Genomic DNA, 94,401 nt, shown 5'->3' with positions numbered 1-94,401 from the left:
TGATGTTAGGCTCGATGGTCTCGACCGCACGGCGTGGCATCGCTTCCAGCTCGGCACCGATGCGAGCATGGTGATGATCTGCCCGCTGGCGGGCACGGATCTTTTCCAGATTCAGGGGCCGGTGCCGTCCGATGGAGAGGTGGACCTCTCGCCAGCTGCGCTGACCGCCTTGATCGCAGAGCGGACGGGCCGTGCCGACATCGCCGTCCACGCGGTTTCGTGGGCGTCGGTCTATTCGATGAACGCCCGCCTTGCCGAGCGCTATCGCGTCGGGCGCGTCTTCCTGGCCGGCGACGCCGCGCACATCCATCCGCCAACGGGCGGACAAGGGCTCAACACCAGTGTGCAGGATGCCTACAATCTCGGCTGGAAGCTGGCCGCCATACTCGACGGCGGCCCCGCCGCGTTACTCGACACCTATGAGGAGGAGCGACGACCGGTCGCGGCGGAGATGCTCGGCCTGTCGACGCGTCTGCTCGACGAAGCCAGAAAGGGCGCGATGCAGCGCAACCGTGAGGTGCGCCAACTCGATCTTGGGTACCGCGGATCATCGCTGGCATTGCCGGGTTCGATCGGCACGGCGCGGGTGCAGGCGGGCGATCGCGCGCCGGACGCCCCTTGTCGGGGCCAGGCGGGCCAACCCACCCGGCTGTTCGACCTGTTCCGGGGGCCGCACTGGACGGTGCTGGGCTATGACGTCGAAGGGCGACCGGCACCGCGCACGTATCTCCGCATCGTCACTGTTGGCGAACGCGGAGACATCGTCGATGACGAGGGGCACGTCGCCGACGCCTATGGCTTGGCGGCAGGTCAGTGGGCGCTGGTCCGCCCCGATGGCTATCTGGCCGCGATCGTGGCGAGCCGCGACCTGGAGCGAACACTTGCGATCATACCAGGCGATGGTTTGATGCAAAACGGCGGCTGACCGGGAGGACCGCTTTCGTTCGCCGCTTATAGAGACTCAGTGGACGAGCCGAAGGCGCGAAGCTGCCGTTCCCCATCTGGATTAACGAAGGGAAGATATCATGCTGTCCGATTCCGCCCTTCAACGTCCGGCTTGTTGGCGGAAAACGTAGCCTCGGATGCTTAGATCGTCGAAGCCGGAGCGGCACGGCCGGCAACACGCCAGGTGACGGCGAGCGCGCGGAGCGCTAGACGGCTGCCGATGGCCAACCTTCGCCATATCCTGGGTCGCCGCTGGGCGATGGCGTTCGCGCTGATCGCGATGGCGATGCTGGCGCGCATGGCAGTGCCCAGCGGCTTCATGCCCGTCGTCGAAAACGGCCATGTCGTCATCACCTTGTGTTCCGGCCATGGCCCCATGCAGTTGACCGGTAACGGGCTGATGGCGCCAATGCCCGGCATGACGCCGACAAAGGCGGCTGGGCCCCATCACGAGCACCATGATCGTCAGTCCGATAACAAGGACAGCATCTGTCCGTTCGCGGGCTTGTCGCTGCCGTCGCTGGCGGCGGCCGATCCGCTGCTACTGGCGGTCGCCCTCCTTTTTATCGTCACCACGCTCTTCCGCTTGCCCGAGCGCATTACCGTCGCTGTGCCGCGCGCGCTCTGGCCGCCCATCACCGGACCGCCCGCGATCGTCTGAGCGCGCAATTCACTGCGTCATCTGATCGATAACTCCGGTGGGTGCCAATGGCGCACACCGGCTTTTCCAGGATGCCGACCGGCGTCCGCGAGCCGACCGGTCGACTGGCGAACAGGGTTTTTCATGTCCAGATTTCTGATTGCGGCGGGCATATCGCTCGTCGCGCTGTCCGCGCCGGCCTACGCCGCCGATGGTGACACGACGGCTGTCGCTCCCGCTACACCTCAGGATGTGGGGTCGAGTTCAACGAACGACAGCGGCGACATCGTCGTCACCGGCTATCGCTTCCTCGACGCCGATACGAGCGGGATCACCAACCTGCCGCTTCCGATCGAAAAGGTGCCGCAGTCGATCAGCCTGGTGAACAATGATTTCGTCAAGGCCGCCGATCTCAAGAACATGGGTGAGATCGCGCAATATACGCCGGGCGCGCTGTGGGCGAGCTACAGCCCGAGCTACGGCAATCAGCTGTGGCTGCGCGGCTTTGCCGCCAATTACGCGGTCGATGGCTTGCTGGTCGGCGACCAGATCACCGATCCTGACCCCGCAACGCTGGAGCGCTACGAGCTGGTCAAGGGGCCGGCGTCGGTCGTCTATGGCGCGCAGAGCCCCGGCGGCGTCGTCAACTTGGTGTCGAAAAGCGCCGGACCCCATACACCAAGCTATGTCGAGGCGCTCGGCGGCTCATGGAGCCGTTGGCGGCTGGAGGGGCAGGTAGCTGGCGCGCTTAACGCCTCGGGCACGATCCGTGCCATCGCCGTCGCCGCGCACGAACAGGGCGGCAGCTTCGTCGACTTCGTCCACCTCAACAAGACCGTGCTCTACGGCGGGCTGGATGTGGACGTCACGCCGACGCTCAGCGGCTATCTGCACGTGAACTACCAACGCACCGAGGACACGCCCTATAACGGCATCCCCACCTTCACTGACGGTTCCCCCGTCCCGGTGGCGCGTTCGTTCTTAGTCGGCGGCTCGGACTTCCGCGCGCTGGCGCAGGCCAGGCGGACCGACGCGGGGCTCACATGGAGGCCATCGGATCTGTGGTCGTTCGATCTTAAGACGGTATATCAATATACCACCCATGGCGGCGACAACGTCTATCCCTATGGCTTCATCGCCACCGACGGCAGCTTCCCGATCAATGGCGAGCATTTCAGCGACTGGCGCGTCTACGACTTCACCGTGGCAGGAACCACGATACGCAAGCTCGACGATCTCGGGCTTCCCGGCAGCACGCTATCGGCATCGCTTCGTTATCAGCACTACCGCTATTTCATCTCGGAGCTGAATTTCGATGGCGGCACCGCCAATATCTTCGACGGCGATCAGGCGGTCAGCGATGCGTTCAACGCGCTAACGCCGGTGCCGGGCGGCTACGAGCAGGATCAGCGGATGAATTATCTGACCGGCTCGGCACAGGCGGTCATCAAGGTGGCCGATCCGGTGACGCTGGTCGGCGGCATTGCCTATTCGCGTCCCAAGGTCGACCAGCAGGTCTATGACGGCGCTTTCCAGCAATATAACCCCGGGAACCAGTTGAGCTATCGCGCCGCAGCGATTGTCACGCCGGCGCGCGGGCTCAATTTCTACGGCTCGTACAGCGAATCCTATCAGCCCAACCTGAGGATCGATGTCGGTCACGACGTGCTGCCGCCGGTGAAGGGCAAGCAATATGAGATCGGCGCCAAATATCTGCTCGGCCATCACATCCTGCTGACGGGCGCGCTGTTCCAGATCGATGAGAGCAACGTCGCGGTCTATGACACGATGATCGATGGCGAGGCGCTCTACCGCGCGGCGGGCGTGCGGCATCGCGGTGCCGAGCTGGAGGCGACCGGCGCGATCACCGATCATTGGCAGGTCAAGGCCGGTCTCGCGTTGCTCGATCCCAGAGTAACCAAGGATCCCGAACATCCCAGCAATGTCGGCGAGACACGGCCCTGGCTGCCCCGGTCCACCGCCGATCTCTATACCAGCTACGCACTGCCGAACGGCATCTCGGTCGGCGGCGGGATGCGCTACATGGGGGCGGTCAAGACCTATGACCGGTCGTCGACGCCGACGCCCGATCTCCATGCCTATACGGTGTTCGACACGGATCTCGGCTACACGATCGGCCACTGGCACGCGCAGCTCAACCTCAAGAACCTGTTCGACAAGCATTATTATGTCGGAACCCCGGTGTTCCAGTCGCTGTCGGCCGGTCTGTATCCCGGCGAGCCGAGGAGCTTCGCGATCTCGCTCCGGAGGGAGTTGTGAGAGCGTCGGGCGCCGAAGGTAAGCCGCGTGCCCGCTGGCCTGATTACGCCGCAATATGGCGCTGGCATTTCTATGCCGGGCTGTTCTGCATTCCCTTCATATGCTGGCTGGCAATCACCGGATCGATCTACATCTTCCGGCCGGACATCGAGGCGTGGCTCGACCGTCCGTATGAATCATTGCACCTTGCGGGCCTGGCAGCGGCTCCTTCCGCCGAGGCGCGCGCTGCGATCGCCGCGATTCCTGGGTCGGCCTTCACGCTTTACCAGCCGCCTGCGACGCCGACCGGCGCCGGGCAGGTGGTGGTGACGAAGGGCGCGATTCCTTACCGCGTCTATATCAACCCCGGCACACTCAAGCCGATGAAGGTGCAGCGCAACGATCGCCGGCCGATGGACATCGTAGCGCACCTTCACGGCCAGCTGCTGCTCGGCAATCGCGGTTCGATGATCGTCGAACTCGCCGCCTGCTGGGCGATCGTAATGATTCTGACGGGCCTCTATCTGTGGTGGCCGCGTGGACAACGCGGGCTGGGCGGCGTGCTCTATCCGCGACTTCGCCGACGTGGGCGATTGTTCTGGCGCGACCTGCACGGCGTCACCGGCTTCTGGGTCTCGCTCATCGCGCTATTCCTGCTGCTCAGCGGGCTGCCCTGGTCATCCAATTGGGGCAATTACCTGAGCTGGACGCGCAACCTGTGGTCGGTCACCGCCGGTGCGCCAGACTGGCCGGTGGGGACGACCAACCAGCCGGCGGCGAAGCGCAATCTTGGCGGTAAGACACCAGCGCCGCCGCAAGGTGGCATGCCTGGCATGACCACCGCCGAGATGGCCGCAATGGTACAAGTCGCCGCGCCGGATGGCCTGCCGGATGATCAGCCTCGGGTCGATCTGCACGTCCTCGACACGGTGGTGCCACTCGCTTCGCGGCTGCATGTCCCGCAGCCTGTATGGATCACGCCGCCGCCCGCCGGATTCCGTGACTGGACCATTGCCTCGCAGATTCAGGATCGGCCGCTGCGCGTGACTTACACAATCGATCCCGCCACCGGCGCGGTCACCGGGGAACGAACGTTCGCGCAGGAAAATATCGTGGACAAGGTGGTCAACGTCGTCATTGCAACGCACGAAGGCCATCTGTTTGGCCGCCTCAACCAGGCGGTCTTGGTGCTCACCGCGATCAGCCTGCTGACGGTATCGATTAGTGCGGTGGTGATGTGGTGGCGTCGGCGACCATCGGGTATGCTCGGCGCGCCAGCGCCAGGCGCGCGGCCGCGTTTCTCGCTCTGGCTGACTGCCTCGATCATCCTGCTCGCCGTGCTCCTCCCATTGTTCGGGGTGTCATTGATTATTGTCCTGATTCTCGACCGCGTAGTTCTCCCGCGCCTTCCTGCCTGGCGGCTCTGGCTGGGCCGGCAGCCTCGGAAGGCTTAGGTCGTATTGAGCTGTCATGCCTCAGCGGGCTGGGCGTCGTCCTATCTTCGCGCCGGCCATTCCGGCCAGTGGAGAAACATCATGGGACATTCAGACCTCGACCCTGCGGTGCACGACCGGCGCCCTTGGAATGCAGGGCAGAACGTAGGGCCCAAGCGCCCACTCAAGCCGCGCGACATCTGGGCGATTCGCTTTTATCTCGACGAGCATAAACGGCTGCGTGACCGCGCACTGTTCGACCTGGCTATCGACAGCAAGCTGCGTGGCTGCGATCTGGTCAAGATCAGGATAGGCGACCTGATGAGCGCAGGCTCCTTCCGTGATCGCGCCACCGTTATCCAGCAAAAGACCGCTCGCCCCGTTCAATTCGAGATCATGTCCGAAGCGCGCAAGAGTCTGAAAGCCTGGCTCGATCGGCGCGGCGGTACGATTTGCGACTTCGTATTTCCGAGCAGGATCGACTACCTCGGTCACTTGAGCACACGACAATATGCGCGCCTCGTCGACGAATGGGTGTCGACGATCGGCCTCGACAGACGGGAATATGGCACGCACTCTATGCGACGGACCAAAGCGGCGTTGATCTACAAGGCCACAGGGAATCTTCGGGCAGTGCAAATCCTGCTCGGCCATACCAACATCGAAAATACTGTCAGATACCTCGGCGTGGATGTCGATGATGCGCTAACTTTGTCCGAGAGGACCGCGATTTGAAAACTCCGGCTTCCCGAGATCTTTGGGAAGCCGGTCCATCCGTATGAACGATCGGCAGGTATGAAAGAGAGGCGTTGATCCGGTGAATGTCCGCTATTCAGGCGGTTGGCGAACATGCGGGCCCGTGCGCGGGAGCAGTGCCTCAGGACATCCAGGCTCCACATCTGTCCACTATGCTCCACCCCGTTGAACGCTTATGCAGGTGGATGGTTGACCCTGATCCACACAAACTTCCACAAGCCATACCGAATTTCACCAGCGCATCCCTGCCGTCGTTGCTGAAGGTGATCTGTGAAAGCGATATCAGGGAATGTGAGAAGCCTTCCTTGACCGCTGTTTCAACGGCCTCGCCGTTTGCAATGGCCGCTCCTAGGTCGGCTGGAGCCCATTTGGATCCGTCGATGATCTCGATGCCCTTAGCCTGAAGGGGAATGCCTATAAGGGATTTATTTTTCCGGGCATCACTTCCAGCCGGGAAATCTAATCCTTTCGCGCATTCCTCAAACTCCGCGTCGGCTTTCGACGGAGCTTCGCTCAAATGCTCGTCAACGAGTTGATGCCCCTGTTCCTTGCCCTGCCAGGATGCGAGCACCGCGTTGTAAACTGCCGCTTGGTCTTGAATGGATGCCTCGGCACCGGAAGCGTGATCGAAGATGGCTAGCGCACCGATGGCGACTACAGCGACAAAGATCCCGACCACACCAGTAATCCCGCTTTTCATGTTTTGGCCCCCCGATCCGCATTCGACGATCCAAATTAAGGCGTCCTGCTGGTCGCAGAATCTGCCACGCGCGGCGCCTGGCGTCCACTCACCGTGCGACAGCTTCCGTCGCTACGCGTGCTCCTGAAATGTGAACCAAAGGCAAGTTTCGGGAAGTGGCAAAGCGCCGGAAAGGGCTGCTTTGTCAGCGGTACCGGGCAATCGCCTACTCCTACCTTGCCGTCTGTCGTGTCAGCCGCGATCGGCGGATTGGGCGATCTCCTGCCGCAACTTATCCACTTTCGCGCCGGCCCACTGCCGGGCGTCGTCACCGAACACGAGCCGCGATGGCGCCTCGCCCTGCGAAGCAAGCGCCACGATCCGCGCGGCTAGCAGTCTCGGATCGTTCAGCTGATTGCCGTTGGCATCGGCCACGAACGCGCAATACTGCGCAATCGCCTCGGCATAGTCCGGAATATCGATCCCGCCGAAGCTCGCCGACTTGCCGTCCATGAATTCGGTGCGCAGCATCCCAGGCTCGATCAGAAGCGAGCGGACACCCAACGGTGCCAGTTCCTGCGCAAAGCCTTCCATCCATCCCTCAAGGGCGAACTTCGACGCCGAGTAGACCGCTCCGCCGGCGTTGGAGACGAGCCCGCTGACGGACGATATGGTGACGATCAGACCCGAGCGACGCGCACGCATGTGAGGAACGACCGCACGCGCGACGTTCATCGTGCCGAACAAATTGACCTCGAACTGACGCCGCACTGCAGCGTCGGTGAAGGTCTCGAAGAAACCCAGCTCGGCATAGCCGGCATTGTTGACCAGCACGTCAATCGCGCCGAACCGCTTGACGGTCTCGGCGGCAACCGCGTTCGCGGCTTCGGCGTCGGTGATATCGAGCGCTAAAGCGCACAGGCGATCGTGTTCACCGCCAAAGACATCGCGCACCGCGTCGGCAGACCGCGCCGTTGCCACAACCGTCTCGCCCGCATCGAGTGCCGCGCGCGTGATCTCGCGTCCCAGCCCCCGGCTTGCGCCCGTTACCAGCCAAACCTTACCCATCACCTGCTCCTCGCTTCTGCTGTCGTCGGCTAGGTAGTCGTGCTAATGGATCGAGATAATCGGCTAATCAGTAATAGGGCTCAGTAGCGGGGATCATCAATGCGTCCGGATCAGCTCGGCGACCTCGCCGTCTTCGCGGCGATCGCCGCTGACCGCAGCTTCACGCGCGCCGCGAGGCGGCTCGGAGTCACGCAGTCGGCGTTGAGCCAGACCATGAAGCGGCTGGAGGGACGACTCGGGTTTCGCCTGCTCACGCGAACGACGCGCAGCGTCGCTCCGACAGCTGCCGGCGAACGCCTCCTCGCCACCCTGTCACCGGCACTGGCCGGGCTGGACGTCGAGATCGAGGCGCTGTCCCAGGCACGCGGGGCAGCGATCGGCACCGTCCGGATCACGACCGGCAAGCACGCCGCGGACACGTTGCTGTGGCCGATGCTCCCATCCTTCATGCGGCGCCACCCCGGCATTGAGGTGGAGGTGTGCGTGGAGAATGGAATGACCGATGTCGTGGCGGGCCGCTACGATGCCGGCATCCGGCTCGGCGAACGATTGGAAAAGGACATGATCGCGCTGGCGGTCGGGCCTCCGCTGCGCGTCGCGGTGGTGGCCGCTCCGGGTTATCTGAGCGAGCATCCGGTTCCGATGGAGCCCGCCGACCTCGCAGGCCATCGCTGTATCGCTTACCGCGACGCGCATGGCGACCTGTCTCCCTGGTCGTTCGAGCGTGACGGCCATGCGGTGACGGTCAAGCCAGGCCGCGGGCCGGTGTTCAACGACGGCGACCTGCTGGTGGCCGCTGCGCTTGAGGGTTTCGGAATCCTCTACATTCTGGAGGATCTGGTGGCGGCGCCGATGGCCGATGGCCATCTCATCCGCCTGCTGGAGCCGTGGTGCCAGCCATTCGCCGGTTACCACCTCTATTACCCCGACCGGCAGGGCACCACGGCCTTCGAACTATTCAAGGACACGCTTCGGGCGAACAGGGCCGCGTAAAGGCTCGGCGAAGCTTCGGCGCAATTGGGCAAACCTGACCATTTTTTGAAATAAGACGGGCGGCTCGCGATAGCAGGACATGGTTATCGCTGGTGAGTGTGACCCATGACGCTGTCCGCTACCCGTGGTAGGTATCCAATGTCCCTGTGTGAACGTACGGCAGCTTTCGACAGGGCGATCAGGATAGCTAGACGACCGCAATTTTGGCGCTAATCAACAAATACAAACGCAAGCCATATCGAGCCTACACCTCCGCCGATCCGGAACGCGACATCCGCGTCTGCACAAAGATCATCGAAATGCTCGACGAGATCTGGCGTCTGCTCGAAGTGCAATCCAGGCACAACGATCAGGCAGCCGACCCGCGAGTTGGCCTCGTCGCGATCTACATCTTTCGCGTCGTTGCATGCCCGCTCCAGGCGCGAATTGAAGGTCGACTGGCGGATCTTGGCAGCAGCGAAGTGCTGCTTGACCTCGAAAGCCCACGAAAGTTCGTTATCGACATCGGCGATCCATAGGTCGCACCTGCCTTGTCTAAACGGTCTACCTCGGGAAGGATGGCGCTTCAACGCCACATATTCGGTATGTGCTAGGTAGCCTGCCTTAGCCGCTGCGTTTGCCAGGACGGCGACGCTGGCAGCTTCGTTAGAATGAAAAGGATCAAAATCCTCGGTCCACCGGCAGAACTTGCGCCTTATCCCTGGTACCTGCCGAAGCCATTGCGTCCAATGCTTCACCTCCCTCGTCCGCTTGTCGCCGGTCAACATTCTGGTTCCTCGATAATCGGCCATAATGAGTCCTTTCCCCACGCCTCCGTGCGGATCACCTATTTCGACGCAACAGGTTTTGGTCCAGCTCCAAGCGCTTCGGAATATGAGTTGCTGGCAGGTCTTATGGGTTGTGTAGTGCCGAGGCTGGCTGCTTTGTCAGCGTCGCGTTGCATCCACGGAAACTCGGTCAGACAGCTTGACCATCGGGTGATCGGTCATCCGGTGTTACTTCTGGCAGCCGGGAACTGAAGAGCGTGTCGGGATCAAGGAAAAACCTTTCGGTTCTTTCGTAGCCGAAGCATCTTCTGCCTTGCAGGTGAGGAGAACCGTTGGGTCTATCGGGCCACCACACCCCGAGTGGCACACAGTCCGAATACTGGTATACCTTCACCACTTGCGGCGGCCCGCCAATAGTATGCGGCTTGGATGCACTTCGAAGCATATCACGCACCACCTCGAATGGCTCAAAATCGAGTTTCTCGAGCGAGTACCTGTCGTCCCTCTTTGTTATCAGAGCGGCCAACAGTTCGCGCGCCATCGGCGCTTGATCCCCCGCTATCGCGACCTGCGCGATAGGTCGAAAATTGCCAGCCCGCCGCTTCCTCAGGCCGACACCGCCTGGGTCAGAATCAAAGCCAATCCATGGGGCTGGCAGGGCTAGGTGTCGTTTCTCACGGTTGCTGTATTTTATGGTCCAGAGGAGAAACTCCTTCCTCACCCACGAATACCCGCCGAATAGAAACTCCGCGCTAGGAATCGGCTGCGCATCGGGAAGGCCATGTACGAGCGGCGACGGCCGGATTGCTGCACCCATTGCGTCGATGATCTTGAGCGCATGGGTCTTCGCTGCGGGCAAATCCATTGATCTGCGGCGAAGCGGTGCGTGAGCATCAAAGGCAGCTGCAACCTGATGCATCATTGGATAAGCATGATCAGTTTCCCCTGCGAAGGCGATTGCGCAATCACTCCGCGGCAGGGGAAGCACCTTCGGGCAGGCGTCGAAATCGAATGCAGTGCCCGACAAGCGGCTGTCGGTCGTGAAGACAAGTTCCTCGCAGTCAGTTATCCGCCGCACCCATGCGATCGCGATAGTCATACCTACCCCAATGAATCATCTTTGCTTGATCAACGAACTAACGGCTTTCGCCCCGTTAGAATAGGCAAGACCAATTTCTGCGCTCGAGCTTCAATGTCTCATACACCAAGTAGACCGGCGATGAAGGGCGCACCCGACATCATCCAGAGCGACATCGAGGGCAGCTTGCCGCTCGGCTGCTGATGGTCAGCAACATGTGAACGTATGACAGTTTCCAAGGAGCAGATTTTGCTGCCGAACGACTGCTATGTTGGCGGAACCCACCACTGGCGCTATCAACATGCACCAAGGCAAGCCGCCGCCGGGAAACATGGTGATCGCAACTGCGCTGTTGGCGCCCTTCGGGCGATAGACCGTCATCGTGGGGCGACTGACGTTGTTTGCCCGCGGCCATCATTCCCGGTCGGCAGGCGGGCCGAGGGACCCAAGCTCTGGATGCGAAAGCGCGTCGGGGACAGACCGGGCCATATCGGCTGTTGCACATGGCTTGAAGGCTCCCAAACCGCAGGGTGGACCAGACGCGCTTTTGGAAATCTTCGATCGATCGAGCGAACCGGCGGGCTGCAAAGTATTTTGAGACGCGTCTGCGCAAATTGTTGCGGTCGGCGGGAGAACGCCTGCGAAAACCCATCGCATGAACATGACGGCCTCTCCCCTAGTGAATCCTATGGACGTGGCCTACCTCGTCCCACGATCCTGCCGCCCTGCATGACCCAGATGATCGAGCGCGTGTTCGATATCGATTTGCGTGGATCCTTCGAGAGGAGAACCAAATCAGCTCGCCGGCCTGCTTCGACGATACCCACGTCGTCGCGTTTGAGCGCTTCCGCTGCGTTCGTCCCGGTCATGCGCAGGATCTGGTTTGGCGTCAGCCCGGCCTCGGCCAGCAACTCGAATTCCTGATGCAGGCCTTCGCCGGGGACGATCCACTCGTTGGTCATGTCGGTCCCGCTGACAAGGAGGACGCCGCCCTCGTGCATCTTCCGTATCCAAGCGAACAGCTTCGGCCTTGCCGCCTTCCAGCGCCGGTAGTCATCCGGCGTCCACTCCGCGGTCACGTCGTCGCACCGCTCCCAATCGTGGCGAAGTTCCGGAAATGCGCGCAGATACGGGTTCTGACGGTATCGTGGCTCATCCGGTGGCGAGAACTTGCCGTCATACGCGATGAGCGTCACATCGACCGATATGCGCTTGCGGGCGAGGGCTGCGATCAACTCTCGTTGACCGGCTCCATCGGGATCGAACGCCTCGAGCCAATCGATCCTTGCCCGGAAGCCTCTTCTGTTCTTCAGGGCCTCGACATAGCCCGGTCGGGCTGACTCCGGAAGGCTGTCGGTGGACCAGTCCACACTGTGCGCCAGATGGTCGATGCCAAGGGCAACGCCTTGGGTCCAGGTCGTTCGTTGCAGGTGCCCGATGACTGGGATGCCGTGACGGTGGGCTTCGTCTATGACGGTCGCCACCTGCTCCGGTCTTAACCGCGCATAGACCTTGAAATAGTCAGGCCGAAAGGGAAGCGCGTTGCGCACGATCTGTCGCAACTGCGCCTCGCTCAGCGTTTGGTCGTTGATGAGTTCGGCAGACGCCAAGGCACGCGGACCTCGAACCCGGCCGGCGTTGAGGTCATCGCGCAGCTTGAGGCCTTCTATCGTCGGGGTAGCTGGGCTGCGAACCATCGTGATCCCGAAGTCGAGTTCTCGCGAAAGCGCCTTTTCTGAAAGCGCACGGTCAAAGCTTAGTGGGCCATCGCCAGGCGTGCATCGCGGAAAGAGAAGATGGGCGTGCATATCGATGAATCCGGGCAGCAGGAATTTTCCCCGGCCATCGATCACCGCGCCTTCCGGCACCGCGCCAGACGCTGGCGCAATGCTGACGATGCGCCCGTCGCGAACCACGACACGGGCATCGACGTTACCCGGTCCGCCGCGGCCGTCGAGGACGGTCACATGGTCGATGACGGTCGCCGCGCTAGCCACCGTCGGACTTTTGTTCGTGCATCCGCTCATTGCGACGAGTGCGAGGATCAGCAGGCCGAAGCGCGGCGCCATCATGGCCGCACCTCTTGGCCGTGCTGCAGGTTCGGCACGTGCGGTGTCGGCGTGCCTTGGCTGGCGTCAAATCGCGACCGCCACGCCGGGCCGATCCGTTCGATACTGTCCGCCCAGACGATGCCGCCGAACCCGGGCGGAACACCGATCAGATCCTTTGGATCAGTAATACCGGGAGCGCCGTTTTCACCTTGAACGTTGCCGAAAAGGATGACCTCGGTCCCCGCCTTGCGCATCCTTTCAAGGAATCGGTTGGGCCAACCCCAGAAGACGTGGCGCCATGCGATGGGAACGCCGATCACACCGCCCCTGCATGCCTCCGGCACGACGGTCGACCAGCCCAGCTCCAGATAGCCTACTGTGCAGGCCTTCACCGACGCCATCGAGAATGCCGCGCCTCGCCCGGTCAGTTGCCGCCAACGGTCGACGGGGCGTGCATCGCCATAGACCATGATCTGCCGCGCGATGTCGACATCACGTTCGCTGAGATAGCCAAGAAGCAGATCGGCCTCGCCGGGCCAGCGACTCTTGAAGTTGAGCAGGAACCTGTGCTGCGGGAATCGCCGAAGCACCTCGATCAGACTGGGTATCATGCCTACGCCCTTGCCGCGGAAAGGGAAGGTCTTGCCGCCATCGGACGTGTAGCTCCAGCCGATGTCGAGCGCCTTCAGATCGTTCATCGAATGCTCGCGTGTAACTCCATGGCCGTTGGTGCGGCAGTCGAGCGTCCAGTCATGAAAGACCGCGAAATCGCGATCGGTCGTCGGGTGAATGTCGAGTTCGAGGATATCGGCGCCAAGCGCGAAGCTTGCTGCCATCGAAGGAATGGTGTTCTCGAGATATGGGTTCGTCGAAGGCAGCATGCGCGTCGCCGTGCATGCGTCACGGGATAGACCGGCACGATCGTAGAGTTGGTGCACCCCGCGATGTGCCAAAAGCGAGGGCGCGCCGGTCGGCGCACGGGCCAACCAGGAAGCGTTGAGTAAATAGACCACCAATACGACGGTGAGGAGGATTGCTGACGCATATCGTGACCCGTTGCGGCCGAGAAGATTCGTTCGCATCAGCACCCCCAGCGGTCGGATAAACGATCCGATATAAACGTAGCATAGCTACATATATGGGAGGCGGCAATCAGCTTTCTTCGCTGTGAGGGGCGACAAGTTCCGCCATTGACTCTGCCACCGAAAGAACCTCCTCGCGAGCGCCAGGGCTCAATCTCGAAAGAACGAGGCGGAACAATGCGATACGCCGCTCGGATGCCAGCAGATATTTCTTCCTGCCGGCGGCCGTGAGCTCAAGGTGGTTCGCACGCCGATCGCCTTCATTGGCCGACTTGCGGACCAACTCTGACTGGATCAACGCGCGTACCAAGCGGCTCATGGTGGGGTGTCGAACTGCTTCGTGCTCGGCCAGTTCGACCAAGCTTATTCCGGGCCTTTGAAAAATGACGCCCATCGCGGAATATTGCGCACTGGACAGTCCGGCGTTCCTTGCGGGCGAGCGCGCCAACCGGAGCAGCCTCGTCGCTATTTGATTGAGCCGAGCCGCTGCTTGTTCTGATTGCTCCGACCCAGATTTCATCGGCTTCATACCTGAAAGCATATTCAACGTCCAAAGCATCAAACCCTAGCATAGGGTTGGCAGGTAGGCAGACGGGTTTGAATATGTTCGCCTTGCCTCAGGAGCGCTCTCGGCGCGTCGCGTGCGCCAACGTATATCAGAACGCACCGATATTGATCTTCCCGGTTCCGCAAAATACCGAGAGCTGGTTCGCCTTGTGAAGCATCGGCAGCTTATGACGAACTCCCAAGGCGTCTCGAACGTCAGCTACGTCGGTGTTTCGCGAAACACCTACCGATCATGTACCGTGTAATCCACCCATCGGGATTGATTGATGGGCGCCATGGTGCGGTCGGCGCCTGGGCGAAACGGTGCTACTTCGCGGGCCGCGCGGCAATGGAAACCATGCTGCGTCCGTTCGATCTCGGCTCGACGCAATGGTATATTTTGCATCAGCTCATGCAGGAGGGTCCGACGATGCAGCGTGACCTGGTTCACCTGCTTCAGATCGAGCGCGCGACGTTGAGCGTCATCGCCGGTGCGTTAGTCCGAAAGGGCCTGATCGAACAGGTGACGGATGATAAAGATCAACGCCGCAAGCTGTTGCGCGCGACACCCGCCGGGACTGAATTGTGGCGTCAGTTGCCCGACCTTTCCACAGTCATCAACGAAGCAGCGTTCGCAGGCATCAGCGATGCTGACAAAGAAGCGGCCGTCCGGGTCCTGCGCCTGGCAACCGAGCGGCTCAATGCGTTCAGCGATCAAGGAAACAGCAAATGACCATTCTTGTGACCGGCGCGACGGGCCTCGTCGGAACGCGACTGCTGCCGCGCCTGATGGCCGCGGGCCACGATTGCCGGGCGCTCGTGCGCGCCGGTAAACCTGCGCCGCAGGGTGCCTCGGCGGCCTCGGGCGATCTGCTTGATCCTTCGACGCTGCCGGCAGCGCTCGAGGGCGTGTCGGCCGTCATCCACCTCGCATCGGTGTTCCGCACGCAGGACGAGGCACTGATCTGGCGGAGCAACCTCGATGCGACGCGCAACCTCGTTGCCGCAGTGAAGGAAAATGTGTCCGACGCCCGGTTCATCCTGGCAAGCACCGGGCGCGTTTACGAATCGCAGGAGCCGCGGCAGCGCCCCGCGAAAGAGGATGACCCACTCGATCCAACCCCAGCCTATCCGGCAAGCAAGGTCGCGGCGGAGCAGGTGGTCCGCGACAGCGGGCTGAACTGGGCGATCATCCGCTTCCCCTTCGTTTACGGCGACGGCGACATATCCAAGCCATTCCCCCCCACGCGGCCGCCAGCGCGTGGCATCCCGCCAGCCGGATGAGCACCATCCATCACCGTAACATCGCCACCGCGATGGCACTGGCCCTCAACGGCGCGATGGATCGCCGTGTTGTGAACATTGCCGACGACGTGCCGGTGTCGATGCTTGAACTGTGCGCGCTCGCCGGGGGACCGCTTGAAGGCTCTGCGGAGCCGCTGAACGATCCATGGGCAGGACAGTGCGATACCTCGCTTGCGCGCAGTCTTGGTTTCAAGGCCACCGTCCGGACGATCTATCAGGCGGCTCAGGAGGACCTGCTCTAGCAGGAAGCCTATTCGATCTCCCGGAATTGGGCGAACACGCCGATCGAAGGGGGGCCTTCCCTAAAGTGACCGCTCCCAGCAGCCAAGTAGGAATGCTGCGATTTACCAGAAGGGCGGGTTCGGGTCGAAAGTGTCAGCCTGAAGATTGCTGCGGAATGTCAGCTCCAGTTTTCCGACGCCTGAGAGCGGTCTGGCCGCATCCAGCCCAATTGTCACCGCCCGCACCAGCCTGAACGTAGGGCGGCTTTCGGGGTGGCGTGCGACTATTCGAACGGCGGCTATGTTCGCGGATTCTGTATACCACTCTGTGCGCCCCAACTCGATCTACTCCCTGATGCATGATGCAGCAGGGAAACTTGGAAACACAGGAGGCACCGTCTATCGGGGTGGCACTGCGCATCGATGCGAAAGGTTTCAAGGAATGTCCCGAGCGAAGTCCGCCCATGATCTATCCGGGCTAATGAGGTATGCAGGTCGAGCGCCTTGGGACGAAGCGATGGATGAAATGCTGTCGGCGCATCTCGGCCCGGCATGCGAGGCGACCGGGCTTGATCCCGATGCAATGTTCGATCTCATCGGTGATCACTGGGAAGGGCCACTGTGGGGCTGTGCCTTCGAGGACCTGCTTACGCAGGAAATGGAACCGGATGGTCGCAATCTGGTCGAAGATTACCTAAAACGCCGGGGTTGGAACGAGAAGGCGCCCAACAAGGCCTATATGCGGGCACTCCGGGATAGCGCCATGTCGCTCTACGAGATTAGCGACGTTGTCCCCGGCCAGTCCATGACGCTGCGCGACTTGTTGCGGGATACAGTCCCGGTAACGGTGCGGGAGCACAGCGCAACCCGGACCTTGGTCAACTGGGATAAGATTGCAGCGCGAATTGTGAATGTGAACGGGCGGCTTGGCATTTCCGGGGCGCTTTTGCCGTTCGGCCCGGAGGGCGCTGCACGCCTGCTCGATACTTTTGCCCGGCTTGTTGACGAGCCGCCGCATGCGGCCCGATTCGATCCATCCGACCACGATGCATTGCTGCACGCTTCCGCGCCGATGTTCACCAATATCTGGTTGCTGGACTGCCTGGGCAAGGCCGTGCCCGGCGGTGAACCGGAACTGGTTAACGCTGACGGTGATGATCTGGTCTTTCACCGGATCATTTTCCCTTTGGCAAAGGGCGTGATCGGCAAGAGCGTTGCACGACGGCTGAACGCGGCGGAATGGTTGTCGCCCGCCAACGAGGTTTTCTGGAACTGGCTGGCACCGGAGGCGAAGGCCAAGAACCCGGGCAAGGGCAAACAGGCTTTCGTGACCAGCATGGACGACGGCACGCTCGTTTTCGCCAATGTGGCACTCACAGGCCGCAAACTGATCGTGGAGGTGAACAGCGCGGAACGCGCGAAGCGCGCGATCGAACAGATGAGTGCATGGCTGAGCAATAGCGTAGGTGCCCCGCTGACCGAAATCCGCACGTTGGCGCAGGCCATGGCCGATGATGCCGCGCGCGGCTATCCAGATGAAGAGCTGGAAATTCCGCCACAGGAAATGGAGCGGGTCATCCACGATATGATGACCCGGGAATATGCGCGGACGCTTGATGAAGCCGTGCCCGCACTCGGCGATGACACGCCCCGCGCGCTGTCCCGTACCAAGGCCGGTCGGACCAAGGTCGCCGACTGGCTCAAATATCTCGAAAATGGCGCAGCGAAAGCGGGCGCTGGCGACCCAATGGCAAGCTATGACTTCACCTGGATGTGGAACGAACTCGGGCTCGGTGATCTGCGGCATTGATGGTGAAGCAACGGCAGCTTGTAGCGAGCCCAACCAACGCGACGAATGACGGCTGTATCGGCGCCTGCCGACAAAAGCATGGGCTCGCCAAAATGTCAGCTTCTCTCACTTCCACCACCGAAACCGGACAGGCGGAAAGCTGACCCATTTCGGCCGTGCCGATTGGAGGCAAGAGCCGGGCGAATCATCCTAAAAAAGAACCCAAAAGGTTCGCTGGGCGAGACTTCGGGTCCGTGTTCCGCACCGAATTAGGGGGGGGACCACGAGTGGACCACGAAAACAGGATGCGCCACAATCGCAGCTTTTCTGCCGGTCTCAGAGCCGAATGTGAGTCCGGCCAGGGCACCATTCGCGTTGGGTTTGCGCATCGCTTTTTCAGCTGCCGGACTGCAGCGGCTGGTTTTTACGCGATCAGAAGAGCCAGTCGATCGCGATGCAGGCGGTCAGCCCGACAGCGATGTTCAACGGCAGGCCGATCTTTACAAAGTCGGTGAAGCGATAGTTCGCCGCGCCATAGACGAGCGTGTTGGTCTGATATCCGATCGGGGTGGCAAAGCTTGCGCTGGCGCCGAACATCACCGCGACGATCATCTGACGCGGATCGACGTTCAGCGCGCTGCCAAGCCCGATCACCAGCGGGGTCATGATTACCGCAACGGCGTTGTTGGTGACGGTTTCGGTCAGCAGGCTGGTCAGCGCATAGACGCCGATCAGCAATAGCAGCGGTGATGCGGTTGCCAGCATCGGCTGAACCCACGACACGATCAGCTCGACCGTGCCGGCATTCTGTAACCCCAGCCCGAAGGCGAGCATGCCAAAAATCAGGACCAGCGTGTTGCCGTCGATGGCGCTCCACGCTTCTTCGGGTTCGACGCAGCGGGTGAGCAGCACGATCGCGACCCCGGCCAGCGCAAGCGCTTCGATGGGAAGCGAAAAGATCGCCGCGAGACCGACGACCAGAATGATGGTGGCGACGGCGATTGGCGCTTTCTTTCGTTTGAACGCGCGCGCCGGCGCTTCGGTCACCTGCGCCAGGTTGATGTTGCCGTGAAGCGCGGCGGCGGCGTCCGGCGCTGCCGCGACGAGCAGGCGGTCGCCCGCGCGAACGCGCACCTCGGCAAGGCTTGGCCCGGCGACGTGGCGCGGGCGCGACAGGCCCAGCACGCGCAGCTTCAGCCGGGATAGAAGGGGGATGTCAGCCAGCCGGCGTCCGATAATGGGGTGCGAGGGCGATACCACCGCTTCGACCAGCCGGGCGTCGCGATCGCGATCGGGGCCGCTCATCGTGATGCCGCCGCCCATCCCGGTCAGACCGACGCGAAAATCGTCGGTCTCCGCCAGGGATGCCAGTTCCGCCGGGCTCGCCGCGACGACGAACTGGTCGCCAGCCTCGATCTCAAGCGCGTCGATATCCTGCCGGTGAAGCGTCAGTCCGCGTTGTACGGCAAGAATGCGTATCCCGGCACGCCGACCGAGGGCGCTTTCATCGATCCGCTGGCCGATATAGCCGCTGTCCGAATTGATCAGGAGGTGAGAGAGGTAGCTGTCGCTTTCCCCCTGTTCGGAAACACCGACGGGTTCGCGATCGGGCAGCAAGAGCGGCCCCATAATGGCGAGAAACACCACGCCGGTCAGCGCAACCACAATTCCGACGCCGGTAATTTCGAAAATGCCGAAACCGGGCTGGCCCCGCGCTGTCGCGACGCCCGATACCAACAGGTTCGTGGACGTGCCGATCAGCGTCAATGTGCCGCCTAGAATGGAGATATAGGAAAGCGGGATCAGCAACCGGGTGGGTGAAATACCCAGCAGCCGCGACAATTTCTTGATGATCGGGATCATCACGATGACGACCGGCGTGTTGTTCATGAACGCCGACGCCATCATCGTGCCCCCGCCGATTTCCGCAAGCGCGAGACGCGGCCTGCGCAGGGTTCTGCGAATGACCCAGCCCGACACCTCTTCCAGCGCGCCGGTGCGAAGCAGCGCGCCGGAAATGACGAACATCGCCCCGATCGTGATCGGCGCGGGATTGCTGAAAACCTGAAGCAGTTCGTCAGTGCTGACAAAACCAAGCGCCATCATCGCGATTCCGCCCGCAACGGCGAGCACGACCGGCGGCAAGCGCTCCATGGCGAACAGAACGAACAGGATCACGAGCATGGCGAAGCCCACGACGTCGCCATGATCGGTCAGCAGGTGCGTGGCGGCTTCATGCATTAACGGGTGCCCGGTTTCAGGTTGCAGTAGGATGTCACGCGACGGGACGATGACGTTCCGCCGGTCGGTGCTTCACGCAAGGAGTGGCATTTTCACCTTCGACGTCGGCGGTGCGATCCGCCTTGCCGGGGCAAGGTGGCCGATTCGGCATCACCGGTCGTCAACGCGTGCGATACTGCGATCGCCCGCGCAAGGGAACAGCGAAGCGTCGTTGCCGTGCGATCGGGATTCAGACCGCGGCGCATCGGTCGATCATGCGCCGGCCGCGCGATCGCGACGGCAATGCGGCGCGTATCTATTTTTATTATCTCGCAAAAACCTTCGCGCGAACATCCTTCTATAATGGCACCGTCGGTAAAACGGTGACGGCCCGCGCATCGGGCGAGCGACATCGGATTCCGGCATAATAAGCATCGGGACCTTGCCGCATGACCTTTCAATCCACCGACAAAAGCCTTCAGCCCCCGCAGCGCGAGGATGCCCTGCGCGAACTCGGCGCAATGCTGGAGACCTCGCAGGCGGTGATCGAATTCGCGCCCGACGGCACGATCCTTCGCGCCAACAAGCTTTTTCTGAACTTGATGGACTATGCGCCCGAAGAGGTCATCGGTCAGAACCACAGCATGTTCTGCGAAGACGCGTTCACCGAAAGTTCGGATTACGAGGTATTCTGGCTGGGGCTGCGCGACGGCACCGCGAAGGACGGCGAGTTCAAACGGCTGGCGCGCAACGGGCGCGAGGTGTGGATCCGCGCGAAATATTATCCCGTCCGCGAGGGTGAAACGGTAAAACGCATCGTCAAGATCGCGATGGACGTTACCGCTGCCAAGCAGCAGGCGATGATGCATCAGGGCCTGCTGAGCGCGATCAGCCGCGCCCAGGCGGTGATCGAATTCGATCTGGGCGGCAATGTCCTGTCCGCCAACGATAATTTCCTGAAAATCACCGGCTATAAGCGCGATGACGTCGTCGGCCAGCATCATCGGATGTTCTGTACGGCCGAATATGCGCGCTCGCCCGAATATGAACAGTTCTGGGAACGGCTGGGTCAGGGCGAATATCAAAGCGGCGCGTTCAAACGCCTTGCCAAGGACGGCAGGGAAATCTGGATCCAGGCGACTTATAACCCGATCATGGACCTTCGCGGACGGCCGGTGAAGATCGTCAAATACGCCATGGACGTCACCGCCCAGCGGCTCGCCGCGGCCGAGGCCGAAGGCAAGGTGGAAGCAGTCGGGCGCCAGCATGCGGTTGTCGAATATGACATGGCCGGTAACATCCTGACCGCCAACGATTTGTTCTGCAAGATGTTCGGCTATCGCCGTGACGAGATTGTCGGTCTGCACCATCAGGAAACGAGCCATCCGGGGTGCCACATCCATGCCGATTACCGGCAGTTCTGGTATCGCATGGGCCGCGGCGAGCATGAAGCCGGATATTTCCGGCGGGTGGCCAAGGATGGCCGCGAAATCTGGGCCACCTCCAGCTTCAACCCGATCCTCGACCTGGACGGCCGGCCATGGAAGGTGGTCGAATACGCCATCGATGCGACCGAGGCCAAGCTCGCCACGCTTGAGTTCGAAGGCAAGGTCGAGGCGATCAGCCGCGCCGAGTGCGTATTGGAAACCGCGCTGGACGGCACGATCATCGATGCCAATCGCAACTTCCTGAAAATGGTCGGCTATTCGATCGAGGAGCTTCGCGGCAAGAACCAGCGGATGCTGGTCGAACCCGAGGTGGCGCAGAGCGAAGCCTATCGCCAGCGCGAGGAAGGCCTGTCGCAGGGCGAATTCCTGTCGGGTGAATTCAAGCGCATTGCCAAGGGCGGACGGGAAAAATGGATTCGCGCGACGGTCAATCCCATTCTCGATTTGTGCGGCAAGCCGTACAAGCTCGTCACCTATGCGATGGACGTGACCGAGGACAAGCTGCTGTCGATCGAGACCGAAAACCGGCTGGACGCGATCGAGCGCAGCCAGGCGACGATCGAATTCGATCTTGACGGCAACGTGCTTACCGCGAACGCCAATTTCCTTGCGGTGATGGGGTATACCTTACGCGAAATCGTCGGCCAGCATCACAGCATGTTCTGCATGCCCGATTACCTGAAGTCGAAGGAATATGGCGAATTCTGGCGACTGCTGAACGCGGGGGAGACCCATTCGGGGCGTTTCCACAGGCTCGGCAAATACGGTCGCGACGTCTATATCCAGGCGAGCTACAGCCCGATCTATGACCTGTCGGGTAATCCGGTGCGCGTTATCAAACATGCCTACGACATCAGCAACCAGGTCGAACTCGAGCAGCGGATCGCGACCAAGAGCCAGGAAATGCACGGCATGGTCGATGAGCTGATCCGGGCGATCGCAACCATTTCGAAAGGGGCCGAAGGAGCAAGCGTCGACGCGCTTGAGACCGAGGGCGCCGCAACGCAGGGAAGCGAAGCGATCGGCAATGCGATCGAATCGATCGATCTCATCAACCGGTCGTCGGGACAGATTGCGAAGATCGTCGGTGTAATCGGCGAACTTGCCAGCCAGACCAATCTGCTGGCGTTCAACGCCGCGATCGAGGCGGCGCGCGCTGGCGAACACGGTGTCGGCTTTTCGGTGGTTGCCGAAGAGGTGCGCAAGCTTGCCGAACGAAGCGCGGACGCCGCCAGCGAGATCGCCAAGCTGATCGAGGAATCGGGCGAGCGGGTGGCCCATGGCACCGAACGTTCGCGCAGTGCACAGACGGCGTTCGAAGGCATCGCGAAGAGCGTCGAAAAGACCACGCAGTCGATCGACGAGATTGCCCGTGCGGCGAAGAAGCAGGAGCAGATGACGATGAAAGTGGTCGGTCTGATCGGTGACCTCGCGCATTCGACTCAGGCGCACCACGGATGACTTGCGCATCTCCCCCCGCCGCGGTGGGCGTGGGGCAACAACAGCCCAACCCCGCCGTTCAGCCGCTCGATGTCGGGCTGATGCGATTGTGCGGGCGCGATCTGGCCGTCCCGGCGGAAAATATACGCGAAGTGGTGCCGATGCCCGATCGGCTGCATCACGATTTTTCGGGAACGGGCGCTTGCACCGGTACCATCGTGATCCGCGGGCGCGTCATTCCGGTGCTCGACATCGCCGCGCATCTGGGCTTCGGGCCGCGCGACGATGGGGCGGGGGTTATCCTGATCCTGCGGTATGAGCGGGCGCTGGTCGGCCTCATCATGGACATGGTGTCGGGACTCGCGCGCATTCCCGCAGCACGCATACAGTCGCTGGAGGTTGCGGGCGGCGGTGAAGGACGGATCGTCACCAGCGGCTTTCCGCACGGCGATATGCTGGTGGGACTTGTCGAACCCGGCGCGGTCTTTGGACTGCCCGGCGTGGTTCACGCCCGCGAGAGCAGTGCCGATGCGCAGGCGGGATCGCTGACCAATCGCCGCGCTGTCGTCATGGTGTCGGTGGCGGAAACCAGCATGGCGATCGAGGCGGCAATCGTCGTCGCCACCTTGCCCGGAATCCAGCTGAAGCCCGGCCCCGTCCGGTCAAGCAAGTGGATCGGCGTGGTCCATTATCTCAATCACGAAATTCCGGTGATCGACGATATTGCGCTGCTCGGGCTTTCCGGTCGTGCGGCGGAAGGCACGGGCGGCGCGATCGTGATATTGCGGCTGGACGACACGCGCATGCTTGGCGTGAAGATCGACAAGGTGCGCAGCATCCTGCCGCTGGGCGCGGAATCGGTCCGACCGCTCGCATCGTCGCTGGCCCAGCGCTTGTCGCTCTTTACAGGCGCGGTGGTCGATGCGGACGGATCGCAAAGTCTGCTGCTCGACAGTGATGCATTGCGCAAGAGCGATGAATTGCGGATGCTTGGCGCGCTTCGCCGCGACCGGCCGGGCGGGGGGAACGAAAAACCCGCCGCCGCCGGTGCGCCGTCAGTAAAGGGCGAGCGTCAGCCTTTCGTAATATTCCGCGCCGGAAAACGGCAGGGCGCGGCGCGGCTCGCGACGGTCAAACAGATCATTTCCTATCCCGGCAATGTCACCGGCGCGCGCGCGGACGGATCGGCGCTTCGCGGCATCGCGACCTATAACGGCGCGCCGTTGCCGCTGTTCGATCTCGCCGACACGGGCGAATTTGACGACCGGCCCGACCGCATGGTGCTGGTCGTGGAAAAGGAAGGCGCGTTCAGCGGCCTGGTCGTCCAAAAACTGGAAACGATCGTTCGCGCCGTCGGTCAGCGCCGACCCGGTCCCAACCGTCGGGGGCACTTCATTCAGGCCAGCGTCGATGGCACGATGAAGGCGGTCAACCTGATCGACCTGAACGAGGAAGCGGACCGGTTGGCGGCGCAGTGCGCACCCCCGGGCATGGCATCGGCGGTCCCGCGCGATCCGTCGGCCAATGCCGCGCCCGCGCAGCGCTGACCACCGCGAAGCGCAGCGCTGCTTTTTCCTATATCGTCAGGCAACCCTGGCGCGCGGCAGGCATGCGGGACCGGTGGGTTCGAAGCTTTTATAGGTCAGGATAAATTCCTGATGGCCCAGCGCTTCGGACACGCTCTGCTGCCCGCCGGCAACGGCAAGCGTGCGTTCGTAGATTTCGGTTCCGACCTCATCAATGCTCGCTTCGCCGTCAAGGATGCGGCCGGCGTTGACGTCCATATCCGCGGCCAGACGACGCGCGGTTTCCGGGTTCGCGCAGATTTTGATGACCGGGGAGATTGCGGACCCGACCACCGAACCGCGTCCGGTGGTGAACAGCACGATGTGCGAGCCGCAGGCGATCAGCTCGACGATTTCGGCATTGTCCGAAATGTTGGGAAAGCCGAAGCGCGGTTCGCCGTCGGGTACGACGTCTAGAAGATACAGCCCGTTGGAGGGCGGAACCTCCGCCGGGCGGATGATGCCGGAAATCGGCGAACTGCCCGATTTGGAATAGGCGCCCATCGATTTTTCTTCCTGCGTCGTCAGCCCGCCCTCCGCATTGCCGGGGGCGAAGCTGCCAAAGCCCATGACCGTGTAATAGCGTTCGGCCTTTTCCACCGTGGCCATCAGTTCGCGCCCAAGTTCGGGGGTCACCGCGCGATCGGCCATGATCGCTTCGCATCCGACAAGTTCGCCGGTCTCTTCGAAAATGCAGGTCGCGCCTTCTTCGACCAGCCGGTCAAACGCCCTGCCGACGGCGGGGTTGGCGGTGATGCCGCTGGTCCCGTCCGATCCGCCGCAGATGGTGCCGATGACGAGTTCGTCGATTGCCATCGTCGTGCGCTCGGCGCGGTCGGCCTCAGTCCGCACGCGGTCAACCGCCGCCAGCCCGGCTTCGATGGTCGCCGCAGTGCCGCCGACTTCCTGAATCACCAGTGTTTCGACCGGGCGACCGCTCTTTTCGGCGGCGCGCGCAAGACCTTCGCGATTGAAGCTTTCGCATCCAAGCGAAACGATCACCAGCCCGCCCAGATTGGGGTGAGTGGCGATCGCCTTCATCATCTTGTCGGCATAGCTGTTGGGATAGCAGCCGGGAAAGCCGATCAACTGGACATCGGCCCGGTCGGCCTTGTCGACGATGCGTCGTGCGACATGATGCGCGCATTCGACCAGATAGCACACCGCAATCACGTTGCGGATGCCCTTGCGGCCGTCGCTGCGTTGCCAGGCTGGGATCATGAACCGTTCCTTTGGTCGATCGCATCCCGCGTATGGCTGGGGATGTAATCGCTCTTCATATTGTGCATGTGAATATGGTCGCCGGCGTTTACCGCCGCCGTCATCGACCCGATCGGCGCGCCGTATTTCAATACCTTGTCGCCCGCGTCCAACGCACGCCGCGCAACCTTGTGACCGATGCCGATGGGCGTCGCCGCGGGGATCGGCGCGCCTTCCACGGTGACGATATCACCGGCTGCGATCGGCGCGGTGACGATCAGGATATTGTCATCGGGGTGGAGCAGGACAAGGCTCACGCAGTCAGCCCCCGTCCATTAAGGCGAAGTACCGGGACGAACCCGTTTTTCGCGTTGGCCGGAAAATCGATGTGCAGCGCATCGCCATCCTGGCGATGGTTCACCTCGCCTCCGCCCAGCAGCGTGACGCGTTCGATCCCCCGGTTGCCCAACGCCTTCGCGCCGAGCGAGGCGACCGACGCCGTGCCGCGCGGCCAGCCGAGGAAAATGGCATACAGCGTGTCGCCCCTGGTGGTGAACCGGATGTCCCGCGCGGTGAAGGGCTTTGCCTTGTCCTCATTCTGCATGCCGGTTTCCAGCACCGTCGGCCCTTCGCCATAGCTGTGCCAGGGGCGGGAGGCGAAGATGGCTTCTCCATTGACCGCCATCCAGTCGGACATGCGGTCGAGGATGCGCTCTTCGTCGGAATCGATGCTGCCGTCGCCGGGCTGGGGAATCGACAATAGCAGGTTGCCGTTCTTCGAAACGATGTCGGAAAGTCGCTGGATTACCTGTTCAGCGGTCTTGTAGCTATGGTCGTTCAACCGTGCGACATTGTAGAACCAGTCGCCGATACAGGTGCCGGTCTGCCATGGTTCATCCCAGATCCGGTCGGCAAAACCGCGCTCCACCGCCTGAACCACGCCAAAGCGCTCCCATGGCTTCAATTGCTTGGCGGTGAGCACCACGTCGATCTTGCCGTGCCAGTCGATCGACCGGTTGTAATAATCGGCAACCGCCTCCAGACCCGCGGAGCCGAACGGCAGGCCGTAATCGTCGAAATAGACAAGGTCGGGTTTGTATTTCTGCACCAGATCAATCTGCCGCATCAGCCATTTGGAGACATAGGCCGGATCGTTCGCCGGGCCGTGCTCCATCCATTCGCCGTCATGATCGGCGTGCCATTTGTCCATCGCCTTGATGCTGTCGATGCCGTCGGGGGCGACCATGTGGCGACCGGTGTAAAGATCATGCGGGTCCAGCCCGTCCCACCATTTTCCCGCGCCATCCGCCTTTGTCAGGCGATAGGCGTCGTAGCGAGCGCCCTTCATCGGCCCTTCGGGATCATAGGCATAGGCGGGTTGATACCAGTGCCAGCTATGCGCCGCGTGATTGGATACGCCGAAGCGAAGCCCCGCCTTGCGCGCCGCCTTTTCCCATGTTCCGACGACATCCTTTTTCGGGCCGACACGAAGCGAATTCCACGGCTGATAAGCGCTGTCATAACAGTCGAGATTGTCGTGATGGCATGCGAGCGCGACGAAATATTTTGCCCCCGCCTTTTTATACCGCGCGATCAGGGCGTCGGGGTCCCAGCGATCGGCCGTCCATTTGTTCTGAATGTCCATGAAGCCGGTTTGCGAAGGATGGCCATAGGTCTTCAGATGATGATCGTACATCGGATGGCCCTGCATATACATGAAGCGGCCGTACCAATCGCCCTGTTCGGGGACCGATTGCGGCCCCCAATGCGCCCACAGGCCCAGCTTCGCATCGCGGAACCAGTCGGGATAGCGGTAATTATCGACCAGCGAGGGCCAGTTTGGCTGCACCGGCCCGGTCTGCATGCCAAGCGGTCCCTTCGCCATAGCACGGCGCACCATTCCCGCAGCCGCCATTCCCGCCAGCACCGATCGTCTGCCCAGCTTCATCACCATACGCCTGCTCCCCGTTTTTCTGTGTCCACCCGATCGGGCGCGCCTCTTTATTGACCCAGCGTCTTGCGGATGGCGGCGAGGGTCAGCGGTTCCATCACCGCATATCCCTTTGCCGCGGGATGCACGCCGTCGCTCGACAACCCATCCTTCATCGCGCCTTCGGGGGTGGTCATCGCGGCGTGATAATCGACATAGGTGAAGCCGTTTTGGGCCGCATAACCGCGCAGCCAGTCGTTCATCGCCTTGATGACTGGGACGGGATTCTTGTCCTTGGCCCAGGGGAACTGCCCGGCGGGCGGGATCGACCCCAGAATGACCTTTATCCCGTGCGCCTTTGCCAGTTCGGCCATGGTGCGGATATTGCCCTGAACCGTTGCCAGCGTGCTGGCGCCGGTGTTTCCCGCAATGTCATTGGTGCCTGCCATGATATGAACCGCCTGCGGGTGGAGGTCGATCACGTCCTCGCGGAACCGCACCAGCATTTGCGGCGTGGTCTGCCCGCTGATGCCGCGATCGACGCGGCCATCGACGAAGAATTCCTTGTCGAGGTTGATCCAGTTGTCGGTGATCGAATCGCCCATGAAGACGACGCGCACCGGCTTGCCCGATGCCTTCAAGTCGGAATTGGCGGCGCGATAGCGGCAAAGCTGGCCAAAATCGCGGGTCAGCATGTGCAGGTTCCACATATGCCAGCCCGTGCCATCGGTAGGCATGGCATGCTGCGGGCAGGGATTGTCGACAATCCCCGACGGGTCGTCGGCATGGGGATCGCCGTCCACCATGGTTTGCGCCGTCGCCACGGTGGGCAGCGCTGCGCAGGCAAGCAGTGCGGCGCAAAACGATGCGCGCACGTTGCGGAAGTGCGGGGGGGAAAGGTCGGTCATTTCAATCCTCTCTGGCGAACCTGTCGCGCATGCAATCCTTGGGCACCGGCTGGCGCGGCTTGGGCGCGATGTTAGCGTTGCCGAAGCAATAAGGAAATGCCAGTTTCGGATATAAACACGCATTGCACCAGTAAAGTGCATCGAAAGGGGCGTATGAGAGAATTTCGACCCATATTTGCGCTCGGTCTGGCGCTAATGCCGCTTTTGACCGCGAATGCCGTAACGGCGCGCGGGCAAAGCGCGATACCCTATATATGGCATAATGTTCGCGTGGGCGGCGGCGGTTTTGCGCCCGGCATTGTTTTCAGTCGGGCCGAGCGCGGCCTTGCCTATCTGCGGACCGATATGGGTGGTGCCTATCGGTGGGATCACCGTGCAGGGCGCTGGATTCCGCTAGAAGACGGCATGGCTGAAGGCAGCTATATGGGCGTCGAAAGCGTTGCGCCCGATCCGGTCGATCCCGACCGGGTGTATCTGGCGACGGGCATGTCGTGGCGCTCTCCCGCAGCGATGATGCGTTCGGACGATCGCGGCGCGCATTGGAAGATCGTGCCGGTGCCGTTCAAAATGGGCGGTAATGAAGACGGTCGCGGGCTTGGCGAGCGACTGGCGATCGATCCTGCGCATCGCGCGACGCTTTTCTTCGGCTCGCGCCATCAGGGGCTGTGGCGCAGCGATGATCGCGCGGCGCACTGGCGAAAGGTCGATGGCTTTCCGTTGCCGGGGCTGGGTATTCCGAAAGAAGGCCGCGCGACGCACGGCGGGCTGAGTTTCGTCGTGTTCGATCCTGCAACGCCGGGTCGTATGCTGGTCGGCAGTGCCGATCCGGGCAAGCATCATCTGTTCCTGTCGCAGGACGGGGGAGCAAGCTGGCATGTCGTTCCCGGCGGTCCCGCCACCGACCTTCTTCCGGTAAAGGCGGTCATCGGCGGCGATCATGTCGCGACCATCACCTATTCCGACGCGATCGGCCCGAATGGCGTCACGCGCGGCGCGGTGTGGCGCTACGATCTTCGCCGAGGAACATGGCGCGACGTAACTCCCGACCAGCGCGCCGATGCTCCCGTCGGCGGGTATATGGGCGTTGCAGTATCGTCGCAGGATCCGAACGTGATCGCAGTGAGCACGATCGACCGCTATCACCCGGTCGATACGGTATGGCGGTCGAGCGATGGCGGCGGCCATTGGGATGAACTGTTCCGCCGCTCGGTGCGCGACGTGTCGGCAACGCCGTTCCTGGACCTTGACGGTGACCATGCCGATTTCGGACACTGGATCGCGGGACTTGCCATCGATCCGTTCGATGCCGGACATGCCGCCTATACAACCGGTGCGACGCTCTACGCCACGCGGCAGTTCGACAAGGCCGGGCGGATGCAATGGCTTCCCTGGACCAAGGGAATCGAACAGACCGCGATCATCACCATGATCAGCCCAGCGGACGGGCCGCCGCTGGTTTCCGGCTTTGGCGACATTGCGGGTTTCCGGCACGACGATCTGACGGTTTCTCCGCCGACGGTGCACACCAATCCGTATCTCACCAACACCAACACGCTCGATTATGGGGGAATTGCGCCGAACATCATGGTGCGCAGCGGGAGCACGCATACCCGGCTGGTGCCCGGCGCTTCGCTTGCATGGTCTGACGATTACGGGCGTAGCTGGCAGCCGCTGACACCCGACATTGTTCGGCCGTCCGAGCCGATCGACGGACCGCCGCCGATTCGCACCGGCGATGCGCCCGTCGTGGTTTCGGCGGATGGCGGCACCTTCCTTGCCGGGACAAACCTGCCGATGCTGACCCGCGACCGGGGGCGAAGCTGGCAGCGGGCAAATGGTATGCCGGTCGGCAGCCGCCCCACCGCCGACAAGGCGGACCCGAAACGCTTTTACGCGATCGACTTCGCCGCCAATCGGCTGATGCGCAGCGATGACGGCGGGGCGACGTTTCATCGCGTTGCCGGAACCGGGCTTCCCGCCGACCTGTCGGCTGCGAAAACGACGTGGCGGGAAGCGCAGAACCCGATGCGTGCGGTGCCGGGCAGGGCGGGGGTACTGTGGCTGCGCATCGGGGAACGTTTATACCGTTCAACCGATTTCGGCGAACATTGGCGCGTATCGAGCGGCGCGCTGTCGGTCGCTTATTACGGGCTGGGCAAGGGCGCGCCCGGCAGCAACTGGCCTGCGGTCTACGCCATCGGCAAAAAGGATGGGTTGAACGCGCTGTGGCGATCGATCGACGGGGGGGCGCACTGGATGCGGATCAACGACGATGCGCACCAATGGGGGATGCGCTTCCGGTTGATCATCGGCGATCCGAAACGTTTCGGGCGCGTCTATGTCGGCACCGACGGGCGCGGCATCGTGTATGGCGATCCGGCCGGTTAAGCTGGTGAATCGCGTCGGCTATTCGATCTGCGTCCCTTCCAGCGCGTGTGAAACGGTTCTTGCGGTATCGCACACCATCTCGCTGGCGCGTGCGCGATCCAGCTTGGCTCCCGCGCCGCTGACATAGGGTACGGTAAGCGCGGCGCGCGCTTCGCCGGCGGCAAGGATCGGCGCGGATATATCCAGGATGCCGTTGATCATGCCACTTTCGCGGGCGACATAGCCCTGCGCCGCGATGTCGTTCAGCTGGCTGAGCAGCGCGGCGCGGTCGATCGCACCGTCGAGCAGGTCGATTTCGTCGATCATCTGCGCCTGCCGTTCGGCAGGTTCGAAGGCGAGCAGGACAAGGCCCGATGCCGAAAGGTGGAGCGGGCGACGATATCCCACGCGCACCGCGAAGCCCAGCAGGCCGGGTGCCTCCACCCGCGCAACCACCACCATTTCCGCACCCGACGCCACGGCAAGGTGGCAGGACTGGCCCGCCTCTTCGGCAAGTTCGGTCATCAGCGGAAAGGCGAGCGACAGCAGGTCGCGGATCGGCGGCTGGCGCATCGAAAGCGCGAACAGGCGGTTGGTGAGCGAATAGCCGCCTGCTTCGTCGCGGCTGATATAGCGCATGTCCTCCAGCACCTGAAGCATGCGGAAGATTTCGTTGCGAGATCGTTCCAACGCCGTCGAAATGTCCGACATGCTCATCGGCATTCGCGAGTTGGCGAGCGTTTCGAGGATCGCCAGCCCTTTTTGCAACGCCGGAGCGCGGTATTTCGAATCTGTCGTCACGTTCAGCCAATCACCTTCTTTCACTTCGCCATCGCTTTATCCAACGATCGTTGCAAAGGGATTCGACAGCCTGTCCCATACGTGAAGCAGTCATTTATACTTGAAATTCTACCTTTGTTGAAAGAGGGTCGCACGGGTATGCGTACCGGAAAGCGTTCCGGCTCGCTGCCCGTACGTCAAGAGAGCGCGGGACATAGCCTGCGCCGAGGGAGGATTGATTGATCGCACGTCTGACCGCCGTGGCCGCCGGGGCCGCGATGACGCTTACCGCCGTTCCGGCGCTCGCACAGGCGCAGCAAGGCGCGGTTCCGCAAATCCAGACCCGAAACGGCCGCCACGCGCTGATCGTCGATGGCGAACCCTTCACCATTCTTGGCGGGCAGGTGAACAATTCGAGCAACTACGCCGCGGCGCTGCCAAAGGTTTGGCCGGTGCTCGACCGGATCCACGCAAATACCGTCGAAATTCCGGTCGCCTGGCAGCAGATCGAACCCGAAGAGGGCAAATTCGATTTCTCCTTTGTCCAGACGCTGCTTGAACAGGCGCGCGCGCACGACAAGCGGGTTGTCCTGCTGTGGTTCGCAACCTGGAAGAATACCGCGCCCGGCTATGCCCCGGATTGGGTAAAGCTCGACAATCGGCGCTTTCCGAGGATGAAGACGCGGGATGGCAAGGACCATTATGTCCTGTCGCCGATGCACCGTTCCACGCTGGAGGCGGACAAGCGCGCTTTCGTTGCCCTGATGACCTATTTGAAGGCGCATGATCCGCAGAATACGGTGATCCTGGTCCAGCCGGAAAATGAAGTCGGTAGCTATCGCAGCCCGCGCGATTACGGCCCCGAAGCGCAGAAGCTGTTCGATGGCCCGGTGCCCGATACGCTTGTCAGCGCGCTGGGCAAGAAACCCGGCAGCTGGAGCGCGGTGTTCGCAGATCAGGCGGATCGCGCGTTCAATACCTGGTATACCGCACGGTACATCAACGAGATCGCGGCGGCGGGTAAGGCGGTGAAGCCGATCCCGATGTATGTGAACGCTTCGCTTGCTGATCCCTTCAAGACGCCGGAGCCGACGGCGGTCTCGAGCGGTGGGCCGCAACAGGACGTGCTCGACATCTGGAAGGCGGCGGCGCCAGCGATCGATTTCGAAGCGCCCGACATCTATGATCGCAAGAGCAAGGATGTCGATGCGTATCTGGAAAGCTATGCCCGCCCCGACAATCCGCTGATGGTGCCGGAAATCGGCAATGCCGCGGAATATGCGCGGTACTTCTACAAGGCGATGGGGCTGGGCGCGATCGGCTTTTCGCCATTCGGCATGGATGACACCGGATATTTCAATTATCCGCTGGGCGCGCAAAGCCTTGACGATGATACGCTCGATGCGTTCGCGTCCAAATATGCGGCGTTCGAGGCGATGGGGCGCAACTGGTCCCGCATCGCCTTCACGCACCCGACATGGGGCGCATCGAAGCCTGACGACGGGTCCGGGCAATCGACGGTCATGGGCAAATGGAAAATTTCCACCAGCTATGGCGAGTGGCAGTTTGGGGAAAAGGACTGGGATTTCCTTGACCAGACGCCGCCGCCCTGGGCCGACAAGCCCGTCGGCGGCGTCGTCGTCGCGCAGCTTTCGCCGAACGAGTTTCTGATGACCGGCGATCATGTCCGGATGCATTTCGAAGCGGCCGAGGGCGGGCCTGAGCATGGCATGGTCGTGCGTGTCGAACAGGGGCATTTCGATGACGGAAAATGGGTGATGGACCGTGTGTGGAACGGGGATCAGACAGACTACGGCATCAACCTGATCGAGCAGCCGGTGCTGCTGAAAGTCATCATGGGCAGCTATCGCTGAAAACAAAATTGCCCGGCGAGCGCGCGGGCTGGACGACGAGGACGGATGATATGAGCAAGGCAATGATCGTTTCCGCGCTGATGGCGGCAAGCGCGATGGCCCCGGCGGCAATGGCGCAGCAGGCGGGCAGGTATTCGCGCACCGATGACGGGGTCGTCGTTTCGCCCGCGAACGGCAGTGCGGCAACGGTGAAGGTTACCGTTCACGGCGATGGCATTTTCCACGTCATCGCCGCACCGAAGACGAAAGCAGGCGCGCCGCGCGATACCAGCCTGATGGTGCCCGCTCCGCCAAAGCCGGGCAAATTTTCGATCGCCGATCAGAACGGCCACGTCCTTCTGAAAACCGATCGCGATACCGCCGATATCGATCTTGCCACCGGCAAGGTTCGCTTCCTTGATGCCAGTGGGAAGCTGCTCCTCGATCAGGCGGGCCAGCCCGTGTTCACATCCGAGACGATCGAGGGCAAGCCTTTCGTGTCGGTGTCCCAGCAATTCAATCGCGGCACCGATGAGGGGCTGTATGGCCTGGGCCAGCACCAGAACAGCCAGATGAACTATAATGGCGAGGACGTTGAACTCGCCCAGCACAATATGGACATTGCGGTGCCGTTTCTGGTGTCGACGCGCAATTACGGCATATTGTGGGACAACAACTCGATCACCCGGTTCGGCAATCCGAAGGAATATTCCTTTGTGGGGCAGGGCATGAAGGTGACGAGCGGGGGCAAGCCCGGCTTTACCGCGCAATATTATCTGGATGACAAGCTTGCCGTGACTCGCCGCGAAGCGACAATCGATTACCAATATATCTCTGACCAGGACAAATGGCCCGAAGCCGCCAAGGCGAAGACGGTCGCCGCCGATAGCGGGCAGAACACCGCAGGCAATGCGACCGAAAGCCAGAAGGTCGTCTGGACGGGTGAGCTGACCCCGGACAAGAGCGGAATGCACAAGTTCCGCCTGTATGGGTCCAGTTATTTCAAGGTCTTTATCGACGGCAAGGAAGTGCTCAATCGCTGGCGGCAGAACTGGAATCCCTGGTATGCCAACTTCGAAGTTCCGATGACCAAGGGCAAGCCGGCCAGTGTCCGCATCGAATGGAAACCGAACGCCGGATATATGGCGTTCTTCCACAACGACCCGCTTGCCGATGCCGACCGCCATTCGGTCTGGTTTTCCAGCAATGTCGGCCATGCCGTCAATTACTGGTTCGTGCCGGGCAAGGACATGGACGACGTGGTCGCGGGGTATCGCAAGCTGACGGGCAAGGCCGTGATGATGCCCAAATGGGCCTATGGCTTCTGGCAGTCGCGCCAGCGCTACAAGACGCAGGACGAACTGATTGACGTGGTCGAACAGTATCGCAAACGCGACATCCCGCTCGACAATATCGTGCAGGACTGGTTCTATTGGCCCGAGGACGCATGGGGCAGCCACGATTTCGACAAGAGCCGCTTCCCCGATCCCAAGGGGATGATCGACAAGGTGCACGATCTGAACGCGCACTTCATGATTTCGGTCTGGCCCAAATTCTATCCGACGACCGACAATTACAAGGAACTGGATGCCAAAGGATATACCTATCACGGCAACCTGAAGATGGGGAACAAGGACTGGGTCGGTAAAGGCTATCTGAACACCGACTATGATCCCTATGCCCCCGAAGCGCGCGAAATCTATTGGCGGCAGATGAAGGACAAGCTGGCCGTGCTGGGCGTCGATGCCTGGTGGATGGACGCGACCGAACCCGACATTCACTCCAACCTGTCGATCGAAAACCGCATCAAGACGATGGGGCCGAACGCCAAGGGACCGGCGGCCGAATATTTCAACAGCTTTCCGCTGGTTCATGCCGAGGGCGTGCATGACGGCTGGCGCCAGTTCAAACCCGATGTCCGCCCGTTCATCCTTACCCGGTCGGGGTTCGGCGGGCTGCAGCGCGCAGGCGCGGCGCTCTGGTCCGGCGACGTTGCAAGCCGCTGGTACGATCTGCGCGCGCAGATTTCGGCAGGGGTGAACCTGTCCATGTCGGGAATTCCCAACTGGACGCACGATATCGGCGGGTTTGCGTTGGAAGACCGCTATTCGACCGACAATCCAAAGCCGGAGGACCTGAACGAATGGCGCGAACTGAACCTGCGCTGGTTCCAGTTCGGCGCATTCAGCCCGCTGTTCCGCAGCCATGGCGAATATCCGTATCGCGAGATTTACGAGATTTCGCCCGACGGTTCGCCGATGCGCAAGTCGATGGTCTGGTACGATCAGCTTCGCTATCGCCTGATGCCTTATATCTACACCCAGGCGGCGAACACGTGGTTCAACGACGGCAGCATCATGCGCGGCCTTGTCATGGACTTTCCGAACGACAGGCAGGCGCGCGACAGCGCGGACGAATATCTGTTCGGCGACAGCTTCCTGGTCGCGCCGGTCACCACCTACAAGGCGCGCTCGCGCGAGGTGTATCTGCCCAGCGCTTCGACCGGCTGGTACAATTTCTACACCGGTGAACGCGTTGCGGGCGGAAAGAGCGTAAATGTCGATGCGCCCTATGAACGCATGCCGCTGTTCGTGCGCGAAGGCGCGATTGTTCCGATGGGGCCGGTCCAGCAATATGTCGATCAGAAGCCCGATGCGCCGGTAACGCTCAACATCTATACGGGAGCGGACGGATCGTTCGGCCTGTATGAGGATGACGGGACGAGCGAGGGCTATCGCACCGGTAAATATAGCCGCATCCCGATCCGCTATGACGATGCGACGGGCAGCGTTTTCATCGGTGCGCGGCAGGGCAAGGGCTATGACGGCATGCCCGCCAGCCGCACGTTCCGCATCCGCTGGATCAAGCCGGGGCAGCCGCTCGACCTGGACGGCGCTGCCGATGTCACGGTGGCCTATACGGGCAGCGAAGTAACCGTGAAACGCCCCGGCTGACGCGCCGACATACTGTGCCCGGCGTCATGTGGCGTCGGGTGCAAAGCGACAAAAAGCGGATGTTCGACATGGGGTCGGCATCCGCTTTTTTGTAGATGGCGGCAGGCAAAAAAAGAGCCGGGGCACTAGGCTCCGGCTCACAGGGGGAACTGTAGGAGTGGTTGTTAGTAGGTGATGCGGGCGGTGATGCTGACCCGGCGATCGTTCAGCACCGACGACTGCGGACGGCTTTCGATGCCGTAATAGGTGCGGTTTTCGGTATCGGTCAGGTTCGTCCCGTCCACCGTGAGCGCGAAATGCGGGTTGACCGTATAGGTGAACGAGGCATCGAGCTGACCACGCGGCGCGTTGAAGATGGGCAAGTTACCCGATCCGTTGCCCTGCGTCGTCACGACATATTTGCTGCGCCAGTTATACGCGACGCGCGCCGAAACCGCGCCTTTGTCGTAAATGCCGACAAGGTTGTAGCTGTATTTCGACAGCAGTTCGAGCGGCACCAGAAGCTGGTTGCCTTCATTGTCGGTGGCTTGCGGGCTGGGCGCCTTGCTGTCGACATAGGTGAAGTTCGCCTGCGCACCGAAGCCCGACAGCCACCCGGGAAGGAAGTCGAAAAAGGTATTGCCGCCGATTTCGAAGCCTTTGATCTTGCCATTATCGCCGTTGACCGGGCGCGTCACATCATAGGTGTAGCTGCTGTCGCCGAAGGTATAGGTTTCCTGCGTAACGACATTGGCGATGAACCCGTCGACCTTCTTATAGAACGCCGCGCCATAGATCATACCGGTATCGGCGAAGTAATATTCTAGGCTCGCGTCAAGCTGTTTGGCGGTCAGCGGACGGAGATCTGGGTTCCCCGAAGAGGCAGTGCGTTGCGAATTCGTGGGATTATATTCGACGATGTTGATGTTCGGGTTGAGCTGCGTGAAGCTGGGGCGTGAAAGCGCCTCGGACGCCGCCAGCCGCAACTGCAATTCGGGCGTCAGGTGGAAGGTCAGGTTCAGGCTGGGCAGCGCCTTGGTATAGTTCGAATCGACGCTGATCGGCTGATATTCGACATCGCCGTTGCCATAGATCGGATTGCCGTCGTCATCGGTGCCGACCTGCACCTGCGGCGTGCGGACCTGATAGCCGGCGGTGCTTACTTCGGTCCGGACAACGCGGACACCGATATTGCCCTCGAACGGAACCGCGAAATCGTCACTGCCGAAGCGGACCAGTCCGTAAGCGGTATAGGTTTTTTCGCCCTGCGTATTCCGGTCGCTGGGAACATAGCTCACGCCGTCGAGCAGGGCTTCTTGCTGCGATTCCGAAACATAGGGGGCCAGCGCTTCACGCGTGGCATCATAGTCCAGCACTATGTTCCGGTTAAAGAAAACAGCGCCGGTCGGGACGCCGTCGAAACCGCGATACAGGTCGCCGCGGAACGGACGAACCTCCAGCAGCGAATCGGGCAGCGCGGTTGCGATGCCGTAATAGGCATAGGTGCTGCTGTCGGTCACCGCAGAGCGGTCAGTGTACCGCAAACCGCCTTCAAGCGCGCGAAGGAAACCGCCGTGAAGCTGATACTTCGCATCGAAGCGGCCAGCATATTCGGTGCCGACGGAATGTTCGATATGGTCGAGATACCCGCCGCCGGTGCGGTAATTGTCGAAATTGGTGGTCGACCCGTCGCCGTTGCTGGCGTCGCCATCGCCGTAAATGAGCATCGTCGGAACACCGTCGCCCACCGAAGTATAAAGCCGCTCGGCGGTGGAAGACAGGATGACGATCGAACGCTCGCTGTCGGTCGTGCCGCGAATATACTGGAAATCGCCGCTCACTTCGAGATCGGAGGAGGGGTTCCAGACGCCGTGCAGCGAATAGTCATTGGTAACCGAATTGCGCGTTTCCAGGCTGGTATTCGCGTTCACCGGCACGTTGACGAACGTGCCGCTGCGGAAATTGCCGTCATCGTCGAAACTGAAAGGCTGCGTATAGTCCGGGGTGATGGTCGCATCGCCGGTATAGGCGAAATAGCTGTAATCGCCGTAGCGGAACTTGTAGTCCGAACGAATATATTCGCCGGTGAATTGCAGAGTATCGGTCGGGCGCCATTGCACGGCCACATCGGCGCCAAGCCGGCGGCGATCGCCAAGATACTGACCGATGCCCACGCCGTGCGCGAGATAGGTGTCCTGCCCCGTGCGGCCCAGTCCGGCGGCGATCGCAGCGTCGGTTTCGTCGCTTTCGTCGAGCAGGTAGAAGGGCTGGCTGGAAATCTGATCCTGACGGAATGCCGTCTTCTGATACGCCAGATCGACGAGCACGCCGATTTCGCCGATTCCGGTATCCCAGCGATCGGACACGAGGATGTTGGCCTGCGGCTTGCTCTTGCCGTACAGGTCATAATAATTGATGCCGCCGCTCGCCGACAGCTTGAAGCCGTCAAAGTCGAAGGGCTTGCGCGTTCGCAGGTTGACGAGGCCGCCAATGCCGCCTTCGATCAGTTCGGCCGACGGGTTTTTGTAAACATCGATTCCCGCCAGCAGTTCGGACGGCACATCTTCCAGGCTGAGCGTGCGCCCGCCATTCGCGGTGAACACGTCGCGTCCGTTGATTTCGGTGCGAACCTGGCTGAGCCCGCGAATGGCGATCGAGCTTCCCTCGCCATAGCTGCGTTGGATCTGGACGCCGGTAATCCGCTGCAGCGCTTCTGCGACGTTGCGATCGGGCAGCTTGCCGATGTCTTCGGCGACGACCGAATCGACGATCTGTCCCGCGTTGCGCTTGATGTTCTGCGCCGACTGAAGGCTGGCGCGCACGCCGGTGACCACGATATCGGATGCGGGCTGACCCGCGACGCCGTCGGTCTGCGCCGTCGCGTCCTGATCGCCGCTGGGAGCGGTGGTTCCGCTGCCGGTCGCCTGCGACTGCTGCTGATCATTCTGGCTCTGATCGTCGGTGGTGTCGCTTTGCTGCGCGAAGGCGGTCGAGCTCCAGCCCATGGCCAGCAGCGCCACCAGCGAGGCCGTGGCAGTCAGTTTCGAATGCGCTCGACGTGAGCGCGCATTGCCCTGGATCACTATCCGTCTCCCTTGAACTTACGTGCGAATTCCGTCGGGGCGGTGCCGCATCGTATTGTTGTGATCGGCGCAACTCGCCCCGATGCGCAGCCCTCCTAAAACATTTCGACACCAATTCATATATGAAATTTGCACCCACTAGTGACCGATGGTAGCGCAACCTTGCATTTGGGGTTGCCACCGTTGGAAATTGGCGGTTCGCCGGGAAATGCGGTGGAGAGAGGAGCGAACATGACGGGTAGAAAAATCGGCGGAGCGCTGTGTGCGGTAGCGCTCGCATTTACGCCGCAGGCGCTGGCGGCGACACAAGGTGATTCTACCCCAAAGGCGGCCGAGCCCGTGTTTCAGAATTCGCCGGAGCGCCGGGAAGTGAAGGAAAAGGATTGGGGGCCCTGGCTTGGTCCGTTCCGCGAGAAGCTGGTGCCCAGCCTGATGCAGGATTTCGGCGAGCGGTATCTGTACATCCCTGCCAACCGCAAGCTGGCCCCGCCAAAGCCGGATGAGGATCGAGTCGTGTTCATGGGCGATTCGATCACCGATCGCTGGGACCTTCACCGCAATTTCGGCGACAAACCCTATATCAACCGCGGGATCGGCAGCCAGGTGACCGCGCAGATGGTGCTGCGTTTTCAGCAGGACGTGGTTCAGCTTCACCCGCGGGTGGTGGTCATTCTGGCCGGGGTGAACGACGTGCAGGGATTTCTGCAGAAGGAAACGCCCGAAACGATCGAGCAGAATTATGAGGCAATGGCCGACATCGCCGATCGGCACGGCATCGCCGTGGTGTTCGGATCACTGTTGCCGGTCAACAATTACAGCGAACAGGCGCACGACGTTCTGAAGGAGCGCGACCCCGCCGAATTGCGGCAGCTGAACAGCTGGCTGAAGGGGTTCTGCCATGGCAGGGGCTATGCCTATGCCGATTATTATTCGGCGCTGGTCGACCAGAACGGCCTGATGAAACGCGAGCTTACGGTGGACGGCGTCCACCCGTTGCGCGCCGGATACGCCATCATGGCGCCGATCGCGCAGGCCGCGATCGATCAGGCGTTGGTCCATTCGCATGAAAGGAAATCCGACCGATGAAATTATGCCGTTACGGCGCGCCGGGCGCCGAAAAGCCCGGAATGATCGATGCCGATGGCGCAATCCGCGACTTGTCGGGCGTGCTGGCCGATCTGACTGCCGATGGCTTGTCGCCTGAAAACCTGAAAAAGCTGGCCGATATCGATCCGTCGGACCTGCCGCGGGTCGAAGGGGAGCAGCGCTATGGCCTGCCGTTCACCGGTACGCGTCAGTTCATCGCCATCGGGCTGAACTATGCCGATCATGCCGCCGAATCGAACCTGCCGATCCCGCAAGAGCCGGTGATGTTCACCAAGGCGGTGTCGTGTCTTGCCGGGCCGAATGATCCGGTCATCATCCCGCGCGGATCGGTGAAGACCGACTGGGAAGTCGAACTGGGCGTCGTGATCGGCAGCCGCGCAAGCTATGTCGAGGAAGCCGACGCGCTGAACCATGTAGCGGGCTATTGCGTCATCAACGATGTATCGGAACGCGATTTTCAGCTGTCGCGCGGCGGCACCTGGGACAAGGGAAAGGGGTGCGCCACCTTCGGCCCCGTCGGCCCCTGGCTGGTCACCGGCGATGAGGTGGGCGATCCGCAGAATCTCGACATGTGGCTGGAGGTGAACGGCGAACGGATGCAGACCGGCAATTCGCGCACGATGATCTTTTCGGTTGCGAAGATCGTCAGCTATCTCAGCGAATTCATGGTGCTGGAACCGGGCGACATCATCACCACCGGCACCCCGCCGGGGGTAGGGATGGGGCAAAAGCCCGAACGCTATTTGAAGGCTGGCGATACGGTGCGTCTGGGCATCGAAAAGCTGGGCGAGCAGGGACAGGAATTCGTCGCCTGGAGCCGATAACGCCAGACGGCCGGGATACACTTCCGTGACGGCCGCGAAATAATTCGCTTGGGGGGCATGTTCTATATCGAAAGGTCCATCGTTAGACACCGTCGGCGATGGTCCCTTTCTTTTCTGATCAGTGCAGCGGCGAGGCGGCGGGCGGTGTTTCCACCCTGCCAGCGGCGCGATGCGCGCGCGTTGCATAAAAGGCGACCACCGCTAAGCATAACGCGGGAACCAGCATGACCGGCTGAAGCGCGCCGATCGCCTGTGAAATAAACCCCATCATCGGCGGGAATACGGCGCCGCCGATGATCGCCATGACGATCAACGGCGCGCCCAGCATGGCGCGTTCGCCCAGATCCTTTACCCCCAGCGAGAAAATCGTGGGGAACATGATCGACATGAACAGGCTGGTCAGCGTCAGCGCACCCACCGCGATCCATCCGCCGGTAAGCGCGGCGAGGGCGGCGAGGAACACTCCGGCCAGCGCGAAGAACGTCAACAGGCGCGTGGCGGCAATCCGTTGCATCAGCGCCGCGCCGATGAAGCGCCCGGCCATGAACAGGGCAAGGCTGAACGACAGCAGGAATGCGGCGGTGCGTTCCGGGGTGGTCGGCGTCACTTCCTTCACAAAGTCGATGAAGAAGCTCCACACGCCGACCTGCGCACCGATATTGAAAAACTGCGCTGTAACCGCTCCGGCCAGCGCCGGTTCGCGCAATATGGCGAACCGCGAAGGGCGCTTGCCGTGGGCGTCGCTTGCGCGTCCGGGTGGTTCGATGTGCGGCAGGCGGACCATGGCGACCGCGATAGCGATCAGCACGACCAGTACGGCCAGCACCAGATAGGGGCCTTGCACCATCTGCGCTTCCGTCGCGCGATAGGCAGCCTGCTGTGCGGGCGGCATCGCGGCGATATCGGCCTTGGAATGTTCTATGCCCGAAAAGATGAAAACGCCGCCGATGATCGGCGCCAGAAATCCGCCGAACCCGTTGAACGCCTGTGCGAAGTTGAGCCGCTGTTCGGCGCGCGAGGGGTGGCCGAATGCGACGATATAGGGATTGGCCGCGGTTTCCAGAAACGCCGCGCCTGCCGCGATGACGAACAATGCGGCCAGAAAGGCGGCATATACCCGTATCTCGGCCGCCGGATAGAATAGCAGCGCGCCCACCGCGTACAGCCCCAGTCCGGCGAGGATGCCTGCGCGATATCCGAACCGGCGCATCACCATCCCGGCGGGAAGCGCCATGGTGAAATAGCCGATATAGAAAACGAACTGGATGAACCCCGCTTCGGCGCGGTTGAGGTCGAGCGCTTTCTGAAACTGTCGAATCAGGATGTCGTTGAAATTATTGGCGAGCGCCCAGAGAAAAAACAGGCTGGTGACGAGGATGAATCCGGCAAGATAGCCGGGCGCGATAAATGCGCCTCGCCGGTTTTCCCCGGCATCCTGTTCGGGAATAGCCACGATGATCCTCTCCTTGTCTGCCCGCCCCGTTTTCGAATGCGGATATTCTATTGCGAGCCTGTTTCGTCATGGTCGATCAGGCGAAATATGCGCGCCATTTCGGTCCAGCCGCCCCCGGGAGCAGCGGCGGGTATTGCCCTTTGAAACTGCCGCATCCGCGCTTCCCATGCCGCGACATGGGGGTTGGCAGCGTCGGCGGCCGTCTTGGCCGCGGGATCGAAGCGTTCGTTTACGTCCATCACCATCACCATCCGATCACCTGCGCGGAAAATTTCCATATTTTCGATTCCCGCCTCGCGGATCGAGCGAATGATTTCGGGCGGGGTGTTGCCCACCCGATGCCATCGTTCATATTCAGCGATCAGATCGGCGTCATCGACCAGATCGAGCGCAAGGCAGACGCGCCGGGTCATGTGTTCGCCCAGCCGCCGTCGATGACATTGGCCGTGCCGGTGGTGTAACCCGATTCGTCGCTGGCAAGATATAGCGCCAGTTGCGCGATTTCGTTCGCGGTGCCCAGTCGGCCCATCGGCTGCCGTGCGACGAAATCGGCACGCGCCTTGTCGGCATCGCCGGTCGCAGCCATGCGCTCTTCGAGTGAGGGGGACTGCACGGTGCCGGGGCAGATCGCATTGCAGCGTATGCCCTGTTTGACATGGTCGGCGGCCACCGCCTTGGTAAGTCCGATAACAGCCGCCTTCGACGCGCCATAGACGAACCGACCGGGCACCGCGATAACCGAGCTTGCCACCGACGACATATTCACGATCGACCCGCCGCCCTTTTCGATCATTGCAGGTAGAAAAGCGCGGATCATGCGGTACGCGGCCTTCACATTCAGGTCGAAGGAAAAGTCATAAGCAGCTTCATCGCAATCAAGAATGGTGCCGGAATGAACGAAGCCGGCGCAGTTGAAAAGGATGTCTACGGTTCCGATTCGCTCCGCAAGCGCGCTGATCCCATCGCCATCGAGCAGGTCGAGGACATGCGTTTCGCAACCCTGAAGCGCCCCGAGCGCGTCGCTATTGATGTCGATCGCATGAACCTTCGCGCCTTCGCGGGCGAATAATTCGGCGCTCGCGCGGCCGATGCCTTGTCCTGCGGCGGTGATGATTGCGATTTTGCCGTCAAGGCGTCCTGCCATCGGGATGAGTCCTTTTATTGGGGTAGGGGAAGCGGCGCGTCGGCGCGGATCAGCGAGCGGTCGCGAAGCATGCGCCAGCATTCGGCCGGAATGGAGGTGTCGAGCAGGTCGAGCGCGGCACGAAGCTGTTCGGGGGTGCGCGTGCCGGGGATGACGCTGGCCACCTGCGGATGGGCAAGCGGGAATTGCAGCGCCGCAGCGGCGAGCGGAACGCCGTGCAGGGCGCACACCTCTTCAATGGCGGCGACGCGGGCGATAACGTCGCGCGGTGCGGGTTCATAATTGTAATGCAGGTCGCCGCCACCACGCACGCCGGTGGCGAGAATGCCCGAATTGAATGGCCCGCCCAGCACGATCCGCACGTCACGCCGCGCGCAGAGCGGCAGGAACTGGTCGAGCGCATCCTGTTCGAGCAAGGTATAGCGACCGGCGAGCAGGATCAGGTCAAGCTCGGCATGGCCAAGCACCTCTTCGCACACCGCCGTTTCGTTGACGCCCAGGCCGATCGCGGCGACCGCGCCACCGTCACGCAGTTCACGCATCGCGCGATAGCCGCCGTCCAGAAATTCGCGCAGCCGGGCCGGGTGCTCGTCGCCATGCGTCATGCGGCCCAGATCGTGCGCGTAAAGAATGTCGATCGAATCGCGTTTCAGTCGCTTCCGGCTCGCTTCGTAGGAGCGAAGGACGCCGTCATAGCTGTAATCGAAAACACTCTCGACCGGTTCGGGAGACACGAAACCCTGACGCAGCGCTGACAGGTCGGCATCGGGAGCGGGGGCGAGGCGGCGGCCCACCTTTGTCGAGACGATCGCGCTTTCCTGACGGTCGAGCCGGGCAAGCGCTGCGCCGACACGCTTTTCGGAAAGGCCGAACCCGTAATGCGGCGCGGTGTCGAAATATCGCAGGCCGGACTGCCATGCCGCGTCGAGCGTCGCCTGTGCCGCGTCATCGGACATGATTTCGTACAGATTGCCGATCGGCGCGGACCCGAAGCCGATCCGCCCGAGCGATCCGACACCGCCGTCTTGCGACGCGCGACTTATCGGCGATTCATCGGTCATTGATGCGGCAATGCCTGCGACCCCGCAGGAAACACCGCCCCTCCGGCGCGATACGAAAAGTTCATGATCTCTCCTGCTGTCGGCGAGCATCTTGGCCGGCTCGGTCTCATTCAGCCTTTTTTGCATATGAGACAGGCATTCACCAGTGGAAACCTGCCCCCAGCACTATGGAACCTAACATGCGGCGACCGGTTGGCGGTACGCAGCAGGGGGCAAGCATGGACGAGGCGAAAAGCCAATCACGCACGAACAATGCGATCGATCCGGTCGTATTTTTCGTTTCTTTCGGCATCATTGTCATTTTCTGCGTGGCAGGTGCAGCCTTTCCCGAACAGGTCGATAATCGAGCTACCGCCGCGCTCGATTGGGTGATGCGCGATTTCGGCTGGGTGTTCATCCTGTCCGCCACCGGCTTTCTGGGCTTCATCATTCTGCTCGCGCTTGGGCCGTGGGGAAAGATCCGGCTGGGCAAGGATGACGAGCGGCCGGAATTTTCCACGCTTTCGTGGATCGCGATGATGTTTTCGGCCGGTATGGGCATCGGGCTGATGTTCTATGGCGTCTACGAACCCGTCACCCATTTCGCGTCGCCGCCGCCGGGCTGGGGCCTGACGGCGCAAACGCCGGATGCCGGGCGGATGGCGATGGCCTATACGCTTTTTCACTGGGGGCTGCACCCATGGGGGATATACGGCCTGTTCGCGCTGGCGCTTGCCTATTCCACCTTTCGCAAGGGGCGCGGCAACCTGATCAGCGGGCCGTTTCAATCGTTGCTTGGAAAGCACCGGATCGAGCAGCGTGGCTGGGGAAAGCCGATCGACATCTGGGCGATCGTGGCAACCAAATTCGGTGGTGCGACATCGCTGGGCCTCGGCGCGCTTCAGATTGCGGGAGGGCTGGGCATGTATCTGGGGCTGCGCGACAAGGCCGCTGCCGCAGCTTCGATGGGCGAATCGACCACCGGTATCGAACTTGCGCTGGGGGTGATCGCCATCCTGTCGGTCTTCGCGATCATCTCGGCGCTCAGCGGCGTTTCCAAGGGCATCAAATGGCTTTCAAACGCCAATATGGTGATGGCGGTCGTCCTGCTGTTTTTCGTGCTGGTGCTGGGTTCGACGGTGTTCCTGTTCGACCTGATCCCGTCCTCGATCGGCGCGTATCTAAGCAATTTTGTCGCGATGAGTTTTCATTCGAGCGCCTTTGGCGGCGACGAATGGATGGGTAAATGGACGATCTTCTTCTGGGCATGGTGGATTTCGTGGACTCCGTTCGTTTCCACCTTCATCGCGCGGATTTCGCGCGGGCGCACGATCCGGCAGTTCGTGTTCGGCGTGCTTGTGATCCCGACGCTGGTTTCGGCGATCTGGTTCGTCATCTTCGGAGGCGCGGCGATCGACATGCAGATGCACGGCGTCGCCGATATCGCGAGCGCCGGAGCGCCGGAAAACGCCTTTTTCGCCGCGCTGAAGCCCTTTCCGTTTCCGGTGGTGACCGGAATCATGGTGATGGCGCTGACCGGGATTTTCTGGGTGAGCGGCGCGGATGCAAGCGCGCTTGTGCTCGCGACGCTGTCGTCGCGCGGTGCGGTGGAGCCAAAAAAATGGCTGGTTGCCTTATGGGCGATTGCAAGCGCGGCGGTGGCGGCGATTCTGCTGGTGATGGGCGGGCTTGAGGCGCTTCAGACCTTTACCGTCCTGGTCGCCTGTCCCTTCGTGTTGATCATGATCGCGCTGTGCTGGGCGTTGTTCCGGGATTTGCGCGAAGATGCGAGGGCGCATCACCTGAGCGACGCAGATGATCGGGACATATGATGCGAGGCGTGCGTACGGCGCGCGCGCATAGAAACCCCCGCCGCGGGTAAGCCGGGGCGGGGGCTTAGCGATTCGCAAGCGTCTTCAGCCCTTCTTGCGGAAGTGCAGGATGCCCCAGGTGAGCTTACCGGCATCGGCGCCGTTCACCCAATGGCCGAGGCCGGTGAGCATGCGTTCTACCCACGCATCGCTTGCGTCCAGATCGCACCGGCGGGCCTTCAACTCTTCGGCGACACGCGCATAATGGTTGCGAAGCTGCGCCGAATGATCCTCGATTTCGACCTCTTCAAAGCCAAGCCGGCCCAGTTCGCGGCGATAGAAGCCGAACGAAGCCAGATTGGGCAGATGGATGCGATCATAAATCGGCTGAAGGTCGCTTTCGTCCCTCAGGTCATCGGCCTGCATCGGATCGGTGAAGATGAAATCCGCACCGGGCCGCAACACGCGCGCCAGTTCCTCCAACACGGCGACCCGGTCGGGTGCGTGGAGGATCGCGTCCTGGCTCCACGCGGCATCGAAACTTTCATCGCCGAACGGCAGATCGTCAAACGACCCGTCGACGACCTCCACCTTGTCGCTGAGCCCGGCTGCTTTGGTCAGTTCGCGATTGCGGGCGTTTTCCACGACGGCGACGTTCAGGCAGGTTACCTTCGCGCCATGCTGTCCCGCCATGACGCGCGCGGCACCGCCATAGCCAGACCCGATGTCGAGCAGTGATTTACCCTGCACATTGCCCAGCCGCCCGGCCATTCGTTCGACGGTCGCGCGGCTCGCCTCGCGAATGTCGCTGGTGTTCTGGTACAGCCCGACATGGATGTCTTCGCCGCCCCAGATCGTGTGGTAGAAATTGTCGGCTTCTTCGCTGTCATAATAGTCGCGAGCGGTCGCGACGCCCTGATCAGTCTTCGTCGCCATAGCTTTTCTCCGCAACATGAATGAAAAAATCGGGGTTCTTTTCCTCACCCTCTTCCTGAAAATCGCCGTAGCTGTGGATTTGCTGAAAACCGGCGTCGCGCAACAGGCCGCGGGTATAATCCTTGCGCAGCGGAAACATGTTCAGATTATGCTTCGACCCGTCAGGAAAGGTATATTCGAAGCGCGCCAGCCCTTCATCGACATGCACCGGCTCGGCTGAAACCTTGTCCCCACAATAATAAAATTTGTGTTTTGTCGAAAATCCGTCGTCGAGGATCGTGTCGTAATTGCGCTGGTCGAGAATCAGGATGCCGTCATGTTTCAGCACGGCATAGAATTCGGCGAGCGCACGGCGGCGGTCGGCTTCATCGAACAAATGGGTGAAGCTGTTGCCGAGGCAGATGACGGCGTCGAACTTGCCGTGGACATCCCGGTTCAGCCAGCGCCAGTCGGCATGCACGGTCTTCAGCACGACATCGTTATCGACGCCGTTCTTGAATGCCTTGGCCAGCATTTCCGCCGATCCGTCCGCCGAAAACACATCAAACCCGGCCTTCAAAAGCTGGACCGAATGGAAACCGGTGCCGGTCGCTACGTCGAGCACGCTGGTTTTCCCGCGCGCTTTCAGCACATCGATAAAAAAGCGTCCCTCGCTTTTGGCGCGCTGTTCCCAGTCAATCAGTTCATCCCATTTGTCGACGAAACCGCGGACATATTCGGACGTGTATTTGCTCGACTGGCGAACCGCTGTAGGGTCCTCGCCATAATCCTGACGTTCGTCGGGCGCGAAGACGCGCTGTTTGGTCTTTGCGTTCATGGGCTCCCTCTTGTGCCGGGCCGGACGAAAGCGATCACGTATTGATCGAGCTGTGGGCTGCCGGATCAGGCAGCGCGGCCCCTGGAAAGAATAGCCAGAGCATTACAACAGACCTCACCGCCGATGGCAACGAAAGCCGGGACTGCGGCAGAAAATAAATTATTACAGATAGATGACAACTGCGAGGCAGTGTTTTACGGAAATTTTCGCCCGCATCGCGCTGATCCGTTGCGTACCGGCCGCGCTGCGCATAGACAGGCGCGCGGGCCGGTTTAGCTCAGTTGGTAGAGCAGCGGTTTTGTAAACCGAAGGTCGCGGGTTCGAATCCTGCAACCGGCACCATCATCCATCAGCGCCGCGCGAATTTTTCCAGCGTAGAATCTGCGAGTGGCAATACGAATTGCGCGCCGTACCGCTGTGCCTGATTCCAGCGCACGCGCGCTACCATTTCATGATCGCGGCATGTGACGACGATGCTGATGTTGCGCGGCAGATCGGCATCGCAATGAAAAGCGAATCCAGTGCGCGACAGGTTGAGAATGTGGCAGCGATATTGCTGTCCGAGAACGCGCAGGGTTGCCGGTTCGAACAGTTTGTGCCTGGGCGCTCGTTCCCGGGTGCCCGCATCGGATTTGTCGCTGACGATGTCCAATATTATCCCGCCAATGATCCCCGCTGCAGTGCGATATAACATCTGATCGGGCATCACGTTCCACAATTGCCGGTTAACAACGACTTATACACCGTCGTCCGCGCGATTCAGCCGATTCCGAAGGTCCATCCTTCGGTGTGCGCGATACGCGACGTGAGCGCGGGGGGCGTCCACAGGTCGGATCGTGTCACATGGGCGCGAAGCCATGCAGCGGCGAGGATCGCATCGGTGGAATGATCGTCATAGCGCGGCAATGGGGCATGCGGGCGCGATCCAAGGGCCCGCAACGCGACATCGAGCGCGGCTGCATCGCGAAGCTTGCTCAACCCCTTGCGCAGTCCGGCCGCACGCGCGGCGATCGCGGTATAGATTTCGACGACCAGCGCGCCCCTTTCGGGCAGCGGATCGAACGGCCAGACAGGGACGGTCGTCCCCAGATGGTGGAGCAGTCGCATCCCCGCAAAGCTCGCCTTCGCCACCTGCGCCGCGCCGATGGCGTCATATACTGTCGAAGGTTTGCCGCCGCCCGACGCGTTGAAATGCGCCTCGCAGCGGCGAAAATGCATGAACCGCGCCTTCGCGCCGTCGGCAGCGCCGAGATAGAAGTGGCTGCCGCGCCGCCGTTCGAGAAATGACGCGGCGCCAAGATCGGCATCGGTACAGTCGGCATCTACATAGGCCCAGAATTCGCGCGCACCCGACGGCGTATCCTCGCCCGGAAGATAAGCTCCGCGCTCAACCAGGGGCGGGGCGAAGCTGAAATCGAATCCGATCAGCATCGGCATATCGGCGCGCTGCCGGACCCAGGCGAGGATTTCGCTGCGCGACCATGTGCTGCCGGGCGGTTCGACAAGCGCGGGGGCGTCATCGCCGGCTTTGCATGTCGCCAGCGCGATGCCCTTATGCCGGCTGCCCTTTGCGCCGGACCAGTCGATCGCGGCAAAGCGGGTGAAATGCTTCGGCGCTCCCGTCACTCCGTGTCCGCGCGCGCGCGAAGCTCGTCCCAATAGGCGAGGCGTTCGGCCACCCGTTTTTCAAACCCCCGGCCGGTTGGCGTGTAAAAGGTTTCGCGATTCATCCCTTCGGGCCAGTAGTTCGCGCCCGAAAACCCCTCTGCCGTGTGGTGGTCATAGGCATAGTCCTTGCCATAGCCGATATCCTTCATCAGCCGCGTCGGCGCGTTCAGGATATTGGGGGGCGGCATCAGCGAGCCTGTCGATTTCGCCGAACGCCACGCCGCCTTTTGCGCCGAATAGGCGGCGTTCGATTTGGGTGCGGTCGCGCAATACAGACACGCCTGAACGATCGCCAGTTCGCCTTCGGGCGAGCCGAGAAAGTCATAGGCTTCCTTGGCCGCAAGACTTTGCACCAGTGCATTGGGATCGGCCATGCCGATATCCTCGCTGGCGAAGCGCACGATGCGCCGCAGCACATAAAGCGGCTCTTCGCCCGCCACCAGCATCCGGGCGAGATAGTAGAGCGCGGCCTGCGGATCGGAACCGCGCAGGCTCTTATGCAGTGCGGAGATGAGGTTGTAATGACCCTCGCGGTCCTTGTCGTACACCGCCATGCGCCGCTGGAGCAGCGCGGAAAGACCGGCGGAGTCGAGCGGCGAATTGAGATCGACCGAGAACAGTGTTTCAGCCTGGTTGAGCAGAAAGCGGCCGTCGCCATCCGCACTCGCGACCAGCGCGGCGCGCGCTTCGTCGGTAAGCGGGAGGGGGCGCTGTTTCAGTTCCTCGCCACGGGCAAGCAGCGTATTGAGCGCGGTGGCGTCAAGCCGGTGCAGGATCAGCACCTGCGCACGCGACAACAAAGCCGCGTTGAGTTCGAATGACGGGTTTTCGGTCGTCGCCCCGACCAGCGTTACGGTCCCGTCCTCTACATAAGGCAGGAATCCGTCCTGCTGCGCCCGGTTGAACCGGTGGATTTCGTCCACGAACATCAGCGTTCGCTTGCCTAGTTTCGCGTGCTCGCGCGCCTCGCCAAAGACCTTTTTCAAGTCCGCAACGCCGGAAAACACCGCCGAGATCGAGGCAAAGCGCAGGCCAACCGCCGCGGCGAGCAGTCGGGCGATAGTCGTTTTACCAGTGCCCGGCGGACCCCATAAAATAATCGAGGACAGCTTCCCGGCCGCAACCATGCGGCCGATCGCGCCGTCGGCGCCGGTCAGATGCTCCTGACCCACCACCTGATCCAGCGTGCGCGGACGCAGCCGGTCGGCCAGCGGCGCGTCTTCGCGCACGGATTCTTCGGGTTCGGGCGGAACTGCGTCGGCAAAAAGGTCGGCCATCGTCACCAAAGATAGGGCCTGCAAAAAAATTTGCAGCCAGGGATTGATCCGTAACAACTACGATATATCTTAGAGCGGTCTAATATTGGAAGGATACATATGTTTGGACATCATCATAAGGAATGCGGCGGACGACGTGCGCATTTCGGCATGGATTTCAGCGGTCGCGGCTGGGGTCCGCGCGGCGGGGGAATGCCCCGCGGCGGGGAATGGCGCGACGAGGGCGGTCGCGGAGGTGGCCGGGGGCGCGGGCGACGCATGTTCGACGGCGGCGAACTGCGCCTCGTCCTGCTGAAGTTGATCGCCGATCAGCCGCGCCATGGCTATGATCTGATCCGCGAGATCGAGGAGCGTACCGGCGGTGCCTATGCGCCCAGTCCCGGGGTCGTCTATCCCACCGTCACCATGCTTGGGGATATGGACCTGATCGCCGAACAGGAGAGCGAGGGCGCTAAAAAGATCTATGCCATTACCGAGACAGGAACCGCGCACCTGGAAGAAAATGCGGAAGTGGTCGCCGCGCTGATGGCGCGGCTGGAGGCAGTCGCGTCGATGCGTGCGCGCACAAATGCCGGGCCGGTAAAGCGAGCCATGGTGAATCTTCGCACGGTGTTGCAGCAGCGGCTGACGGATGACGAAACGCAGGAGGATACCCTGCACGACGTTGCTGAAATCATCGACGAAGCTGCTCGAAAAATCGAACGGCTGTGACCAGATTGCAGCTTTTGCGGCGGCGGCTCGGTATCGGGTCGCCGCCCATGGGAGAATGTGACATGAACAGCGCAACCGCCAATGTGCCGACCGAAAATGGCAGCCGCTATCTTCAGCAATTGTGCAAGCACTGGTCGCACAGCCTGGATGTCGATTTTACGCCCGAACACGGCACGATCATTTTTCCCCGGGACGCACGCGGCGCCGACTGGGACGATGATGCGAAAGCCGTGCTGAAGGCGGAGCCGGAAAATCTTGCGATCCGGTTGGAGGCAAGCAGCGCCGAGCATCTGGCCGCTTTGAAAGGGGTGCTGGAACGCCATCTCGATCGCTTCGCCCATCGCGAAGCGCCGCTGACCTTCGACTGGCAGGCTGGCTGAAAACGGCTGCACAATCTGTTTCCTCCGGGCGGTCCCCACCTTGCCCGGAAGGGCGCGGCCCGCCCGCAATGTCAGCGGGCGAGCTTCAGATAGGTCTGCAGCACCGTTTCGTTGATCCGGTTCCATTCGAACCCCTGCGCCACTGCGTGCCCGGCACCGCCGGCCGCGTGGCGCAAGGCGGTATTTTCCACCAGTTCGCCGATACGCCGCGCATAGCCTGCAATATCGCGCGGCCCGACCAGAAAACCGGTAACGCCGTCGCGCACCAGGTCCATGGCTCCGGTGGCGCGTGCGGCCACGACCGGAACGCCCGACGCCATCGCCTCCAGCGTGACGTTGCCGAACGTTTCGGTGACCGAAGGATTGAAGAAGATATCCATCGACGCGACGGCACGGCCCAGATCGTCTCCCGTCTGGAATCCGGCGAAAACCGCATCGGGAACCCGCTCGGCGAACCAGTCGCGCGCGGGGCCTTCGCCGATCACCAGCACCTTGTGCGGCACGCCGCGCGCCTCCAGCGCGGCGATGACGTCGGCGAATACGTCCAGCCCCTTTTCCAGCACCAGCCGGCCCAGAAAGCCGATCGCGACATCGTCGTCGCCGATCCCCAGCGAACGCCGCCAGTCGAGCGAGCGGCGGCCGGGCCGGAAACGGTCATGATCCACGCCGCGCGACCAGATCGATATTGGCGTTTCCACGCCCCATCCCGCCACGATATCGGCAATCGACCCGCCGGGGACCAGCACCTGGTCGGCGCGATCATAGAAGCGCCGCGACAGCCGGATGGCGAGCGGTTCGAGCGCCGTTAAATGATAATAGCGCGGATAGGTTTCGAACCGGGTGTGCAGCGACGCGACCGATGCGATGTCGCGGCCGCGCGCCCAGCTGAGCGCGCGATGGCCCATGATGTCGGGCGCGGCGACATGAACGATATTCGGCGCAAAGGCATCCAGGTCCGCGCGAATCTTGCGCGGCAGGCCAAGCGCCATCTTGTATTCGCTGCGCCCGCCGGGAAGCGACAGGGCAGGCACGCTGATGAGTTCGCCGGTCGGTTCGAACGCGGGTTCGGCCACGGTCGGCGAATAGACGCGCAACGCCACCCCGCGGGCAAGCAGGTGCCCGGCAAGCTGGTTCAGCGCCTGGTTCGCGCCGTCGCGGGTATAGTTATAGTTCCCGCTGAACAGCGCCACACGTACATCACTCGGGTGCATGTTTCGGGCCTTTAATCATTGTTTGGCGCGAAAGCCATCGGAACGAAGCCGTCGTCGTTCCGGTTATGGAACGGCGTCAAGGCAAGGAGCGAAGCGATGTCGAACAAATATCAAAAGGGGCAGAAGGTAAAATGGGAATGGGGTAATGGAGAGGGGAAGGGCAAGATCACCGACCGGTTCGAACGCCGGGTCCAGCGCACCTTCAAGGGCAGCAAGGTGGTGAAAAACGGCACCGGGGATAATCCCGCTTACATCATTGAACAGGATGATGGCGACAAGGTGCTGAAGCGTGGAAGCGAACTGAAAGACGGCTGACCAGCATCGTTTTTTTGATTATGAATAAAGTCGCGGACATCGGATATTCCCTTTTCGTTCCGCCTGCGCTACCCATGTCCGCATGGCGAAACCCCAGAAACGATATGTTTGCCACAATTGCGGTTCGGTGGCGTCGAAATGGCAGGGCCAATGCGCCGATTGCGGCGACTGGAACACGCTGGTCGAGGATGCGGGCGCGGTCGTCACGCCGTTTCAGGCAAAGCACAACCTGCAATCGGGTGGGCGCGCGATCGACCTTTCGGGCCTTGACGCCGATGTCGCGCTTCCCGAACGGATGGCGACCGGCATCGCGGAACTCGACCGGGCATTGGGCGGCGGTTTCGTCGAAGGGTCGGCGACCCTGATCGGGGGCGATCCGGGGATCGGCAAATCCACGTTGCTGTTGCAGGCGGCGGCCCGGCTGGCGCTGGCGGGCAAAAGCGTGGCCTATGTATCGGGCGAGGAAGCATCGGATCAGGTACGGCTGCGCGCGCGACGGCTGGGATTGGGCAAGGCGCCGGTTCAGCTTGCCGCCGCGACCAGCGTTCGCGACATATTGACGACGATCGGCACGGCGAACCCGCCCGCGCTGCTCGTCATCGATTCGATCCAGACAATGCATTCCGATCTGATCGAGGGCGCGCCCGGCACGGTAAGCCAGGTGCGCGCATCGGCGCAGGAACTGATCCGCTTTGCCAAGGAACGCGGCACCGCGCTGGTGCTGGTCGGCCATGTGACCAAGGACGGCACGATCGCCGGTCCACGCGTGCTTGAACATATGGTCGATACCGTACTGGCATTCGAAGGCGAGCGCAGCCACCAGTATCGCATCCTGCGCGCGGTGAAGAACCGCTTTGGCGGCACCGATGAGATCGGCGTGTTCGCGATGGCGGGCGAGGGGTTGAGCGAAGTTGCCAACCCCTCCAGCCTGTTCCTCACCTCGCGCGACGAGGATGTCAGCGGCACGGTCGTCTTTCCCGCGCTGGAAGGCACCCGCCCGGTGCTGGTGGAGATACAGGCGCTGGTGGTGCGCCTGGCCAGTGGTGCTACCCCCCGGCGCGCGGTCGTCGGCTGGGATTCGGGCAGGCTTGCCATGATATTGGCGGTGCTCGAAGCGCGGTGCGGGCTCAGCTTTTCGACCAGCGAGGTCTATCTGAATATCGCCGGGGGCTATCGCGTGTCCGACCCGGCGGCCGATCTGGCGGTCGCCGCCGCGCTGGTTTCGGCGCTTTCCGAACGCCCGGTCCCCACCGATGCGGTGGCGTTCGGCGAAATCGCGCTGTCGGGCGAGGTTCGCCCCGTGGCCCATGGCCCGCTGCGCATGAAGGAAGCGGGCAAGCTGGGCTTTCAGCGCGCGCTCGCCCCGTCATTGCAACAGGCGGAAAAAACGCCGCTTCAGGTGGCGGGGTTCGCCAGCCTTTCAGCATTTGTCGATCACATGCTTGGCCGATAGGTGTATTGTTCGAATAATACGCATAGGGTAAGCGAGCATGTCGTGATCCGATCGTGCGGCAAGCGGCGGTCACCGGCTTTTCGTTGACCGTTTCGGCGCGCATGCGTAGCGGCGCGTTCGGATAGTGGAACTGCCGGTCGCGGGATGCGGCCGAATGGGGTGAGCGTGAATATGGGCCTGACCGCACTCGACATCATCGTATTGATCATCGTGGGCGGCGCGGCGGTCCTTGGCTTCATGCGCGGCTTCGTGACTGAAGTGCTTTCGCTGATCGCATGGATATTCATCATCTTCGCGGTGAAGTTTTTCCACACGCCGCTTGCCGCGATGCTTTCCGATTATGTGGGAACCGATGCAGGCGCGGCGGTGCTGTCGTTCGCGATCATCGCGGGGCTGACCTATTTCGGCGGGCGCCTGGTCGCCAATGCGATCGGGTCGCGCACGCGCACGTCGATTCTTGGCCCGGTCGATCGCGCCCTCGGCTTCGGCTTCGGCGCGCTGAAGGGGCTGATCCTCGTCAGCCTCGCCTTCCTGCTGATGCTGCTGGTGATCGACACGATCCATGGCGGCCCCGACCGGCGGCCCGACTGGATGGTAACGTCGCGAAGCTATCCGATGCTGAACGCGACCAGTGCGGGGATCGCCGATTTCATCGAACGGCGGCGGCGCGGCGAACCGGTTTTTCCGCACAAGGACAATCGCGTCTCAATGGCGGTTCCCACCGGGGGAAAGCATTGAGAAGCGGCCTCGTTTCGGATGGTGAGCGCGATTGCGGCGCGACCTGCGCTGCTGATCCGGCCTGCCGCCTGACGCGTCCGATCGAAGGAATGGCGCGCGCGGCTTCGTGCCCCCTCGCGCTTTGGCGCGATCGCCCCTAAATGGGCGGGGTGAACGCTCCACTGTACAACAAGGAAATTCTGCGCCTCGCCGCGTCGATCCCCTATCATGAACGGCTGGAAGCGCCGATGGCCAGCGTCGAGAAACGTTCGCCGATCTGCGGGAGCCGGGTGACGGTCGACGTCAATGTCGATGGCGAGGGTCGGGTTAGCGAGCTTGGCATGCTCGTGCGCGCCTGTGCACTCGGACAGGCGTCCTCGTCGCTACTCGCCGCGAACATTATCGGCCGGACCCCGGAAGAACTTGCCTCAGCGCGCGATTCGCTGACTGACTGGCTGGCGGGTGGGGAAGGGCCGCCCGACTGGCCGGGGCTGGATATTTTCACACCTGCCTTGCCGCACAGCGCCCGCCATGCCTCGATCCGTCTCGCCTTTGAGGCGGCGGCGGAAGCGGCGCAGCAGGCGCGCGGCTGATGGAGGCGCAGGGCGGCATTGCCTCGCTGGTCAGCGAAGGCGCGCTGCTGCTCGGGTTCGCGCTTGCCTTCGTTCTGATATTCCGCCGGTTCGGCCTTGGCGCGACGCTGGGATATCTGGTCGCAGGGGCGCTCGTCGGTCCGCAGGGTCTTGGCATTGTCGGCGGCGCCGAATCGAAAATGGGGATCGCCGAACTTGGCATCACCTTGTTGCTGTTCCTGGTCGGGCTGGAACTGAACCCGTCGCGCCTTTGGCGGATGAAGCATGATATTTTCGGCTTCGGATTGGCGCAGGTAGCCTTGTGCGGGATCGCGCTGCTTGGCGTGGTATGGTTGCCGACCGGGTTTTCGCTTGCCGCCGCGACCGTCCTTGCGCTGCCGCTCGCGCTGTCCTCGACCGCGCAGGTGCTGCCGATGCTCCAGTCGGCGGGCAGGCTGCGCACGCCGTTCGGAGAGCGGGCCTTTTCGATCCTTTTGTTTCAGGATCTGTCGATCGTTCCGCTGATCACCATCACCACCGCATTGTCGCGCAACCCCGCCGATGCCGGTGGTCCGCCGGGATGGGTGCTGACATTATACACGGTGCTCGCGATCGTCGGACTGGTGCTTGCCGGGCGGTTCCTGCTGCGACCGCTCTTCACGCTGATCGGGCGCTGGGGCGAACGCGAAATGTTCGTGTTCGCAGGGCTGTTCACCGTCATCGCGGCGGCGGCGATCATGGATGCGCTTGGGCTTTCCACGGCGCTGGGCGCGTTCATCGCGGGCGTGATGCTTGCCGACAGCCCGTATCGGCACGAACTGGAAGCCGATGTCGAACCGTTCCGGTCGATCCTGCTCGGCCTGTTCTTCGTTTCGGTCGGCATGATGCTGAACCTCCACGCCATCGCCGAACGGCCGGTTTTCGTCGTCGGAATGGCGCTGGCGCTGATCGTGACCAAGGCAGCGGTCATCATGGGAATCGGGCTGGCCGCGCGGATGCGCTGGCGAAGCGCCTTCGCGCTCGGCCTGCTCCTGAGTCAGGGGGGCGAATTCGGCTTCGTCCTCTTCGCACAGGCGCAGCATTCCTATCTGATCGCGTCGTCGGCGGCGAGCGTGTTCGGCGCGGTGGTGACGCTGTCGATGGCGACCACGCCGTTCCTGATGATGATTACCCGCCGGTTCCGTGCAGAGCCTGCTCCCAGCGCCGACGGGCTGGACGAACCGCAGCATGACGGCGCCAGCGCGATCGTGGTCGGCTATGGCCGTTTCGGGCAGACCGCGGCGCAGATGCTGATCGCGCAGGATATCAGCGTCACGCTGGTCGATATCGATCCGGCCATGATCGAGCGTGCGGGGACGTTCGGGGCGAAAGTCTATTATGGCGACGGCACGCGGATCGACCTGCTTCGTCAGGCGGGGGCGGCCGACGCGCAACTCATATTATTCTGTCAGGATGGCGATACGCTGGACAGCGATACGCTGACCAGTATTTGCCAGGCTTTCCCGGATGCGGGGCTTTTCGTTCGCGCCTATGACCGCCGGAGCGTGCTTCGGATGAAGGGCGCGCCGGTCGAGGGCGTGTTTCGCGAAGTGTTCGAATCGGCGATCGCAATGGCTCGCGCGGCGATGGAATGCGTCGGCGTCGATGAAGGCGAACGCGATGAGAGCGAAGCCGAATATCGCAACCGGGATGCGCAGCGAATGGATGCCCAGGCCGAGGCAGGGGATTTGCACGCGGGGCGCGAGGATTTTCTTCCCGCGCTGGAAGCGTTTCGCAGCGGTCGCAGGAACAAAGACGGGGAATGCGGATGAACTGGCTGGTCCTTTTTGCGGCGTTGTCGGGCGCGCTTGCCGTGGGCGCGGGAGCGTTCGGGGCGCATGGCGCTAGCGGCGACGCTGCGGAATGGTTGAAAACCGGCGGTCATTACCAGCTTGTCCATGCGGTTGCCGCGCTGGCGGTGCTCCGGCTGGAGGCGAAGGGGCCCGCGCTCCTGTTTCTGGCAGGCGGCCTGATCTTTGCCGGGTCGCTGTACCTGATGGCGCTTGGCCTGCCGCGCTGGCTGGGCGCGATCACGCCGATCGGCGGGGCGGCATTGATCGCGGGGTGGTTGTGGCTCGCCTGGAGCGCGGTGCGCGGGTAAGCGCGCCCGATCAGCGCATGGTCGCGCCCGCGGGATCGAGCATCATATAGCCGTAGCGATAACCCTCCAGTCGCTTGCCCATGCATTTGACGGTCGGTGTCGGCTTGTCGGGCGCGGGCGCAGTGTCGGTGAAGCGAAAACCGACATTGGGCCAGCCGCTTCCCTGTGGATATAATCGGGCATCGGTGGCGCCGCACGACTGCGCGATCTGGGCAAGGATTTCGGGGGTCAGGTCCTGTTTGTCGTTCGATCGGTCGGCGCAGGCCCCGGCCAGCAGCGCGAGCGTAACCGCGGACGCCCCTCCCAATCCCCTGATCGCCATGACCATTCTCCCCTGCCAGACCTGCGGGATGAATATCATGCTCGTGGGCAGCTATCCAGAAAGGCTTCGACATCGGCAAGATCGACATCGCGGTCGAAATAGGTTTGCCCGATCCCGCGCGCGAGCAGGAAGGGCAGCGTGCCCGCCGCCATTTTCTTGTCATGCCGCATATGATCGACCAGCGTGCGCCCGCTTGCGCTGACGCCCGCAGCCGCCAGTCCGTCGGGAAGGCCCGCCGCGCGCAGATGGGCGGCGACGCGCTTCGCTTCGGCTTCGTCGCAAAGTCCCGCCCGCGCGGAATAGGCGAAGGCGAGCGCCATGCCCGCCGCCACCGCTTCGCCATGGAGCAGCCTCTCAGAAAAGCCGGTGTCCGCTTCCAGGGCATGGCCGAAGGTATGGCCCAGGTTGAGCAGCGCGCGCTTACCGGTGGTTTCGCGTTCATCCTCGGCAACGATGCGCGCTTTCGCCGCGACCGACGCGGCGATGGCGTGTTCGCGCGCGCCCGCGTTCCCCGCCATCAGCACGTCGCAATTCGCTTCGCACCAGTCGAAGAATTCGGGGTCGTCGATCAGGCCGTATTTGACGACCTCCGCATAGCCGGCGCGTATTTCGCGGGGGGGCAGCGTATCCAGTGTCGCCGGGTCGATCAGCACCATGGCGGGCTGGTGAAACGCACCGACCAGATTCTTGCCCGCAGGCGTGTTGATCGCCGTTTTGCCGCCGACCGAACTGTCGACCTGGGCAAGCAGGCTGGTCGGCACCTGAATGAAGTTGCATCCGCGTTTCAGGATCGCCGCGGCAAAGCCGACCAGATCGCCGATCACGCCGCCGCCCAGCGCGATGATATAGTCGCTGCGTTCGACGCCCAGATCGAGCAGTCGATCGGTCAGCGCAATCAACTGGTCCCAGCTTTTGGTAGCTTCCCCCGCGGGCAGTTCGATCGCCTCGCTGGCGATGCCTGCGGCGGCCAGCGATCCGCGAAGCGTGGACAAATGCACCGCGACATTGCGATCGGCGACGATCACGACCGGTCGCTTTCCGACCAGCGGGCCGACCAGATCACCCGCGCGGCCCAGCAATCCCTGTTCGATATGGATGTCGTAGCTGCGCTCGCCCAGCGCGACGGCAAGTGATTTCACGTTTTCAGCACCTTCAATATCGCGTCCACCGTAACTTCGTGCGGGGCATCCCTGCTTTCTATTCGCACCGGGGCAAGCGCATAGACGGGGTTGCGCGTCGCGGCGAGGTCGGTCAGCACCTCCACCGGATCGCGATTGCGCAAAAGCGGTCGGGTGTCGCGCCGCTGGACCCGGTCGGCCAGCACGGCCGGGTCCGCGTCCAGCCAGATGGCATAGGTCTGGCTCAGGATCATCGCGCGGGTTTCGTCCTGCATGAATGCCCCGCCGCCGGTAGCGATCACCTTTGTCGTCCCGTCGATCAGCCGGTGAATCACCCGCCGTTCGCCATCGCGGAAATGCGCTTCGCCGAAGCGATCGAAAATTTCCGGTATGCTTAGCCCCGCCGCCGCCTCTATTTCGGTGTCGGCATCGACGAACGGCAGATTCAGCCGATGCGCCAGCCGCCGCCCGACAGTGGATTTGCCCACGCCCATCAGTCCGACCAGAACGATCGTCCTGCCATCCCATGGGGGAGTGTTGGAGTGGGTTTGTAACATTGCCATGAGGGCTATACAGCGCACCCGCGCTTCGGGCAAAAGGCCGCGCGCATCATTGTCATAAAGCTTTTCTTGGGCGACCAACGCATGTCTCGATCCCTTCTCCTTCTCATCGTCATTCTGGTCATACTGGTCGGCGGGCTGATCCTGCTTTCGTCCAGGGATACCGAAAAACCCGTGACGACCGTCGAAAAGGTGATCCCGCTTGACAATCTCACGAACTAGTACGGCGCTTTGTGCGCTCGCGGCGGTCCTCGCGGTGGCGGGGATGCCGGCGATCGGACAGGACAAGCCCGAATCACTTCTGCCGCCGGGGTTTGGCGATGCGCCGACGCCCAGCCCGACGCCGCGCCCGCGACCGGCCCAGCCAGCAGCGCCGACGCCTGCGCCCGCGCCGACAGCGGCGCCGCAACCCGCGCCCGGCCGTGCGCCGGGCGACCTGCTGCCGCCGGGCGAGGGCGTGCAGCCGGAGCCGACGCCCAGCGCGACGCCGACTCCGATCAGCGCCGATGAACTGCTGAAATACGAACTGCCCGCCTATGCCCGGCGGCCGCTTTCGCGTGCGGGCTTTTTGTCCGCCCGAAACGGCGGACTGCCCGCGACCGCCTATGGCGGCAATGACGGCCGCTATATCGAAGCGCTGATGCGGCGAATCGATACGCCGCTTGCATCGCGCTGGCTGTCGATCGGCTTGCGGCGCACGCTGGCATCGCAGACGGCGGTCCCGTCCAATGTGAACGGCGCGGATTTCGCCGCCGAGCGGGCCTGGCTATTGGTGCGAATGGGCGAAGCATTCGCAGCGCGCGCGGTGGTGCAATCGGTCGATACCGATAATTACACGCCCAAATTGTATCAGGTGGCGATGCAGGCGCATCTTGCCATGGCCGATCCTGCGGGGTTGTGTCCGCTGGTCGGCACGGCGCAGACCGTTTCGGACGAACCAAGCTGGAAACTCGCGGCCGCGATGTGCGCGGGTCTTGCCGGCAAGCCCGACGAAGCGGGCAAAATGATCGATTCGCTGCGCAGGCGCGGCGGCAACAATATCGACATTCTGCTGGCCGAAAAGGTGCTGGGGGAGGGCGCGCAGGGGCGCCGTGCGGTCACCATCGAATGGGATGGCGTCGATCGCCTGACCGCCTGGCGCTATGGGCTGGCCACCGCCACCGGAGCGGACGTGCCGGACCGGTTGTTGCGCGACGCACAGCCACAAGTGCGCTTCTGGCGCGTGCAGGCGCCGATGGTATCACCCGCAGATCGCCTTCCTTATATCGATGAAGCAGCCGCGCGTGGTGTTTTGTCAAGCGCGTCGCTGGTCGATCTGTACGGCCAGATTGATGAAGAGGGCGAAGCGTCCACCGCCGACCGCGCCGTGGCGCACGACCTGCGCGAAGCCTATTCGGCGGCGACCGTCGACGACAGGCTGACCGCCTTGCAACGGTTATGGGACGGCCCCGAAGGCCCGCTGGGCCGCTATGCCCGGCTGGTGCTGACCGCGCGGGCATCGGCGGGGATTCCCGCCTCCGGCCCAAATGCGGCGAAGGCCGACCGGCTGATCGCTTCCATGCTTTCGGCGGGGCTAGATGAAGCGGCGATGCGCTGGATGCCCAATGTCGCGCGCGGCAGCAATGCATGGGCGATGCTGGCGCTTGCCGATCCGTCGCCCAGCCGGATGTTCAACGATTCGGATGTCGATGCCTATCGGGTACGCGGGGCGGAGGGCGATTCGCGCAAGGCGCAGATGCTGGTTGCCGGGCTTGCCGGGCTGGGGCGCTTGTCGGACGGCGATGCGCGTTCCTCCGCACAGGCGGTCGGGCTGGCGCTGCAACCGCAAAATCGCTGGGCAGAGGCGATCGATGCCGCCGGACAGCGCGGCGATCCGGGCATGGTGATGGTGCTGGCCGGCATCGGCATGCAGACACCGTATTGGCAGGGCGTTCCCCCCGAAGCACTGTTTCACATCGTCGCGGCGATGCGCGCCTCCGGGCTTGACGGCTATGCCCGCATGATCGCCGCAGAGGCGATCGCCCGGCTTTGACCGCCAGCGGCGATGGTGCGCTGATCGAGCGCTTTCTGGAAATGATGGCAGCCGAGGCGGGCGCGTCGCGCAACACTATCGCCGCCTATGCCACCGATTTGCGGCTGGCGTCCGACGCGCTGTCGGGTGGCCTTGCCGATGCCGACGAAGCGGCGGTCCAGCGATTGGCGGAAGGGTGGGGCACGCTTGCCCGCTCGACGGTTTCGCGCAAGGCATCGACATTGCGTCGCTTCTTCGCCTTTCTGGCGGAGGAGGGGCATCGCGCCGACGATCCGGGCCGCTTCCTGCCGCGGCCCGGAGCCGCGCGACGATTGCCGAAGGTGCTGTCGACGGGCGATGTCGAAAAGCTGTTCGCCGCGATTGCCGAGCGGCAGGCGCGCATTCCGCCCGATCCACGCGACCTGCGCCTCGCTGCGCTGGTCGAGCTGCTCTACGGATCGGGTCTGCGCGCGAGCGAGCTGGTATCGCTGCCACGCAACGCGATCGCGTCCGATCGGCCTTTCCTGATCCTGTCGGGCAAGGGCGGGCGCGAACGGCTGGTCCCGATTTCGGATCGCGCGCGCGCGGCGGTGGCGATCTGGCGCGACCATGTGCCGCCCACCAGTGCCTTTCTGTTTCCATCGGGGCGCAAGCATCTCACGCGGATTCGGCTGTATCAGTTGATGAAGGCGCTGGCGGCTGAAGCAGGCATTCCCCCCGATCGGGTCAGCCCGCATGTGCTGCGCCACGCCTTTGCCACGCATTTGTTGGAGGGCGGGGCGGATTTGCGCGCGCTGCAGTCGATGCTCGGCCATGCCGATATCGCGACGACCGAAATCTACACCCATGTCGACAGCCGCAGGCTGGTCGATCTGGTCAATCAGCGCCATCCGCTCGTTGACGTTCCGTCACGTCCGTCCTAACCGCCTTGGGATATATGCCTAGCTTCCTGGACTTTGAAAAACCGATCGCCGAGCTTCAGGGCCGGATCGACGAATTGCGCGCCACCGCGACCGAGGGAAATGTCGATATCGACATCGACAGCGAAGTCGCGCGGATTCAGGCGAAATCGGACAAGCTTCTGCGTGAGACCTATGCCCGGCTGACGCCGTGGCAGAAAACACAGGTGGCGCGCCATCCCGAACGGCCGCATTTCAAACATTATGTCGCGGGGCTGATCGACGATTTCGTCGAACTGGCGGGCGACCGCGCCTTTGCCGACGACAGCGCGATTCTGGGCGGTCTTGGCCGGTTTCGCGGGCGCAAGGTCATGGTTATCGGCCATGAAAAGGGCGACGATACCGCCAGCCGCCTCCAGCACAATTTCGGTATGGGCAAGCCGGAGGGCTATCGCAAGGCGATCCGCCTGATGCAGCTTGCCGACCGGTTTGGCATTCCGGTGGTGACGCTGGTCGATACGTCGGGCGCGTTTCCGGGCGTGCAGGCCGAAGAGCGCGGCCAGGCGGAGGCGATCGCGCGCTCTACAGAGGCGTCGCTCAATCTGGGCGTGCCGATGGTTGCGACGATCCTGGGCGAGGGTGGATCGGGCGGCGCGATTGCGCTGGCCAGCGGCAACCGCGTGCTGATGATGGAACACGCGGTCTATTCGGTGATCTCGCCCGAAGGGTGCGCATCGATCCTGTGGCGCACCGCGGACAAGGCGGCCGATGCGGCAGAGGCGATGAAAGTGACGGCGCAGCACCTGAAGGAACTGGGCGTCATCGATGGCATTATCGGCGAACCGCTGGGCGGTGCGCATCGCGATTCGGGCGCCGCGATCAAGGCGCTGGGCGATGCACTGGAAAAATCGCTGAAGCAGCTCGACGGCAAGGATGCCGAAACGCTTCGCCGCGAACGCCGCGCCAAGTTTCTGGCGATGGGGCGCGGCTGAGCGGCTTACGCGCGGTCCGATCATCGCATTGGATTACGAAACGAAAAAGGCGACGGCACTTTCGCGCCGCCGCCCTTTTTTGACAGACTAAATTATTCAGCCTCCGCTGGCGGTGCCGCCAAGCGAGGTGGTGACGTTGTCGAACGTGTCGGTCAGCTGACCGCCCAGACCGCGCATCGCGGCGATCGCGGCGACGGCGATCAGCGCGGCGATCAGGCCGTACTCGATCGCGGTCGCGCCCTTGGAATTGCGAATAAACTTGCGAATGGCCAACATACCGGTCTCCATCGGTTCCGTGTGTTCAATTACCCGGCTATCCGAGCAATCCACCCGGTTAGCCCGGCCGGTGTATCGAATGAGTCTTGAAAAAGGCTTAAACGTCCGCCACCCGCCGTCAGCCCATCGCGTCCACCACCTTGTCATGCACCGTACCCCAAAGGCCGCCAGTGCCGCCGCCAAGGCTGCTGATCGCGCCGATGATCACTATGACGATCAGCGCGACGATCAGGCCATATTCGACCGCGGTGGCGCCCGCCCGGTTGCGCACCAGGGCTTGCGTCGCGTGTAGAATGGCCTCGATCATGCGGAATCCTCCATATCCTTTGCGCCCAATAACAACGGATCCTTAAAAAAATGCTGACCGATCAACGCGCCGCCTCCTCCGCCATGCCGTTTCTGGTCGTTGCCGCGGCGATGGTCGATGCCGATGGCCGGGTGCTGGTGCAGCGACGACCGCCGGGAAAGCCGATGGCGGGGCTGTGGGAATTTCCCGGCGGCAAGCCTGAAGCCGGGGAGATGCCGGAGGCGGCGTTGGTCCGCGAACTGCGCGAGGAATTGGGGATAGAGACCGAGGCATCGTGCCTCGCCCCCGCGACCTTTGCCAGCGAGCCGCTGGGCGAGAAACATCTGCTGCTGTTGCTCTATGTCCTGCGCAAATGGCGCGGCGTGCCGCGCGCGCTTCATGCCAGCGAGCTGCAATGGCTGCCCGCGCCCGCGCTGTTTTCGCTCGACATGCCACCGGCCGACCGGCCGCTGATCGGGATGCTCGACGCGCTGATCTGAACGCCCGCGCTTCAGTCTTTCGGCTTCAACGCTTCGGCGAGCGAGGCGGAGGCGCTGCCGCGCCGCGCGGGTTTGGGCTGCGACGGGTCGGGTGCCCAGCCAGTGACGGTGATAACCTCGAACCGTTCGGTGGTGCGTCCGTCGGCATCGCCAAGCGCGGCGAAGGCCTGCGCCGCTGCTGCCAGCGTGGCGCGCGACAGCGGACTGCGCTGCGTCATCACATTGGTCGCCGCCATGCCGCGCAGATCGCGGAACAGCGAAAAAATGTCGCGATAGCGTACCGACAGGCTTTCGGTATCGGCGACCGGAAGTGCGAACCCCGCGCGGGCGAGCAGGTCGCCCGCCGACTGGACGTCGATTTGCGGATGGATCCGTGCGGCAGGGCGATCGCTTTCTGCCTGGATCAGAACGCGGCGAAGCGTCGCCAGCGTGCCCGCCCCCGTAAATGCGCCAAGGAACAAGCCATCGGGGCGCAGCGCGCGGCGGATCAGCGTCAACGCGCCGGGAAGGTCGTTCACCGTGTCCAGCGTGCCGATCGCCACCACCAGATCGAAAGCGGCGTCGGCAAAAGGAAGGCGATCCTCGTCCGCCTGAACGCCGTGCGCGCCATTCGCGAAGCGATAGCCGGGATCGCAACGGGTGATTCGCACGCTCGGCGGCGGCGAAAAGCTCGCATCCCAGCAGCCAAGGTCAAGAATATCGGAAAAATCGCGCTTTACCGCGCTCAGCCGCTCCTCAATGCCTTCGCGCATGAAATCGTGGAGAAAGCGGAATTCGGAAAAGCCCTGCGCGGCGCGATTCCGGCGCTGGCGGCGGGCAAGGGGTGAAAATATCCGGGGGGCACTCACGCGAAGCGCTTGTGCCGCTTCGTCGCTACGGCGACAAGGGGGCGTGAACCTTGCGGTGCAAACCCTTCGCGAAGCGGTCGCCTTCGCCCTGCCGCCACGCTGCCCGAGCTGCGGCGCGATTACGGAGGCGGATCACCGGCTTTGCGCCGCCTGCTGGTCCGCGCTGGACTTTCCGGGCGAGCCGGCGTGCGCGCGGTGCAACCTGCCGTTCGAATATGATCGCGGGCCGGGCACCGAATGCGCCGCATGCATGGCAGAACCGCCGCTGCATGACGGTATTCATGCCGCGGTCGCCTATGGCGAGGTATCGCGCGCGATCATGCTGAAGCTGAAATATGGCCGGCGCACCGCGCATGCCGAAACCGCCGCCCGGCTGATCGCGCGAACCCTCCCGCGAACCGCCGACCTGATCGTTCCGGTGCCGCTTCATACGTCGCGAATATGGTCGCGAGGCTTCAATCAGGCGGCGCTGATCGCGCAGGGGCTGGCGCGACAATGCGATATTCCGTTCGTCTGCGACGCATTGGTGCGAACGCGGCGCACCCCGGTTCTGCGCGGCATGGGGCCGAAGGCGCGTCACACGGTGCTGGCGGGCGCATTCGCCGTTCATCCGCGCTGGACCGAACGCATTGCCGGAAAGGCGATCCTGCTGGTCGACGATGTCTATACGAGCGGCGCGACGAGCGATGCCTGCATCCGCGTGCTGAAGCGGGCGGGCGCGAAAAACGTCGCCATCGCTGCGTTCGCACGCGTGTTGCCGGAAGAAAGCGGCGATTGACAATCGGGCGGGGGAGCCACACCTGTCACCCATGGCAAAGGTCGAAATCTATACCAAGGCGTTCTGCCCCTTCTGCACTCGCGCGAAAGCGCTGCTGGACGAAAAGGGGGCCGAATATGTCGAATATGACATCACCATGGATCAGGCGAAGCGTGCCGAGATGATCGACCGCGCGAACGGCGGCATGACGGTGCCGCAGATATTCATCGACGATCGGCATATCGGCGGGTCGGACGATCTTGCCGCGCTGGACCGCAAAGGGGGCGTCGACCCGCTGCTCAACGGATGAAGGTCGCGCTGGCGCAGATGACGTCGGGGATCGACCCGGCGGCGAACGCCGATACCATCGTCCGGGCGATTGGCGAGGCCGCAGCTGACGGCGCTGCAATGCTGTTTACCCCCGAAATGACGGGATTGCTCGACAGCGATCGTGACCGCGCTGGGGCGCATATCGCCGGGGAAGGAGAGGATATCGTCCTGTCCGCCGCGTGCCGTGAAGCGCGGCGCCACGGCATCTGGGTCGCGCTGGGTTCGCTGGCGCTGAAGCGTGACGATGGCCGACGCGCCAATCGCAGCTTCGTGATCGACAGCGACGGCAATATTCGCGCGCGCTACGACAAGCTGCATTTGTTCGACGTCGATCTTGCCACTGGGGAACGTTGGCGCGAATCGGCGGTCTATGCCCCTGGCGAACGCGCGGTGGTGGTCGATACACCGCTCGGCTGTCTTGGCCTGTCGATATGTTACGATCTTCGGTTTCCCGACCTGTATCGCGCGTTGAGCGATGCCGGGGCAACGGTGCTTGCCGTGCCGTCGGCGTTCACTCGCCCTACCGGCAAGGCGCATTGGGAAACCCTGCTTCGCGCCCGCGCGATCGAATCGAGCGCGTTCGTGATCGCTGCGGCGCAGACCGGCGAGCATGAAGACGGTCGCGCCACCTGGGGCCATTCGATGGTGGTCGATCCCTGGGGCGAGGTGTTGCTCGACATGGGCGAGCCCGCCGGGATGGGCTTTGCCGAAATCGATCCCGCGCGCATTGCGGAGGTGCGCGGGCAATTACCGTCGTTCGCCAATCGCCGCGCGATTCCGCAGGTGGAGCGCGCGCCATGATCGTATTCGACCTCAAATGCGGCGCGGGCCATGTGTTCGAAAGCTGGTTCGCATCGAGCAGCGCCTATGCCGAGCAAAAGGCCGATGGCCTGATCCGCTGTCCGATCTGCGGCGATGCGAGCGTGGAAAAGGCGCTGATGGCGCCGAACATCGCGACAAAGGGCAATCGCCGGGAACTGACTGCCGCGCAGCCACCGGCGGAAAAAGGCGAAGCCATGCCCGAAGCGGTCAAGCAGGCCATGGCAGCGCTGGCACAGGCGCAGCAAAAGGCGCTGGAGGGATCGCAATGGGTCGGCAGCGCTTTCACCGAACGTGCCCGCGCGATGCACCATGGCGAGGAAGACAGGGCGGCCATCCATGGTGAGGCGACGATCGAGCAGGCGCGCGAATTGCTGGACGATGGGATCGCTGTCGCGCCGCTGCCCTTCCCGGTGGTCCCGCCTTCGGCGCGCAATTGACCGGCGCAGGCGCGCGCACTACCAACCCCGGCTGTGTCCCGGTAGCTCAGGAGGATAGAGCGCCGGATTCCTAATCCGTAGGTCGGGGGTTCGAATCCCTCCCGGGACACCACTGCTCGCCAGATGGTGCGGACGGATGACAAAGGAACCGAAAGATGGTGGACGTATCTAACCAGATGATGAGCGCCGACAGCGGGGATAACGGGCAGGAATCTATCAGCCCCTCGGCGGTCGACGCAGCATTGTCTGCTGCTGGACTCAACGATGCCGAAGCGATTGCACTATTTTCTAGTGCAACGACGGTGATCGACGGTTTACGCCTGATCAACTTGGTACAGCCGCTGACATGGGAAAGCGCGTTCGAACGCCCACTGCATGAACTCGAGACATGGTTTCGGGTCGCATGCGGATCGCGTGTTCCAATCACTGATACGATCGAGGCGGCGCCTTATACGATTGCGACGCAGGCTGATGCCGACGCGCTGGTGGGTAAACGGGTCATTGGTTGGATCGATATCACCGCGTCCGGGATTGAACTTCGCGACTGTGCGGTACTCGGCGCTGCGATCGACCCGGAAGCCTATGTTTACGACGTTGATGCGAATGGATGGCCGTCAGGGCAGACCGCGCAGGACAAGCGTGCGGCGCTGAATGCGATGCATCGTCAGCTCGTCATGGTCGAGGCGGCAGCGAGCAACGCGCATATTCATCATATTCAAATCGATGGAGCAGGCGAACGTGCCTATAGCGGCATCGGTGGCGCATCTTATGCGACTGGCCTTGTGGTCGACCATTGCGACATAGCCGCTTGCGGTGACGATGCCATCAAGGCGCCGATCGGCGCAGTAATCGAACGCAACTATATCCATGACATGCTGGCGTGGGACGCTGCAGCATATGGCCCGTATTATGGCGCACCGAACGACGTCCGCTATCCGCACATGGATGGGATTCAGTTTGTTCGCGGCTACGGCGTGGTCCAAGAAAACTGGCTGGGCATGCCAGCTTCAGCGAATTGCACGAGTGCGGTGATAGTGAGGCCCGATACAGGACAGGCCTCCGATACCGGCGCTTTCCAGCGTAACTATGTCGCGGGATCGAACAACTATCCCATACAGTTCATCACGCAGAATGGGACGCTCACAAATCCCGGCGCGGTTAATACCGGAATCGTGATCGGCGGAAACCGGATCTCGCGCGATTATTCGGGGTATGCCGATCATGGCCCTTATTCGCTGGCCACTCAATATGCCGATACGATCACTCTTGATGGCGATACGTGGGCGGATGACGGTTCGGCTGTCCCGGTTCCTCAACTGCCGCAGCGGTGACGCATATGAAACGTTAGCGGATCGCGGATTGTCGACGGATGTCGATTAAGGCGTGGGTACGGCGATCCAAGCTTCTAAGGCCCGGCCGCGACTAAACTTTCGGGTTAGACCTAGTAGCTTAGGTTGCATATTGGGGTGCATATAAACGAGCTGGTTGGAAAGCTCTTGCAGCGAAAAATATTGATCTAATCCGCTCCCAACACACACACCGTCGCGCCGTTAATTGAGGTTTTCGCCGCTATTCCGCGCGGTTTAGGCGGATGGGGTGGCCGGCGACGATGAATTCGGTGGAGTCGCAGATTTGGGCAAGCCGCTGGTTTAGCATGCCAGCCGCATCCCGGAACCGGCGGGCGAGCGCATTGTCGGGTACGACGCTGAGGCCGACCTCGTTGCTTACCAGAATGAGCCGTGCACAAAGACGGGGCACTGCGGCGACCAGCGCATCGCTTTCGGCGGCGACATCGTGTCCGGCGAGCAGCAGGTTCGACAGCCACAGCGTCAGGCAATCGACCAGCAGCACCCGGCCTGGCGCATCTTCCGAACGGATCGCATCGACGAGCGCGAGCGGCGCTTCGACTGTGTGCCAGCTTGAGTCGCGATCGGCACGGTGTCGGGCGATGCGGTCGCGCATTTCGTCGTCAAAGGCTTGCGCAGTCGCCACGAACACCCTTTCGCCGCCATCGGCCTGTGCGATGCGCTGGGCATGACGGCTCTTGCCGGAGCGCGCGCCGCCAAGGATCAGAAACGTGCTCGGCTGTGTCGTCATCATGCTTCCGGCTTGCCTGTGTGCCGCTGAATGGCGATGGCGGACGCTATGATGCAAGCGGAATCGGCATATTTTTCGTATCATGGCGGCCGGATGGACGCGGCGCGGCGGCTGTATCCGCACGCGCCGCTGCCGTGGCTGGACCTGTCGACTGGTATCAATCCGCTTCCCTGGAAGCCGGATGCGGGACTAACCATAGATCACGCGTCGTTGCCCGACCGCCAGGCGCTCGCCGAACTGGAGGCGGCGGCAGCGGCGCATTTCGGCGTTGCGGCGGAGCGCGTTGCGGCACTTCCGGGAAGCGAAATGGGGTTGAGGATGTTGCCTGTGCTTGGCTTGCCGCAGCCGCTATGCGCGGTCACGCCGGGCTATGGCACGCAGGGGGAGGTTGCGGCGCGGCGGGTGCCGTACGGCGCAGTGAAGGAAGCGGCGCGAAGCGGCGGGACGCTGCTGCTCGCCAATCCGAACAACCCCGACGGGCGGGTATGCGACGTAGCGCGAATGCTGTCGTTCTCCCGCGCCAAGGCAAGCGCCGGGGGGTGGCTGATTGTCGATGAAGCATTTGCCGATGCGCAGCCGGGCATCAGCATATTGTCGCATCTGACCGACGCCGCGCCGGTTATCGTCTTACGCTCATTCGGCAAGTTTTTCGGCCTTGCCGGGCTGCGGCTGGGGTTCGTGGTGGCACCGCCCGCCATCCTTGCGCGGGTGCGTGCGATGACCGGCGACTGGCCCGTTTCTGCCGAAGCAATCGCATGGGGCACCGCCGCCTATCGCGATGCGCGCTGGATCGCAGCCACCCGGCAGCGGCTTGTGAGCGATGCGGATGCGCTGGATATGCTGCTCGCGCGCCATGGCATGACGGTGCGCGGCGAATGCCCGCTGTTCCGGCTGGCGGAACATCCCGCCGCGAGCGACGGGCTGTTCGACAAGCTGGCGCGGCGCGGCATTCTGGTGCGTCCGTTCACCTGCCACCCGCACTGGTTGCGCTTCGGTCTGCCACCCGACGCAGCAGGTTTTGCGCGATTGGAAGCGGCGCTTGCCGATGATTAGGCCGGTCGCGGTTATTGCGCTGGTGCTCGATGCGACGATCGGCTGGCCTGCGCCGCTGTATCGGCTGGTGGGACATCCGGTAGGCGGCTTTGCGCGCTTCATCAGCTGGTGCGAACGGCACGGCAACCGGCCGCAGCGAAGCTTCGCCCGGCGCAGGGCGGCAGGCATCGTTACGGTGGTCGCGCTCCTCAGCATCGCCATCGCGGCGGGGTTGGCGATCGAGACGCTGGTCTATGCGCTGTTCGGCCGTTGGGGCTGGGTTGCGGCTTCGCTCTTCGCCTGGCCCGGCCTTGCCCAGCGCAGCCTGTACGACCATGTTCGCCCGGTCTGGCGAGCGCTGGCGAGCGACGATATCGACGGCGCGCGAATTGCCGTGTCGCGGATCGTCGGCCGCGATGTCGCGGCGCTTGATCGCGCTGGCATCGCGCGCGCCGCGATCGAAAGCCTGGCCGAAAGTTTCTGCGATGGCGTGGTCGCGCCGCTGGCATGGCTCCTTTTCGCAGGGCTGCCGGGGCTTTGGGCATATAAGGCGATCAACACTGCCGACAGCCTGATCGGCCATTATGAGGAACCGTGGCGCGCCTTTGGCTGGGCTGCGGCGCGGTGCGACGACCTTTTCAACCTGGTCCCCGCCCGGGTTGCCGGGGTGGTGTTGTGCATCGCTGCGCCCGGAGGGTGGCGCGTGATGCTGCGCGATCACGCCCGCCATGCATCGCCCAATGCCGGATGGCCGGAAGCGGCGATGGCGGGCGCGCTGGGCGTCGCGCTCACCGGGCCGATCGCCTATGACGGCGTAGCGAATGACAAGCCGTGGATCGGTGGAGAGGGCCGCAGCGCAGGGGCGGGCGATCTGAAGCGAGCGCTTGCCGTCTATGTTCGCGCCTGTGCGCTGTTATGGGCGATTGCGGGGGGAATCATATGGGCGCTTTGATGTTTCAGGGCACCGGTTCCGATGTCGGCAAATCGGTGCTGGTCGCCGGGATATGCCGTGCGCTCGCCAATCGCGGCCTGAGCGTGCGTCCGTTCAAACCGCAGAATATGAGCAACAACGCCGCCGTTACCGCCGATGGCGGAGAAATCGGCCGTGCGCAGGCGACTCAGGCAATCGCGTGTCGCGTGCCCCCCGACGTGGATATGAACCCCGTGCTGTTGAAGCCGCAGGGAGATCGCACGTCGCAACTGGTGGTGCATGGCCGGGTTCGCGGCACGCTTGGCTCGGCGAATTGGCGCGAGGGGCGGCGGGAACTGATGACGGCGGTGCTGCAAAGCTATCGCGCGCTTGCCGAACAGGCCGATATCGTGGTGGTCGAAGGGGCGGGATCTCCGGCGGAAATCAACCTGCGTGCGGGCGACATCGCCAATATGGGGTTCGCGCGCGCTGCGCAGGTCCCGGTCGTTCTGATCGGCGATATCGACCGCGGCGGCGTGATCGCATCGCTGGTCGGCACCCATGCGGTAATCGCGCCGGACGATGCGGCGATGATCCGCGGTTTCGTAATCAACAAGTTTCGCGGCGATCCCGCGTTGTTCGCGGACGGAATGGCCGCAATCGTTCAGCGTACCGGCTGGGCGGCGCTGGGCATGCTTCCCTGGCTGCCGCCCGCCCGGCGATTGCCCAGCGAGGATGCGGTGATATTGGAGCGCACTCATAGCGCTGCATCGGACCGGATCGTAATTGCCTGCCCGGTGACGCCGCGCATCGCCAATTTCGATGATCTTGATCCGCTGCGGCTGGAACCGGCGATCGATGTGGTGATGGTGCCGCCGGGCGAGGCGATCCCCGATGCGGCAATGATCATTCTTGCCGGATCGAAGACAATCATCGCCGATATGCGCTTCATCCGTGCGCAAGGGTGGGATGTCGATATCCTGGCGCATGTGCGCAAGCGCCGCCCGGTGCTTGGCCTGTGCGGCGGATATCAGATGCTGGGCCGGCAAATCGCCGATCCTGACGGGGTGGAGGGGCCAGCGGGCGAGGTCGCCGGGCTGGGGCTGCTCGATGTGGAAACGGTGCTGACCGGCGACAAGACGCTGCGCCAGGTGCGCGGCGTTGCGCTGGGGGCGGCGTTCAGCGGCTATGAAATCCATCTTGGTCGGACCACCGGCTGCGATGCCGACCGGCCGCTGGGGCAGCTGTCCGGCGGTGGCGCCGATGGCGCGATGCGCGCGGACGGCCTGGTCGCGGGAAGCTATATTCACGGCTTGCTGGGCGAAGCGGCGCAGCGCGCGGCATGGCTGTCGCGGATCGGCGCGGATGCGACGGGGCCGGACCATGCCGCCGATATCGATTGTGCTCTGGATGAAATCGCCGCGGCGATCGAAAAGCATCTCGATCTCGACGCGATGCTGGCGATCGCGCGCGGCGCGGCATAGGCGCGCGCGCTTCGCGGCTGTTTCAATCCATGCCGCTTTTGGCTTAGGGATGCGCAATCGTGCGACGAGGAGACGAGAATCGATGACCAACGAACGCCTCAGCCCGGATGACGGCGACCTGTACGATGACGAGGACAATCTATCGGTCCCCGACGATGTGGCAGAGGCGGTGCGTACGCTGATCCGGTGGACCGGCGACGATCCGACGCGCGAAGGACTGGTCGATACGCCCAAACGCGTTGCGCGTGCGTGGCGCGAATATTGTCAGGGCTATGCCGAGGATCCCGCCCACCATCTTTCGCGCGTGTTCGAGGAAGTAGGCGGATATGACGAGATCGTCCTGCTGAAGGATATTCCGTTTCAGTCGCATTGCGAACACCATATGGCGCCGATCACGGGCAAGGCGCATATCGCCTATCTTCCGGAGAACCGGGTGGTAGGCATTTCGAAACTGGCGCGGGTGCTGCACGCGTTCGCCCGGCGGCTTCAGGTGCAGGAGCGGCTGACGGCGGAGGTCGCCGATTGCATATGGGAGCATTTGCAGCCGCGCGGCGTGGCGGTGGTGATCGACGCCACCCATGGCTGCATGACCGCACGCGGCGTGCGCACGCCCGGCGTCACCATGACGACCAGCCGGATGATGGGCGTGTTTCGCGACGATCCGCGCAGCCGTGCCGAAGTATTGAAACTGATGGGCTATTAAAGCCGCTCTAAGCGAGGCGGGCGGGCGCGATACGGCTGCTGCCGTCCCGCGCCCTGACCGATCGATCAGACGCGCGTTGCGTTGGCGGCGGACAATACCGCGCGCACGCTGGCGGTTGCCACATCCTCATCGATACCCACGCCCCAATGGGTGCGCCCGTCGGGCCCGGTAGCCTCTACATAAGCGGCGGCGCGGGCATTCGAGCCCTGACCGATGGCGTGCTCAGCATAGCTTTGCACTTCCAGTTCGACGCCTTCGGCATCGTGAAGCGCGCCGAGTACCGAGGAGATCAGCCCGTTGCCGCGACCGCTGATGCTGTTTTGCGTTCCGTCGACCTCAATCGTGCCGGTGAAGATGCGATCGCCATTAGGTGCGCGGCGTTCGTCCCATGCGACCAGTTCGATCGGCTGTCCGTCCTCCAACCGATAGGTCGCACGAAACGCGTCCCAGATATCGGCGGCGTTAAGTTCGCGACTGCTCTGATCAGCGAGCGCCTGAACATGCCGGCTGAAATGCGCCTGAAGCCGTTTGGGCAGTTTCAGCCCCTGATCCTGTTGCAGCACCCAGGCGACGCCGCCCTTGCCGCTTTGAGAATTGACGCGGATGACCGCTTCGTAATCGCGTCCCAGATCCTTCGGATCGATCGGCAGATAGGGAACGTCCCAGATTTCGTCGTTGCGCGCTTCCTGAGCGGCAAAGCCCTTCTTGATCGCGTCCTGATGGCTTCCCGAAAAGGCGGTGAACACCAGACCGCCGGCATAGGGATGGCGCGGATGAACGGGCAGGTTGTTGCAATAGGTGACGGTGCCGATCACCCGATCGATGTCGGAGAAATCTAGCCCCGGATCAACGCCTTGCGTGTACATGTTCAGCGCAAGTGTTACCAGATCGACATTCCCGGTGCGTTCGCCATTGCCGAACAGGCAGCCCTCGACCCGGTCGGCGCCGGCAAGAAGTCCCAGTTCGGACGCAGCGACCCCGGTGCCGCGATCATTATGGGTATGAAGCGAGACCACGACGCTGTCGCGATTGCGGATATGCCGACAGAAATATTCGATCTGGTCGGCATAGATATTGGGCGTCGCCGCCTCCACCGTGGCGGGAAGATTCAGGATCAACGGCGCTTCGGGGGTAGGGCGCAGTATGTCCATCACCGCCTCGCAAACCTCGATCGAAAAATCGAGTTCGGCGGTGGAGAAGGTTTCGGGCGAATATTCGAACTGCCAGTCGGTATCGGGCTGCGCCGCCGCGCCGTCGCGCAAAAGTTTCGCGCCGGCCACGGCCACTTCGCGAACCTCTTCGCGGCTCATGTCGAACACGATCCGGCGCCATGCGGGGGAAACGGCGTTGTAGAGATGCACGATCGCGGTGCGCGCGCCGCGCAGCGATTCGAAGCTCTTTTCAATCAGGTCGCGGCGCGACTGGGTGAGTACCTGCACCGTCACGTCGTCGGGGATGCGGTCCGACCGGACGAGTCCCGAGATGAAGTCGAATTCGGTCGCTCCGGCCGACGGGAAACCGACTTCGATCTCCTTAAGGCCCACTTCGACCAGCAGATCGAAAAAGCGGTTCTTCTTTTCCGCGTTCATCGGATCGATCAGCGCCTGGTTGCCATCGCGCATATCGGTGGAAAGCCAGCGCGGCGGCTGGGTGATGGTTCGGCCCGGCCATTGTCGGTCGGCCAAATCGACCTGCGGAAACGGGCGGTACTTAACGGCGGGATCGCGCAGCATGATGATCTCTCACTTGAAGAAGCGGCCGCGTGCGATGCGGCGCTGAAACGGACGATATATTCGGCAAGTCACCCCTTAGGTACGGCGCGCAAAGGCGCTCGCCCTAAGGGCGAATAAGTCGCAGGCCGAATAGCGTCCCGGTAATCATCATGCGCCGTTCATTGCCGATTTGATGCTTTTTGTCCAGCCAGTGCGTACGTCGTGGCGTGAATAGCTTGTTAAACCCCTGGCAAGTAAAGCGGATAATGCGCCGTCAGGAAGGTTTTCGCATGTTGCAGTTCATTTATATCAGCACCGCCACAGCCCCGGTGACGCGATCGATGGTCGAACGGATTCTGGCCCGGTCGCGCCAGAATAACGAACGGGATGCGTTGACCGGCCTGCTTTACAGCGATGGCAAGCGGTTCATGCAGGTGCTGGAGGGGGAGGCGAGCGTCGTCGAACGCACCGTTGCGCGGATCGGAAAGGATTCACGCCATCGCGGCATCGTCCGGCTTTCGGAGCGCATGATCGAAACGCGCGAATTCGGCGACTGGGCGATGGCGCATCATTCGCACGGCGAGGATGCGAAAGCATTTGTCGAGGAAGTCGGCAGGCGCGTCGCCAATGCATCGCCTGCCGTGCGGGGCACATTCGAAGGGCTTGCGGCCCATCGCTCCGCCGCCTGACGCGTGCGCCAGGCGGTTCGCGGGGGATTTACTGCTTTTCGAACGCTGCGTGAATGGTCAGCATGGTTTCGTCCGAAACCAGCGGTACATATTTGTCGATTCCGAATTGCGAGCGCTGAATCATCGCGCGGCCGGTAAAGCCGAGGCTTGCCTTCTTGCTCATCGGATTCATCGCCGCACCGTAGAATTTTGCGGCGATCGTGATCGGCTTCGTCACGCCGTGCAGGGTCAGATCACCGGTGATCCGGGCGGTCGCGGCACCGGTCTTTTCGACCTTGGTCGCGTGGAATTTCGCCGTCGGATATTGTTCGGCGTCGAACCAGTCGGCGCTTTTCAGTTCACCGGTCAGCTTGTCGCTGGTGGTCTGGATGCTGGCGAGCGGGATGGTCACGTCCAGCTTCGTCGCGGAAAGATTCGCCGGATCGATCGTCATGCTGCCGCTCGCGCCCGACAGCGTTCCTGAAAAGGGCGAAATACCCATATGGCTGATGGTGAAATCGACCTGGGTATGGCCCGGTTCGACCGTATAGGCACCCGCCGCGATATCGGCCGCCGATCCCTTGCCCGAAAGCTCTGTCGGCATGGTCTGGGCAAGCGCGGGTGCGGCGGTGAGTGCCAGCGTCAGGGCAAGAAGGGTGCGGCGCATTCGCGTGTCTCCCGAAAATATGAAACCGGGCGGCACCGTATCCGGCGCCGCCCGGCTTTCAAACGCCAAAAGGCGAAACGATGTGTTGACGCATGCGCGCGATCAGTTCTTGTCCTTGTCGACCAGCTTGTTCGCGCCGATCCACGGCATCATCGCGCGCAGTTCGCTGCCGACCTTTTCGATGTCGTGTGCGGCGGCCGCCTTGCGGCTTGCCTTCAGTTCGGGCTGGCCGGCGCGGTTGTCGAGCACGAAATTCTTCACGAACCGGCCGCCCTGAATATCGGCGAGCACGCGCTTCATCTCCGCCTTGGTTTCGTCGGTGACGATGCGCGGGCCGGTGGTGATGTCGCCATATTCCGCCGTGTTCGAGATCGAATAGCGCATATTGGCGATGCCGCCTTCATACATCAGGTCGACGATGAGCTTCACTTCGTGCAGGCATTCGAAATAGGCCATTTCGGGGGCATACCCCGCCTCGACCAGCGTTTCGAACCCGGCGGTGATGAGGTGGGTGAGGCCGCCGCACAGCACCGCCTGTTCGCCGAACAGGTCGGTTTCGCATTCTTCGCGGAAATTGGTTTCGATAATGCCCGAACGGCCGCCACCGATGGCGCTGGCATAGGCAAGGCTGATGTCGTGCGCATTGCCGGTCGCGTCCTGATCGATCGCGATCAGGCAGGGGACACCGCCGCCGCGGACATATTCGCTGCGTACCGTGTGGCCCGGCCCCTTGGGCGCGATCATGATGACGTCGATATTGTCGGGCGTTTCGATGAGGCCGAAATGGATGTTCAGGCCATGCGCGAAAGCGATCGCGGTTCCGGGGCGGATATTATCGCGGATATCGGCGTCCCAGATCGCGGCCTGATGTTCGTCGGGCGCGAGCATCATGATGATATCCGCCCAGGCAGCGGCTTCCGCGCCGGTCATTACCTGAAACCCGGCCTCTTCGGCCTTTTTGCGTGTCGACGAACCCTTGCGAAGCCCGATCGCAACGTCCTTCACACCCGAATCGCGCAGATTCTGGGCATGGGCATGGCCCTGGCTGCCATAGCCGATGATGGCGATCTTCTTGCCGGTGATCAGGTTCAGATCGGCGTCACGATCATAATAGACACGCATTTTGGTTCAGTCCCTTTCGTTTATACTCCGGCGAAGGCCGGGGCAGGGCGGCTGGAAATGCCCTGTTGGCTATGGATTCCGGTCTGCGCCGGGATACGGATGGAATTACGCGTTGTGGTCAGGCCGCCTCTTTCCCGCGGGCGATGGCGACGATGCCGGTTCGCGCGACTTCGATCAGGCCGACCTCGCGCATCAGTTCGACGAACTTGTCGATCTTTTCGCTGCCGCCGGTCACTTCGAACACGAAACTTTCGATCGTCGCATCGACGACGCGCGCGCGATAGACATCGGCAAGGCGCAGCGCCTCGATCCGGTGCTCCCCCTTTCCGGCGACCTTCACCAGCGCGAGTTCGCGTTCGACATGTTCGCCCAGCACGGTAAGATCGGTGACCTTGTGCACCGGGACCAGTCGCTCCAGCTGGGCGATGATCTGTTCCATGACGTGCGGGCTGGCAGTGGTGACGATGGTGATCCGGCTGACCAGATCGTCGGCGGAAATATCGGTCACCGTCAGCGATTCGATATTATAGCCGCGAGCGGTAAACATCCCCGCGATGCGCGCCAGAATGCCCGGTTCGTTGTCGACGATGACGGCAAGCGTATGCCGCTCGCGCTGTTCTTCCTTGATATGCATGTTCAGCTAATCCGTTCGTGTCGAGCGGCGTCGGGACACGTGGGCGGGGTGGTGCGCTTCTCGACTGCGCTCGAAGCGAACGGCATGGTGGAACGCGAAAGCATCACACCAGCGCCTTGGCTTCGTCGTCCATCGTGCCCGACACCTCGTTCGCCTGAAGCAGCATTTCTGTGTGCGCCGCGCCTGACGGGATCATCGGGAAGCAGTTGGCGAGTTTCGCCACGCGGCAATCGACCATCACCGGCCCGTCATGCGCAAGCATCGCGGCGATGCCGTCGTCCAGCTCGCCCGGCGCTTCGATGCGAATACCCTTCCAGCCATAGGCTTCGGCGAGTTTGACGAAGTCGGGCAGCGAGTTGCTGTAGCTTTCCGAATAGCGGCTGGAATAGGTCAGTTCCTGCCACTGGCGGACCATGCCCATATATTCGTTGTTGAGTATAAAGACCTTCACGGGCAGGCGATATTGCGCGGCGGTTGCCATCTCCTGAATATTCATCTGGATCGATGCTTCGCCCGCAATGTCGATGACCAGCGCGCCCGGATTGCCCAGTTGCGCGCCAATCGCGGCGGGCAGGCCGTACCCCATGGTGCCCAGCCCGCCCGACGTCAGCCATTTGTTCGGCGCTTCGAATCCGAAATGCTGCGCGGCCCACATCTGGTGCTGGCCGACCTCGGTCGAAACGATCGGCGCCTTGCCCTTCGTCGCTTCCCAAAGCGCGCGGATCGCCCGCTGCGGCATGATGGCGTCGGCGGTTTCGGGAAAGTCGAGGCAGCGAGTCTGACGCCATCCCTCGATCCGCCGCCACCATTCGCCCAGATCGGGCCTGGCAAGCTGGCGGCTTTTCCAGATGCGCACCATGTCTTCCAGCGCATGGCCGACATCGGCGATCACGGCCAGATCGACGCGGACATTCTTGTTCACGCTCGACCGGTCGATATCGATATGGATTTTCTTCGATTCCGGCGAAAAGGCATCAAGCCGCCCCGTCACCCGGTCATCGAACCGGGCACCAAGACACAGGATCAGGTCCGCCTTGTTCATCGCCATATTGGCTTCATAAGTGCCGTGCATGCCCAGCATGCCGAGCCATTGGTCGGACGAGGCGGGAAAGGCGCCAAGGCCCATCAGCGTCGACGTGACAGGGGCGCCGGTAATCCGCGCCAGATCGCGCAATATCTGCGACGCAGCCGGACCGGCGTTGATGACGCCGCCGCCGGTATAAAGGATCGGCCGTTCGGCCTCGGCCAGCATGTCGATGACCGTTTCGATCTGCGCCTTATCCGCTTTCAGTGCGGGGCGATAGGTCTTGTGCCGGATCGGGCCGGGGCGGGCGTATTTCGCGCTGGCAACCTGAACATCCTTAGGAATATCGACGACCACCGGGCCGGGGCGGCCCGACGTCGCTATGTGAAACGCCTCATGCACGACATTGCCGAGCTGATCGGGGTTCTTCACCAGGTAATTATGTTTGGTGCAGTGGCGCGTGATGCCGACGGTATCGGCCTCCTGAAACGCGTCGGTGCCGATCAGCGTCGTTGGAACCTGACCGGTGATGACGACCATGGGAATCGAATCCATCAGCGCGTCGGTGATGCCGGTCACGGCATTGGTCGCGCCCGGACCCGACGTTACCAGCACGACGCCGGGTTTTCCCGTCGCGCGGGCGTAACCTTCCGCCGCGTGCGTCGCGGCCTGTTCATGGCGCACCAGAATATGGCGGATGCGTGGATGCTGGAACAGCGCGTCATAGATGGGAAGCACCGCGCCGCCCGGATAGCCGAACACGACGTCCACGCCGAGATCGCACAGCGCCTCGACAAGGATATCGGCTCCACTCTTCTGGGTCATGCAATGCCTCCTGATCTTCGCACATGCAATATCATGGCTGGAGCGATGCGGCTAATGACATAAAAACTATGCGTCAACCCAAATCATAAAAATAATGTTTCAAATATTAGATGCAATTGGATTTTTTCTGTCTCGCTGACGCGTTGCCATGCCGGCGGCGGCTGATTGCGAAACCAGGTATATTGCCTCTTGGCATATTGGCGGGTGGCCGCCTGTGCGTCGCTGACCGCTTGGTCGCGGCTGATTTCGCCGGCTTGCCAGCCAAGTATCTGCGGCACGCCGATGGCTCGGCGCACAGGCGAGGTGTCGGGAATGTCCGCCCGGGCGGCCAGCGCAAGTGCTTCAGGCACCGCACCGTGATCGAGCATCGACACGAATCGCCGGTCGCAACGATCGGTCAGCCATGCCCGGTCGGGTAGCAGGACAAGCGGCATCAGCCGGATCGCATTCCCGATCCCGCCCGTCTTGGCGCGTTGCCAGTCCGCGAGCGGACGGCCTGTCGAACGCACCACTTCCAGCGCTCGCGCGATCCGCGTGGTGTCGGTCGGGCGCAGCCGCTGCGCGCTCGCAGGGTCGAGCGATTGCAGGTCGCGATAATTTTGCGCGACCGGACGGGCGCGGACTTCCGCTCGAACCTCCGCATCGATTTCGGGAACGGGTGCGATTCCCTCGATCAGCGTACGCATATACATGCCGGTTCCACCAACCAGTATCGGCAGGCGGTTGTTGGCGTGCGCGCTTGCGATCTCCGTCCTTGCTTCGCGCGCCCAGCGTGCGGCCGAATAGTTTTCGGCGCCGTCGACATGGCCGAACAGGCGGTGCGGGACTTGGGCTTCCTCTTCTGCGGACGGACGGGCGGACAGGATGCGAAGGTCGCGATAGACCTGCGCGCTGTCGGCGTTGATGACGGTTCCGCGATGCGCCTTTGCCAGCGCGATGGCGAGCGCGGACTTGCCGCTGGCGGTCGGCCCTGCGATGAGCGCCACGCGGGGCAGGGTGTCCGTCATTCGCTTGCCCCCGCCGCCGTGTCGATCAGCGGCGTAGATACGCGTATTTCAGTTTCAAAGCGCAAGAGGGTGTCGATGTTCATTGCAACGCTGATAGCAAAGGGAACGCTCGACGCGCCTGCTATTTCGAATGCGCAGGCGCGGCTGGCCAATACCGGCTGCCTGCCCGAAGGCTGGGGCTGGATCGACGAGGGGTACGCGGCCGACATCGCGTTCGGCGCGAAGCCCGATGCTGCGCGGCTGGCGCTGGAAGGCGCGTTTGAGGCGGTGGACGTTGTGGTTCAGCCGATCGCGGGGCGGGAAAAGAAACTGCTCGTCGCCGATATGGATTCGACGATGATCACCGTCGAATGCATCGACGAACTGGCCGACTATGCCGGGATCAAGGCGCAGATCGCCCAGGTCACGGAACGGGCGATGCGCGGTGAACTCGATTTTGCGCAGGCGCTGGACGAGCGGGTGGCGCTTCTGAAGGGGCTATCCGCCGATGCGATCGGGCAATGCCTGAATGAGCGGGTGACTCTCACCGACGGCGCGCGCGCGCTGGTGCGCACCATGGCCGCGCGCGGCGCGACGACGATCCTGGTTTCGGGCGGCTTTACCCATTTCGCCGAACCGGTGGGCGAAACGATCGGGTTCGACCGGGTGATCGCCAATCGCCTGTTGATTGAAGACGGCGCGCTGACTGGCCGGGTGGCGAAGCCGATCGTCGATTCTTCGACCAAAGAGGCGACACTGGTCGAGGCGCGGCGCGAATTGAGCCTGCCCGACGAGGCGACGCTGTGCGTCGGCGATGGCGCGAACGATCTCGACATGATCCGGCTGGCGGGACTGGGCGTCGCCTATCATGCAAAGCCGGTGGTGGCGGCTGCGGCGGGGGCGCGGATCGACCATAATGACCTGACCGCGCTGCTCTACGCGCAGGGCATCGCCCGCGCCGACTGGCAAGCATAACGGTTTAGTTTCGCACCGGGATGCAGGGGGTGACCTTTGCGCATGCCGCCTGCGCCTCTGCGCGAGAGGCATAGGGACCGACAATGACCTTGGTCAGGCGGCCTGCCTTTGCATAATGGACGTCGCGGGCAGGGAAACGGCTCTTCACCTGTTGCCACAGGCGCGGCGCGTTGCCGGGTTCGCCGAATGCGCCGAGCTGCACCGCCCAGCCGCCGGAAACGGGGGTAGATACGGGGGCGGGGCGGGCCGCCGGCTTCGCTTCGGGTTGCGGACCCGGTTCCGGCTTTGAACGCGGCGGCGGCGCAGCTTGCGCGCGCGGTGGGGTAGCGTCTGGTTGCCGGGGTGTGAGGCTGCCATAGCCATAGGCGTTGGAGGGCGGAAGATCGGTTTGCGCAACCGTTCCAGGCGGCGGGGCGGCGGGTGTCGTATCTTCGCCGCGACCGGCTATAGCGGAGGCTTCGCGCTCCGAAGCGATCGCCTGCTTTTCATAGTCGCGCGCCAGTTTCAGCCCCTTTTGCCGGTCGTCCAGCGAGACATAGCGCCCCATTTCGGTAAGCGTCTTCGATGCCTGGGGAAGCCCGGCGGCGGCCGCGCGCGACATCAGCGCATAGGCGCGTACCCAGTCCTTTTCGACATATTCGCCGTTGAAGTAGATCGTGCCGAGAACATATTGCGCGCGCGGTTCGCCGCGATCGGCGGATTGTTTGAGCCACGGCATCGCCGCCGTCGGATCACCATTTTCGAACAATGCCAGCCCGTAATTGTCCTGCGCCTCGCGATGGCCCTGAACCGCTGCCTTGTGATACCAGGACTGGGCGATGGTCAGGTCACGCGGAACGCCCCGGCCCAGCTTGTACGCCTGACCCAGGTTGAACTGCGCATCGGCGTCGCCGCGTTCGGCCGGGCCACGCCATTGCGCCACCGCGGCGGCGAAATCGCCGCGCGTCCATGCATCGACGCCATCCTTCACATCGGCGACGGCCGGCATCGCCGCGATCAGTGTGACGCATAGCGTTCCGACTGTTTTCCAATGGCCGTGCTTCATGCCTGTTTCCCGTCCGTCCCGAACCGCTTGTGGATAATGCGGGCTTAACCCTAGCGGCCAAAACTTTCATCTTGCCTAACTTGCGCAAAGCCCCCGCTGATTGGCGCGTTAACTAGTTCTTATTCGTCCGCGTGGCATGGCTTGCCCTGAAAATCGTCGCAAAATCTCAGGGGCAAGAATGCGCGTACTCGCGATGGCATCGCAAAAGGGCGGATCGGGAAAGACGACACTTTCCGGACATCTTGCCGTGCAAGCGGAGCGGGCCGGCCACGGCCCCGTCGTTTTGATCGACATCGATCCGCAAGGATCGCTTGCCGACTGGTGGAATGAGCGGCAGGTCGACGCCCCGGCATTTGCGCAGACGACGGTAGCGCGGCTCGCCAGCGATCTTGAGGTGCTGCGCCAGCAGGGTTTCCGCCTCGCCGTTATCGATACGCCGCCTGCCATCACCATGGCGATCCAGAGCGTTATCGCGGTGGCCGAACTGATCGTCGTCCCCACCCGGCCCAGTCCACACGACCTTCGCGCCGTCGGCGCCACGGTCGACCTGTGCGAGCGCGCGGGCAAGCCGCTGGTATTCGTGGTGAACGGCGCGACGCCAAAGGCGAAGATCACGTCCGAAGCAGCCGTCGCGCTGTCGCAGCACGGCACCGTTGCGCCGGTGACGCTGCACCATCGCACCGACTTCGCCGCGTCGATGATCGACGGGCGCACCGTGATGGAGATCGACCCCAGGGGCCGGTCGAGCGCCGAGGTCGAGACGCTGTGGACCTATATCGCCGATCGCATGGAAAAGAATTTCCGCCGCACCGTGTTCAGCACGCCCGCCGCGCCGAGCAGCTTCGGCATGGCGCGACCCGCCGCGGGCTTCGGTCGCAGAGTGGTGAGTTGAGTAATGACCCTTCCCAATCCAAAGCCGTTCGCATCGCTATCCTCCGGCCTGCTCGCCCGCAAGGGGCAAGCACGCCCCGCCATGCGGCCGCAGGGTTTTGTCGACATGAGTCCCGAATCGCTTGAGGATCTGGGGTGGAACGACATGGGCGACGTTGCGTCGTCGGCCGCTTCGGAACCGGTGCCAACAGGGCTTACGCCCGCGCCGATGCCACCCACAGAACCGGTCCAATCGCCTGCCGTCCTGCGCGATCGTGAGCGGCTGGCCGAGCGGTTTGAGCACGATAGCGAATCGATCGATCGCGCGCCGGACCAAACTCCACCCGTCGTCGAACCCGCAGCCGCGCCGTCGAGCGTCGAACATTCGATATCGCTCAACACCGCCAAACGCATTCGGCGCGAAACCGGGACGAAGCGGCGCAAGGCGGCCTTCACGCTTCGCCTCGATACCGACCGTCACCTGCGCCTGCGTCTCGCCTCGGCCATTCGCGGCGATTCCGCCCAGACGCTCGTGACCCGCGCGCTCGACCGATTTCTCGACGATCTGCCCGAAGTCGATGCGCTGGTTCGCCAGCTCGACGACGGGCGCGGTAATTGATTCGAAGAGGGAAAGTCATGAACACCCGAACCATGTTGAGCTTCGGTCTGTCCGCGCTGGTATTCGGCGGAACGATGGTCGGCTGCTCCGCGACCCACACAATGCTCGCCACCGCTGGCACGAGCGAGGGTAAGACTGCGGCGAAAGCGGCCGAATATGCACAAAAGGCGGACCGCATGATGACCAGGGGCAAATATGAAAAGGCGGTCGGTTATGCCGAACAGGCGGTTGCCTATGCCCCCCGCGATGCGGTCAACCGCGCGCTGCTGGGTCAGGCCTATCTGAAGGCGGGGCGCTTTGTTTCGGCGACGCAGGCGCTCAACGATACGCTGGTGCTCGATCCCGGCAATGGCCATGCGGCGCTCAGCCTTGCGCTGGCGCAGACCGCGACCGGCGACTGGGATGGCGCGCGCCACACGCTGGAAACAAACCGGGACGTGATCGCGCCGGGCGATCGCGGACTGGCACTTGCGCTGGCGGGCGATCCCAATGGCGCGATTTCAATTCTCAGCCAGGCCGCACGCGGTGCGACGGCAAGTCCCACCGCGCGGCAGAATCTCGCGCTTGCGCTCGCACTCGCCGGGCGTTGGAGAGAGGCGAAAGCGGTCGCTTCGATCGACGTCGCGCCGGGGGAACTCAATGACCGGATGATGGAATGGGCGGCATTCGCCAAACCCAAAAGCGCCTCCGATCAGGTGGCGGCGCTGCTCGGCGTGGTTCCGGTGGCCGATTCGGGGCAGCCTGTGCGACTGGCGCTGAAGGATAGTGATACGCAGCTTGCGGCGGTGACACCGGTCGATCCCGCGCAAGCGTCGAACCCTGCGCCCGCACCGGCACCGGCACCGGACGCCGATAGCGACGCGATGCTGGCCAAAGCGATGGAAACTCCCGCGGTTGCGCCAATGGCCCACCTTCCCGCCGAGAAGGGGCCTGCCATTTCCTTCGCGCCGCGCCGGGAAATCGTTCAGCAGCTTCCCGCCTCCTATCACGCCACAGCCCCGGCCGTGGCGCAGGCGGCATCGGTCGGGGCCAAACCGGAATCGGTGGCTTCCGCCCGAACGGCGCAGGCGCGTGAGCTTGCCGAGGGGAATTATTATGTTCAGCTTGGCGCCTATCGCAACGCCGCCGTCGCACATGACGCCTGGGGGCGGATCAAGGCGCGGCACCAGTCGGTCGCGGCGCTTACCCCGTCGGGCATGAACGCCACCGTGCACGGGCGCGATTTCTATCGCCTGTCGGTCGGGGGCTTCACGCGCGTCGATGCGGTGCGGCTGTGCGGCAAGGTGAAGTCGGCAGGCGGCCAGTGCTTCGTGCGCGCCGATGCCGGAGACCGGCTGGCCGCGTGGCTCGGCAACAAGGATATGCAGCTCGCCTCTCGCTGACCCACGAAAACCAGCGAAGGCTTCTCCCGAGGGGGCGTCAGCGGATGCGGGCGCCCCCTTTCCATAGCTGCACCACCTTGCCCTGCACCGGCAGGCCGTCAAAGGGGGTGTTTCCTGCCGATGCCGCCATCCGGTCCGCATCGATTCGCCACGGCGCATCCGCATCCACGACGATCAGGTCGGCCGGACTGCCCGGCGACAGCGTGCCGGTGTCCAGCCCCAATATCCGGCCCGGATTGGCCGACAGCAGCGCGAAAAGCCGGTCGAGCGTTACAAGTTCGTCGCGGACAAGGCCAAGGCCGAGTGCGAGCAGCGTTTCGGCCCCCGCCGATCCCGGCGCGGCATCGGCAAAGGGCAGGCGCTTTGCCTCCGGCCCGCGCGGATCATGGCCCGAACACAGGATATCGATGGTCCCATCGGCCAGCGCCGCGCGCGCCGCCTGCCGGTCGGTCTCGCTCCTCAGCGGCGGGGAGAGGCGGGCAAAGGTGCGAAAATCGCTGATATCGATATCGGACAGGTACAGATGCGCAGGCGTGATGCCGCAGGTGACGGCGATGCCGCGAGCCTTTGCCGCGCGAACCAGATCGAAGGATTTGGCCGTGGTAAGCTGACGGAAATGGATCGCCGCGCCGCTTTCCTCCGCCAGTGCGATGTCGCGGGCGACGGCAAGCGATTCGGCGATCGCTGGTGCTGCGGCCAGTCCCAGCCGGGTGGCCGTCTCCCCCTCGGTCGCGACCGCGCCGCCTGCAAGCCCGTCATCCTCGGCATGGACGATGACCGTCAGGCCGCAATCGCGCGCATAGCCGAGCACGCGGCGCATCACCCCCGAATCGGCGATCCAGCGCCGCCCGGTGGCGACCGCGCGCGCACCCGCTTCAGCCGCGATCGCCATTTCGGCAAGGTCTATACCCGCCAGTCCCTTGGTCGCCGCCGCGATCGGATGAACCCATAATTCGGGCTTGCCCATCGCGGCCGCGCGCTGAACGATGCCCGGATCATCGAGCACCGGCGATTGGTCGGGCATCAGGCCGACCCGGGCGATGCCGCCGCGGGCGCAGGCGGCCTCGTCAATCGCGAACACCCCCAGATCGACGATCGCGGGCGCGAGCAGCTTTCCGCCAAGGTCGATCGTGTCGCCGCCACCGCTGTCGGCGATCCGGTCGCCTGCGACATGCAGGTCGCCCTCGCGCATCCCGCCAGACGGGCAGACGAGGCGGGCATTGGTGAAGGTGACGGTCATGCCCAGCCCTCCACGCCGCGCGATTTGCGGGTCAGCACGTCGAGGCATGCCATGCGCACCGCGACGCCCATTTCGACCTGTTCGTTGATCGCCGATCGTTCGGGATCGTCGGCAACGCCGGATGCGATTTCGACGCCCCGGTTCATCGGGCCGGGATGCATCACCAGCGCATCGGGTTTCGCGCGTTCCAGCCGTTCGTGGGTGAGGCCGTAGCGAAGGTGATATTCGCGCGTCGAAGGGATGAAGGCACCCGACATGCGTTCGTTCTGAAGCCGCAGCATCATCACCACGTCCGCGCCCTCCAGCGCTTCGTCGAAATTGTGAAAGGCAGTGACGCCCATCGCCTCGATCGCGCCGGGCATCAGCGTCGACGGCGCGACCACGCGTACCTCCGCCGACAGCGCGGTCAGCGCCAGGATGTTCGATCGCGCGACCCGGCTGTGCATCAGGTCGCCGCAGATCACCACGCGCTGGCCGTGCACCGTTCCACGCCGCCGCCGGATCGTCAGCGCATCGAGCAGCGCCTGGGTGGGATGTTCGTGCCAGCCGTCGCCAGCGTTTAGCACGGGACAATCGACCTTGCTCGCGATCAGTTGCACCGCCCCCGAACTGGAATGGCGGATGACGATGACGTCGGCGCGCATCGCGTTCAGCGTAACCGCCGTGTCGATCAGCGTTTCGCCCTTTTTCACGCTCGATTGCGCGACCGCCATGTTCACCACATCGGCGCCCAGCCGCTTGCCCGCGATTTCGAACGAAAGCAGCGTGCGCGTGGAATTTTCGAAAAAGGCGTTGATTTGCGTGATACCGTCCAGCCGGTGGTCGCTCGGGCGGCGCGCGCGGTTCGATTCGGCCCATTTTTCGGCTTCATCGAGCAGGAATGTGATTTCATGCGGCTGCAGGCCGGCAATGCCGGTGAGGTGCCGGTGCGGAAAGGCTTCGCTGCCGTTCAGAACGGCAGCGGGGCTGTGATCGGATGCTGACATTAAAGCGGCTCGCTACCCCTGAGCGGGCGGGGTGGCAAGGGGCGGGGCGCGCTAAAACCGCGCTGCGACCAGACTGTCGATCGCGCCCTGCAGGATATAGGCGGCGGCGGCGTTATCCACCTTTTCGCTTCGTTTCGCGCGTGAGGTGTCTTGCGCGATCATCGCGCGTTCCACCGCTGCGGTCGACCAGCGTTCGTCCCATAGCAGGATGGCAAGGCCCAGATCGTCGAGATTGCGGGCAAAGGCGCGAACCGACTGGGTGCGCGGCGAATCGCTGCCGTCCATGTTGAGCGGCAGGCCGATGACGAGCCCCTTCACCATTTGTTTGGCGACCATATCGGCCAGCGCGGCCTTGTCCTTGGTGAATTTGGTGCGGCGGATAAGCGTTGCGGGCGTAGCGAAGCTCCATCCCGCATCGCAAAGCGCGGTGCCGATCGTCTTTGTCCCGACGTCGAGGCCGAGCAGGCGGCCGCCCTCCGGCAAAGTGGCGCGATATTCGGCGGTGGCGGCGGTGATCATGTCGCCCGATTACGCATCGACGGCGCCCCATGTCGATAGGGCAGTGAAAAGGGGCGGGCCTTGCCGGAAGACCCGCCCCTTATGAGATCATGTGCGCATTCAGCCCTTATTCGGGGCCGCCCGGCTGGGCCTGCATGGCGGTGCCGACGCGTGTCTGAAGATCCTTGTCGGTCTGCAATGCCTTACCGATCGCGTTGAAGCGTTCGGGCTTCATATTATGCTTTTTCAGGATGGCGAGCATCTGCTGCTGCTTCGCGGCGGCATCGGTGCTCGAATCGTCGGGTAGGGCCTGCATTTCGCCTGCTGCGGCGGCGAACGATTCGACCTCCGCGTCGCTGACATCGGTGGCTGCCTGTGGTTCCGCCATCATGGTGTTGGACTGGGCTGCGGCGATGGGAGCGCCAGCAATAAGGCCGGTGGCGACGAGTGCGGATGCGATAATCGTCTTCATAAACTTTCTCCCGTTACAAAGGGGAGGCTGCATTTGTGCTGGATCGGCAATACCTTCAATCGCGGGAGTGACGATCCGTGCCTGCGATGCGGCGGCAGGAAGGTTTCGGCGCGATTAAGTACAGGAATTCGCCGAAGGTCGTCAGTCGCGGTCGGCCAGAAAAGCGGTCAGACGGCGGTTCGCGTCCTGCCGGATATTCGCCCAGAACAGCGAATAGTCGAAGACGTGGTAGTTGTTTCCCGGCAGTACATAGGGGCCGACATCGGGCGGGCTGCCGATCAGTAATAGGCCGCGGCCGCTGCATCGCGCCGGGACGCGCCCCGCCTTCATCGTCGCCGATTTCAGGTCGGAAGAGGGATAGAGCGTACCCAGATTGGCATCGGCAGGTGCATCGTCATTCGCCTTTCCGCTGATCGGATTGGTGCACACCAGCGGCGTGTCCTTGCGCGGCTGACCGGTAAAGCCCTGCGTTGCGTCGAATTTGTCGAATATCATCGCAGGGTCTGCGGGTTCGGCGAAACTTTCCCACGAAAGGATGCACCCCGTCTGATCGGGGACGGTGCATTCGGGCAGCCCCATTTCGGGCAGATCGACGGTGCGCGAAACTGGCCAGCCAACGACATAGGCGGCGACGATCCGCTTCGCGAGCGCGGTGCCCGCCACGCGGTCCTTCAGCAGCCGGGTCAAATGCAGCGCGCCCTGGCTGTGCCCGGCAAGGATGATCGGCCGATCCGGCCCGACTTCGCGGATGAATTCGTCGAACGCTGCCTCCACATCGCCATAGGCGAGGTCGAGCGCCTGTTCAGCGCTTTCTTCGCTGGTCAGGAACGCGCCGAACGTCGCCTGACGATAGCGCGGTGCCCAGATCGCGCCCGCTTCGTTGAATGCACTCGCCTGACCGCGCAGGAACAGAGCCGCGCGGGCGTTCGCCTCTTCATCGTCGAGCGGCGCGTTCCACGCGCTGCGTTTGAGAAACGAGGTCGGGTGAATGAAGAACACCGCGGCCTTCGGATTCGCTGCCGGTGCATATCCTTCCGGCGTCCACATTGCCGGATTGTTGGGCTTGTCGGGCCGGGCGATCCACATCGCGGGATCACGATAGGCGTTCTGCGCGACATGCGGCTTCGCCTCGAACCGGGCGGAGGGCACAAGCACCTGACGCAGGAGCGAATCGCCGAAAAAGCGATAGGCAAAGGCGGCGGCTACCGAGAGCATGATGAGTATCGCGACGACATAAAGGAACTTCCGGGCCAACGGGCCATCTCCATTGTGCGGTGCAACATAAGGTGCCGGGGGCCGATGCGCCACCCCGTGCGCCACGATTGCGAAGCTTGCAACCGGCGCGAGTGTCGCCCGAACCCGTGCGCGATTGCAAATAGCGTTGCGCGGCGCGCGCGGGCGGTGCTAGCGGGCATGGCATGTCCGTAGACAAAGCAACCGTACAGAAGATCGCGAGCCTTGCGCGCATCGCGGTGAGCGAGGAGGAGGCGGAGCGCCTTGTCCCTGAACTCAACAACATCATCGGCTGGGTAGAGCAGCTTGGCGAAGTCGACACGAGCAATGTCGAACCGACCACCGCTGTCATCCCCAATACGCTTCGCCTGCGCGAAGACGTGGTGACCGACGGCAATGTGCGCGACGATGTGCTCGCCAATGCGCCGCAGGCCGAACATGGCTTTTTCGCCGTGCCCAAGGTGATCGAATAATGAGCGAACTTACCGATTTCGGCGTGAAGCGCCTGCGCGACGGCGTCCGTTCTGGCGAATTTTCCGCGCGTGAGGTTGCCGATGCCTTCATCGTCAACGTGTCGAAGGCGAAAGAACTGAACGCCTTCCTCGTCGAAACGCCCGATCATGCGCTTGCGGCGGCAAAGGCAGCTGACGATGCGCGTGGCAGGGGCGACACGCTGGCTCCGCTCGCCGGGGTTCCGATCGGCATGAAGGACCTGTTCTGCACCAATGGCGTGCAGTCGGCGGCGGCGAGCCATATCCTTGAAGGGTTCGAACCGCGTTATGAGTCCAGTGTCTCGCAGCGGTTGTGGGATGCGGGTGCCGGCATGCTGGGCAAGCTGAACATGGACCAGTTCGCAATGGGATCGTCGAACGAAACCAGCGCGTTCGGCAATGTGGTTTCGCCATGGAGGCGCACGGATGGCGGCAATGCACCGCTCACCCCCGGCGGATCGTCGGGTGGGTCATCGGCGGCGATCGCGGCGCGGCTATGCCCTGCCGCGACCGGCACCGATACCGGTGGTTCGATCCGTCAGCCCGCATCGTTCACTGGCATTACCGGGATCAAGCCGACCTATGGCCGCTGTTCGCGTTGGGGCGTGATCGCATTCGCTTCCTCGCTCGATCAGGCGGGCGCGATGGCGCGCGACGTCACCGATTGCGCGATCCTGCTGGAAGCGATGGCGGGGTTCGATCCGAAAGACGCGACCTCGCTCGATGCGCCGGTGCCGAACTGGGAAGCAGGGCTGAACCCCAGCCTTGCGGGCAAGCGGGTCGGTATTCCGAAGGAATATCGCATGGACGGCATGTCGCCGGAGATCGAGGCGCTGTGGCAACAGGGTATCGACTGGGCGAAGGATGCGGGCGCGGAAATCGTTGAGGTTTCGCTGCCGCATACCAAATATGCGCTGCCCGCCTATTACATCATCGCACCTGCCGAGGCGTCGTCGAACCTCGCGCGCTATGACGGCGTGCGTTACGGCCAGCGCGACCTGCCTGACGGGGCGGGGTTACAGGACATGTATGCCGCGACGCGTGCCGCCGGGTTCGGTGACGAGGTGAAGCGCCGCATCATGATCGGCACCTATGTGCTGAGCGCCGGTTTCTACGACGCCTATTACACGCAGGCGCAAAAGGTCCGCACGCTGATCGCGCAGGACTTTGAAAATGCATGGGGTTTGTGCGACCTGCTGCTCACCCCCACCGCGCCCAGCGCTGCATTCGGGCTGGGCGAGACGACCGATCCGCTGTCCATGTATCTGAACGACGTCTTCACCGTGCCGAGCAGCCTTGCAGGCCTTCCTGCGATGAGCGTGCCGGGCGGCCTCGACAAGCAGGGGCTTCCGCTGGGGCTTCAGATCATCGGCAAGGCGATGGACGAGCAAAACGTGCTGAACGCCGGACTCGCGCTGGAACAACGCGCCGGGTTCACCGCGCGGCCGGACGCGTGGTGGTGAGCATAGCCTCACCGTTCGCCCTGAGCTTGTCGAAGGGCGGTACTTTCTTCTTGAAGAAGGGCGGGGCTTCGACAGGCTCAGCCCGAACGGAAACAGAGCGATGAGCAATTACCGCATTCAGGGCGCAACGGGCGAATGGGAGGTCGTGATCGGCCTTGAGGTCCATGCGCAGGTCACGTCGAAGGCGAAG

At 62.9% G+C, this 94,401-nt stretch carries 91 protein-coding genes and 2 tRNA genes (1 of these 93 running past the window's edge); 50 read left to right on the top strand and 43 right to left on the bottom strand.

What is annotated here, in order from left to right:
• The 5 genes from KY084_RS02100 to KY084_RS02080 form a co-directional block, all read left to right on the top strand.
• Positions 1 to 925, top strand: a 925-nt coding sequence (locus tag KY084_RS02100; protein ID WP_219236742.1) for an FAD-dependent monooxygenase, incomplete at its 5' end; no start/stop codon positions are given.
• 240 nt (positions 926 to 1,165) lie between these two features.
• Positions 1,166 to 1,606 (top strand): hypothetical protein, encoded by a 441-nt coding sequence (locus KY084_RS02095; RefSeq protein ID WP_219236741.1) that lies wholly within the window; start codon positions 1,166 to 1,168, stop codon positions 1,604 to 1,606.
• A 123-nt stretch (positions 1,607 to 1,729) separates the two neighbouring features.
• The gene (locus KY084_RS02090) at positions 1,730 to 3,865 is read left to right on the top strand and encodes a TonB-dependent siderophore receptor (protein ID WP_219236740.1); all 2,136 of its coding nucleotides are present in this window, start codon (positions 1,730 to 1,732) and stop codon (positions 3,863 to 3,865) included.
• On the top strand, positions 3,862 to 5,298 hold the full coding sequence (locus KY084_RS02085; protein WP_219236739.1) for a PepSY-associated TM helix domain-containing protein: 1,437 nt from the start codon (positions 3,862 to 3,864) through the stop codon (positions 5,296 to 5,298). Before KY084_RS02090 ends, KY084_RS02085 begins: the two co-directional genes overlap by 4 nt.
• An 81-nt stretch (positions 5,299 to 5,379) precedes the next feature.
• The gene (locus KY084_RS02080) at positions 5,380 to 6,012 is read left to right on the top strand and encodes a tyrosine-type recombinase/integrase (RefSeq protein WP_219236738.1); all 633 of its coding nucleotides are present in this window, start codon (positions 5,380 to 5,382) and stop codon (positions 6,010 to 6,012) included.
• Between the two features lie 142 nt (positions 6,013 to 6,154).
• Here the strand turns inward: KY084_RS02080 and KY084_RS02075 are convergent, their stop codons facing one another.
• Positions 6,155 to 6,733: a hypothetical protein gene (locus tag KY084_RS02075; protein WP_219236737.1), complete on the bottom strand. Its 579-nt coding sequence runs from the start codon at positions 6,731 to 6,733 to the stop codon at positions 6,155 to 6,157.
• 231 nt (positions 6,734 to 6,964) lie between these two features.
• The gene (locus tag KY084_RS02070; protein ID WP_219236736.1) at positions 6,965 to 7,780 is read right to left on the bottom strand and encodes an SDR family NAD(P)-dependent oxidoreductase; all 816 of its coding nucleotides are present in this window, start codon (positions 7,778 to 7,780) and stop codon (positions 6,965 to 6,967) included.
• A 99-nt stretch (positions 7,781 to 7,879) separates the two neighbouring features.
• Here KY084_RS02070 and KY084_RS02065 point away from each other — a divergent pair, with 99 nt between their 5' ends.
• Complete coding sequence (locus KY084_RS02065) at positions 7,880 to 8,773, top strand: LysR family transcriptional regulator (RefSeq protein ID WP_219236735.1); 894 nt, start codon at positions 7,880 to 7,882, stop codon at positions 8,771 to 8,773.
• A 209-nt stretch (positions 8,774 to 8,982) separates the two neighbouring features.
• Here KY084_RS02065 and KY084_RS02060 read toward each other — a convergent pair whose 3' ends face one another.
• The 5 genes from KY084_RS02060 to KY084_RS02040 form a co-directional block, all read right to left on the bottom strand.
• Entirely contained in the window at positions 8,983 to 9,564 is a 582-nt protein-coding gene (locus tag KY084_RS02060; RefSeq protein ID WP_219236734.1) for a hypothetical protein, read from the bottom strand.
• A gap of 166 nt (positions 9,565 to 9,730) precedes the next feature.
• On the bottom strand, positions 9,731 to 10,639 hold the full coding sequence (locus KY084_RS02055; RefSeq protein WP_219236733.1) for a hypothetical protein: 909 nt from the start codon (positions 10,637 to 10,639) through the stop codon (positions 9,731 to 9,733).
• 665 nt (positions 10,640 to 11,304) lie between these two features.
• Positions 11,305 to 12,690: an amidohydrolase family protein gene (locus KY084_RS02050; protein ID WP_219236732.1), complete on the bottom strand. Its 1,386-nt coding sequence runs from the start codon at positions 12,688 to 12,690 to the stop codon at positions 11,305 to 11,307.
• A complete protein-coding gene (locus KY084_RS02045; protein ID WP_219236798.1) occupies positions 12,687 to 13,751 on the bottom strand; it encodes a glycerophosphodiester phosphodiesterase family protein in 1,065 nt (354 codons plus the stop codon). The genes KY084_RS02050 and KY084_RS02045 overlap by 4 nt, the downstream gene beginning before the upstream one ends.
• A 70-nt stretch (positions 13,752 to 13,821) precedes the next feature.
• Positions 13,822 to 14,292: a MarR family winged helix-turn-helix transcriptional regulator gene (locus tag KY084_RS02040; protein WP_246586805.1), complete on the bottom strand. Its 471-nt coding sequence runs from the start codon at positions 14,290 to 14,292 to the stop codon at positions 13,822 to 13,824.
• A 258-nt stretch (positions 14,293 to 14,550) separates the two neighbouring features.
• Here KY084_RS02040 and KY084_RS02035 point away from each other — a divergent pair, with 258 nt between their 5' ends.
• From KY084_RS02035 to KY084_RS02025, 4 genes are all read left to right on the top strand, one after another.
• Positions 14,551 to 15,030 carry a MarR family winged helix-turn-helix transcriptional regulator gene (locus tag KY084_RS02035; protein WP_219236730.1) on the top strand — a complete coding sequence of 160 codons (480 nt, stop codon included), beginning with the start codon at positions 14,551 to 14,553 and terminating at the stop codon, positions 15,028 to 15,030.
• Entirely contained in the window at positions 15,027 to 15,581 is a 555-nt protein-coding gene (locus KY084_RS02030; protein WP_246586774.1) for an NAD-dependent epimerase/dehydratase family protein, read from the top strand. The genes KY084_RS02035 and KY084_RS02030 overlap by 4 nt, the downstream gene beginning before the upstream one ends.
• Positions 15,578 to 15,844: an NAD-dependent epimerase/dehydratase family protein gene (locus tag KY084_RS16240; protein WP_246586773.1), complete on the top strand. Its 267-nt coding sequence runs from the start codon at positions 15,578 to 15,580 to the stop codon at positions 15,842 to 15,844. Before KY084_RS02030 ends, KY084_RS16240 begins: the two co-directional genes overlap by 4 nt.
• A 496-nt stretch (positions 15,845 to 16,340) precedes the next feature.
• On the top strand, positions 16,341 to 17,633 hold the full coding sequence (locus KY084_RS02025) for a DUF7986 domain-containing protein (protein WP_246586772.1): 1,293 nt from the start codon (positions 16,341 to 16,343) through the stop codon (positions 17,631 to 17,633).
• A gap of 411 nt (positions 17,634 to 18,044) precedes the next feature.
• On the opposite strand, the gene KY084_RS02020 is transcribed toward KY084_RS02025, so the two are convergent.
• Complete coding sequence (locus KY084_RS02020) at positions 18,045 to 19,853, bottom strand: SLC13 family permease (RefSeq protein ID WP_219236728.1); 1,809 nt, start codon at positions 19,851 to 19,853, stop codon at positions 18,045 to 18,047.
• Positions 19,854 to 20,281: 428 nt separating this feature from the next.
• Here KY084_RS02020 and KY084_RS02015 point away from each other — a divergent pair, with 428 nt between their 5' ends.
• Entirely contained in the window at positions 20,282 to 22,741 is a 2,460-nt protein-coding gene (locus KY084_RS02015) for a methyl-accepting chemotaxis protein (RefSeq protein WP_246586771.1), read from the top strand.
• Positions 22,738 to 24,267: a chemotaxis protein CheW gene (locus KY084_RS02010; protein WP_219236727.1), complete on the top strand. Its 1,530-nt coding sequence runs from the start codon at positions 22,738 to 22,740 to the stop codon at positions 24,265 to 24,267. Before KY084_RS02015 ends, KY084_RS02010 begins: the two co-directional genes overlap by 4 nt.
• Positions 24,268 to 24,303: 36 nt before the next feature.
• On the opposite strand, the gene KY084_RS02005 is transcribed toward KY084_RS02010, so the two are convergent.
• From KY084_RS02005 to KY084_RS01990, 4 genes are read right to left on the bottom strand one after another with little or no spacing between them, the layout of a single operon-like run.
• On the bottom strand, positions 24,304 to 25,506 hold the full coding sequence (locus KY084_RS02005; protein ID WP_219236726.1) for a UxaA family hydrolase: 1,203 nt from the start codon (positions 25,504 to 25,506) through the stop codon (positions 24,304 to 24,306).
• Positions 25,503 to 25,802, bottom strand: a complete 300-nt coding sequence (locus tag KY084_RS02000) for a UxaA family hydrolase (protein WP_219236725.1) — start codon at positions 25,800 to 25,802, stop codon at positions 25,503 to 25,505. The genes KY084_RS02005 and KY084_RS02000 overlap by 4 nt, the downstream gene beginning before the upstream one ends.
• Positions 25,799 to 27,433, bottom strand: a complete 1,635-nt coding sequence (locus tag KY084_RS01995; RefSeq protein WP_219236796.1) for an alpha-L-fucosidase — start codon at positions 27,431 to 27,433, stop codon at positions 25,799 to 25,801. The genes KY084_RS02000 and KY084_RS01995 overlap by 4 nt, the downstream gene beginning before the upstream one ends.
• Positions 27,434 to 27,486: 53 nt before the next feature.
• Positions 27,487 to 28,323 carry an SGNH/GDSL hydrolase family protein gene (locus KY084_RS01990; protein ID WP_219236724.1) on the bottom strand — a complete coding sequence of 279 codons (837 nt, stop codon included), beginning with the start codon at positions 28,321 to 28,323 and terminating at the stop codon, positions 27,487 to 27,489.
• A gap of 195 nt (positions 28,324 to 28,518) precedes the next feature.
• Between KY084_RS01990 and KY084_RS01985 the strand changes: the two genes are divergently transcribed.
• The gene (locus tag KY084_RS01985; RefSeq protein WP_219236723.1) at positions 28,519 to 30,711 is read left to right on the top strand and encodes a WD40/YVTN/BNR-like repeat-containing protein; all 2,193 of its coding nucleotides are present in this window, start codon (positions 28,519 to 28,521) and stop codon (positions 30,709 to 30,711) included.
• Positions 30,712 to 30,729: 18 nt separating this feature from the next.
• On the opposite strand, the gene KY084_RS01980 is transcribed toward KY084_RS01985, so the two are convergent.
• Positions 30,730 to 31,515 (bottom strand): IclR family transcriptional regulator, encoded by a 786-nt coding sequence (locus KY084_RS01980; protein WP_343227930.1) that lies wholly within the window; start codon positions 31,513 to 31,515, stop codon positions 30,730 to 30,732.
• Between the two features lie 233 nt (positions 31,516 to 31,748).
• Between KY084_RS01980 and KY084_RS01975 the strand changes: the two genes are divergently transcribed.
• Together KY084_RS01975 and KY084_RS01970 are read left to right on the top strand one after the other, a co-directional pair.
• Positions 31,749 to 33,344 (top strand): DUF5597 domain-containing protein, encoded by a 1,596-nt coding sequence (locus KY084_RS01975; protein WP_219236794.1) that lies wholly within the window; start codon positions 31,749 to 31,751, stop codon positions 33,342 to 33,344.
• 50 nt (positions 33,345 to 33,394) lie between these two features.
• Positions 33,395 to 36,277 carry a TIM-barrel domain-containing protein gene (locus KY084_RS01970; RefSeq protein ID WP_219236722.1) on the top strand — a complete coding sequence of 961 codons (2,883 nt, stop codon included), beginning with the start codon at positions 33,395 to 33,397 and terminating at the stop codon, positions 36,275 to 36,277.
• Positions 36,278 to 36,441: 164 nt separating this feature from the next.
• On the opposite strand, the gene KY084_RS01965 is transcribed toward KY084_RS01970, so the two are convergent.
• Positions 36,442 to 39,339 carry a TonB-dependent receptor gene (locus KY084_RS01965; protein ID WP_343227929.1) on the bottom strand — a complete coding sequence of 966 codons (2,898 nt, stop codon included), beginning with the start codon at positions 39,337 to 39,339 and terminating at the stop codon, positions 36,442 to 36,444.
• A gap of 231 nt (positions 39,340 to 39,570) precedes the next feature.
• Between KY084_RS01965 and KY084_RS01960 the strand changes: the two genes are divergently transcribed.
• Together KY084_RS01960 and KY084_RS01955 are read left to right on the top strand one after the other, a co-directional pair.
• Positions 39,571 to 40,425 (top strand): GDSL-type esterase/lipase family protein, encoded by an 855-nt coding sequence (locus KY084_RS01960; protein ID WP_219236721.1) that lies wholly within the window; start codon positions 39,571 to 39,573, stop codon positions 40,423 to 40,425.
• Positions 40,422 to 41,270, top strand: a complete 849-nt coding sequence (locus KY084_RS01955; protein ID WP_219236720.1) for a fumarylacetoacetate hydrolase family protein — start codon at positions 40,422 to 40,424, stop codon at positions 41,268 to 41,270. The genes KY084_RS01960 and KY084_RS01955 overlap by 4 nt, the downstream gene beginning before the upstream one ends.
• Before the next feature lie 118 nt (positions 41,271 to 41,388).
• Here KY084_RS01955 and fucP read toward each other — a convergent pair whose 3' ends face one another.
• The 4 genes from fucP to KY084_RS01935 are packed head-to-tail and all read right to left on the bottom strand — an operon-like array spanning position 41,389 to position 44,928.
• Entirely contained in the window at positions 41,389 to 42,723 is a 1,335-nt protein-coding gene (gene fucP, locus KY084_RS01950) for an L-fucose:H+ symporter permease (protein ID WP_219236719.1), read from the bottom strand.
• Between the two features lie 47 nt (positions 42,724 to 42,770).
• Entirely contained in the window at positions 42,771 to 43,136 is a 366-nt protein-coding gene (locus KY084_RS01945) for an L-rhamnose mutarotase (protein ID WP_219236718.1), read from the bottom strand.
• Entirely contained in the window at positions 43,133 to 43,867 is a 735-nt protein-coding gene (locus tag KY084_RS01940; RefSeq protein ID WP_219236717.1) for an SDR family oxidoreductase, read from the bottom strand. The genes KY084_RS01945 and KY084_RS01940 overlap by 4 nt, the downstream gene beginning before the upstream one ends.
• A 14-nt stretch (positions 43,868 to 43,881) precedes the next feature.
• Complete coding sequence (locus tag KY084_RS01935; RefSeq protein ID WP_219236716.1) at positions 43,882 to 44,928, bottom strand: aldo/keto reductase; 1,047 nt, start codon at positions 44,926 to 44,928, stop codon at positions 43,882 to 43,884.
• A 179-nt stretch (positions 44,929 to 45,107) separates the two neighbouring features.
• On the opposite strand from KY084_RS01935, the gene KY084_RS01930 reads away from it, so the two are divergent.
• Entirely contained in the window at positions 45,108 to 46,739 is a 1,632-nt protein-coding gene (locus KY084_RS01930; RefSeq protein ID WP_219236715.1) for a BCCT family transporter, read from the top strand.
• Positions 46,740 to 46,823: 84 nt separating this feature from the next.
• Here the strand turns inward: KY084_RS01930 and KY084_RS01925 are convergent, their stop codons facing one another.
• Both KY084_RS01925 and KY084_RS01920 read right to left on the bottom strand, forming a co-directional pair.
• A complete protein-coding gene (locus KY084_RS01925) occupies positions 46,824 to 47,654 on the bottom strand; it encodes a methyltransferase domain-containing protein (protein WP_219236714.1) in 831 nt (276 codons plus the stop codon).
• Entirely contained in the window at positions 47,638 to 48,471 is an 834-nt protein-coding gene (locus tag KY084_RS01920; RefSeq protein ID WP_219236713.1) for a glycine/sarcosine N-methyltransferase, read from the bottom strand. Before KY084_RS01920 ends, KY084_RS01925 begins: the two co-directional genes overlap by 17 nt.
• A 266-nt stretch (positions 48,472 to 48,737) precedes the next feature.
• Between KY084_RS01920 and KY084_RS01915 the strand changes: the two genes are divergently transcribed.
• Positions 48,738 to 48,813: transfer RNA gene (locus KY084_RS01915), tRNA-Thr, on the top strand.
• 7 nt (positions 48,814 to 48,820) lie between these two features.
• Here KY084_RS01915 and KY084_RS01910 read toward each other — a convergent pair.
• The 3 genes from KY084_RS01910 to KY084_RS01900 are packed head-to-tail and all read right to left on the bottom strand — an operon-like array spanning position 48,821 to position 51,416.
• Positions 48,821 to 49,177: a PilZ domain-containing protein gene (locus KY084_RS01910; RefSeq protein ID WP_219236712.1), complete on the bottom strand. Its 357-nt coding sequence runs from the start codon at positions 49,175 to 49,177 to the stop codon at positions 48,821 to 48,823.
• 53 nt (positions 49,178 to 49,230) lie between these two features.
• The gene (locus KY084_RS01905) at positions 49,231 to 50,097 is read right to left on the bottom strand and encodes a hypothetical protein (RefSeq protein ID WP_219236711.1); all 867 of its coding nucleotides are present in this window, start codon (positions 50,095 to 50,097) and stop codon (positions 49,231 to 49,233) included.
• Positions 50,094 to 51,416 carry a replication-associated recombination protein A gene (locus KY084_RS01900; RefSeq protein ID WP_219236710.1) on the bottom strand — a complete coding sequence of 441 codons (1,323 nt, stop codon included), beginning with the start codon at positions 51,414 to 51,416 and terminating at the stop codon, positions 50,094 to 50,096. Before KY084_RS01900 ends, KY084_RS01905 begins: the two co-directional genes overlap by 4 nt.
• A 99-nt stretch (positions 51,417 to 51,515) precedes the next feature.
• Between KY084_RS01900 and KY084_RS01895 the strand changes: the two genes are divergently transcribed.
• The gene (locus KY084_RS01895) at positions 51,516 to 52,127 is read left to right on the top strand and encodes a PadR family transcriptional regulator (RefSeq protein ID WP_425516710.1); all 612 of its coding nucleotides are present in this window, start codon (positions 51,516 to 51,518) and stop codon (positions 52,125 to 52,127) included.
• A 62-nt stretch (positions 52,128 to 52,189) separates the two neighbouring features.
• Positions 52,190 to 52,507, top strand: a complete 318-nt coding sequence (locus KY084_RS01890) for a DUF2218 domain-containing protein (protein ID WP_219236709.1) — start codon at positions 52,190 to 52,192, stop codon at positions 52,505 to 52,507.
• 71 nt (positions 52,508 to 52,578) lie between these two features.
• On the opposite strand, the gene KY084_RS01885 is transcribed toward KY084_RS01890, so the two are convergent.
• The gene (locus KY084_RS01885) at positions 52,579 to 53,718 is read right to left on the bottom strand and encodes a glycosyltransferase family 4 protein (RefSeq protein WP_219236708.1); all 1,140 of its coding nucleotides are present in this window, start codon (positions 53,716 to 53,718) and stop codon (positions 52,579 to 52,581) included.
• Between the two features lie 96 nt (positions 53,719 to 53,814).
• Here KY084_RS01885 and KY084_RS01880 point away from each other — a divergent pair, with 96 nt between their 5' ends.
• From KY084_RS01880 to KY084_RS01855, 6 genes are all read left to right on the top strand, one after another.
• The gene (locus tag KY084_RS01880; protein WP_219236707.1) at positions 53,815 to 54,033 is read left to right on the top strand and encodes a hypervirulence associated TUDOR domain-containing protein; all 219 of its coding nucleotides are present in this window, start codon (positions 53,815 to 53,817) and stop codon (positions 54,031 to 54,033) included.
• Between the two features lie 82 nt (positions 54,034 to 54,115).
• The gene (gene radA, locus KY084_RS01875) at positions 54,116 to 55,486 is read left to right on the top strand and encodes a DNA repair protein RadA (protein WP_219236706.1); all 1,371 of its coding nucleotides are present in this window, start codon (positions 54,116 to 54,118) and stop codon (positions 55,484 to 55,486) included.
• A 171-nt stretch (positions 55,487 to 55,657) separates the two neighbouring features.
• Complete coding sequence (locus KY084_RS01870) at positions 55,658 to 56,224, top strand: CvpA family protein (protein ID WP_219236791.1); 567 nt, start codon at positions 55,658 to 55,660, stop codon at positions 56,222 to 56,224.
• 149 nt (positions 56,225 to 56,373) lie between these two features.
• Positions 56,374 to 56,796, top strand: coding sequence for an iron-sulfur cluster assembly scaffold protein (locus tag KY084_RS01865; RefSeq protein WP_219236705.1), 423 nt, complete (start codon positions 56,374 to 56,376; stop codon positions 56,794 to 56,796).
• On the top strand, positions 56,796 to 58,586 hold the full coding sequence (locus KY084_RS01860; RefSeq protein ID WP_219236704.1) for a cation:proton antiporter domain-containing protein: 1,791 nt from the start codon (positions 56,796 to 56,798) through the stop codon (positions 58,584 to 58,586). The genes KY084_RS01865 and KY084_RS01860 overlap by 1 nt, the downstream gene beginning before the upstream one ends.
• Positions 58,583 to 58,915, top strand: coding sequence for a DUF423 domain-containing protein (locus KY084_RS01855; RefSeq protein WP_219236703.1), 333 nt, complete (start codon positions 58,583 to 58,585; stop codon positions 58,913 to 58,915). The genes KY084_RS01860 and KY084_RS01855 overlap by 4 nt, the downstream gene beginning before the upstream one ends.
• Before the next feature lie 10 nt (positions 58,916 to 58,925).
• On the opposite strand, the gene KY084_RS01850 is transcribed toward KY084_RS01855, so the two are convergent.
• Genes KY084_RS01850 through KY084_RS01840 form a run of 3 tightly spaced genes read right to left on the bottom strand, consistent with a single transcriptional unit; the run spans position 58,926 to position 60,912 of the window.
• A complete protein-coding gene (locus KY084_RS01850) occupies positions 58,926 to 59,237 on the bottom strand; it encodes a hypothetical protein (protein ID WP_219236702.1) in 312 nt (103 codons plus the stop codon).
• 35 nt (positions 59,238 to 59,272) lie between these two features.
• A complete protein-coding gene (gene aroB / locus KY084_RS01845; RefSeq protein ID WP_219236701.1) occupies positions 59,273 to 60,376 on the bottom strand; it encodes a 3-dehydroquinate synthase in 1,104 nt (367 codons plus the stop codon).
• Positions 60,373 to 60,912: a shikimate kinase gene (locus KY084_RS01840; protein WP_219236790.1), complete on the bottom strand. Its 540-nt coding sequence runs from the start codon at positions 60,910 to 60,912 to the stop codon at positions 60,373 to 60,375. Before KY084_RS01840 ends, aroB begins: the two co-directional genes overlap by 4 nt.
• 87 nt (positions 60,913 to 60,999) lie before the next feature.
• Here KY084_RS01840 and KY084_RS01835 point away from each other — a divergent pair, with 87 nt between their 5' ends.
• Genes KY084_RS01835 through KY084_RS01820 form a run of 4 tightly spaced genes read left to right on the top strand, consistent with a single transcriptional unit; the run spans position 61,000 to position 64,817 of the window.
• Positions 61,000 to 61,137, top strand: coding sequence for a hypothetical protein (locus KY084_RS01835; RefSeq protein ID WP_219236700.1), 138 nt, complete (start codon positions 61,000 to 61,002; stop codon positions 61,135 to 61,137).
• Between the two features lie 43 nt (positions 61,138 to 61,180).
• A complete protein-coding gene (locus tag KY084_RS01830; RefSeq protein ID WP_246586769.1) occupies positions 61,181 to 62,947 on the top strand; it encodes a hypothetical protein in 1,767 nt (588 codons plus the stop codon).
• Positions 62,944 to 63,849 (top strand): tyrosine-type recombinase/integrase, encoded by a 906-nt coding sequence (locus KY084_RS01825; protein WP_281421868.1) that lies wholly within the window; start codon positions 62,944 to 62,946, stop codon positions 63,847 to 63,849. Before KY084_RS01830 ends, KY084_RS01825 begins: the two co-directional genes overlap by 4 nt.
• Before the next feature lie 14 nt (positions 63,850 to 63,863).
• A complete protein-coding gene (locus tag KY084_RS01820; RefSeq protein ID WP_219236698.1) occupies positions 63,864 to 64,817 on the top strand; it encodes an acetyl-CoA carboxylase carboxyltransferase subunit alpha in 954 nt (317 codons plus the stop codon).
• Between the two features lie 96 nt (positions 64,818 to 64,913).
• Here the strand turns inward: KY084_RS01820 and KY084_RS01815 are convergent, their stop codons facing one another.
• A complete protein-coding gene (locus KY084_RS01815) occupies positions 64,914 to 65,093 on the bottom strand; it encodes a Flp family type IVb pilin (protein ID WP_219236697.1) in 180 nt (59 codons plus the stop codon).
• Positions 65,094 to 65,211: 118 nt separating this feature from the next.
• Positions 65,212 to 65,400: a Flp family type IVb pilin gene (locus KY084_RS01810; RefSeq protein ID WP_219236696.1), complete on the bottom strand. Its 189-nt coding sequence runs from the start codon at positions 65,398 to 65,400 to the stop codon at positions 65,212 to 65,214.
• 50 nt (positions 65,401 to 65,450) lie between these two features.
• On the opposite strand from KY084_RS01810, the gene KY084_RS01805 reads away from it, so the two are divergent.
• Positions 65,451 to 65,879, top strand: a complete 429-nt coding sequence (locus KY084_RS01805) for a (deoxy)nucleoside triphosphate pyrophosphohydrolase (protein ID WP_246586768.1) — start codon at positions 65,451 to 65,453, stop codon at positions 65,877 to 65,879.
• 11 nt (positions 65,880 to 65,890) lie between these two features.
• Here KY084_RS01805 and KY084_RS01800 read toward each other — a convergent pair whose 3' ends face one another.
• A complete protein-coding gene (locus tag KY084_RS01800) occupies positions 65,891 to 66,727 on the bottom strand; it encodes a class I SAM-dependent methyltransferase (RefSeq protein ID WP_343227928.1) in 837 nt (278 codons plus the stop codon).
• A gap of 55 nt (positions 66,728 to 66,782) precedes the next feature.
• On the opposite strand from KY084_RS01800, the gene KY084_RS01795 reads away from it, so the two are divergent.
• The 6 genes from KY084_RS01795 to KY084_RS01770 all read left to right on the top strand — a co-directional run bounded on the left by KY084_RS01795 (position 66,783) and on the right by KY084_RS01770 (position 70,404).
• On the top strand, positions 66,783 to 67,505 hold the full coding sequence (locus KY084_RS01795; RefSeq protein ID WP_343227927.1) for a double zinc ribbon domain-containing protein: 723 nt from the start codon (positions 66,783 to 66,785) through the stop codon (positions 67,503 to 67,505).
• A gap of 31 nt (positions 67,506 to 67,536) precedes the next feature.
• Positions 67,537 to 67,794, top strand: coding sequence for a glutaredoxin 3 (gene grxC / locus KY084_RS01790; RefSeq protein ID WP_219236694.1), 258 nt, complete (start codon positions 67,537 to 67,539; stop codon positions 67,792 to 67,794).
• Complete coding sequence (locus KY084_RS01785) at positions 67,791 to 68,615, top strand: carbon-nitrogen hydrolase family protein (protein ID WP_219236693.1); 825 nt, start codon at positions 67,791 to 67,793, stop codon at positions 68,613 to 68,615. The genes grxC and KY084_RS01785 overlap by 4 nt, the downstream gene beginning before the upstream one ends.
• Positions 68,612 to 69,073: a DUF1178 family protein gene (locus KY084_RS01780; protein ID WP_219236692.1), complete on the top strand. Its 462-nt coding sequence runs from the start codon at positions 68,612 to 68,614 to the stop codon at positions 69,071 to 69,073. The genes KY084_RS01785 and KY084_RS01780 overlap by 4 nt, the downstream gene beginning before the upstream one ends.
• 35 nt (positions 69,074 to 69,108) lie before the next feature.
• Positions 69,109 to 69,185 (top strand) — tRNA-Arg (locus tag KY084_RS01775).
• 43 nt (positions 69,186 to 69,228) lie between these two features.
• Complete coding sequence (locus KY084_RS01770) at positions 69,229 to 70,404, top strand: hypothetical protein (protein ID WP_219236691.1); 1,176 nt, start codon at positions 69,229 to 69,231, stop codon at positions 70,402 to 70,404.
• 238 nt (positions 70,405 to 70,642) lie between these two features.
• Here the strand turns inward: KY084_RS01770 and cobU are convergent, their stop codons facing one another.
• Positions 70,643 to 71,170: a bifunctional adenosylcobinamide kinase/adenosylcobinamide-phosphate guanylyltransferase gene (gene cobU / locus KY084_RS01765; protein ID WP_219236786.1), complete on the bottom strand. Its 528-nt coding sequence runs from the start codon at positions 71,168 to 71,170 to the stop codon at positions 70,643 to 70,645.
• A gap of 48 nt (positions 71,171 to 71,218) precedes the next feature.
• On the opposite strand from cobU, the gene KY084_RS01760 reads away from it, so the two are divergent.
• The 4 genes from KY084_RS01760 (at position 71,219) to folE (ending at position 75,299) form a co-directional block, all read left to right on the top strand.
• A complete protein-coding gene (locus tag KY084_RS01760) occupies positions 71,219 to 72,223 on the top strand; it encodes an aminotransferase class I/II-fold pyridoxal phosphate-dependent enzyme (RefSeq protein ID WP_246586767.1) in 1,005 nt (334 codons plus the stop codon).
• Positions 72,216 to 73,154, top strand: coding sequence for an adenosylcobinamide-phosphate synthase CbiB (cbiB, locus tag KY084_RS01755; protein ID WP_219236785.1), 939 nt, complete (start codon positions 72,216 to 72,218; stop codon positions 73,152 to 73,154). Before KY084_RS01760 ends, cbiB begins: the two co-directional genes overlap by 8 nt.
• Positions 73,142 to 74,596 (top strand): cobyric acid synthase, encoded by a 1,455-nt coding sequence (locus KY084_RS01750; RefSeq protein ID WP_219236689.1) that lies wholly within the window; start codon positions 73,142 to 73,144, stop codon positions 74,594 to 74,596. Before cbiB ends, KY084_RS01750 begins: the two co-directional genes overlap by 13 nt.
• An 82-nt stretch (positions 74,597 to 74,678) precedes the next feature.
• Positions 74,679 to 75,299, top strand: a complete 621-nt coding sequence (gene folE / locus KY084_RS01745; protein ID WP_219236688.1) for a GTP cyclohydrolase I FolE — start codon at positions 74,679 to 74,681, stop codon at positions 75,297 to 75,299.
• A gap of 65 nt (positions 75,300 to 75,364) precedes the next feature.
• Here folE and leuA read toward each other — a convergent pair whose 3' ends face one another.
• On the bottom strand, positions 75,365 to 77,032 hold the full coding sequence (leuA, locus tag KY084_RS01740) for a 2-isopropylmalate synthase (protein WP_219236687.1): 1,668 nt from the start codon (positions 77,030 to 77,032) through the stop codon (positions 75,365 to 75,367).
• A 269-nt stretch (positions 77,033 to 77,301) separates the two neighbouring features.
• On the opposite strand from leuA, the gene KY084_RS01735 reads away from it, so the two are divergent.
• Positions 77,302 to 77,700 (top strand): BLUF domain-containing protein, encoded by a 399-nt coding sequence (locus tag KY084_RS01735; RefSeq protein ID WP_219236686.1) that lies wholly within the window; start codon positions 77,302 to 77,304, stop codon positions 77,698 to 77,700.
• A 28-nt stretch (positions 77,701 to 77,728) separates the two neighbouring features.
• On the opposite strand, the gene KY084_RS01730 is transcribed toward KY084_RS01735, so the two are convergent.
• The 5 genes from KY084_RS01730 to miaA form a co-directional block, all read right to left on the bottom strand.
• The gene (locus tag KY084_RS01730; protein ID WP_219236685.1) at positions 77,729 to 78,346 is read right to left on the bottom strand and encodes a YceI family protein; all 618 of its coding nucleotides are present in this window, start codon (positions 78,344 to 78,346) and stop codon (positions 77,729 to 77,731) included.
• Positions 78,347 to 78,448: 102 nt separating this feature from the next.
• Positions 78,449 to 79,468 carry a ketol-acid reductoisomerase gene (gene ilvC, locus KY084_RS01725; RefSeq protein WP_219236684.1) on the bottom strand — a complete coding sequence of 340 codons (1,020 nt, stop codon included), beginning with the start codon at positions 79,466 to 79,468 and terminating at the stop codon, positions 78,449 to 78,451.
• Between the two features lie 118 nt (positions 79,469 to 79,586).
• Positions 79,587 to 80,102, bottom strand: a complete 516-nt coding sequence (ilvN, locus tag KY084_RS01720; RefSeq protein ID WP_219236683.1) for an acetolactate synthase small subunit — start codon at positions 80,100 to 80,102, stop codon at positions 79,587 to 79,589.
• Between the two features lie 103 nt (positions 80,103 to 80,205).
• Entirely contained in the window at positions 80,206 to 81,951 is a 1,746-nt protein-coding gene (locus KY084_RS01715) for an acetolactate synthase 3 large subunit (protein ID WP_219236682.1), read from the bottom strand.
• Between the two features lie 83 nt (positions 81,952 to 82,034).
• Positions 82,035 to 82,958 (bottom strand): tRNA (adenosine(37)-N6)-dimethylallyltransferase MiaA, encoded by a 924-nt coding sequence (gene miaA, locus KY084_RS01710; protein WP_219236681.1) that lies wholly within the window; start codon positions 82,956 to 82,958, stop codon positions 82,035 to 82,037.
• Between the two features lie 75 nt (positions 82,959 to 83,033).
• Between miaA and serB the strand changes: the two genes are divergently transcribed.
• Positions 83,034 to 83,912: a phosphoserine phosphatase SerB gene (gene serB / locus KY084_RS01705; protein ID WP_219236784.1), complete on the top strand. Its 879-nt coding sequence runs from the start codon at positions 83,034 to 83,036 to the stop codon at positions 83,910 to 83,912.
• Between the two features lie 4 nt (positions 83,913 to 83,916).
• On the opposite strand, the gene KY084_RS01700 is transcribed toward serB, so the two are convergent.
• Positions 83,917 to 84,957 (bottom strand): SPOR domain-containing protein, encoded by a 1,041-nt coding sequence (locus KY084_RS01700; protein ID WP_219236680.1) that lies wholly within the window; start codon positions 84,955 to 84,957, stop codon positions 83,917 to 83,919.
• A gap of 178 nt (positions 84,958 to 85,135) precedes the next feature.
• Between KY084_RS01700 and KY084_RS01695 the strand changes: the two genes are divergently transcribed.
• The 3 genes from KY084_RS01695 to KY084_RS01685 are packed head-to-tail and all read left to right on the top strand — an operon-like array spanning position 85,136 to position 87,828.
• Positions 85,136 to 85,849 (top strand): ParA family protein, encoded by a 714-nt coding sequence (locus KY084_RS01695; RefSeq protein ID WP_219236679.1) that lies wholly within the window; start codon positions 85,136 to 85,138, stop codon positions 85,847 to 85,849.
• A 3-nt stretch (positions 85,850 to 85,852) separates the two neighbouring features.
• On the top strand, positions 85,853 to 86,446 hold the full coding sequence (locus KY084_RS01690; protein WP_219236678.1) for a hypothetical protein: 594 nt from the start codon (positions 85,853 to 85,855) through the stop codon (positions 86,444 to 86,446).
• 17 nt (positions 86,447 to 86,463) lie between these two features.
• The gene (locus KY084_RS01685) at positions 86,464 to 87,828 is read left to right on the top strand and encodes an SPOR domain-containing protein (RefSeq protein WP_219236677.1); all 1,365 of its coding nucleotides are present in this window, start codon (positions 86,464 to 86,466) and stop codon (positions 87,826 to 87,828) included.
• Positions 87,829 to 87,865: 37 nt separating this feature from the next.
• Here the strand turns inward: KY084_RS01685 and KY084_RS01680 are convergent, their stop codons facing one another.
• From KY084_RS01680 to KY084_RS01660, 5 genes are all read right to left on the bottom strand, one after another.
• Positions 87,866 to 89,068, bottom strand: coding sequence for a dihydroorotase (locus tag KY084_RS01680; RefSeq protein WP_219236676.1), 1,203 nt, complete (start codon positions 89,066 to 89,068; stop codon positions 87,866 to 87,868).
• On the bottom strand, positions 89,065 to 90,054 hold the full coding sequence (locus KY084_RS01675) for an aspartate carbamoyltransferase catalytic subunit (protein ID WP_219236675.1): 990 nt from the start codon (positions 90,052 to 90,054) through the stop codon (positions 89,065 to 89,067). Before KY084_RS01675 ends, KY084_RS01680 begins: the two co-directional genes overlap by 4 nt.
• A 51-nt stretch (positions 90,055 to 90,105) precedes the next feature.
• The gene (gene ruvX / locus KY084_RS01670) at positions 90,106 to 90,573 is read right to left on the bottom strand and encodes a Holliday junction resolvase RuvX (RefSeq protein ID WP_219236674.1); all 468 of its coding nucleotides are present in this window, start codon (positions 90,571 to 90,573) and stop codon (positions 90,106 to 90,108) included.
• Between the two features lie 106 nt (positions 90,574 to 90,679).
• Positions 90,680 to 91,024: a DUF4168 domain-containing protein gene (locus tag KY084_RS01665; RefSeq protein ID WP_219236673.1), complete on the bottom strand. Its 345-nt coding sequence runs from the start codon at positions 91,022 to 91,024 to the stop codon at positions 90,680 to 90,682.
• Between the two features lie 141 nt (positions 91,025 to 91,165).
• The gene (locus KY084_RS01660) at positions 91,166 to 92,278 is read right to left on the bottom strand and encodes a DUF3089 domain-containing protein (RefSeq protein WP_219236672.1); all 1,113 of its coding nucleotides are present in this window, start codon (positions 92,276 to 92,278) and stop codon (positions 91,166 to 91,168) included.
• Between the two features lie 164 nt (positions 92,279 to 92,442).
• Here KY084_RS01660 and gatC point away from each other — a divergent pair, with 164 nt between their 5' ends.
• From gatC to gatB, 3 genes are all read left to right on the top strand, one after another.
• On the top strand, positions 92,443 to 92,730 hold the full coding sequence (gene gatC / locus KY084_RS01655) for an Asp-tRNA(Asn)/Glu-tRNA(Gln) amidotransferase subunit GatC (RefSeq protein WP_219236671.1): 288 nt from the start codon (positions 92,443 to 92,445) through the stop codon (positions 92,728 to 92,730).
• Entirely contained in the window at positions 92,730 to 94,211 is a 1,482-nt protein-coding gene (gene gatA / locus KY084_RS01650; protein WP_219236670.1) for an Asp-tRNA(Asn)/Glu-tRNA(Gln) amidotransferase subunit GatA, read from the top strand. Before gatC ends, gatA begins: the two co-directional genes overlap by 1 nt.
• A gap of 100 nt (positions 94,212 to 94,311) precedes the next feature.
• A protein-coding gene (gene gatB, locus KY084_RS01645; protein ID WP_219236669.1) for an Asp-tRNA(Asn)/Glu-tRNA(Gln) amidotransferase subunit GatB crosses the window boundary here: on the top strand, positions 94,312 to 94,401 show its start. The gene runs 1,407 nt beyond the window's last position; the window shows 90 of its 1,497 coding nt (coding positions 1-90); the start codon lies at positions 94,312 to 94,314; its stop codon lies off the right edge, out of view.

The sequence above is a fragment of the Stakelama flava genome, assembly GCF_019351405.1.
Lineage (GTDB): Bacteria > Pseudomonadota > Alphaproteobacteria > Sphingomonadales > Sphingomonadaceae > Sphingomonas > Sphingomonas flava_A.
The sequence above is the reverse complement of the archived record's forward strand: the minus strand, read 5'-3'. Positions and strand labels throughout refer to the sequence as shown.

Bases quoted from the DNA above. Each gene is read 5' to 3' on its own strand.
- KY084_RS02095 (WP_219236741.1), top strand. From the start codon at position 1,166: ATGGCCAACCTTCGCCATATCCTGGGTCGCCGCTGGGCGATGGCGTTC.
- KY084_RS02090 (WP_219236740.1), top strand. From the start codon at position 1,730: ATGTCCAGATTTCTGATTGCGGCGGGCATATCGCTCGTCGCGCTGTCC.
- KY084_RS02080 (WP_219236738.1), top strand. From the start codon at position 5,380: ATGGGACATTCAGACCTCGACCCTGCGGTGCACGACCGGCGCCCTTGG.
- KY084_RS02075 (WP_219236737.1), bottom strand. From the start codon at position 6,733: ATGAAAAGCGGGATTACTGGTGTGGTCGGGATCTTTGTCGCTGTAGTC.
- KY084_RS02070 (WP_219236736.1), bottom strand. From the start codon at position 7,780: ATGGGTAAGGTTTGGCTGGTAACGGGCGCAAGCCGGGGGCTGGGACGC.
- KY084_RS02065 (WP_219236735.1), top strand. From the start codon at position 7,880: ATGCGTCCGGATCAGCTCGGCGACCTCGCCGTCTTCGCGGCGATCGCC.
- KY084_RS02060 (WP_219236734.1), bottom strand. From the start codon at position 9,564: ATGGCCGATTATCGAGGAACCAGAATGTTGACCGGCGACAAGCGGACG.
- KY084_RS02055 (WP_219236733.1), bottom strand. From the start codon at position 10,639: ATGACTATCGCGATCGCATGGGTGCGGCGGATAACTGACTGCGAGGAA.
- KY084_RS02050 (WP_219236732.1), bottom strand. From the start codon at position 12,690: ATGATGGCGCCGCGCTTCGGCCTGCTGATCCTCGCACTCGTCGCAATG.
- KY084_RS02045 (WP_219236798.1), bottom strand. From the start codon at position 13,751: ATGCGAACGAATCTTCTCGGCCGCAACGGGTCACGATATGCGTCAGCA.
- KY084_RS02040 (WP_246586805.1), bottom strand. From the start codon at position 14,292: ATGCTTTCAGGTATGAAGCCGATGAAATCTGGGTCGGAGCAATCAGAA.
- KY084_RS02035 (WP_219236730.1), top strand. From the start codon at position 14,551: ATGTACCGTGTAATCCACCCATCGGGATTGATTGATGGGCGCCATGGT.
- KY084_RS02030 (WP_246586774.1), top strand. From the start codon at position 15,027: ATGACCATTCTTGTGACCGGCGCGACGGGCCTCGTCGGAACGCGACTG.
- KY084_RS16240 (WP_246586773.1), top strand. From the start codon at position 15,578: ATGAGCACCATCCATCACCGTAACATCGCCACCGCGATGGCACTGGCC.
- KY084_RS02025 (WP_246586772.1), top strand. From the start codon at position 16,341: ATGGATGAAATGCTGTCGGCGCATCTCGGCCCGGCATGCGAGGCGACC.
- KY084_RS02020 (WP_219236728.1), bottom strand. From the start codon at position 19,853: ATGCATGAAGCCGCCACGCACCTGCTGACCGATCATGGCGACGTCGTG.
- KY084_RS02015 (WP_246586771.1), top strand. From the start codon at position 20,282: ATGACCTTTCAATCCACCGACAAAAGCCTTCAGCCCCCGCAGCGCGAG.
- KY084_RS02010 (WP_219236727.1), top strand. From the start codon at position 22,738: ATGACTTGCGCATCTCCCCCCGCCGCGGTGGGCGTGGGGCAACAACAG.
- KY084_RS02005 (WP_219236726.1), bottom strand. From the start codon at position 25,506: ATGATCCCAGCCTGGCAACGCAGCGACGGCCGCAAGGGCATCCGCAAC.
- KY084_RS01995 (WP_219236796.1), bottom strand. From the start codon at position 27,433: ATGAAGCTGGGCAGACGATCGGTGCTGGCGGGAATGGCGGCTGCGGGA.
- KY084_RS01990 (WP_219236724.1), bottom strand. From the start codon at position 28,323: ATGACCGACCTTTCCCCCCCGCACTTCCGCAACGTGCGCGCATCGTTT.
- KY084_RS01985 (WP_219236723.1), top strand. From the start codon at position 28,519: ATGCCGCTTTTGACCGCGAATGCCGTAACGGCGCGCGGGCAAAGCGCG.
- KY084_RS01975 (WP_219236794.1), top strand. From the start codon at position 31,749: ATGACGCTTACCGCCGTTCCGGCGCTCGCACAGGCGCAGCAAGGCGCG.
- KY084_RS01970 (WP_219236722.1), top strand. From the start codon at position 33,395: ATGAGCAAGGCAATGATCGTTTCCGCGCTGATGGCGGCAAGCGCGATG.
- KY084_RS01960 (WP_219236721.1), top strand. From the start codon at position 39,571: ATGACGGGTAGAAAAATCGGCGGAGCGCTGTGTGCGGTAGCGCTCGCA.
- KY084_RS01955 (WP_219236720.1), top strand. From the start codon at position 40,422: ATGAAATTATGCCGTTACGGCGCGCCGGGCGCCGAAAAGCCCGGAATG.
- KY084_RS01945 (WP_219236718.1), bottom strand. From the start codon at position 43,136: ATGACCCGGCGCGTCTGCCTTGCGCTCGATCTGGTCGATGACGCCGAT.
- KY084_RS01940 (WP_219236717.1), bottom strand. From the start codon at position 43,867: ATGGCAGGACGCCTTGACGGCAAAATCGCAATCATCACCGCCGCAGGA.
- KY084_RS01935 (WP_219236716.1), bottom strand. From the start codon at position 44,928: ATGACCGATGAATCGCCGATAAGTCGCGCGTCGCAAGACGGCGGTGTC.
- KY084_RS01930 (WP_219236715.1), top strand. From the start codon at position 45,108: ATGCGGCGACCGGTTGGCGGTACGCAGCAGGGGGCAAGCATGGACGAG.
- KY084_RS01925 (WP_219236714.1), bottom strand. From the start codon at position 47,654: ATGGCGACGAAGACTGATCAGGGCGTCGCGACCGCTCGCGACTATTAT.
- KY084_RS01920 (WP_219236713.1), bottom strand. From the start codon at position 48,471: ATGAACGCAAAGACCAAACAGCGCGTCTTCGCGCCCGACGAACGTCAG.
- KY084_RS01910 (WP_219236712.1), bottom strand. From the start codon at position 49,177: ATGCCCGATCAGATGTTATATCGCACTGCAGCGGGGATCATTGGCGGG.
- KY084_RS01900 (WP_219236710.1), bottom strand. From the start codon at position 51,416: ATGGCCGACCTTTTTGCCGACGCAGTTCCGCCCGAACCCGAAGAATCC.
- KY084_RS01895 (WP_425516710.1), top strand. From the start codon at position 51,516: ATGTTTGGACATCATCATAAGGAATGCGGCGGACGACGTGCGCATTTC.
- KY084_RS01890 (WP_219236709.1), top strand. From the start codon at position 52,190: ATGAACAGCGCAACCGCCAATGTGCCGACCGAAAATGGCAGCCGCTAT.
- KY084_RS01885 (WP_219236708.1), bottom strand. From the start codon at position 53,718: ATGCACCCGAGTGATGTACGTGTGGCGCTGTTCAGCGGGAACTATAAC.
- KY084_RS01880 (WP_219236707.1), top strand. From the start codon at position 53,815: ATGTCGAACAAATATCAAAAGGGGCAGAAGGTAAAATGGGAATGGGGT.
- radA (WP_219236706.1), top strand. From the start codon at position 54,116: ATGGCGAAACCCCAGAAACGATATGTTTGCCACAATTGCGGTTCGGTG.
- KY084_RS01870 (WP_219236791.1), top strand. From the start codon at position 55,658: ATGGGCCTGACCGCACTCGACATCATCGTATTGATCATCGTGGGCGGC.
- KY084_RS01860 (WP_219236704.1), top strand. From the start codon at position 56,796: ATGGAGGCGCAGGGCGGCATTGCCTCGCTGGTCAGCGAAGGCGCGCTG.
- KY084_RS01855 (WP_219236703.1), top strand. From the start codon at position 58,583: ATGAACTGGCTGGTCCTTTTTGCGGCGTTGTCGGGCGCGCTTGCCGTG.
- KY084_RS01850 (WP_219236702.1), bottom strand. From the start codon at position 59,237: ATGGCGATCAGGGGATTGGGAGGGGCGTCCGCGGTTACGCTCGCGCTG.
- KY084_RS01840 (WP_219236790.1), bottom strand. From the start codon at position 60,912: ATGTTACAAACCCACTCCAACACTCCCCCATGGGATGGCAGGACGATC.
- KY084_RS01835 (WP_219236700.1), top strand. From the start codon at position 61,000: ATGTCTCGATCCCTTCTCCTTCTCATCGTCATTCTGGTCATACTGGTC.
- KY084_RS01830 (WP_246586769.1), top strand. From the start codon at position 61,181: ATGCCGGCGATCGGACAGGACAAGCCCGAATCACTTCTGCCGCCGGGG.
- KY084_RS01820 (WP_219236698.1), top strand. From the start codon at position 63,864: ATGCCTAGCTTCCTGGACTTTGAAAAACCGATCGCCGAGCTTCAGGGC.
- KY084_RS01815 (WP_219236697.1), bottom strand. From the start codon at position 65,093: ATGTTGGCCATTCGCAAGTTTATTCGCAATTCCAAGGGCGCGACCGCG.
- KY084_RS01810 (WP_219236696.1), bottom strand. From the start codon at position 65,400: ATGATCGAGGCCATTCTACACGCGACGCAAGCCCTGGTGCGCAACCGG.
- KY084_RS01805 (WP_246586768.1), top strand. From the start codon at position 65,451: ATGCTGACCGATCAACGCGCCGCCTCCTCCGCCATGCCGTTTCTGGTC.
- grxC (WP_219236694.1), top strand. From the start codon at position 67,537: ATGGCAAAGGTCGAAATCTATACCAAGGCGTTCTGCCCCTTCTGCACT.
- KY084_RS01785 (WP_219236693.1), top strand. From the start codon at position 67,791: ATGAAGGTCGCGCTGGCGCAGATGACGTCGGGGATCGACCCGGCGGCG.
- KY084_RS01780 (WP_219236692.1), top strand. From the start codon at position 68,612: ATGATCGTATTCGACCTCAAATGCGGCGCGGGCCATGTGTTCGAAAGC.
- KY084_RS01770 (WP_219236691.1), top strand. From the start codon at position 69,229: ATGGTGGACGTATCTAACCAGATGATGAGCGCCGACAGCGGGGATAAC.
- cobU (WP_219236786.1), bottom strand. From the start codon at position 71,170: ATGACGACACAGCCGAGCACGTTTCTGATCCTTGGCGGCGCGCGCTCC.
- KY084_RS01760 (WP_246586767.1), top strand. From the start codon at position 71,219: ATGATGCAAGCGGAATCGGCATATTTTTCGTATCATGGCGGCCGGATG.
- cbiB (WP_219236785.1), top strand. From the start codon at position 72,216: ATGATTAGGCCGGTCGCGGTTATTGCGCTGGTGCTCGATGCGACGATC.
- KY084_RS01750 (WP_219236689.1), top strand. From the start codon at position 73,142: ATGGGCGCTTTGATGTTTCAGGGCACCGGTTCCGATGTCGGCAAATCG.
- folE (WP_219236688.1), top strand. From the start codon at position 74,679: ATGACCAACGAACGCCTCAGCCCGGATGACGGCGACCTGTACGATGAC.
- leuA (WP_219236687.1), bottom strand. From the start codon at position 77,032: ATGCTGCGCGATCCCGCCGTTAAGTACCGCCCGTTTCCGCAGGTCGAT.
- KY084_RS01735 (WP_219236686.1), top strand. From the start codon at position 77,302: ATGTTGCAGTTCATTTATATCAGCACCGCCACAGCCCCGGTGACGCGA.
- KY084_RS01730 (WP_219236685.1), bottom strand. From the start codon at position 78,346: ATGCGCCGCACCCTTCTTGCCCTGACGCTGGCACTCACCGCCGCACCC.
- ilvC (WP_219236684.1), bottom strand. From the start codon at position 79,468: ATGCGTGTCTATTATGATCGTGACGCCGATCTGAACCTGATCACCGGC.
- ilvN (WP_219236683.1), bottom strand. From the start codon at position 80,102: ATGCATATCAAGGAAGAACAGCGCGAGCGGCATACGCTTGCCGTCATC.
- KY084_RS01715 (WP_219236682.1), bottom strand. From the start codon at position 81,951: ATGACCCAGAAGAGTGGAGCCGATATCCTTGTCGAGGCGCTGTGCGAT.
- miaA (WP_219236681.1), bottom strand. From the start codon at position 82,958: ATGACGGACACCCTGCCCCGCGTGGCGCTCATCGCAGGGCCGACCGCC.
- serB (WP_219236784.1), top strand. From the start codon at position 83,034: ATGTTCATTGCAACGCTGATAGCAAAGGGAACGCTCGACGCGCCTGCT.
- KY084_RS01700 (WP_219236680.1), bottom strand. From the start codon at position 84,957: ATGAAGCACGGCCATTGGAAAACAGTCGGAACGCTATGCGTCACACTG.
- KY084_RS01695 (WP_219236679.1), top strand. From the start codon at position 85,136: ATGCGCGTACTCGCGATGGCATCGCAAAAGGGCGGATCGGGAAAGACG.
- KY084_RS01690 (WP_219236678.1), top strand. From the start codon at position 85,853: ATGACCCTTCCCAATCCAAAGCCGTTCGCATCGCTATCCTCCGGCCTG.
- KY084_RS01685 (WP_219236677.1), top strand. From the start codon at position 86,464: ATGAACACCCGAACCATGTTGAGCTTCGGTCTGTCCGCGCTGGTATTC.
- KY084_RS01680 (WP_219236676.1), bottom strand. From the start codon at position 89,068: ATGACCGTCACCTTCACCAATGCCCGCCTCGTCTGCCCGTCTGGCGGG.
- KY084_RS01675 (WP_219236675.1), bottom strand. From the start codon at position 90,054: ATGTCAGCATCCGATCACAGCCCCGCTGCCGTTCTGAACGGCAGCGAA.
- ruvX (WP_219236674.1), bottom strand. From the start codon at position 90,573: ATGATCACCGCCGCCACCGCCGAATATCGCGCCACTTTGCCGGAGGGC.
- KY084_RS01665 (WP_219236673.1), bottom strand. From the start codon at position 91,024: ATGAAGACGATTATCGCATCCGCACTCGTCGCCACCGGCCTTATTGCT.
- gatC (WP_219236671.1), top strand. From the start codon at position 92,443: ATGTCCGTAGACAAAGCAACCGTACAGAAGATCGCGAGCCTTGCGCGC.
- gatA (WP_219236670.1), top strand. From the start codon at position 92,730: ATGAGCGAACTTACCGATTTCGGCGTGAAGCGCCTGCGCGACGGCGTC.